Here is a 115343-nt window from a genome sequence, read left to right on the forward strand (position 1 = left end):
GCCCACTCCACCTGAGCCTTGGCACCCGCTGCAAACGCCGCATCAAGATCGTGACGATCGGCCTGCTTGATTTCGAGGAGGACATCGCCGGTAAAAGGGTTCGTGTCGACCAGCCTGTGCTCTGCCTGGCCATGGCGCCAACTCCCGGCGATCGGCAGCAACTCGAACTGATCATAAGGTTGCGGATCTCTGGTTCGAACTTTGGCGCCATCCGGCACTAAGGTCTCATGTCGGTCGGAACTGCGGGTGGCACTGCGCGCGACCATGTCCATCTTCCTTGGCAGGTTGGCTTTCACGGCCGACGATGACCCGTCGAGCGGCTCTCCACCTTGACAGCCGTCAACCCAAACGCCGGAAAGCATCTTGCATCGACTGCTTGTTTACGGCTGGGCCACGCCTTCAGAGTCGCCGGCCGTGCAGCGCGCTGTAGTGCGTCAATAAAACCTGGGGATCGGACCTAGTTGAGGCGTGGGTCGATCCGACAAGTCAAACAACAATTCGTCGACATAACACCAGCCCCAGCCTTCGGGCGGATCATAGGCTTCGATGATGGGGTGACCGGTTGCATGAAAATGCTTCGTGGCGTGTCGATTGGGTGACTGATCACAGCAACCGACATGACCGCAAGTTCGGCAGACGCGCAGGTGCAGCCATGGATCGCCCAGTTGCAGGCATTCTTCACACCCAAGAGAATGGGGAATAACATCGTGAATTCCTCCCAAGTGCCTGCAATGTTGTGCCATGTCATCCTGCTCGATATCTGGTTGCTACTTTCTGTCTGATCTCAATTCCCGCGCGTTGCAGAGCCTGCCGTCCTAGTCCTACCAGTGCTGGTACTCGCAAGCGCAGCCCACTATGCCTGCGTCCAGGCAGGCCGTTCAGTGCAATCTCCGTTTCGGAGATGGCGCGTTGAACTGTGCTATTTCCGCAGTCTGCGGCGCCTTGCCGTTGAATGTCAGGACATTGCCTTCCGCCGAAATCGCGACCTTGTCGCCATCCTTCACCTCGCCTGCGAGGATCATCTCTGCCAGGGGATCCTGCAGATGCTTTTGGATCACCCGCTTCAGTGGTCGAGCGCCGTACGCGGGATCCCAGCCCTTGGCAGCGAGCCAATCCCTCGCATCCGCATCGAGCGTGAGCGTGATCTTGCGATCGGCGAGCAGCTTCTGCAGCCGCGCGAACTGGATCTCGACGATCCGGCCCATCTCGCTCTTCTGCAAGCGATGGAACAGGATGATCTCGTCGACGCGGTTGAGGAACTCGGGTCTGAAATGCGCCCGCACGACGCCCATCACCTGGTCGCGGACCGCCCCGGTGTCCTCGCCTTCCGGCTGGTTCACCAAAAACTCCGACCCGAGGTTCGAGGTCATGATGATCAGCGTGTTGCGGAAGTCGACGGTGCGGCCTTGGCGATCGGTCAGCCGGCCGTCGTCGAGCACCTGCAAAAGGACGTTGAAGATGTCAGGATGCGCCTTCTCGATCTCGTCAAACAGCACGACCTGATAAGGCCGGCGCCGCACCGCTTCGGTGAGCGCGCCGCCCTCGTCGTAACCGACATAGCCCGGAGGCGCGCCGATCAACCGCGAGACCGAATGCTTCTCCATGTATTCGGACATGTCGAGGCGGACCATCGCAGTCTCGTCGTCGAACAGGTACTCCGCAAGAGCTTTCGTCAGCTCGGTCTTGCCGACGCCGGTTGGCCCCAGGAACATGAACGAGCCCATCGGCCGGTTCGGGTCCTGCAGGCCAGCGCGCGAGCGGCGTACGGCGGTTGCGACCGCACGCACGGCTTCGGCCTGGCCCACGACGCGCTTGGCGAGCGCATCTTCCATCTTCAGGAGCTTGTCCTTTTCGCCCTCCAGCATTTTGTCGACCGGCACGCCGGTCCAGCGCGAGACGACCTGCGCGACGTGGTTGGCGGTCACAGCCTCTTCCACCATCTCGCCGGAGTTCTCCTTGGCCTCGATATCCGCAAGCTGCTTCTCGAGTTGCGGGATCCGGCCGTAGGCCAGCTCGCCGGCTTTCTGGAACTCGCCCCGGCGCTGAGCATCTGCGAGATCGACCCGCAGGGCGTCCAGCTCTGACTTCAGTTTTTGGGCGTTGGAGAGCTTACTCTTTTCAGCGCTCCAGCGCGCCGTCAGCGCCGCGGACTTCTCCTCGAGCTCGGCCAGCTCCTTCTGCAGCGCCTCGAGACGCAACCTAGAGCCCGGGTCGCTTTCCTTCTTCAGCGCCTCCTGCTCGATCTTGAGCCGGATGATCTCGCGATCCAGAGAATCCAGCTCCTCGGGCTTGGAATCGACCTGCATCTTCAGCCGCGCTGCGGCTTCGTCCATCAGGTCGATCGCCTTGTCGGGCAGGAAACGGTCGGTGATGTAGCGGTTTGACAATGTCGTCGCCGCCACCAGCGCGGAATCAGTGATCCGCACGCCGTGGTGCTGCTCGTATTTGTCCTTCAATCCGCGCAGGATCGAGATCGTATCCTCGACCGAAGGCTCGCTAACAAAGATCGGCTGGAAGCGGCGGGCCAGCGCCGGATCTTTCTCGACATGCTTGCGGTACTCGTCGAGCGTGGTGGCACCGATGCAGTGCAACTCGCCGCGCGCCAGCGCAGGCTTGAGCAGGTTGGAGGCGTCCATCGCGCCGTTGGTCTTGCCGGCGCCGATCAACATGTGCATCTCGTCGATGAACAGGATGAAGGTGCCCTCGCTCCCGGTTACCTCCTGGAGCACGGCTTTCAGCCGTTCCTCGAACTCACCGCGGTATTTCGCCCCGGCAATCAGCGCGCCGAGGTCGAGCGACAGCAGCTTCTTGTCCTTCAGGCTCTCGGGAACATCGCCGTTGACGATGCGTAGCGCGAGCCCTTCGGCGATGGCGGTCTTGCCGACACCGGGCTCGCCGATCAGGACGGGATTGTTCTTGGTGCGGCGTGACAGCACCTGGATGGTGCGGCGGATTTCCTCGTCGCGGCCGATCACCGGGTCGAGCTTGCCGTCGCGCGCAGCCTGCGTGAGGTCGCGGGCATATTTCTTCAGCGCATCATAGGCGTTCTCGGCCGTCGCGCTGTCTGCGGTGCGACCCTTGCGCAACGCTTCAATCGCCGCATTCAGGTTCTGTGCGTTAACTCCACCCTTGGCCAGCAACTGGCCGGCCTCGCTGTTCCTGTCTATGGCAAGGCCGAGCAGAAGACGCTCGACCGTGACAAAGCTGTCTCCGGCCTTCTCGGCTGCCTTTTCAGCGGCGTCGAAGGCTCGCGCGAGTTCGGGTGCAAGATAAACCTGCCCGGCACCGTCGCCGGAAACCTTCGCCACCTTGTTCAGGGCATCCTCGGTCGCCTTCAGGATTGCACGGGAATTGCCGCCGGCGCGGTCGATCAGACCGCCGGCAAGGCCTTCGCTGTCATCAAGCAGGACCTTCAGCAGATGCAGGGTTGAAAACTGCTGGTGCCCCTCGCGCATCGCCAGCGACTGCGCGGATTGGATGAAGCCGCGGGAGCGCTCGGTATATTGTTCAATATTCATCGTCGTCTTCCCTCGGCCTGCCGCTCCGACCCCGACGTACGATCACCAAAAAAGAGCGTACCACTCTTGCGCTCGATCGCGGTCAAGGTATTGGGTCCACGAGTCGCCAACCGCACGCCATTAAGCGAATGATCCGCATACGGGATAGTCGTCGGGTTTCCGCGAGCTCGCACTGACGTTTGTCAACTCGCCAAGCGGCTTTCATCGCCTGCGTTGACGCATGCTACGACAGAGAACGTTCAATGTCGTCGCCTTTGAGCGCGCACTCCGTCCACCGGCACAAGTCAATAGAGAGACCTTCCGCATTGGGGCAGCACGCATTTTGAAGCAACGCAAAAGCGTATCGCCGATCTTTCTGGGCGGCATCGCTCGAGAATTCGCGCGCGATATTGCGTCGTGATTGGCTCATGCGGTGCGGCGTGCTGAAGTTGACGGTTGTCATGGCGCTCATTGCGTCGTGGTGTCATGAGAGTGGTATGAGGCCTTCGAAATCGACCGGCTGTTCTGCGCGCAACGGTCATTACAGGAGTTCGAGCCATGGCGAAATCATCCATCACGGACGCAGGGGTCAGACTTCGCATCAACGGCTCCGAGCATCTGCTGCAGATCGAGCCGCGGGTCACGCTGTTGGATGCGTTGCGTGAATATACGCACCTCTATGGTACCAAGAAAGGATGCGATCAGGGCCAGTGCGGCGCCTGCACGGTTCACGTCGATGGACGGCGCGTCCTCGCTTGCCTGACGCTTGCGTCCCAGGTCGAAGGGCTGGCGATTACCACAATCGAGGGTTTGGCGGTCAACGGCAGCCTGCACCCGGTGCAGGAAGCGTTCATCCGCCACGATGCCTTCCAGTGCGGATACTGCACGCCCGGTCAGATCATGTCGGCTGTCGCCTGTATTAACGAAGGCCGAACCGTCTCGGACACGAGCATCCGCGAATATATGTCCGGCAATCTGTGCCGTTGTGGCGCCTATCCGCACATTGTCGCAGCTGTGCGCGATGCGGCGCAGGCGATCGATTCTGCAGAGGGGCGAGGACGATGAACAATTTCGAATATGTTCGGGCCACCGCTATTCCCGACGCGCTGAGGGCCGTTGCCGATCAGGCTGGCTCCCGCTTCCTCGCTGGCGGTACCACCATGGTCGACCTCATGAAATGCGGGGTGGAGGTTCCTGCTGCGCTCATCGACATTACGCGCTTGCCGGGCCTCGATACCATCGAGGCTGGTCCGGCGCGCGTGCGGATTGGCGCTCTCTCAAGAATGAGCGATGTCGCCGATCATCCGATAATCCGGAAGGAGTTTCCGGTTTTGTCGGAATCGCTGTGGCGCGGCGCCTCGGCCCAACTGCGCAACATGGCCACGATCGGTGGCAATCTCATGCAGCGGACACGCTGCAGCTATTTCCGGGAGCCGGCGGTCTATGGCGCCTGCAACAAACGCGATCCCGGTTCGGGCTGCGCTGCACTCGAGGGCGTCAACCGCGGGCATGCGGTCTTGGGCACGAGTCCAAGCTGCATCGCTACCAACCCCGGCGACTTTGCAGTTGCTCTCGTTGCCTTCGACGCCGCTGTTTACGTCGAGAATGGCAAGCCACAACGTCCCGTTCCGATCGATGACTTCTTCCTCTTGCCCGGCGACACGCCCGATGTTGAGCACCCGCTCACGTCCGGTGAGTTGATCGTCGCGGTCGAGATTCCGACCTCCGCCGCGCTGCGCCGCTCGCATTACCTCAAGGTGCGCGACCGCGAGTCGTACGAGTTTGCGGCCGCAAGCGCCGCTGTCGGCCTGGAACTCGAAGCGGACGGTCGCACCGTCCGTGACGTCAGGATCGCGCTCGGCGGTATCGCCACGAAGCCGTGGCGGGCTCGTGCCGTCGAAGCGGCGCTTGTCGGACGTACTTTCGACGAAGCGACTGTGCGGGCCGCAAGTCGCCTGGCCACCGAGGGTGCCGTCGACCATGGCGAAAGCCGCTTCAAGATCGAATTGGCTCCCCGCGTCGTCGCGCGTGCGCTACTGACCGTTGGAGGGATCGCCTGATGGCTGTCAACGAGTCTGAATCGCTGAAGAGCAACGGAACGTTTCTCGGACGTCGCATCGCGCGGGTTGATGGCGTCGCGAAAGTTACCGGGCAAGCCGACTACGCTCTCGAACACAATCTGGCAGGCGTTGTCCATGCTGTGATTGTCGAGAGCACCGTGCCGTCGGGGCGCATCGGGAAGATCGATCTTGCCGTGGCCCGGACGATGCCGGGTGTGCTGCGGATCTTGACCCATGCCGATGCCCTGCCGCTCAAGAGCTGTCCCATGGTTCCAGCAGGTAGCGTCATGGAGAGCTTCTTGCCGCTCCAGGACGCTCGCATCCGGTACAACGGTCAACCCATTGCCCTCGTGGTCGCCGATAGCTTCGAACATGCGACGGAGGCTGCGGGCCGCGTGCGGATCGACTACGAGACCGAACTGGCCGTCGCCGACATCGATGATCCAGCGGCTACATCGATCGACGTCCCCGGGGCGCCGTCGTCGGGTCCGGCCCGGGGCGACGCAAAGGGTGCGCTCGCGGCGGCAGCGGTGCGCATGGACGTCGTCTACACCACGCCGCGCGAATATTCCTGTCCGATGGAACCGCTTGGAGCAATCGCAACCTGGGACGATGACGGCGCCCTGACCGTTTGGATGCCGAGCCAATGGGCACAGGGCGCACGAAGGGCATTCTCCGAATGGTTTGCCATTCCGATGGAGAAGGTGCGCGTCATTTCACCGTTCGTGGGCGGCGGCTTCGGGGTCAAGGTCACAGCTCACGCCGACTCGCTGCTCGCGGCGATGGCTGCTCGCGAAATGCGACGACCCGTCAAGCTGGCGTTGTCGCGTCCGCAGAACTTCACCGGCAACGGCTTGCGGCCCGCGATACGGCAGAAGCTGACGCTCGGTGCGAGCGAGGACGGAAAGCTGCAGGTGCTCATTCACGAGAACACCAGTGAGACCTCCGTCGATGACGATTATGTCGAGGGTGGCGCGGCCACCGCCAGGGTCATGTATGCCGTGCCGAACCTGAGTTCGACTCAGAAACTGGTGCGGGTCAGTTCCTTTACTCCAAGTTGGAAGCGCGCGCCCGGAGAAGCGATCGGTGCCTATGCGCTCGAAAGCGCAATGGATGAACTTGCCTACAAGCTCAAACTCGATCCGATCGAATTGCGGCTGCGCAACTATGCCAGTCAGGACCCTGAATCGGCGAAACCCTGGTCGACCCGCCGGCTCCGCGAAGCCTATGAAGCCGGCGCGCGGGCATTTGGCTGGGAGCGACGCTCGCTGGAGCCGCGTTCGATGCGGGATGGCCGCGAATTGATCGGATGGGGCATGGCGGGAGGAGCGTTTCCGAACGTGCACACGCCCGGCGAGGCGAGGGTCACGATTGCCGCCGATGGTTCGGTCCATGTTGCATCGAGCGGCCCGGACATCGGGGGCGGTACCTACACCATCCTTGCTCAGACGGCAGCCGACGCGCTCGGCGTGTCGTTCGAGCAGGTGCGCGTTCGTCTCGGCGACACCAGCCTGCCCCGCGCACCGGTGGCCGGCGTTTCACAGATTGCCAATCTTCTCACCGGCGCCGTGGATAAGACCGCCCGCGCCGCCCGCGAGGAGCTGTTGACGCTCGCGTCCAGTCATGCTGGTTCACCGTTCAAGGCCAAGCGCGTGAACGACTTCACGATCAAGGATGGAATGATCGCGCCAACGGATGGCTCCGCCGACGCCGTCACGATCGTCGAGCTGATGCGAATGGTCGGTCGCGATCGGATCGAGGTCACGCGCAACACCATGCCGGCCGACAAGGCATCGTCCGAAACAGAGCAGCGCGACGCCTACGATAGCTTCAAATATATGGGCCCGCCGTCAGCGACCCACGCGACTTATGCATGGTGTGCGCAATTCGTGGAGGTTCGTGTCGACGAGGACTATGGAACCGTGCGTGTCCGCCGGATGCTCGGAGCTTTCGATTGCGGCAGGCTGTACAATCCGAGGCTCGCGGAAAGTCAGTGGAAGGGTGGCATGATCATGGGAATGGGAGAAGCGCTTCTCGAAGCCATACACATCGATCGCCGCTATTCGCGAATCACCAACAACAACCTTGCCGAATACGTCGTGCCGGTGAATGCCGACGTGCCTGATATCGAGGTCATTTCAGTCGGCGAGCCGGACTTTCACGCCAGCGCCCTTGGCGGCAAGACAGTTGGTGAAATCGGCGTCGTCGGCGCCGCCGCTGCTATCGCCAATGCCGTATTCCATGCCACCGGCAAGCGGGTGCGCGAGCTGCCGATCACGATGGAGAAGCTGATGTAGGTGCGCGATCGGCCGACGTTCAGGACCAGGCCGACAATCTCGGAGTCACGAACGTCGCGACGACGATCTTGCGCGTCCGCGCGCGACGGATGGGGCTAGTGCCATGTCGACGCATAATCTCCGATCCCTGACTGGCCGACGCCGCGTCTGGGCCCGATTCCCCGATATTACTGTGGTTCCGTAACCTATGCCCTTAGAGGCCGGCTTTCGTATGTGGATCCCCCTGATCGCCAAGATAGGCGTTGACCGACGCGACAGCGACGACGTTGCGCTGCAGAAAATGATACTCGTCAGCGTTGTGTTGACATCCGCCGTCGCAGCAGCACTGTGGGGTCTCGTTTATATTGGCGTCGGAGCACGGGCCGCCGGCAGCATTCCCGCGGCGTATAGCGCATTGTCGCTGGCCAACACCTTTCTGTTCGGCATGTTTCGCCGCTACCAGGTCTATCGGTTCACCCAGCTGGCGCTGATCCTGCTTCTGCCTTGGCTGATGACGATAAGTCTCGGCGGCTTCCACAATTCAAGTGCCGTAATCCTTTGGTCCACGCTTTGTCCTTTGGGCGCCCTTGTCGTCCATGATCTTCGAACCGCCTCCCGTTGGTTCTGGGCCTTCCTCGTCCTGCTCGCCAGCAGCGCGCTCCTGCAATCCTCCGACGGCTCTGCCTCCCTGTCTTTGTCGATGGTCACTTTCTTCTACATACTGAATATTGGTTGCGTCCTGAGTATTGCCTTTGCGATGCTTTACTATTTCGTCGACAAGAAAAACAGGTTCCAGGCACGATCCGAAATGCTGCTGTTGAATATCTTGCCAATCGAGATCTCCAACATACTGAAAGGTGAGTACCGCACGATCGCCGATCAGTACGACGCGGCGAGTATCTTATTCGCCGATGTGGTGCAGTTTACCCCGCTGGCTCGGTCCATGTCGCCCATGGAACTGGTCGGGCTGCTCGACGAGGTCTTCATGTGCTTCGACTTGCTGGTCGATAAATATCAGTTGGAGAAGATCAAGACGATCGGCGACTGCTATATGGTGGTCGCCGGCGTGCCGCGCCCGCGTGCCGACCATGCCCACGCTCTGGCGCGCCTGGCGCTCGAGATGCAAGCTTGTGTGGCCGCGCGTGATTTCGGCGGCAGGCGATTGACATTCCGCATCGGCATGAACTCAGGCCCGGTAGTGGCCGGGATCATCGGCCGGAAGAAGTTCATCTATGATCTGTGGGGCGATGCTGTGAACATGGCCAGTCGTATGGAATCTTACGGCCAGAGCGAAGCCATTCAGATCACACACGCAACTTACGAACTGATCAAGGATGACTTCGTCTGCGAAACGCGCGGGACGATAGACGTCAAGGGATCGGGCGAAATGGAGATCTGGCATATTCTAGGTGAAAGACCCAACGACCAAGAATACTTGCCGGGGATGGCAGCTTGATGAAAGAGAACGCCGATTCCGCCGATGCGTTCGCTTTTGATAGTTTGACAAGCGCGCGCCACTCAATTCTTCTACCTATGGGACGATCCCGTTCGCCGACACTGACATCGGTCAATGCAGCGCGCGCTTGCCCGCGATACAAGTTCCTGAGATCGCAATTGATTTGATACTCGCGACGACGACAACAGGAGAGTAGAATGACAAAATTCGCGCTGTACGTTCCGCTTGTGGCCAAGCCCGGCAAGGAGAAAGAGGTCGCGGACTTTCTGCGGTCGGCGGTTCCACTGGTGAACGCCGAACCCGGGACGATCTCATGGTATGCCATTCAGGAAGGGCCCTCCTCCTTCGCGATCTTCGATACCTTCGACGACGAGGTCGGACGCGACGCGCACCTCAATGGAAAGGTCGCTGCCGCCTTGATGGAGAAGATCAAGGCGGGCGACATGTTCGACAACACACCGGAAATTCATAAACTGGATATCATCGCGGACAAGTCGGCGGGGTAAGGGTGTGGTGGTCGTTTGGGTAGCCGTCCGAGGGCAGCGCGCACGCGCGTGGCTTACTGAGGTGCCGCGAGGCGATTGGACGTTGATGCGTCGGCCGCGAGCCGGGCCCTGAACCTCGACAGGTACGGCGCGGTTCGGCTTTTGGACGATCCAGCGACCTCGGCAGGGGTGCCAAACGCCACCACACGACCGCCTTCGTCACCTGCCCCTGGGCCGATATCCATGACCCAGTCGCTGCCGGCAGCAACGCGCATATCATGCTCCACCACGATGACTGTGTTGCCGGCTTCGACCAGCCCGTCGAGTTGGGCGATGAGCTTCTCGACATCAGCCGGGTGTAGTCCCGTGGTGGGCTCGTCAAGGACGTAGAGCGTTTGGCCGCGCTGCGTTCGCTGCAGCTCGGTGGCAAGTTTGATCCGCTGGGCTTCGCCGCCGGAAAGCTCTGTCGCGGGCTGGCCAAGTCTTAGATAGCCGAGGCCAACCTGTCGTAGCACATCGAGGGATCGGCGTACCTGCGCCTCCTCGGCAAAGAACGCGAAGGCGGTATCGACCGTCATTCCGAGGACCGCGGCTATGTTCTTGTCGCGGTATTTTATTTCAAGGGTTTTGGCGTTGTAGCGAGCGCCATGACAGCTTGGACACGGCGCATACACGCTGGGCAGGAACAGCAATTCGACGCAAACAAAGCCTTCGCCCTCGCAGGTCTCGCAGCGGCCTTTGGCGACATTGAAGGAAAAGCGTCCAGCGTCGTAGCGGCGGGCGCGCGCCGACTTGGTGGCTGCAAAGATCTTGCGAACGTGATCGAACAGCCCTGTATACGTCGCGAGGTTGGACCGCGGAGTGCGGCCGATCGCCTTTTGGTCGACGACCACCAATCGCGAGACACCTTCCATTCCGCTCGCGATCCAGCCACCGAGCGTGGTCACGACGGTCCGCTCGAGCTCGTCGCCTTCATCGTCGATCGACGGCAGCGCATGGCCTAGCGTGTTTGCAATCAATTCCACCAGGGCCTGGCTCACCAGGCTCGATTTGCCCGAGCCGGACACGCCAGTCACGGTCGTGAATACCCCCAACGGAAAATCGACATCAAGGTCGTGGAGATTGTTGCGACTGACGCCACGCAATCGCAACCAGCCCTTCGGCGAGCGCGGCGTGCGGCCTGACACGATGTCGTCGCCGAACAGGTAACGGCGGGTTTGCGAACCTTCGACCTGCTTGAACCCTTGTAGCGGACCGCTGTAGAGCACCTGGCCGCCAAGTTCGCCGGCGCCAGGCCCGACGTCGACAACCCAATCCGCATGGCGGATCACATCGATCTCGTGTTCGACCACAAACAGCGAATTGCCGGAGGCTTTCAATCGGGCAAGCGCCGTCAAAAGCGCCTCGGTATCCGCGGGATGAAGTCCGGCGGACGGCTCGTCGAGCACATAGACGACGCCGAACAGATTGGAGCGCACTTGGGTTGCCAGTCGTAGGCGCTGCAGTTCGCCCGGAGAGAGCGTCGGGGTACTCCGCTCCAGCGAAAGATAGCCTAGTCCGAGGTCAAGCAGAACCGTGAGGCGGCCGCCGAAGTCCTCGGCGATCCGCTGCACCACCATCGCCTTCTCCGGATGCTGCGCCTTAAGCTTGGTCAGGGTCGGAGCGGTGGCCTCCGCATAGGGACGCAGGAGGTCGGCGAGCCTTGCCAGCGGAATCCTGCAGATGTCGGCAATATCGAGTCCGGCGAACTTGACGGACAGCGATTCGCGACGAAGCCGCTTGCCACGGCAGAGCGGGCATTCGGTGCTTACCATGTAGCGCGATACCCGCTTCTTGATCGACGCACTTTCGGTGGTGGCAAAGGTGTTCAGCACATATCGCCTGGCGCTGGAGAAATTGCCTCGGTAACTGGGCTCCTCCTTGCGTTTGATCGCCCTTCGCGCCTCGTCTGCATCATACCCGATATAAACCGGAACCACCGGTTGCTCGTCGGTATACAGGATCCAGTCGCGAGCTTTCTTCGGCAATTCTCGCCATGGACGATCGACGTCGTAACCGAGCGAAGTCAGCATGTCGCGCAGGTTGCCGCCATGCCAGGCGGGCGGCCAGGCTGCAATCGCGCGCTCACGAATGCTTTTGGAATCATCCGGCACCATCGAGCGTTCGGTTACCTCGTAGACCCGACCGAGCCCATGGCATCGGGGACAGGCTCCCGCCGGCGTATTGGTCGAAAACGCCTCGGCATCGAGATGCGCCTGTTGCCGTGGATAGTCGCCGGCGCGCGAGTACAGCATTCGAAGCAGGTTGGACAGCGTCGTGACGCTGCCGACGGACGAGCGCGTGGTGGGCGACCCGCGTTGCTGCTGCAAGGCAACGGCCGGCGGCAAGCCATCGATTTCATCAACCTCGGGAACCGCCATCTGATGAAAGAGACGCCGCGCATAAGGCGAGACGGATTCGAGATACCGCCGCTGCGCCTCCGCATAGAGCGTTCCAAAGGCCAGCGACGATTTGCCCGAGCCGGACACACCGGTAAACACCACCAGGGCATCGCGGGGAATGGCGAGATCGATATTCTCCAAATTATGCTCGCGTGCTCCACGCACGCGGACGAAACCTCGCAGCTCCTCGCCCGCTGCTCCCTGAGAACGAGGCTTGTTGATTTCTAGCATCGGGCGAAACGCCTGAGCGCCGAGTGGAGTTCCGTCGCAAACGGGGGTTTGATCATCATCGCCTCCGTCCTGCCGCCGGGACTACAAGGAGGGTTGATCCGGCGAGGCCTCTTGTCATTGACGATCGTCAGGAAGCGAGGGCTGCTCTCGACAAACAAGAACTTGAGGCTTCGTCGAGTTATGCCCGATAGGATTGGTTTGGTCCGGTTCGCGACTGCACCTCTCGGATAAAATCCTGCGGGCTCGAGAAGAACGAGTTCTCAATCAGGACCCCACCAATGACGACCATAGGATGCGTTCGCAAAATATCGACTGCAAGCGGTGTGGTCAGCAGGTTAATGTCGTAAGTGCAGATCACGGGATCGTCGTAGTTTGGCAAAACCTCATTGAGGCGCATCTCGTATTCAACCCATTTATTGCCGCTACTCCAGTCGTCCACGACCGTTTCGGCGTGCGCGATCAGCCGCGTCAACGGGAAGCCGAACTCGGCGCCGGCCTTCAATGCCTCCTGGATCACGACGATCATGTCGTCCATGTTGAAGCGTCCGGTCCTGAGATAAGTGCTTTCCAACGGCTCGACTTCGAGCTGGCGGCTTTTAATCGCGTTCTCCACGTCGATGCCGGCGCTGCGCAACCAATTGAGGTGATCCTCCCTGTGCTGAGACGGGAGGATATGATGCGCGCGTTGGCCGCAGTTGATACCGTCGCAGATGAACGGCACCAAAGCGTCGTATTCCTCCACTGCCGAACTGAAGAACGCGCAGACATGGCGGTGCTCCCGAAGCATGGATCGTCCAAAAGGAATGGGCTTGGCAGTTGAATTCATGTCAGCCTCCCGTTTGAGGGTCCTTTGGGGCCTGCTTGCCGTGAAAGTGCTGGCCCGGCACCAGGCGCTCTCGTTGTTCCAGGGTGTTCGCGACCTGGACGGCGAGCCGATCCAGTGGAGCATGATCGTACTCGCTCTCGATCTGCGGTTCGCGGAAGTGCGTCGTGAAAACGCCCCAGAGGCGGCCATTGCTGCTGATGAGCGGCGTCGATTGTACGGCAGCAATACCATCGGCACGCAGTACATCGAGTTCGCGCGTGCCCACAAACAGGTAGCTCGTCGATACGTCCTCAACAAATACCCGCATGCGCCGCGTGAGCGCGGCAGCGCATGTGGTGTTATTGTCGCGGCGTACGACACTGAAAAATGTCAGGACTTTGCCGGAAAGTCCGCGGCTGGCAGCAATTGTCAGGCAGTCGGCTTTTTCGTCGAATCGCTGCAGCGTACCCATGTCGGCGTGGGTTATTCCGATCGCGATATCGACGACCCGCAGCAGGTCTGCACCGACATCCTGGGAATCTCTCAGCCGCTGCAGGACGGCGTCGATTTGTTGTCCAGTTGCAGCGTCGAGCGGCTCCTTGAGGTTTGCCATCGCCTTCGCTTCCGCGGACCGTACCGCGGCAATATTGTCGCGGCCAAATGAAATGTAAGAGAGGATGATGGCGAAGCAGATTAGGTAATTCTACGTAATCATTTGCACTGTGCGTGCCGGCGGAATCCGACGGTAACCAAGGCGCGTTGCCCGATATCTTCCTGGTCAGTCCCCCGCGTGACCGCCCCAATCCCGTCCAGTTGAGCTTTTCAAGAAGGATTCATATGGCCAGCATGCGTTCGTAGTGACGCTTGACCGTTGCATGGCACTCGCAACTACCCTCCAATAATTGCTCCACATCCAAGAGCCGGATATTGCCGCGCTTGTATTGAATGAATCCGGCCTTTTGCAGGGTCCCGGCCACAACTGACACGCTGGTGCGCCGCACGCCTAACATCTGCGCGAGGAACTCCTGCGTCAGCATCAACTCCTCAGAACCTGTCAGGTCGCGCATGCGCAACAGCCAGCGACACATGCGAGCTTCGACCGAGTGGCTTGCGTTACAGGCAGCCGACTGCTGCACCTGAGCGAGCAGCACCTGCTCATGACGAATGAGAATGGCGTGTAAAGGTTCATATTCTTTGGCGAGCTGTCGCAGAGCGTTCGGGTGGATCGCCGCCGCCTCACCGGCAACTTGGACAATGCCTCTATGGAGCGCAGTCCTGCCGTCAAGCGCGGACGTGCCGTTGACCACCCCGTCGCGTCCTACCATCGCCGTTTCGATCATTTCGCCTACGCTCATATCGACGACCAGCGACACCACTCCGCTGAAGGGGAAGTACACTTGTGTGATCGACTGATCGGTTTCGGCGACCACCTCTGCAAAGGACAGCTTCACCGGCTTGAGGTGGAGCTTTATGGCCGCAAAGACCTTTTGCGGGAGTGCGTTGAGAATTCGGTTGGGGGACTGAGACATGACGAGGCTCCCTCTGCCGTTTCGGCGGGAGCGCAGGAGCGTCTCTCAGTCACTGAAGCCATCAATTGCTCAGTAATGAGGGATATTAGCTCCGCTGGAACAAAATAGCCAGCCTTAGTTTGATAACCGACAGACGGCTCCGTGACAAACCGAGTAAAAACGGTCATCCAGGCTGAGCTTCGGTATGCGTTGTGGATTGGATCAGGCGAAATGCCTTGGGTCGATGAGCTGTCCGAGCCGCAAGAACTCAGGCGCTGCATCCGCGATCTCGTCGCGCTTTCGACGCTGCCGGCAATCTGGAAGGACTACGATACGCGGCAGATCGCCGACAGCGTGGCAGCCGCAATGCTTTCGATGCTCAATGCCGACGTCATTTGCGTGTCTGTACCGGGACTGCGCGACGAGGCTGCGGCCGAAGTAGTGCGCACGAGCCAAACGGTGTCCTCCCGGCCATCTGGTCACGTTGAACGCATCCTCCGCGGTGCGTGGCGCGGAAGCCGCGAGCAGATATCCGCGATCGACAACCCGCTCGGGAGGGGCACATTACGGATCGCGGCTGCGCCGATGGGCTTTGGCGGCAACGCCAGGATCGTTGCAGGTTCCCTCAATCCGCAATTTCCGAGCGAAACACACCGGCTTCTTCTCGGAATTGCGGCGAACCAGGCAACGCTCGCCATGCAACGCCGGCAGGCGGAGGCGGAGCAACGGCGCCTGGTGAGCGTGATTGAGCGGTCGTCCGAGTTCATTGGTTTCGCCGATCTAGAGGGCACGCCGCAATACGTCAATAAGGCGGCCTTGGACCTCCTCGGGCTTTCTGACACTGAGGAAGTGCAGCGACTGAGCATCTTCGATTTCATGGCCCCCCATGAGCGGACTCGGGCGCTTCACGAGGCGCTTCCAATGGTGATGGGAACCGGGCGTTGGCTCGGAGAACTCGACTTCCGCCACTTCAAAACAGGGGAGATCATTCCATTCCTGGTCGATTGGTTCCGCATCGACGACAAGCGCACGGGCCATCCTACGAACATGGCGACTGTCAGCCGCGATTTGAGGCCTCAGAAACAGCTGGAGGGTGATCTTCGACGCCTCAACGAGTCGTTGGAGCAGCGGGTGACCGAACGGACATCGGAATTGGCGGAAGCGCTCGAACGACTGACGCTCGAAGCCGAGGAGCGGCGGTGCGCGGATGTCCGCGCGCAGCAGCTCCAAGCGGAGCTTCATCATGCCTCGCGGCTAAGTGCAGCGGGTCAGATGGCCGCGGCGTTGGCACATGAATTGAACCAGCCGCTGACCGCGGTCACTAATTTGGTCAACGCCGGGCGCCGGATGATGGCAAGCGACGCACCCCACAGGGTCGACACTGTGCGCGGTGTCCTGGGCCAAGCCGCCGAGCAAGCGCTCCGCGCCGGTGAGATCATTCGCCGGCTGCGAGAGTTCGTTACCCACGGCGCGACGGAGATGCGCATCGAAAACCTGCCGGAGCTGATCCGTGAAGCCAGTGATCTTGCCTCAGCGGGAAACGGCCCGCACCGCGTGCACGTCCGGCTGAACTTCGATCCGCGCGCCGAGGTAGTGTTTGCAAACAGAATTCAGCTGCAGCAGGTCATGGTCAACCTGATACGCAATGCGCACGAGGCGATGGTGCAGAGCGAGTGGCGCGAGTTGGAAGTGGTAACCGCGCGTCTCGGTGACAAGTGGATTGAGATCACTGTTGCGGATCGTGGCTCGGGCCTGCCGGACAATATTGTCGAACACCTCTTCAAGCCATTCCACACCACAAAAGTCGATGGCATGGGGCTGGGACTTTCGATCTGCCGCTCGATCGTCGAGGCCCATCGCGGAAAGCTGGGATATGAGCCCAATTGCGGCGGCGGGGCGATCTTTCGCGTGACGCTGCCCGTCCCGCCGTAACGATGAGGCGATCGATGGCTGCCGAACGGTTCATTTACATTGTTGATGACGACCCGGCGATCCGCCGATCTCTGGAGCGCCTGATGGATGCGGTCGGCTTCCAGGTGGCGTCGTATGCAACGCCAAAAGCGTTCCTCGACGTCGCGGGCAGCTTGCTCGGGGGCTGCGTCCTGCTGGATCTTCGTATGCCGGAGATGGACGGCTTCGAGGTTCATGCTCGCCTTCGATCGATAAACCCGGACTTGCCAGTTATTGTAGTGACGGCTCAAGGTGATGTGCAGACCGCGGTCCGAGCGATGAAGGCGGGAGCCGTGGACTTCATTGAAAAGCCCTACGGCGACGACGCCCTGATAGCGGCGATTGAGTCCGCACTGAAGACCAGCGCAGCGAGAGGCCGGACCGATGATATCGCCATGGCGGCGGAGTTGATCAACACGCTCCGTCCCCGCGAGCGGCAGGTTCTTGAGGCTCTCGTGGCGGGGCAGCAAAACAAGGTCATCGCCTTCAATCTTGGTATCAGTGTGCGCACGGTCGAGGTTCACCGCTCACGTATGATGGACCGGTTGGGCGTGCATCAGTTCGCCGAGGCTGTCCGGCTTTTGGTGCTGGCGAGCTTTGCAGAGCGGGTGTGAGCGGATGTCTGGTGTTCTGGAGATGCCCGCCACAGCACATCGTCATGCTTGACATCCTCAAGCGCTTTCGCGCGCTTCCATCACGACCGGCCAACCAACGGTTGCGGGATATGTGCGGGGAGCTCCTTCAGCAGCAGGAGTGCGAGGCCTACATCGTTCCGGCCGGCGAAAGTCGCGACGGCCGCACGATTTTCCGTCGAAGGGGAGAAAGTCTATTCAGGGCCAAAGTTGAGCGTTAGGATCGCACAGGGGGAGGCCGTGCCTTCCACACACTCTGCGGCAAGCGATGACCGACTTCGGCGAGCTGGGCAAATGTCCGTTTTGCTCGCCCTAAAGTACGATTCGGAAAAGTGCGAAGCGGTTTTCCGAAAAGATCATGCGCAAACAAAGGGCTAAAGCGCGATGACGATTCAACCAAATCTCATCGCGCTTTAGTATCGTATTCTACGACGGGTCCCTGATTGGCATGTACCCTTGGATCAAGGCGCCGTACTGAATGGGTGAAGCTACGGAAACAAAGAGAAGGCGCACTGCCATCTGGCCGCGAGGCCCTGAATGGAGAAACGTCGCACGAGACCCTTGCTGTTCTCGGCAACTTCCCCCGTAAGCAATTGACGAAGAAGCCTTTCGCAATGTTGGGCGCACCAGGGCTCGAACCTGGGACCCGCTGAATAAGAGTTCAAAAACACCGAAGCCTCTCTGCGATTTCTGAGTCTGCGCTACACTACGATGAAGTCGAGAAAGGTCTTTTATTTACAGAGACTCGTCGCACAGCTTCGCAGCAAAGCGAACCCTGACCTTCAAACAGCTCAGTTCGCCAAAACCGTTTGAAAACCGGTTTAGCAGTTCACGTCGACCCTCATGACCGACATTCGCACTGCTCTCAGCGATAAGGCCATCGCTCAGCTGCCGACTCCTGAAGACGGCTGGTATCTGGCTCGCGACACCGAGTTGAAAGGCTTCTTCGTGGTAGTCGGGAAGCGAAAAAGGACCTTCACTGTTCAAGGTGATCTCAGTCAACGAGGAAAGCGGGCCTCCTCCGTCAGAGTATCGATTGGTGACGCCAGCGAGTTGACCACCTAGGGCGAGTGGTGGAACCGCTGTGCGGCACGCCTGCGCCCATGCTCACGCGCAAAAGCGGCAGCCGTGCAGCCGGCGTATAGACGATAGCGTCGCGTGAAATGGCTTGGTCGGAAAACCCGGTAATCAGCGCCACTTCGACCAAAGGCAAATCACGATCATGGATCAAGGTCTGGGCGCGACGAACCCGGCACTGTTCCACGAAACTCATCGCAGTGACGCCAGTGCTTAGTTTGAACAGGCGCGCAAAATGGGAGACGCTTAGCTTGATTGGCTCCCCTAAGTTGTCTTCGACATATACCGCGATCTTCATCAACTCGGGGGAACTCAGCGTAGATCCGGTCGATGCGGCGATACCGAGCGAACCGCGCGGGCGCAGTGAGGTCGGCAATCGGGTGCCTCTGCAGGCTAGCCGAAATCGGATCTGACCACTCGCAGTCCAGCGGTGGGACATGTATTGTCATTGACCGCGTTCCGGTTGTCGGTTGTGAAAGCTTGGCCGGCTTGCCAGCCAAGCTTCAGCGTCTTCGACACGGATCAGCGTTCTCCGTCCGACCTGATCGCTGGAAGGCGATCGGCACCCATTTCCCGGTAAGCGATGGTTCGACCGACAGAATAGATTCGGCAGAACTCTAGAGAAGAGGTTTATGAATTTGCATGGGGCTGCGCCAAAGAAGGGCGACCTGAACCCGCAGCCGTCGCGGTGATCTGCCTTGCATGGCTGCAACGGCCGGAGAACGTATTGGCCGGGTTTTTGACGTGGCCGGACTACCGCAGCAAGAACTGGCCAAACGCTGTACGCATCGAGCACCACAAGAATAAAGCGCTGGTCTGGCATCCGCTCGAAGAGACTCTCGATGGTGAGACCATCAAGTTTTATGCCGAAGCGGAGGACGTTTTGAGTCATCTGCTAAAGCTTGGCGTCCCGATGATTATGCGTCGGATCCAAAAGGGTGAATGCAAGGGCGATGCCAAAGTGTGGTCCTACCCTGGCATGGAAAAGTAGTGCAGCAGATGCGCAAGAAGATCGACGGCGTGTCAAAGCTGTTCACGCTTGATTCCTGTCGACACGGCGGCATGACCAAACTCGAGGAAGCGGAGCTGACAGACGGCCAAGGTCGTGCGCTCTCGGGCCACAAGACCGCACAGGCCTATCGCGGCTATGCCAAGGAGACGATGATGCGAGCGTTGGCTGCGACCCGCAAGTGGCACGCACATCTCTTGGCACAGAAGGAACTCGATCAGCAGAATGCTGATGGAGCAGCATCACCTCGAGACGAAGCGCAGACCTCCCCAATTTCGAAGGCTTGCGCCCGATCTCAAGGATAGACTTCGCGCTTCGTTGAACGCTACAAAACACGGCGGGTTCTGCAACCGTCGATCCCGCACGCGGCGTCGACGGCTGCGGTCGGAAACTTGCAACGCGCAGTCATCCGCTCAATTAGTATTTTGACAAGTTGAGCGACGTTCAACGCGCGACAATCCCTTCGACCAAAAACGAAACCAGCACAGAATTGCAAACGGAATTTCCAAATGCGCGAGAAATGCCGCCTTGAGCAAGGCTATTTTCACAACAAAATCCAGTATCTTGTATATGGCTGGGGGCGCAGTGCTGATCGCAGCCGTCTCCGGGCAATTTCCCTGCAAACAGGGAATTTTTCAGGGAATTTCGCGATTTTTCCCCTTCGCGAAGATATTAACGACGAGAACTCCCTGTGCCGGAGGCGTTTATTCGCGGATTCCCTGATCAAGCGAACAGGGAAAAAGCCGTTCGAGAACAGGGAATTCCCTATTAAACAACAGCATCGGCTGCAGCATGAGCCGTTCCGGCAATGTCTGGGACAATGCGGCGATGGAGAGCTTCTTCTCATCGCTCAAGACCGAACGGACCGCCAACAAGATCTACAGGACCAGAGATGAGGCACGATCCGATGTGTTCGACTACATCGAAAGATTCTACAACACGACCCGCAGGCACTCGACCATCGGTTATCTCAGCCCAGTTGAGTTCGAGCGCAGGGGGGCATTAGCTTAACCCGGCGTCCATCAAGCCGGCAGCAGCTCAAAGCCCCAAATCCACTTTTGAGGCTGTGGTTCACCAATATAGCTGGGTTCGCTGCATCGCCCAGTCCCACTGCATCGGAAGCTCTGCTTTTCTGTCGCAGAGCAACTTAACCCGGAACGTGATGTTTCCGATAACGCGCCGGCACGGTTGCTAAAATTCCATTCCTTTCCCGCCGCCACGATTTCGACGTCAATCGCCTGACCTGAATACAGCATAGCGTGCTTGACCTCGCGCGGCCGCTTGGAAGCGTCATTGCGTCTGCGCCCTGCGAAATCCAGCGATACCCGTCTTCGCTACTATTCTCCCGGGCCGCAGTTGGCCTGGACGTTTGCGTTTCAATTTGAGCGCTTCCGCCAGCATGGGAGCCGATCCACGTCGAGGATCGGCTCACAGAGCGCCTTCGTCTTTAGACGACTTCGCAACGCCGCGGGCCTATACGGTCCAAAGCTCGTGAAGTTGCGGACCGCGCTTATAGCAAGCCCTTCATGGACCATCTGGTGAAGTTGCGCGGGGTCCGGGTCTCGCCATGCCGAGCGCTTTTCGTCACGACTTAGTCCTTCAACCGCGTAAGCCGCGGCCGCCATACCCCGAGAACGATGTTGGCCATCGCTATGGCTAGAAACACCCAAAGCGAAGCGCGACGCGTCCCCAATTCGCCGGCTAGCGTAACGGGATCGATTTCGCCGGCCAACGCTCGCGCACTTTGCTCCGCTTCCTGCTGAAGCGGCCCAACCACGGAGACAAAACCCCATTCGAAAACAAGAACGCCCGTTGCGAGTTTTGCCCATGCCCAACCGGCGTTGTGGAAGGCCCTGTTCGCAGCGATGGCCAACAATCCGGCCACCAGAGTGAGCCCAAGAGAGGGCATAAATATCCAGGTCGCCACTGCACCCGTCGCGACGCTGAGCGATGCGTACTGCGCGATCGAGTCCGGTGCGGGCGCACAGCCTGCCATGACAAGAAAGCACGCAACCGCGCCGACGACGCCGATCGCTCCCATCGTATGAAGAAACTTCATCAACTTCCGCATGATCGACCGGGGTTCGAAAGAATTGCCTATCGTGCCATCGACGGACCCCGATCGCCTGGATCAGTCGCCCAAGAACAGCAGATCAAGCTGCCTTGGCGAGCCCAACCTCCGCCCAGATCTCTGCAAGGGCATTCACCAAATGCTCGATGTCGGCATCAGTGTGATGCGGCGACGGCGTGATGCGCAACCGCTCAGTGCCGCGCGGCACGGTCGGGTAGTTGATCGGCTGCACATAAATGCCGTAGCGCTCGATCAGCACATCGCTGATCTGCTTGCACAAGACAGGGTCGCAGACCATCACCGGGACGATGTGGCTGGGATTGTCCAGGTGAGCAACCCCTGCCTCATCGAGCCGCCTGCGCAGCCGCGCGACGCGATCCTGATGCCGCTCTCGTTCCGCCGCGCTCGATTTCAGATGACGGATGCTGGTAAGCGCGCCAGCAGCGACCGCCGGCGGTAGCGACGTGGTGAAGATGAAGCCAGAGGCGAAGCTGCGGATGAAATCACAGATCGTGGCCGACGCCGCGACGTAGCCGCCGATGACACCGAACGCCTTTGCCAGGGTGCCTTCGATCACGGTCAGGCGGTGGTTTACGCCTTCCCGGTCGGCGACGCCACCGCCCTTCGGTCCATAGAGACCGACGCCGTGCACCTCGTCGAGATAGGTCATGGCATTGTGGGCGTCCGCGACGTCACAAAGTTCGGCAATCGGCGCAATGTCGCCATCCATCGAATAGACGGACTCGAAGGCCACCAGCTTGGGCGCATGCGGGTCGAGATCGCCGAGCTTGCGCTCGAGATCGCGCGGGTCGTTGTGGGCGAAGATGCGGGTCTCGCTGCGGCTGTGCCTGATCCCCTCGATCATCGACGCGTGATTGAGCTCATCCGACAGGATTGTGCAGCCGGGCATCCGCGACGCCAGCGTGCTCAGCGACGCCATGTTGGAGACGTAGCCCGACGTAAATAGAAGTGCTGCCTCCTTGCCGTGAAGGTCGGCTAACTCCTTCTCCAGCAGCACGTGATAGTGATTGGTTCCGGCGATGTTGCGTGTGCCGCCGGCCCCTGCGCCGCAACTGTCGAGCGCCTCATGCATCGCCTTCAGGACCGCGGGGTGCTGGCCCATGCCCAGGTAATCGTTGGAGCACCAGACAGTGACTTCACCGGCGCCGCCCGGATGATGATGCTTGGCGCGGGGAAATGCGCCTGCCCTGCGTTCAAGATCGGCGAACACGCGGTAGCGGCCCTCGCGATGAAGACCTTCGAGCTGCCGACGAAAATAGGCTTCGTAGTTCATGACGTTCTCCCCTTGATTGTTGCCTCCGGCTCAGGACAGATCTGGTGAGCCGCCGTGAGGCCTTCTCTTGCCTGCTGCTCGCGATAACTCTGACGAAACTGGTCTTCGAGCCGCAGTCGCGCGCAGGCCGCCTGCGAGACTTTGGGAGGCGTCGCATCGGGGCGCATATCCGCGAGCACGACGAGATTGAGCGGCGCAGCAATGGCCTTGGCGTCTTGTTCCTGTTCCATCGTGATGTCCTCCGGCGGGAAACCCGAGCGCATGCCCCAGCCCCACAGCGTGATCGCCGGCAGCGGAAGCAACATGAACCAATGCTCGACAACGCCGAGCGCAAACAGCGTCGATACCAGCGTCAGGCTGGCGATCTCGAAAGGCGTGACCGACACTTCGACAATGCGCTGGATCATGATGACGAGAGCCGCGGTCGCAAGCGTGACCGAGACCGGAAAGAAGCCGCTGATCGGCCTGCGCGCGAAGAACGTCTTCAGGAATCGCACCGCGTCCGGCATCAACTCGTCGTTGGTGACGGGCACGCCAAGGAAGAGGTTGATCTTGGCGCTTTGCCGCAGCACCCAAAGCGCCGCAAAGGTCCAGAGACCGACCTGGTTAGGGCTGGCCCACGTCAGCGCGACAATGGCGGCGCCACAGGCCAGCAGAGCGAATTCGTGATAGAGGATGGCCTGCAAGGCGAAACCGAGGCGCGACCCGCCGGTCGCGCCGACCGGACATTGCTGCGGGCGCGGCCCCGTCAGCCACCCCGCGAGAAAAGTGATCTCCTGGGCAGCCCACAGCAGGATCGTGCAAGTGAAGGCCGTATAGGCGCCGCCGACGCTCGCATCGCCAGCGGTTAGCGCGAGGCCTCCGAGCGACCCCGCGAGCAGCCCAACTGCGAGGAACGCTCGCGACAGTTCGAACCGTCCCGAGCGTCCGACCAGCAACAGCACGGCCCCGGTGCTGAACCACCACACGAAAGCAGCGTAGATGGGGGGGACCGTGTATGCGGCGATCAACACACTCTCCTCACCAGGCCGGTTGCAGACAGATTTCGCGCGGGAGCGCGTTAGGCTTCACCGGCAGCAGGAACAGCCGCGCAAACGTCAGCCCAGCCCGGACCGCAAGGCCTGCGCGCTTCACTTTCGACAACAAGCCGCCGTCCTCGCGCGCATCCGCAATCGCTTCCGAAATCATGCGCAAGCGCTCGAGACCTGCAAAAAAGCGCGGGTTCTCGATATCCAGCGTGACCGGAAACACCTGCTTGGAAATCTCGGAAGTGATGCGGAAGACCCGCATGTCGTACTCTGTGGGATCCATTCCGAGCGCGTCGTGGAAAGCGGGACGCATGTGATCACGAACATACATGGTTGCGAATACGGCGAGCAGGAAGAATCGGATCCAGAGCTTGTTGAGTCCGCGCAGCAGCGACGGATCGGCGCGCATCAACAGCGCAAACGCCTCGCCATGGCGGAACTCGTCGTTGCACCACAATTCGAACCAGCGGAAGATCGGATGGAATTGCCGCTCGGGATGTCGCTCCATCTGCCGGTAGATCGTAATGTAGCGGGCATAGCCGATCTTCTCCGACAGGTAGGTCGCGTAGAAGATGAATTTAGGACGGAAGTACGTGTATTTCTTCACTTTGGTGAGGAAGCTCAGATCCACCCCGATGCCGTGATCCTTCAGGATCTCGTTAATGAAGCCGGCATGGCGAGCTTCGTCCCGGCTCATGAAGCTGAACAATTCCTGGATATCCCTGTTCTTGATCCGCTTCTTGATCTCCGCGTAGAGCACGCAGCCCGAGAATTCGGCGGTAAGCGAACTGACGAGGAAATCCTTGAACTCCCTGCGCAGCTCAGGCGGAAGCGATTGCAGGTCGTTCTTGAATTCGTCGGTCTTGACGAAATGCGCCTTGTTGTGATCGGCGCGCAATTCCTTGATGACGGCATTCCATTCGGAGCGCACCAGGCTGACGTCGAGGCGATCCATAGCCTCATAATCGGTCGTGTAGAAGCGCGGGCTGAGGATGGTATCCTCGCGAGCCTTGTCGAGGCTTTCGCTGCTTCCTTTGATCGCGGGACGTGTTTGCAGACTGCCGGCCGTGCCACCTTCCATGTTGATCATGATGCTCTCCCGTCTGAGAAGCTGACTTCGTAAAGCTCAGTCAATTCCAGATAGCCCTCGATCCGCGCCCATAGCCGGTCGAGCGGGCCGGCCCGCACCACGGTCGCGGTTCTCCGCACGACCAGCCGCTCGCCGAAGGCAACGCCGGTCGGCGCGTCATGAACCATGACCTCGTCGCCCGGCTGGATCGCGATGTCGCCGTCAAGCACGACATGGGCGTGCAACGTTTCGGACGTCTGCTCGATCTCGATCGTGCAGGGCACGTCGAACGTCTTGCGCGACGTCGTCCAGAGCATCGTCATGCCCCACCTCCCTTCAGCTTCATCAGCCGCGCAAAGGCCTCCGTATTGGCCGATCCGAAGGCGTCGAGGTCGATCTGCTTGCCGGTCGATGTGTCCGTCAGCGTGATCTGGCCGTTGACAAACCGGGTGAGGCGAAACGGCGGTTGCCGACCGATGTCGCCGCGCTTGCGCTCCCGCGCGAGCCCGCGCAGCACGACGCGGATGAAGCCATTACTTCCCGGCGCCAGCGTGTCCACGAGTTGACGATCGTGTGCGTCGTACACCAGCACTGCACCGTCCTGGGCGTCCTCGAACTGGAGATCTCGGCTCTCGGCGGCGGGCGGCAACGTCATGTGGACGCCGCCCGTCCCCGTCAGTCGCGCCGTTGTCACCGTCGCGAGCGAAAACAGGACGAGAGCCGCGGCCGCGATGATGCCGCCTCTGGGGACCACGGGCTCCTGGATAGCCTGGCTCATGAGTGTCCTCCGTTCAGGCGGCCGCTGTCGACGGCGAATTGGCCGTGAGGTCCGAGACCAAATTGCGATTGACGGATGTCGAGAGCGCGACCGCCGTTGGAGCGGGCTGACCTCCCAACGCCTCCGAAAGCCGGGCCGCGACGACCGCGGGGTCCGGCAATGCGCACATCATGGGTTCCGGCGCACGCAGCCGCCAAGGCCGGATGTGCGGCCACAGCAGCAAGTAGGACACGCGTTTGCCGTCCGACACCCCTAGCGGAATATCGCCCGAGCCGTCGTGATGGATCTTCAGAGCGGCGTTGGTGATCTTGTTCAGCGGAATATTCATGGTGATCGGCAGCGCGACGCCGAACTGGAACAGGACCCTCTTGCTGGTGATGGTGTAGCAGGCGGCGCGGCGGAATAACCAGGCGAGACCCGCCAGCACGGCGATGGCACTGATCGCCGGCGCGATCAGCCATAGAGCCGAAATAACGACGTCGCCCGCTTGGACTCCGTGCAGCCAGTTCGACCACAGCCGCCACGCCAGCAGCACGCCGAAATAGATCGCGACCTCACGGATGTGAAACGACCGCAACGCTAGTCCTTTGAGACTCGGCTTCCCTTGCCAGATCACGCGCTCGCCGACAGGCAACGGCGCGGGCAGCTCCTTGAACTGCGTACTCTCGAATTGGTGGTGATCCTGTTTCACAGCAGCGGCTCCTGACGCGCGGGCGTGGCATAGAGCGTGCCCGCGCCGTAATATCCGACGATGCGATCTTCCTCGAGCTTGGTCACCTGATCGGGGCTCTTCGTCGCCGGCACGTCGACGAACTGGCTGCCGAGGATGGCATCGACCCAGACTCGGCTGCGGCGGCCATCGATCTTGGCGAACGGCATCGGTAGCAGCACACGTTTCGCGCCACCCGACGTCGTGACTTCCACTTCGAGATAGCGGATCAGAGCTTCGGCGCGATCGACCCAGACGTCGGTGACGGTGCCGCCCATTTCGCTGTCCGCGCCGTTCACCCGCATGCCGCGCGGATCGGGGTCGCGGGATTCGAGATAGGTGCCTTCGGCAAGACGCAGCGGAACGATACAGGGGACGTTCTCCATCGTTAGTTCGGGACCGTCCTCGCGATTAGCGTAGGACCCGGGCCCGACGCCATCCAGCATCGGATTGCCGGTCGGCTCGGCCGGAGCGCCCGGCCACACCGCGATCGGCGCCAACGCGACGTCGGGGCGATCGTTCTTGTGGTTCGGTAGCGTCGCGGTGTGCCCGCCGCGCAGGAGGTAGGTCTTGGGATCGGGCATGCGCGGAAAGCCATACGCGGCCCCGCCCTTGATGCCCGTCGATTCGAGCGGATAGCCTTCGCGCTTATCTTCGCGGCGAAGGTAGAAGATCAGGCAAGCGAAGAAGATCCAGAAGACGTAGAGCGTGACCTGTGCCAGGTCCATATACGAGTCGGGCTGCATGGGCGACCTCCCTTTCGTTGACTAGCCTGGAAACTCAGCCAGGCCAAACTTTGTGGAAGGCTGCGAGAACCCCGTCCGTGCGCTGCGGACGAGCGGGCCAATCGCAACCAGAGTGGCGAACAACAAAGCAATTTCGATGTGGTAGACGACGCTGTATCCCGTCGACGGATCGGTCAGCGCGCGACCGAGCTCGCCGCTCGATGCCAGCGATGTCACGGCATCGCGGATGCCGCCACCGAGCGCGATGCCGCTGCCGGCGGCGGTCGCCTGCACGGCGCCCCAGGTGCCCAGCGCCAATCCGCTCTCACCCTCCGCTGCAATCGCCATCGCGGCGGTCAACGTTCCCGCGGCGAACAGCCCGCCACCGAATCCGATCAAAGCGGTCCCGATCCGAAACAGCAGAACCGAACCCAAGGGCGCTGCAAAAATCACTGCCGCGAAAGCAAACACGCCTGCTACCGCGCCGAAACCAGCGATGCGATAGGGATCGGCATTGCGCCCCAGCGTCCTTGCGGCCAGGCCAAATCCAGCCAGCGTGCCGAGCGCAAAAAATGCCGTGAGCGCCGTGGTCTGGCCCACCGTCAGCTTGAGGATTTCGGCGCCGTAGGGCTCTAGCAGAATATCCTGCATCGAAAATGCCGAAGTACCGAGCGCCACGGCGACAAGGACGCGGACCGAACCGCCGGAGTTACGGAACCTGGCCCAGGATTGCTGGAATTCGGGGAGCTCTCGGGAAGCCGACGTCAGCCCTGGATTGCGCGCTTCCTGCTTCCACAGGGCGGCGACGTTGAGCAGCAGTTGCATGACGGCGACACCCTGGATCACCTGGATCAGGCGGATCTCGTTGAAGTTGCGCAACAGCTCGCTAAAGATCAGCGCACTGCCGGCCATCCCGAACAGCAGCATCACATAGAGGAAGGCCACGACGCGCGGCCGCGCATCCGCCGGCGCCAGATCGGTGGCGAGTGCGAGACCCGCAGTCTGGGCGGTATGCATGCCGGCGCCGACCAACAGGAAGGCGAGCGCTGCGCCGAACTGTCCGTAAACGGCGGGATACTCGCCGGTGCCCGACAGCACCAGCAGCGCAAACGGAAGGATGGCAAAGCCGCCGAACTGGATCAGTGTCCCCATCCAGATATAGGGCACTCTGCGCCAACCCAGCACGGAGCGATGATTGTCGGATTTGAAGCCGATCAGAACGCGGAACGGCGCGAACACCAGGGGGATCGACACCATCAGCGAAACCAGCAGCGTGGAGACACCAAGCTCGACGATCATCACACGGTTGAGCGTGCCGTTCAGCAGAACGATCGAGATGCCGGTCGATACCTGGAACAGCGACAGACGCAGCAGCCGTCCGAGCGGAAGCTCCGCCGTTGCCGCGTCGGCAAAGGGAAGGAAGCGGGTCCCGAGCCGCATCCAGCCTTTTGCCAATATCGACGATATCCGGGTCATCGTGGAATCACTTCCAGGGCCTGCGACTTGTAGAATCCCCTGGCTACGCGATGACTGCGGCCGAGCTCCCAGCGCTCAAACCCCTCATCCGCCATCAGCAACCGTCGCAATTTCTGCTCGGCAACCGGCTCGATCGCCGGTGCACGATCACCGCGTGGAAAGAGTCGGCCGACGGCATGCATCACGGTCAGCGCCGGCGTCTTCGGCGCGAACGTCACCAGCATGGCCGCGGCGGTCCGCTCCGCCAGACCGGCCATGATCCGGCAGATATCCGCCGGGCGATAGTGGATCAGCGAATCCATCGCAACCACGAAGTCAAACCTGCCGAGTTTGGGATCGAGCATGTCGCCGGAGCGGAATTCGATGGTCGAGCCGCCGAGGTCAGACGGCAGGCGTTCCCGCGCCACCGACACCAAAGTCGGCGACAGATCGATCGCGACCACGCTTGCGCCGCGCCGGGCAGCCTCGATCGACAACGCTCCGGTGCCGCATCCGGCATCGAGCAATCGCGCGCCGTTCATGTTCTGCGGCAGCCACGACAGCAGCGTGTTGCGCATCTCGTCCCGGCCAGCACGGACAGTGGCTCTGATACGACCGACTGGCACATCCGACGTCAGCTTGGCCCATGCATCGACCGCAGTCCGGTCGAAATAGGTCTCAAGTTCGCCGCGCCGTTCGAGATAGGTTGCAATGGACATCAGTCGAACCCCAGCAGATCGAAGATTTCACGGTCCTTGAGTGATTTTCCCGGCGACGGCTCGATCGTTCCGGCCCAGAGCTCCGCGGCCAGCCGCATGTATTCGTCCGTAACGGCCTTCAGCTCCGGCGTCTCGTTCATTTCGAACAGCGTTGATTTCTTCAGGCGGCTTTTGCGGATGGCGTCGAGATCCGGGAAATGCGCAACGCGTTTCAATGCGGCCTGCTCGGCATAACGATCGATCTGGTCGGTATTCCTGCTGCGGTTGGCAATGACGCCACCGAGCCGGACGCCGTAATTCCTGGACTTGGCCTCGATTGCGGCGACGATGCGGTTCATTGCGAAGATCGAGTCGAAATCATTGGCCGCGACGATCAACGCGCGATCGGAATGTTGAAGCGGTGCGGCAAAGCCGCCGCAGACGACGTCGCCGAGCACATCGAAGATCACCACGTCGGTATCTTCGAGCAGGTGGTGCTCCTTCAGTAGCTTCACGGTCTGGCCGACGACATAGCCGCCACAGCCGGTGCCTGCCGGCGGGCCGCCGGCCTCGAGGCACATCACCCCGTTATAACCTTCGAAAACGAAATCCTCGGGGCGGAGCTCCTCGGCGTGGAAGTTCACAGATTCCAGTACGTCGATCACGGTCGGGACCAGCCGCTTAGTCAGCGTGAAGGTCGAGTCGTGCTTCGGATCGCAGCCAATCTGCAGCACGCGCTTGCCGAGCTTGGAGAATGCGACCGACAGGTTCGACGAGGTGGTGCTCTTGCCGATGCCGCCCTTCCCGTAGATCGAGAACACCTTTGCGGTGCCGATCTTGAGCTTGGGATCGAGCTGGACCTGCACGCTTCCCTCACCGTCGCCACGGCAGGACGGGCTCTTGAGCGACGATGGCCTAGTCTGGATGTTCATGCAGCAACTCCCACGCCCTCGAGGCGGTCTTCGAGCTCTTCGCCTGCCCTGCGCAGGACATCGAGCATCTCCGGATCGGGTGACCAGTATTTGCGCTCGTGCGCCTCGATCAGCCGGTTCGCGACCTTTGCGGACGCCACGGGATTGAGAGACGCCAGGCGTTCGCGCATTTCGATATCGAGCACGAAGGTCTCAGTGAGCTGCCGGTAGACCCAGGGCGCTACCTCGCCCGTCGTCGCCGACCAGCCCATCGTGTTGGTGACATGCTCTTCGATCTGGCGAACGCCCTCATAGCCGTGCTTGAGCATGCCCTCGTACCATTTCGGGTTGAGCATGCGGGTGCGGGTTTCCAGCGCGACCTGCTCCGACAGCGTCCGGACCGTACCCGCGCCGCGGGTCTGATCGCCAATATAGACCGGCGCGGACTGGCCACCCTTGGCTATTCGAACCGCACGGCTAATGCCGCCCAGCGTGTCGAAATAGTGGTCCACGGTCGTCACGCCGAGCTCGACCGAGTCGAGGTTCTGGTAAGCGAGATCGATGGTAGCGAGCGCGTTCTTCAATAGCGCCGTTTGCTGCACCGGCTGCCCCTTGAGGCCATAAGCAAAGCTCTTGCGGCGCGTATAGGTCTCGGCGAGTTCGTCCTCGTCATCCCAGCGGCCGTTCTCAACCAGGTGGTTGACGTTGGAACCGTAGGCACCGTCGGCATTGCCGAACACGCGCAAAGAGGCCGTTTCCAGGTCGCAATTATTCGTAGCCTGGAACGCCAGGGCATGCTTACGGACAAAGTTCTGTTCGAGCGGCTCTTCAGCGGACGCGGCCAGGAAGCAGCTTTCGGCCAGTAGCTTGATCTGCAGCGGCAACAGATCACGGAATATCCCGGACATGGTGATGATTACGTCGATCCGCGGCCGGTTGAGCTGATCGAGCGGGATCAATTCCGCGCCGGTCAGGCGGCCATAGCCGTCAAAGCGCGGTTTTGCTCCAAGCAAGGCCAGCGCCTGTCCGATCGGCGCGCCTTCGTTCTTGAGGTTGTCGGTGCCCCAAAGCACAATCGCAACCGATTCCGGAATCCCGTGTCCGTCGCCGACATGCTTGTCGATCAGCCGCTGCGCCTGGTGTGCTCCGTCCTGCACCGCAAAAGCGCTCGGGATGCGGAACGGATCGAAGCCATGGAGATTACGCCCAGTCGGCAGGATCGCCGGCGTGCGCAGAAGATCGCCGCCGGGTGCTGGACGCACGAATTTGCCGTCCAGCGCATGCAGGATCGCGGGCAGTTCATGATCCTGCTGGAGGATGCGATCGATGCCGGCCAATTCCGTGTAAAGCGACAGCGCAGCGTCGTTTTTCGCGGCCAGTCCTTCGGGCGTCTCGCCCTTCACCAGCGCTTCGAGGATCGATCTGTCCAGACGCGCGCCGTGCGAAGCATCGGCAACCGCCTGCAGCATCTCGACCCGCTGTTCGACCGACGGCGTCTCACCAACGACGTGCAGTCCATGCGGAATCAGGGTGTATTCGAGCTCAAGCACGGCTTCCGACAATTTGCCGACGGCCGTGGCCGGATCCATCCAGGCAGGCTCGGACTTGGTCAGTTCCAGTGCACTGGCCTGGGCCTGGATCAATGTCCCGAGATCGCCGCGCTCCGCATCCTCACCCGGAGCGAGTCCACGCCAACGTGCGATCGAGGCCTTCAGCTCGACCAGCCCCTTGTAGAGCCCGGCATGTGCGACGGGCGGCGTAAGATAGCTGATTAGCGTCGCGGCCGAACGGCGTTTGGCGATCGTGCCTTCCGACGGGTTGTTCGAAGCATACAGATAAACATTCGGCAGGTCGCCGATCATGCGGTCCGGCCAGCACGCGCCTGAGAGGCCGGCCTGCTTGCCCGGCATGAATTCGAGCGCGCCGTGAGTTCCGAAATGCAGAACCGAGCCGGCGCCGAAATCCTGGCGCAGCCAGCGATAAAAAGCCGAGAAAGCATGCGTTGGGGCAAATCCCTTCTCGAACAACAGTCGCATCGGGTCGCCCTCGTAACCGAACGCGGGCTGGATCCCGACGAAGACGTTGCCGAAGCGCTCACCCAGCACGAAGATCGAGCTGCCGTCGCTCTGCTGCTTGCCTGGCGCCGGCCCCCATTGTGCCTCGATCTGGCGTAGCCATTTTTCGTTCCGAACGTGATCACCAGCCGGAATTCTGGCGTGGACGTTGGCATCAGCGCCGAAGCGGGCGGCATTGCCAACGACGATACGCTCGCGCAAGGCGTCAGCACTTTCGGGCACCTCGACATGATAGCCTTCGCGCTCCATTGTACTAAGCGTGCGATGAAGCGATTCGAAGACCGATAGAAACGCTGCGGTGCCGGTGTTGCCAGCGTTGGGCGGGAAATTGAACAAGACGATCGCGACCTTGCGATCCCGCCGTTTGGAACGGCGCGTCGCGACGAGGCGGGCCGTACGGGCAGCCAGCATCTCGGCTCGTTCGCTGCACACATGCATTTCGCCACCGGTCTCGGCCGGTGCGAAAATGCAGGCGCGCTCGCAGCCGGTACAGGTAGCGCCTGCCCCGTCAGAGCGACCGCCATAGATCATCGGTCCTGCGGCGCCGTCGAGCTCGGGAATCGCCACCATGATGGTGCTTTCCACCGGCATCAGACCGCGATCCGAAGCCCCCCATTGTTCCAGCGTCTGGAACTCGACGGGATGCGCCGACAGATAGGGGACGTCGAGTTGCGCGAGGATATCCTCGGCCGCGCGGGAGTCGTTGTAAGCGGGACCACCGACCAGCGAGAAGCCGGTTAGCGAGACCACCGTATCGACGACGCTGCGTCCGTCCTTCATGAAGAAACGTTCGATCGCCGGGCGCTGGTCGAGGCCGCTGGCGAAGGCGGGGATCACGCGCAAGCCCCTTGCCTCAAACGCAGCGATCACACCATCATAGTGACCGGAATTCCCGGCGAGCAGATAGGAGCGCAACAGCAAGAGACCGACGGTGCCGCGCGCGTCAACCGGGATAGGAAGTCTCTCCGCAGTATCGCCAATGCGACCCTTGAGCCGCGGGTGGTAGACACCGATGTCGGCATAGTCGACCGGCGCGTCAGCCTTGACAATGCCGCGCAGGCCGCGGCGCGGACCGTCGGCGTACCGGTCGACCAACAGGCGGATCATGTTAGCGATGTTCTGCTCCGAGCCGGCCAGCCAATATTGCAAGGTCAGGAAATAGGCGCGCATGTCCTGCGCGGTGCCTGGGATGAAGCGCAGCAATTTGGGTAGCTGCCGCAGCATTTTCATCTCGCCCTTGCCACCAGGGCTGCCTTTGCGATTGCCGCGCAGCTTCTTCAGCCATGCGATGGCGCCAAGCGCCTCGCCGCTCATGTCGAACTTGCCGACCCGCGTCAGCCTGACGATCTCGGCTGCCGACATGCAGCAGATCATCGCATCGCAATGACTGCGCCGGGCAATGAGTGCCGGCATCACGAGGCGAACATGGTCGTCGAGAAACAGCATCGTGGCGATCACGATGTCGCCGCGGTCGATGTCGGCCCTGCAACGATCGAGCGCTGCGTCATCGGTACCCCATTCGTCCGCAGAATGAACCGCGAGCGACAATCCCGGGAAGCTGCTCCTCAACAGCACTTGCGCCCGCGCAGCCGCGCCGGAAAGATGACTGTCCATGGTCACGACGACAACCTTCAGAGGCGTCGCGTCAGCGGGCGTAATGCGCTTTGGCATCGTAGAGCGTCTCAATGGTTATGGTGGCAACGCCGGTTTCGTTGGCGAAACGTTCGGTGTTGCGGCGTGCCTTGCCGCGAACGAAGAACGGAATTTTTCGCAGCTCTTTCTCGGCATCGGCGGCCCAGGTCACGCTAGTCAGCACCGCGGCTGAGGCTAGTTCGGTAATCTGAACCGGCTTTGCGGCATCGGACACCTGATGGCCCGCGCCCAGATGGGAAGGCACTGCTCCGTCCGTGAACTCGAAATCATCCTTGAACATCGCCAGCAGATGCTCCTCGAGGCCCATCATCAGCGGATGCACCCAGGTATCGAAGATGACGTTGGCGCCCTCAAATCCCATCTGCGGCGCATAGCGTGCCGGAAAGTCCTGCACATGCACCGGCGCCGAGATTACGGCGCAGGGAACCCCAAGGCGTTTGGCGATATGTCGCTCCATCTGGGTTCCCAGCACTAACTCGGGCTGCAGTTCCGCAACTTTCGCCTCGACTTCCAGATAGTCATCGGTGATCAACGGCTCGACATCGTAGCGCTTCGCCGCCTCGCGGATTTCGCGCCCGAACTCGCGGCTGTAGGTGCCAAGGCCGACAACCTTGAAGCCGAGTTCATCGGATGCGATGCGCGCGGCGGCGGCGGCGTGGGTGGCGTCACCGAAGATGAAGACGCGCTTGCCGGTGAGATAGGTCGAATCGACCGAACGCGAGTACCACGGTAGCCGGGTGGAGGCCGAGGCGAGCGTCGCCGACGCATCGACACCAGCGAGCTTCGCGACCTCTTCGACAAATTCGCGGGTGGCCGACACGCCGATCGGGACGGCCTTGGTGAAGGGCTGACCAAAGGTCCGGTGCAGCCAGGACGCCGCCTGGCCGGCGATTTCGGGATAGAGCACGACGTTGAAGTCGGCTTCGCCCAATCTCACGATATCGGCAGGTCTAGCCCCCATCGGCGCCGTGACGTTCACGTCGATGCCGAGCTTTGCCAGCAGTGACGTAATTTCCGCGACATCGTCGCGATGGCGGAAGCCGAGAGCCGTTGGGCCAAGCAGATTGCAGCGAGCACGGACTCCTGCGGCACGCAGCGAACGCGGCATTCCGGGTGCCGGCGCTGACGGGCCCGCGAGCGCGCGCACCAGTTGATAGAAGGTTTCGGCCGCGCCCCAATTTTCCTTCCGCTGATAGGCCGGCAGATCGACGGCGACAACGGGGATCGGGAGGTTGAGCGCACGTGCCAGCCCGCCGGGGTCGTCCTGGATCAACGAGCCGGTACAGGACGCGCCAACCAGCAACGCCTGCGGTTGGAAACGATCGTAGGCATTCTGCGCAGCCGTCTTGAACAGTTCGGCTGTGTCACCGCCAAGATCGCGCGCGGAAAACGTCGTGTAGGTCACAGGCGGGCGTAGGTCGCGGCGCTCGATCATCGTAAACAGCAGATCCGCGTAGGTATCGCCCTGCGGCGCGTGCAGCACATAATGCAGGCGCTCCATTCCCGTGGCGACGCGCATCGCGCCGACGTGGGGAGGTCCTTCATATGTCCACACGGTGAGCTGCATGATCAGGCCACCAGCTTCGCGCGGCGCACCAGAGGACGCGAAAAGAGCTCAGCGAGATCTGCCGCCTGCTCATAACCCTGGATCGGCGTGAACACGAGTTCGATCGACCATTTGGTGGTCATGCCTTCGGCCTCAAGGGGATTGGCAAGTCCAAGCCCGCAGACCACTAGATCGGGTCGCGCCCTTCGGCAACGATCGAGCTGCAAATCGACGTCCTGCCCCTCCGACAGTGCGACATCGTCCGGCAGCAGCCTGAGCTCTTCGGCGAGATGCTCGCGATGCAGATAGGGTGTCCCGACCTCGACCAGTTGCATCGACAATTCGCGCGACAGAAACCGCGCCATGGGAATCTCGAGCTGGGAATCCGGGAACAGGAAAATGCTACGACCCGACAATTGGTCACGGTAGCGAAGCAGCGACCGCTCCGCCCTGATCCGATGGGGTTGCGTCACCGCCTCGAACAACGCGGGCGCGACACCGAACGCATCGGCCGCCGCACGCAGCCAAGCCGTCGTGCCCTCGACACCCAGCGGGAAAGGCGCGGCCAACCGCACGGCGCCGCGACCTTCCAGCGCGCGCGCCGTGTCAGCGAGAAACGGTTGAGCTAGGAGAAATCTGGTGTTCGGTCCGACCTCAGGCAGTGCCGCAGAGTTTCGCGGCGGCAGAAACTGCACGGTGCCGATGCCGAGCGAGTCAAACAGGCGGATGAACTGGTCCTCGACCACGTCGGCCAGCGACCCCACGATCAGTAATTGGTCCTCGCTCGTCCGGGTCGGGGGGGCCGCAGGGACGAGCGAGGCGAGACAGGCATCCTCGCCTTGCGTGAATGTTGTCTCGATTCCGCTGCCTGAGTAATTGAGAACGCGGACCCCAGGCGAAAATTTCTGCGACAGCCGCAAAGCAGCGCGCGACAAATCGAGCTTGATCACTTCGGAGGGACAAGAGCCGACCAAAAACAGCAACCTTATGTCAGGCCGCCGGGCAATCAGCTGAGCGACGATCCGATCCAATTCGTCGTTGGCATCGGTGAGCCCGGCGAGATCCTTCTCCTCCATGATCGCGGTCGCAAATCGCGGCTCGGCGAAGATCATCACGCCGGCCGCTGACTGAATCAGATGCGCGCAGGTCCGCGAGCCGACCACGAGAAAGAAGGCATCCTGGATCTTCCGGTGCAACCAAACGATTCCAGTCAGCCCACAGAATACTTCGCGTTGGCCGCTCTCACGGCGGACCGGACTGGGCCCGACATCGGCTGCGACCGGACATCCCTGCACATGCATATTCATGCGCCGCTCCCGGGGGTCGAGGGAGCCGCAGTCAGCGCCGATCGTTCGTCGCGCCGCGCCGCGCGCAGCTTGAGGACGAACTGCGTCGCGTTAACGAAGTAGGAGGCGTACGCCGCCAGAGCGAGCAGCATCTGCTGGCGCGGATTGCCGAGCTCCGCGAACAGCGCGATCAGATAGGCGGTGTGCAGCGCCAGCACGAGGAAGCTGAAAACATCCTCCCAGAAGAAAGCCGACGCGAACAGATAGCAGCCGAATACCTCGCGTTCCCAAATCGAACCGGTGATCATGATCGCGTAGAGTACAAGCGTCTTGACGACGATCGACGCCGCTGCGACGGCAAAGCCCTCGCCTGTAAAGAGACAACGAAGCACCAGCGCGAGACTAATGAGGAAAACGGCGAACTGGACCGGCGCGAGGATGCCCTGCACCAGCGTCCACTTTGTTGCATCGCGGCGAATGCGTTGTTCGGGCGTGTACAGCGGCCTAAGTGATTGGGCTGTCGAACGGGCTCGCGATGCGCCGTCTCGTATTTGCGAAATTCCGTTCGCAGGCGCAGCGACGTATTCACCTGTCGAACTGTAAAGACTGTTTGACAGTTCTGCGTCGCGGTGATGCGATATCGACTGGAGAAATCGAGCAGCTGCCGACGAAGGGTCGTTTTGTTTGGGAAACCGGCCGCTTTTGGCTGCTCGAAACACCGCGCCACTCCATAAGTGCGGGCTTGATCGAAACAAGGCTAAACCTCGCTTCGAGAACTGTCAACTAAACTGTACGTAAATTAAACTTGACGGTTTTGAAGCGTGGCGACTTAATGCTTGGGGGAGCGAAATATGACCGATGTGAACGAGCAATCCTTCTCAGCCGGTAGCGCCACCGACACCACGTCGGCGCCTCGTCCTAAATCGCTGCGACAGAGAATTCCGGCGCCGATCTGGCGCTTTCGGCCGACCCTGCAACCGGTCGCGATGGTCCGCACAATCAAGACGCAGATCATTCCCAAGATCGTGCTGGCGTTACGCAGCACACCGATCGCAAAGGCTGCGGAGATCGCAGAGCCGACCGCACCGACCGAGGTGGAGATGTTCGCGGCGCTTGCGCTTGGTGCCGATGACGGCGCAGCATTTGCCTATGTCGTGGATCTCCAGGCGAAAGGCGCGTCGGTCGAATCAATCTTTCTCGATCTTCTGGCGCCCGCAGCACGACAGCTCGGCGCGCAGTGGGAATCGGACACGACGGATTTTGCCAGCGTTACGCTCGGTGTCGGTCGATTGCAGCTCATCATGCACCGGCTCGGCCACAGCTTCGTGCACGAAGCCAGCGACGACCACGGCGGCGAATCGGCACTGCTAACGATCATTCCGGGCGACCAACACAGTTTCGGACTATCCATGGTGGCCGAGTTCTTCCGCCGCGCGGGCTGGAATCTCTGCACCGGCCCGTTTTCGTCGCACCAAGAGCTGACATCACTGGTGCATAATCACTGGTTCGACATCGTCGGCTTCTCCGTTAGCAGCGATAGGCGGCTCGATGAGTTGAAGAGGGACATCCACGACATCCGGCGCGACTCGCGCAACCGGCAGGTCGGCATCGTTTTGGGCGGCCCGCTAGTAATCGCTCAGCCTGACCTTGTGGCGTCGATGGGAGCCGATATGATGTCGGCAGACGCGACCACTGCGCCGCAGGAGGCGCATGGGCTGATCGAACAGCTGAAGGGCCGGACGTGACCGGCCTCAACGGACGGGGACGGCGTAGATTGACGCGACGAAGCTTACCTTACAAAGCGATTGCGGAGGCGACCGGAATGACCGCTGCAACGGCGGATGGCCCCTTGCCGCTCAGCGTCGTGACGGCGCTCTATCTCCGTACCAAGGCGCTGCATGCCGAAGCCGAACGCACCGGCATTATTCGAAGTCTGCTGCGGGGTGAAGCGAGCCGGGCAGGCTACATCCTGTTCTTGCGCAATCTGCTCCCCGCCTACCGGGCCATGGAGCGTGGGCTCGAGCGCCATCGCAGTTCACCCGGCATCGCATTGCTGTCCCGCTACCGGCTCGAGCGCACGCTCGCGATCGAAACCGACCTTGCCGCCCTGTGCGGCGAGCGATGGATCGAGGACATTCCACTGCTTGCCGCCGGCGATATCTACGCTAAGCGGGTATCGCATGCGGCCGATGGCGACGGCCTGAGACTGATCGCACATGCCTATACCCGCTATCTCGGGGACCTCAGCGGCGGCCAGATCCTGCAAAGACTGCTTGCGCGCTCGCTTGGGCTTCGCCCATTGGAGCTGACCTTCTACGATTTTCCGCACTTTTCGGATCTGGACGTGCTGAAGGCCGACTACCGCAGGGCGCTTGAGGAAGCCGGTGCACTTGCGTCCGATCCGCAAGCCCTGGTGGAGGAAGGTGCAATCGCATTCTCCATGAATATCGACATCTCATGCGCCGTCGAGGCTGCAGTGCCGCATGTATCGGCCTCCATAGCGGCCATGCAATAAGTCGGCCGCGCCAGTAGTTTCAGGCGTTAGGCTTGCCGCCGCCTGAGGTCCGTGACGCATGCCAGATCAGATGTTCAAGCACTTCGGCAGTGCGCAGCGTCGAATTGCGGACGCTCTCGAGCATCTCGGCGATCCGGCCGGTTTCCACACCATAGGTGATTTCCAGCGCGGCGAGCTGGGCGTTCTCGATCACCGACGACAGTAGGTTCTGGTAGACGAGATCGGTCTTCGAATCGAGACGGACGCTGCTGATACGATTGCTTTGAACGATCCCTTCCTGGAAACGGCTGCGCGCAATCTCGGCGGCCTTTCGATCGGTGATATCGGAGAAGATCAGCACGAAGCCGAGCACCCGGTCCCGCGACGGATGCACTGGATCGGCCCTGATCAGCAACGGCTTTTCCCGGTTACTTTCGCTGCGCAACAGCAACTCGCCGCGCCATGGGCGATGGTGACGGATGAGCTCCGCAACATCGCGAAGGAAACGGTCCGGTTGTTGAAATGCCCCGGCCAATTCATCCAGCCGGCCGAACGCGGAATGATCCTTCGGCAGCAACGTCTTGAACGCCTCGTTCACTAGCAGGATCTTGCCGTCGATATCGGCGATGATCACCGGCTGCTCGGACACGCGCACCTGACGACTGAACTGTTCGAGCTGGTCTTGGGCGATGAGGGTGCGCACCGCGCGGAATTGCAGCACAATGTCCGCCACCGACTGACCAATCAGGCGCGCGGCGGCGAGATCGGCTGGCGTCCAAGGGTCGGACGTTCCTTCTACCTGCTGATGCCACTGCGCAAACGACCGGCGCGGCGACAAATCCGTGGGGCTGTTGCCGATCACGAACGGCTTCAACGGATCGCCGCCCCAGGTCACCGTGCGAATGCGCTCCGGCCGGAACCAGATCAGGTATTCGCCCGGATTGCTGGAGATCGGCGTCACTGCGACCCCGCTCGCAACCTTTGTAATCCCCGCGAATTGCGGAAGATCCAGGCCGAGCGATGCCGTCGCCACCACGGTTCGATCACGATGCGTGTCCAGCCACGCGCCGATCTCCCTAATCTCTTGTGTCCCCGGAACCTCCCCGGTCGAAATAATCTGGCCCTCATAGATCAGAGCGCCTCCACTCGCCCCGAGCGGCTGCAGGATCGATTGCGAGCTGTCGAAGATCGCGCCTCGCCAGTCACCTTCGCGCGACATCGCCTCGATCATTCGCTGCTCGAGCCGTTGCACGAAGAGCTCGGACTGACTCTGCGCAAAGCTCTCGAGCGCCGCGATGCGTGTCGCGATCGCCTCGGCAAGCAGTTCGCAAACCGCCCGCAATTCGAAATGTATGAAGCGCGGCTCGTAATGGTGACAGGCGACGAGGCCCCATAGCTTTCCGCCGACCACGAGCGAGATCACCAGGGTGGCGCCAACACCCATGTTCTTCAGGTACTGAAGGTGAATCGGCGACATGCTGCGCAGGAAGCAGAGCGACATGTCCAGATCCCGCCCGGTGATCGGCGAAAACCGGGGCTGCAGCGGGACGGGCTGATAGTTCACATCCACCAGCACGCGGACTCTTGTGCGCTCATAGAGGCGCCTCGCCATCTGCGGAATATCGGTCGCAGGGTAGCGGTTGCCCAGATACGCCTCGAGCTCCGGCTTGCGGCGTTCCGAAAATACTTCGCCGTGGCCCTCGTCATCGAAACGATAGACCATGACCCGGTCATAGCCAGTACGATCCTGGAACAAGGTCGCAGCCTCCTCGCACAGCGCGCGAATCGAGGAGGCCGTGCGGATCTTCTCGAGCGCCTTGGCGATATACCTGGTCAAATCGACCGAAGGTCCGGCCCGCTCCAGCTCAATGACCAACCCTCCTTCGGGCGGTCGATGCAAAAGCCCGTCATAATCGGCGCCGGGGCTTCCGATCCTGCAGCGCACTGCGATCGGCATTCCCTGCGCGGTTGGGTCGAGGTGCGGAAGAATTCGGACCAGCAGGTCGCCGTCGAGATCGGCGAGCGCCATTCCGTCGACTTGCTTCAGATTGAGAAATTCAGCGGCATTGGCGCTGGCTTGAATGACACGGTGATCGGGCTCGCTGACGACCAATAGGGCGCCATGGGGCTGTATCGAGCCCGCGAGATGGATCTCTTCCCGTTCGCAGTTGGAAAGGTCGGCTTTTCCGAATGCTGGTGTAGCGAGCGAATGCAGCGCCAACTCAGTCCTCTGGGGTTTCCTCGGCGTCCGGCTCCTTGTCGTCCAGGCCGTAGCGATTGAGCTTTGCATAAAGGCTCTGGCGGCTCAATCCAAGAAGTTCTGCTGTCGCGGTGCGGTTGCCACCTGCGATCTCGAGCGCCTGCTTCACATAGTGCTGTTCGACGACGCCAACCGTATTCTTGACGAGCTGGCGCAGCGACGATTTCCCGATCTGCTCGCTCATCGAACCCAGTGCGGTGCGCAGAAAATCACTCTCACTGCCTGACGGAAGGCGACGGGCCACATTGCGAAGCAGCACGCCGATGTGACCGAGCCCGCCCTCCCCGGTCCCAGCCGAGATTTCGACCTCGGTCTCGGTACCGAGCTCGCCGCGAATCGACGTCGTGAACAGCCGCACGGTCTTGTGCCGCTGGATGTTCGAAAGGAGTGCATTTAGGTCGGCGCCCGGTTGCCAGAGCCACCGGCCAAGCGATTCCCCGATTGCGGAAGCCTTCGAGCCGAGCTGCACAAGATCAAGGAAGGCCTGATTGGCATGGCGAATGATGCCCGCGTCGTCGAGCGCCACGAACCCGTCCGGCAAATGCTCGACCAACTCCTCTACGGTCGAAGGCTCACTCTTGTCTTTCGGAGCCGATAGTTCGGTCGCGGCGGTAAATTGCAGCAGAAACACGTGGCCGGGCTCCGCCGTCATCAGCGACCCCCGCAGCATCCAGGGCTTCGCTTCAGGGCCAAGATGCACAAGGATGCTCAACGCCTTGCCGCGTTCGCGGATGCGCGCCAGCACTTCGCGAACGGCGTCGCGGTCTTCAGCGGCGATGTCATGCAGCAGTTCGCGTCCCGCGATGTCCTCGTTGCGGCGACGCGGCGAATTCAGCGCTTCAATCGCAGTACGGTTGGCTTCCAGGATCCGCAGATTGGCGGCCGATACGATCAGGACGGCCTCGTTTGATGCGTCGAAGACCAGACGGTAGCGCGTCTCGATTTCGCGCAGCTTCCAATAGTCGCGCTCCATCGTCTGCTGGGCCGCGATCAGGCGCGACTGAAGCTCGGCGACCGCTTGCAGGTTTTTGCCGATCGCCAGCATCCCGGCTCGGCCACCCAGCAGCACCGTGGTGTATTCCATCGGAATTTCGAGACCGCTCGGAAAGCGCTGGTTGATTTGGCGGAACGCCGAAATGCCGGTGACGCGCGCGTCATCGACCATGCGCTTGACCTTCTCGCCCCCCATTTCACCGGCAACTTCGACCCAAGGGCGGCCGAGCCATCCGTCGACGCTCTCGCCGCTCATCGACGGAGATAGCGTCGCTTCGCGGATCACACCCTCCATGTCCAGCAGGAGCGTGATGTCGGGCTGTACGGTCGGTAATACGGCCATTCTGCTATCTGCCGATCTTTCTCTGCGGAAGCGGGAAGCTGTCGAAACGACGGCAGTGAAGACCAGTGCACACGGCATGCCAATATTGCCTGACACCCGCCAGCTGAAACTGGCACACATACCCGGTAGCAATGCGCAGAATCTCGCATAAAGTCAAGAAACACCTTTGTTTTGAGGCTTTTAGTTGTCACATTTGTCTGACACCGGTAGTGGGCACCCCTGGCGACAAGATCGCCGATAAACATCCGAATAACGCCAACCAACACGAATTCGTTTGATGCAGTCCAAAAGAATGTCAGGAACCGACAACATCAGTTGATATTTAAAACTGTCAATATATCCTAACACTCAAACCGAGACCAAATCGAAGTCAGGGAGAGCAACGTGCCGGTGAAATCTGCAGTTTTTGCTTGTGCCGCAGCAGCCATTGTCTTCCCGAGCAGCGCGGCCCTGGCTCAGGACGCTGCCAAGGGTGAGCAGATATTCAAGCAATGCATGACCTGTCACCGCATCGGTCCTGACGCCAAGAACCTGGTTGGACCAGTCTTGACCGGCGTCATCGGCCGGCAATCGGGAACGGCGCCAGGTTTCGCCTATTCGGCGTTGAACAAAGCCGCAGGCGAGAACGGATTGGTTTGGTCCGACGACCTGATCTTCCAGTATCTGCCCGATCCGAACGCATTCCTGAAGAAATTCCTGACCGACAAGGGTAAGGCGGATCTGGCAACCGGCTCGACCAAGATGGCGTTCAAGCTCACCGACGAGCAGCAGCGCAAGGACGTGATCGCCTACATCAATAAGTTCTCCGAAAAGAAATAGCCGAATGGCGCAGGGCCGGCGCGGGCTAGTTGCGCCACCGCTGGGTGACGTCGGTCAGATGCGCCAGGCCGGCGGCCGTCAGGAAAAGACTTGCCAACATCCAGCCGCTGCCAGCGAGGGTTGCGCGCAGCGCGAAAAGAAGGAATACGCCGGCGCACAGATTGGGTAGCAGGTCGCGCGGCGCGATGCCTCGTCGAGCACGCGACCAATAGACCAACAAGGCCGCGGCCTCGAGAATGACCACGACAAGAATGAAGTCGACGAGGCGCCCACTCGCAAACAACTCAGCCATGCCGGAAGATCACATGGACACCCGATGCTTGCAACCTATCGTCAGGCAAAGGGCCCGTTCAAACGAACGACCGTGAGGTTGAGAAATGCGGCGAATGATACCCACAACAGATAAGGCACCAGGTAAAGGCTCGCGGGCCTTGCGAAGCGCCAGAAGACGATGGTCGGCAACAGGATCGAAAGCCACAGGAACACCACCTCGATCAGCGCCCAATCCGGACGTTTCAACGCGAAAAACAATGTGCTCCACAACACGTTGAGAAATCCATTCAGGGCGAACAGCGCGATCACCCATTCCCGTTGCGCGCGACTGGCGGCATTGCGCCAGGCATGGACCGCCGACGCCGTCGCCAGCGCAAAGATCAGGGTCCATGCAGGACCGAACAGCCAATCCGGCGGCTGCCAAGACGGCTTGATGAGGCTCTGATACCAGATTCCGGTATCTGTCAGCGTGCCGCCAAGCACGGCAATGAAGATCGCAACGGAAGCCGCGACCAGCACGGGCTTCCAGGAACCGCCGCGCGTGGCCATTATGCCGATGCCAGTCCTGCCATGTGGGCAAGGTTCTTGAAGAAGATGCGTACATGGGCGACAGGCTTGGCACGAACCAGTTCCTTGTTCATGTAAGCATCCCAGGTCAGCTTCTGGACGTCGCGGTCGCGGCAGATGCTGACGAAGCGTTCGCGACGGCGATCGTTGGAATACCAGTACCGCTGCATCACGCCGAGAATCCAAAATACAACACCGTGCAGCCGCATGAAGCGCCTTCGGGCGTTGCGCAGTGCCTTGGCGTCCCCGGTCTCCAGAAACTCGTCGACGGCTTCCGCCGACAGGCGTCCGCCGATCATCGCGTAGTAGATGCCCTCGCCCGACGCGGGAGCAACGACACCTGCTGCATCGCCAGCAAGCAGCACGCTGTGCCCATCGTCCCACCGCGGCAGCGGGCGCAGCGGGATCGGGGCGCCTTCGCGACGAATCGTCTCGGACGTTCCAAGCCCCGCGGCATCCCGCAGGCCGCCAACGGACTCCCGCAATGAAAATCCCTTGCGGGCGGAACCTGTGCCGACGCTGACGGTGTCACCATGCGGGAAAACCCAGCCATAGAAGTCAGGAGACACACTGCCGCGGTAATAGACGTCACAGCGCGTACCGTCGAAGCTGGAAGCCACCGGCGGTGCGCGCACGATCTCATGATAGGCAAATACGTAAGGCAGCCGATCCGAACCTGGAAAACACTGGCGCGCCACGGCCGACAAGGCGCCATCGGCGCCGATCAGCGCACGTGTCCGAACGGTCTTCGCCACCATGGTCCCGTCGGCGGCGCGTTCTTCGTAATGGACAATGGTCGTGTCGGTCTCGTCCCGTTCGAAACGCTTGAACGTGGCCGTCCGCCGCTTCGCGCCAGCCTCCGCGGCGCGGGTCCGCAACCATTCATCGAATACATCGCGGTCGACCATACCGACAAACCCGCCATCGATGGGCATATCGACTTGCTGGTCAGATGGCGACACCATTCGGGCGGAGTTGACGTGCGCGACCAGCAGGTGATCAGGGATATCGAAGTCGCGGATCAGTCGCGGAGGGATCGCGCCGCCGCACGGCTTGATCCGCCCGGCACGGTCGAGCAACAACACGCTCCGCCCGAGCTTTGCAAGATCATGCGCCGCCGTCGCGCCGGACGGTCCTCCGCCGATCACGACGGCATCAAAAATATCCGAACTGGTCATGACCGCGCTCCTTCTGTTACAGTGGCGATCGGCAAATTGAATACTTGCTGCTGTGTCGCGTCTTTTGTCGGCGCGCGATGAACCCAAACGGCCATCACGGCGGCAATGACAAACAATCCCGCCTCGGATGCGAACACCGCGAAATAAGACAACGCCGCCGACGTCAGGACATAGCGGGCGATGTCGCTGGCCAGCGTTCCCAGGAATCCGCCGATTCCGAATGCGAAAGCCTGGGACGCTCCCCACAGACCCATGCGCACGCCTTCCCGCTTCTCGTCGCCCGCGCTGATCAGCACCATCATCGAGCCGATCGCCGCCACCGCGTAGGCCCCGTTGGTGACGCCGAGCATGAACACGGTCTCACGCAACGGCCACGACGGCCCGACGATCGCCGCCGCCGCCAAACATAATAGCGCGATCGCCGAGGCGAGACATCCACCGACGGTCCATAGCTGGAGGTTTACCCGAGACCGGGGATAGACTGCGCCAATCAGCGGCACCAAAGCCATGCCGATCAGCGTTCCCGCATGCTGGACGCCCGAAAGCTTCGTCGTTTCGCCGGGCGTGAAGGCGAAGACCGCGCCGGCAAACGGCTCGAGGATCAGATCCTGCGCGCTATAGGCGAGCATCGAGACGAAAACAAAGATCGCGAACCGCCGCGATTTTGGCTCGTGCCATACTTCCATGAAGGCATCGCGAAACGACGGCTGGCGCGTCGACGATCTCGAAACCAGTTGGGCGCGAGCGACGGAACCTCCTTCGACACCCCATACGCCGATTATCGTGAGCACCATCGCCGCCACAGATACCGATCCCGAAACAATGATCAGTCGCATAGGTGAGAAAGGATCGAGCCAATGGCCCGCAACAACCGTCGTCACGATAAAGCCTGCAATCATCATCACCCAGACGATGGTCGCCGCTGCCGCGCGGCGGTTGTCGTCGGTGCGCTTCGCGAGCAGGACCAGCAGCGACGTACCGGCAGCGCCGACGCCTGCACCGATCAGGCAGAAGGCGACCACCGCGAGCGCAATACCAAATAGGGGCTGCGTCGTCATCCAGGCCGTCGCGATCGAAGCCATCAAGCCGCCGGTTGCGAGCACCGCCATGCCGCCGACGATCCACGGTGTCCGACGGGCCCCGAGATCCGAACCATGGCCCCAGGCCGGCCGGAAGACCTGAAGAACATAATGAATAGCGACGAGAGCGCCCGGCAGAATGGCTGGCATCGCCAGTTCGATCACCATGACTCGGTTCAGCGTCGATGTCGTCAACACGACGATCGCACCGAGGCCGGTCTGAATCAGGCCAAGTCTGACGATGCCGAACCATGAGAGCATTGAACCATTCATGGTCAACTCGCCTGCATCGCAGCCAGCGCAAAGGCGCTGACGAGCATACCGACGACATAGCAACTGATCCCGGTCCCGTTGTACCAGGGCGCGCGCTCGCGCGGCCCCTTCAGGAAGTGGACCATCAGCAACAACTGCACCAGCACCAGCGCACCAACTGCCGCCGCATGAATTGGCTGCTGCCACGCCAGCAACATCGCCACGACCGCGACTTGCGGCACCACCATCACCAGACAGGCGAAGCGCGCGGCATTGTCGACGCCGAGCAGCACGGGCAGCGAATCGATCCCCATCCGCTCGTCGCCTTCGACCGACTTGAAGTCATTGAGAGTCATAATTCCGTGGGCGCCGATGCTGTAGAGCAACGCGATCAGGACGATGCGCCAGTCGGGCGCGGATGCGCTCATCACCGCCGCCCCGGTAAACCAGGGCAGCCCCTCGTAACAAAGCCCGCACGCCGCGTTGCCCCACCAGCCGTTCTGCTTGAGGCGGATCGGCGGTGCGCTGTAGGCCCAAGCCAGTACGAGACCAACGACCGCGGCGACAAAGCCCCAGTTGCCCAGCAGCGGCGCAATCAGCAACGACAGGACCGTCCATACGATCGCGATGTAAAGGCCCCATCGACCAGGGATGCGCCCGGATGGAATCGGCCGGTCGGGCTCGTTGATGGCATCGACATGCCGGTCATACCAGTCGTTTACCGCTTGGCTGGTGCCGCAGACCATCGGTCCTGCCAGCAGTACACCCACGATGATCGTCGGCCACCGCTGGCCCGGCGAAACGCCCGAGGACACGATCCCGCACCCCAGCGCCCACATCGGCGGAAACCAAGTGATAGGCTTCAACAGTTCGAGGACAACCGACGGCGCAGGACGACTGACAACGACACTAGTCATCTTCGCCCTCCCCTTCACCCACTTGCTCGGCAAGCCCAAAGCGCCGGAGCTTCACGTACAGGCTCTGGCGGCTGAGGCCGAGCATTTCCGCGGCCGATGCCCGGTTATCGCGGGTCAACTCGAGCGCGGCCTCGATCGATAGCTTTTCGATGACGTCAGTCGCTTCGCGCACGAGATCGCGCAGCGGAACCCGCCCTATCCGTTCGGTGAGTTGGGCGACGGAGCGCGGGAGCTCGCGGGCGGAGGACGGCGATGCCGAAAGACGTTTTTCGACATTGCGGATTACGAAGCCGAAACCCTGCTTGCGATCGTCATGGATCAGAGATGCCGCCGAGACCTCGACATCCGTCGTCGCACCGTGTTCGCCGCGCAGCGAGGTCGAGAACAGCTTGATCGAGCCGGTCTGGCGAAGATTGGCGAACGCGACCGCAAAGTCGACACCGGCACGACCGAGCCAGCGGTCCAGCGATTCGCCGCGCGCCTGCTCGGCGCTGCCGAGCTGCGCCATCTCTGTAAAGGCCGGGTTGACCATGGCGATGCGGCCATCATGCCCGGTGATGACCAACGCATCGGGCGCGGCGTCGAAATACTCCAGCAAGCTCGATGTCGCCTTCAGCGCCCCGGCTTGCGGCGGCGCCTCTTGCGACAACAGGCGGACCAGAAACAAGGTCGCATTCTCCTGCCGGAACTGGGATACGGCGACAAAGCACTCCTGGTCCACCTTCGCAAGCCGGGCACGGATGTTGCCGTCGCGACCGGTCGCTCGAACATTGGATAGCAGTGTTTGAACCGGTTCGGCATCCGCCGAATCGAAATGTGAGCTAAGGTTAGATTTCAGAACCCGCGGCGCGCTCTCCTCAAGCAGCGCCAGCGCAGCCGTATTGATCTCAAGGATGGCATTGTTGGAGGCGTCAACGATCATGACCGCCTCCGACGAGACCTGGAACAGTAAGCGATAGCGCGTTTCGGCGTGGCGCAGTCGGATGTAGTCGCGCTCCATAGATTGCTGGGCGTTGACGAGCCGTTGTTGAATGGCTGCAAGCGGCCGTAGGTCGCGACCAACCACGACGAAACGATCGTCGCGTCCGATGTTGACGGCCGAATAGAGCACCGGAATATCCACGCCGCCGGGCGACGGATGATTGACCTGACGCCACATCGAAAACTTTTTGTTTACTGCGTCCTGGAGTAATTCCTTGGCTTTTGCGGCGGTTTCGGACGTCACGATTTCGGCGAGCCTCGAACCTAACCAGCGGCCGTGGGCGTCGAGTTCGAGCGAGAGATCTTCCTTGTTGAAGGCGACATCTCGAATGACCCCCTCGCCGTCTATGATCACAGCGACGTCGCTGGCGGCCGCGATCAGGTTCGCGGCCGGCAATGCGCCGAGATTCCCCAGCGACTCCTTCGGAGATTTGAACGCCTGAACCAGGGCAAATATCCTCCAACAACCCGTGATCTCTCACCTAGCGTTCCTCGAACCAGTTTCTTTGTTGGCGGCCGCTTGTCGTACGAAGCTGAATCGGACCGTACGCCGGCGCTTCATCTCGGACAACCGCGACGGGAAGACGATGAAACATGGCGCGCGCCGTGGCGTCCTGTTGCAATCCGGCGCGCGTCTAGAAACCCATATGCATTATCGCGGGACGGCCAGCCCGTGCTTGACGCCCCAGTCGAACCAATTGTCGACAACCGTGCCGGAGAGAAGAATACCGATGCCACCGCAAAGCGGACAGAGCACAGCGAACCACCAGGCCCAGCGATGGATCGATTCCGCTGTCGCGTTAAAGCCCATGGTCCAGCGCCAGAACAAAGCTGCCCGCTCAAGCGCCGTGCCGCGGTCGACGATCTGCTCGATCTCGCGCTCACCGCCGTAGCGGCTAACCGCCAGGATCGTCGCACCGTGCATCGCGAACAGCAGGGCCGAACCATACAAAAACGCGATCGAGAGCATGTGGAACGGATTGTAGAAGAGGTTGCCGTGCGTAATCGAGAAGTTATTGGTCCAGTCGAGATGCGGGAATATCCCGAACGGGACGGCCTCGCTGAAATGTCCCATCAGCAACGGACGGATGAAGCCGAGCACGAGATAGAGCCAGATCGCAGAAGCGAAAGCCCAGGCGACATGAGTGCCCATGCCGAGCGCACGTGCCCGACGGTAGGTGCGCGCCCACCACAACAGGATCGAGGTAGTGAGGAAAAAGCCGGCCATCAGCCACCATCCTCCTTCCTGCAATGGCGGAAAACTGATGCCGTATTCGGGCTTTGGCGGCTCCAGCGACAGCCAGGGGAGTTGCCTGACGAACTCGATCGGGCTCCAGTTCACCGATGCCAGCATATTCAGGCCGATGATCTCGATTGCGACGATGCCACAGGCGATGGACGCCAGCCCGAGAAATCCGAGATAGAAAGGTCCGACCTGGGCGTCGCCCACCTTTCCTAGCCAGTAGTTGAAGCGGCCCTCACTGGTGCGAACCCATATTCCCGGCTGGATCGGAATCCCGGGGTAGATGGTGCTGCGCACCTGGACCTGCGTGAAGAAGTTTTGATATTGGGCCATGGCTCAGGACTCTCTCTGATGACCGGAATTAGTTTGAGGACCAAATTGGAAGATTGCGCCACCAGTTCCACCACTCAGACCAGGCATTGCCTTCCGACCACAACGGCCCGCTGATTACGATGCAGACCGCGCTAAAGAACACCGCAGATAGCGCGATGAAAAGCCCAACACGATGTATGCCGAGGGTACCGACCGAATAGCCGATCAGATCCCGGAACATCGTGTTCTCGTGCTCGGGCGTCTTGACCGGTTCACCCCTGTTCGGATTGGTCGACGACAGAATAAGACCGCCGTGCAGCGCCAGCGCCAGACACGTCGTGAAGAAGAACGTGATGGCGATCATGTGTGCGGGGTTGTAGTGGAAATTTCCGTATTGGTATCCGGTGTTCGACACCCAATCGAGATGGGTGATGATGCCGTAGGGAAAACCATAGCTCCATGACCCCATCAGCACCGGCCGGATCACAACGAGCGTAAAATAGGCGAAGATGGCGAAGGCAAAAGCGAACGGTACATGATAGCCGATGCCTAGCTTTCGGCAGATCTCGACCTCGCGAAGCGCCCATGACACGAAGGCGCCGAGCGCACAGATCGTGACGATCTGCCAGATCCCGCCTTCCTGCAGAGGCGCGAAGGACAAGCCGTATTTGACGTCCGGTGGATTGACGCTGATCTGCCAGAGATTCCAGGTGGGACCAAGCGCAGTATTCCAGAGGATCATCGCTATGCCGACGAATGCGAAAAACACCGTCGTCACCCCGAAGAACCCGACGTAGAACGGGCCGACCCAGAAATCGAACAGGTCGCCGCCGATGAGCGTTCCGCCGCGAACGCGGTACTTTCTTTCAAAGCTGAGCATTGCCATCGTTCGTTTCTCCGGCTGCGAAAACCAGCGTCACCGTCATCTCCGGGTGGCTACCGGAAGCGGACAAGAAGGGCCGCTCGATCCTCTCGTCCGTTCCGGTACGCATTTCGTCATGCCATCAGGACGGCATGCTTGGTGGTGTGTACGGCAGAGTGATCTCTGACGTCTTCGCCTTGCGAGGCCCGTCCAACCAGTTGAACCGGTCGGTCGAGAGCAGAATGAAGTGGATCACGATCGCCAGTCCAAACAGGAACGTGAAGAGCGCGACCAAGGCACGGCGCGGATCGAATAGAAGCCAAATTCGCCACATGATTGCCTCCCTCTATGTCAGGTACGAAAGGGCGACGCTGGCAACGTGCTGGATGCTGTCCAGCGCCGTTGTCTTGTAGCCGCCCGGGCCGGGCAACCAGGGACGCCACATCCAGGCGAGGATATGGGCAACCACCGCGACAGCCGTGAAGAGCAGGAAGCTCGTCATGAATATCGAATGGAATTCCTTGGCTTCAGCTTCGGATAGCCCCGATAGGGAACCGTCCTTCATTTGTTATCCTCCTAGTGATGGCCTTGCGGCCGTTCGCCGCCCAAGCGTGGGCGACAGCGAATGCCGGATCCATCGATACGGCAATTATCCGCCCGGCAACGAGCTGGACGGAATTCCGGTTACAGACCCATGAACGATGACGTTACGATCGTCCCGGCTGCAGTGCGGGCCTCCGCGAAGATCGACTCGCGGTTCCCGGAATGGGCGAAGAGTGCTCGTTTGCGCCAAGGTGTCAGCCGGAAGAGCGCAGCCCGCAACAAAAAGGCCATGTAACAGGCGCCGAACACCACCTGGGATTCGATGATTTTGTCCTCGCCGTGTACTTTCGATCGATCGCCATAAGCATAATCGGACATCGACATCACCTCCCGCTTATCGTCATTGAATTGCAGACACGGAATCACCGGAAATAGGCCGGCCTCGATCATTCTCATGCTTGCGCTCCACTCATCAGCGCCGCGCGGGCCCTGGTCACGAAATCCGTGGTGACGCGCGCCTCGCCAGCCTGGCGCGCGCTGCTCTCGGCGGCATCGCGCAGGCGCTTCGCCGCCGAGATGCGCACCAGCACCGGATGGGCGTCCAGCACCTCGTCGAGCAGCGCCTTGGCTTCGTCGCTCCAGAGAATTTCCTCGTGCAGCCGAGCCGGCGTCGGGTCGACGCGATCGAGTTCGGTCGCCAGGGGCAGGATATTGAACAACGCGTCAAACAGCGCGTTGCAGACTTCCTGAACGAGGTAAGTTGCGCCCGAATAACCCATGAACGGCGTACCGGTGTGGCGGCGGATCACCGCGCCCGGGAAGGACGCCGGCACATAGATCGCCCGACCGCCAGCTTCGGCCAGGTACATTCGTTCGTTGTAGCTACCGAACAGGATCAGCGGCGGCTTCTCGCGCACCGCAGATCGCACCGCATCGTTATCCGGCTTGACGCCTGCCTTGCGCGCGAAAGAGAAGGTGCACGGCAAGCCCATTTCCTTTTCCAGGAAGTTCCTGACGCCCCGCGCATAAGTCTCGTTGGCAACGATTGCGAAGCTGGCCGTTCCGAAGAAGTCCTGCGTTACCGACCGCCACAGATCCCACAGCGGCTTGATCGTGGTGTGCTTCTCGCGTGCGATGAACGGCTCGGGATCGAGACCCAGAAGTTCGCCGAGCTTGCGCAGGAATCTGGTAGTGGAGTGCAGGCCGATCGGCGCCTGCAGATAGGGACGCTCCAGCGCTTCGCACAGCATGCGGCCGAACTCCCGGTACATGCAAACGTTGACGTCGGCATTCACAAGCTTCGGAATGTCGGCGAGGTGACTTCCGAGTGGGAACACCATATTGATGTCCGCGCCGATGCCCTTTATCAGCCGGCGGATCTCGGCAAGATCGGACGGCATGTTGAAGGTGCCGTAGATCGGCCCGATGATATTGACGCGAGGTTTGACGCCTTCGGCGCGGGGTTTGCGCTCTGGTATCTTCTTGATGCCATATTCCTTCCAAAGCCAGACGATGGCGCGGTCGGCGCTCTGCCACTGATCCTCGTCGATGGTGCGCGGCAGGAAGCGCTTGATATTGGTTCCTTCCGGCGTCACGCCGCCGCCGATCATTTCGGCGATCGATCCGGTCACAACGACGGCCGGCATATAGGGATCGAGCACGCGGTGTGCGCGCTTCATCGCGCCTTCGGTGCCGGTCTGGCCGAGCTCTTCCTCGCCGAGGCCTGTCACCACGATCGGCAACTCGTGCGGCGGCAACGCATCGGTATAGTGCAGCACCGAAGTGACCGGCAGGTTCTCGCAACCGACCGGACCATCGATGATAACCTGCATGCCCTTCACCGCGGTGAAGGCGTAGACCGCGCCCCAATAGCCGCCCGCGCGATCGTGATCGAGTACGAGCATCAGATCATCTCCTCGGCTTTGCGCTTCTTGGCCAGGGCTTCGATCTGCTTCCTATATTTTTCACGGAAGACCACGTTTTCATTCGGCGTATCTTCCCAGATGCCCGCGGTGTGGCCTTCGCCGACATCTCCGAAGAATTCCTTCATCTCGTCGAATCGGCTCTGATTGGCGAGCGCGGCGTTGACGACCTGCGCCAACGATCCGGCGCCGGCGACCCCAAACAGCGGACGGGCCGAAATCAGATTTGTGAAGTACAGCGCAGGAATTGCGAGCTGCTTGGCTTTCTGAACGACCGGCGTGGTGCCGATGGCCAGATCGGGCTTGAACTCGCCGACGGCGGCCAGGTCCATTTCCAGCGACGCGCGGTACTGGACGCGGGTGCCCCTGGTTTCGAGCCATTCGCGGTCGCTGTCCGACCATTGCGTCCTTGGACAGGCGGTTCCGACATAGGGTACTCGGGCGCCGCTCTCGATGAGGAGCCGCGCGACCAGAAGTTCGGAGCCCTCGTAACCGGAGACCGTAATGCGCGCATCAATCGGCTTCGCCGCCAGAGCGGCCTTGATCATCGGCAGGAAGCGCTTCTTGGCGGCGTCGATCTTTTCGCCTGCAACATTGCAAGCCGCACCGATTGATTCGAGCCAGGCTTCGGTACCGTCATGCCCAACCGGCGCGGAACCTACTATTTTGCGGCCGGCCAATTCGAACTGGCGGAAGCTCGCCGTGTAGAACGGATGGATCGCGGCAACGACTGAGCCGTCGAGCGCGGCATAGAGTTCGCGCCACTCTCTCGTCGGCACCACTGGACCTGCCGCAAGACCAAGCGGCTCCAGCATCATGCCGATACCGACGGGGTCAGCGGGGAACATCTCGCCGACCAAAGTGACTGTCGGTCGTTCGCTCTTGCCGCCGCGCGGCGCCTGCACGGGCCCCTGCTCGACCTCTTTGCGGGCATATTCGAGCATCGCGGCTGCCAGCACGTCCTTGGCTTCGGCATGGGTCGGCACACCAAAGCCGGGCACGTCGATGCCGATGATACGCACACCGTTGATTTCATCCGGCAGCAGATCGAGGGGAACGCCGGACGCGGTCGGCACGCAGAGATTGGTAATAATGATGGCGTCGTACAGCGCGGGGTCAGCGAGCTCAAATACGGCTTCGCGAATGTCCTCGAACAACTTTCCGGTAACCAGCGTTTCCGAATTGAAGGGCACGTAGCCGACCGTTCGCCGCGCACCATAGAAGTGCGAAGTAAAGGTCAGCCCATAGACGCAGCAGGCCGAGCCCGACAGGATCGTCGCGGTTCGCCGCATCCGGAGGCCGACCCGGAGCGAACCGAACGCAGGGCACATGCTCTGCGGCTGGTCGTGCGGACCTTTGGGGTAATCTGCAGCATAGCGATCAAGAATTTCGCTTTTTCCCGCAGCGCTGGCGGCAGCCTCGAGTTCAGCAGCCCCGGCATGACAACCCATGCCATCGCTCTTTGTCTCCGCGGCGATAACTGGGGTCGGCGCGACGGCAGCATCCGTCGCAGCCGCGTCGAAGTCGAGGGGCTCGTTGACGACGGACTCGGCGATTGCGCCGGTGTATCGCGGCAGAATGACGTTCATGTTGCGCTCCGCATCATGCTCTCGCTCACGCCGCGTCGTAGACGACTTCGAGGGACGGCTTGTCGACGACCGGCTTGCCGCACATGTCTTCCATGGTCGCTGGCTCGAGCACGACGCCACGGCCGACCACTTCCCCTTTGAACAGGCCGAGCAAACCGTCCTGCGTCAGCGGCGCCGGGCGAACCGGCGGTGCAAGGCCGACATTTGTCGCGAGTTCTTCGAACAGCGAGCTCCACTGCCCGCCAGGCAAACCGATGATCTCGTAATTCGCGCTCTTCTTGCGGATGTCATCGTCGGCCGGGATTGCCGCAAGGACAGGAATGCCGACCGTCGCGGCAAACGCGGCCGCCTCGCCCGTGCCGTCGTCCTTGTTGATAACCATGCCGGCGACGCCGACGTTGCCCCCGAGCTTGCGGAAATACTCCACCGCCGAGCAGACGTTGTTGGCGACGTAGAGCGATTGCAGATCGTTCGAGCCCACGACGATCACCTTCTGGCACATGTCGCGCGCGATCGGCAGGCCGAAGCCACCGCAGACCACGTCGCCCAGGAAGTCGAGCAGCACGTAGTCGAACCCCCACTCGTGGAATCCGAGCTTCTCCAGCAACTCGAAGCCGTGGATGATACCGCGGCCGCCGCAGCCGCGACCGACCTCGGGGCCGCCGAGCTCCATCGCAAACACGCCGTCGCGCTTGAAGCAGACGTCACCGATCTTCACTTCCTCCCCGGCGAGCTTCTTCTTCGATGACGTCTCGATGATGGTCGGACAGGCGCGGCCGCCAAATAGCAGCGACGTGGTGTCGCTCTTCGGGTCGCAGCCGATCAGCAGCACTTTCTTGCCTTGCTGCGCCATCATGTAAGACAGGTTGGCCAGCGTAAAACTCTTACCGATGCCACCCTTGCCATAGATCGCAATGATCTGGGTTTCCTTGGTCGCCGGCGTCGTCACCGGCGCATCGGGCTCGATCGACGCTTCCACCCGCAGAGCATCTTTCATATTTATGTTCGGCACGACATTCATGAGAGCGAACTCCAGTTCAGGACCATTTTCAGGCACGCAGGATCCTCGAACGCGGTCCGATAGGCATTCGACGCATCCAGGGCGTCGTGGTGGTGCGTGATCAGGCCGTCGAACGAGAGCCGCCCGGATTCGATCAGCCTTTTGATCGCGACGAGATCCGACGGCTGCCACTCCGCGGCAACGCGAAGGCGCGCCTCGCGCATGAACGCTGGCGGAAATGCGAAAGACAATCGCTCACTGTAAAACCCGGCCAGCACGATCTCGCCGCCGGGCGCGATACGTCCGATTAGAGAATCGAGCAGACCCGCATCGCCGCTGACATCGTAGATGCTCCTGTAGTCACGCCGCGTATCATGCTCGGGATCGATCACCCCGTAGTCGACGGCACCGCCGACGCGCGCTGGGTTCTTCTCCCACACGGTCGGAGGCTCGTTACGAACCGCGATGGAGATGCGCGCAAGCAGTCGCCCCAGCACGCCATGACCAACGATGCAGTCCGGAGCCTGGGCACCCTGGGCCGCAATGGCGTGGTAGGCCGTCGCCGCGAGCGCCAGCAGGATTCCGCGTTCGCCGAGATTTTGATCGAGCGGTACCACGCGCTTCGCTGTCGCCACCAGGCGCGAAGCGGAAGCACCGAACAGTCCGCGCACCTCGCCAAAGCACTTTGCACCGGGAACGAAGACGCGTTGCCCTGGATGCAAGCCGGTAGCAGTTCCCGCCTCGACCACGCGACCGACCGACTCGTACCCGGGCACGAGCGGATATCCCATGCCTGGAAATGGAGGCATCCGGCCCGACCACAGCAACCGCTCCGTGCCGGTGCTGACGCCGCTCCAGTCGACATCGACGACGACGTCGTCGGCGGTTGGAGGAGTCAAAGCAAGCCGATTGAGCTCGATCTGCTCCGGCTGCCTGAGAACGACCGCGATGGTCTCCATCGCTCACTCCGATCTTCCACGGATGCGGAGGGACTCCGCAAATGTCATGCTAAACTTACATTTTAGAGTGTCAAGTTTGATTAACGCCAATCTTGCTCTTTCGTGCAGTGATCACGCTGGCCAGCATCGGCATCCCGACCGGCCGTAGCGCAACATCGATAAAGCCGGCCTCGGTGAGCATGTCGCGCAGCCGCGCGAAGGTCCGGGGGCGGCCGCTGCCCATCGCCAACAGATAGAAGGCGAAATAGGCATCCCCGATCGGCTCGGCGCCGCGGACGCTAGAGATGGGCTCGGCAATCAGCAGTGTGCCATCAGGCGACAAGGCCTGGTGAACCGCGCGCAACAGGACCATGATGCTGGCATCGTCATGATCGTGGATCACGCGCACCAGCGAGACGACATCGGCGCCCTCGGGGAGAGGGTTCGCAAGGAAATTCCCCCCGATCGCGACCGCGCGTGATGACAGACCCGCGGTGCGAAAGCGTTCGCTGGCCTGGTCGACTACCGCGGGCAGATCGAACAGCACGAATCGCAGCTTTGGTGCCTGCACCGCGACGGCGGCGATGAAGGAGCCGTCGCCGCCACCGATGTCGAGCAGACAGCGATGTCCGCGGAACGAATAAGCCGACAAAACCTGCTGCGAGATCATCGGCTGCGACGCCGCCATCAACGCGGTGTAAGGCGTGATCGCGTCGCGTGACAAATTGGCGGCGTTGGGATTGGCGGCATAGGGCCAGTAGGCGACTAGTTGCCCGGCGCCGACGTCACCGCGCAGCAGCGCGATCGGATCCCTCAGGTCTTCGTACAGCATCGCATGATGCTCTATCATGGCGACGACACCGGGATTGCCCCTCAGGGCTGCACCGAGCGACCCGAGACCATAGCAGCCGCCAGTACGACGCTGCAGCAATTGCAGCGAGACCGCCGCATCGAGCAGAATCAACGTTGCGTCGGTCGGCAACGGCACACGCGACGCCAGCTCTGCCGGACTGAGCGGGCCATTCGCCAGCTGGTCGAACAGCTTCAAACGGACACACGCGAACAGAACCTGCGAATAAACAAAGCCGGCGCAGAGATCGAACAGCGCGCCTGCACGCCGCCGCGCGATCGGCCGCGTCAGCGCAAAACTCCAAGCAAAACGCTGAAATCTTGGATCGGCGAGTATCGAATCGCGCCAGCCCAGCACGCGATCATGCAAGGACAACCGCGAGATGCAGCGCACTGCCTGGATGGCATCCGCACCGCGTGGCGCGTCGGATGTCCCATCCCCGGCCTCACGATGCGTGATCGCGGCCATGGTGGCTATGCAGCGAACTGGGCAAGCTTGGCCGGCACCAGGCGCTGGGCTTCCGAGAGCATGAGCGAACGCAATTCGGCGCCATTGGGACAGGGCGGGATCGCATCAATCGCGCCGCGCACCAGGTCATGCAAGCGGTAGAGCGCGCCATCGAGGCCGAGTTCGATCACCGCGCTCGGACGCCCGAGCGCTAGGTCGCGGCCGACGGGCTTGCCAATCTCATCTTCGTCTGAGGCCGCATCGCGAATATCGTCGGCGACCTGATAGGCCTCGCCGAGCTTCTCACCGACCATCCGCCACGGCTCGCAATCGGCGCCGGCTGACGCGGCGCCTGCAACGGTCGCTGCGGCGAACAGCGCGCCGGTCTTGGCGCGGTGATAATGCGCCAGATCGATCTCGTCTTCACATTCCCACGCCTGGCCCGCGACGATCCCCAATGGGACGCCGACGGATCGAGCCACCGTCAAGGTCAGCGCCGCCAGCCGCTCCGGCGTGCATTGAAGACGCGCCAGCGTCTGGAATGCGAGCACGATCAATGCATCTCCGGTGAGAACAGCGAGCGGCTCGCCGAACGCTTTGTGCACGGAGGGACGTCCTCGCCGCGTCTCCGCCGCGTCGAAGCAGGGCAGGTCGTCGTGCACGAGCGAGGCGCAATGTAACAGTTCGAGCGCCGCGCCGGCAGCGTTGGTGGCGGCGGGATGATCCTCGCCGCAGGCTGCGGCAACGCTATGGCAGAGCCTTGGCCGTACGCGCGCACCACGGGGAAACACCGCATAACGCATGGCCGCCGCCAGCCGGGGCGGACAGCCGGGAAGCTCGGCCTGGCCAATCGCTTCGTTGAGTGCCCGTTCGATCCGGCTGGTTACGTCCATGGCAAGCTCCCGTGTTTGTCACAAGAAATGTCAATCTTAGTTGTCGATAGTAGTGTAAATCAATATAGACACATGTCAATGACGAGCCGGAGCCGGTGCAACCATGCCCAGAGATCGTGTTGTCGTTGTTGGAAGCGGCGTCGCGGGACTGGTCTCAGCCTTCGCGCTCGCAGCACGCGGCCTCGACGTCACCGTTCTCGAACGTGCCGCCTCGCCGGGTGGCAAGATGCGCCAGATCGCGATCGGTTCGGCAAGGATTGACAGCGGCCCGACCGTCTTCACGATGCGCTGGGTATTCGACGAACTGTTCGCGGCAGCAGGCCGGAATTTCGCAGACCACGTCCGCCTGCGCCCGCTGGATATCCTGGCGAGACATGCCTGGGACGAGCACGCTCGTTTCGATTTGTTTGCCGATCAGGAACGCACTGTCGACGCGATCGGGGATTTTGCGGGCGCGCGTGAAGCCGAGGGATATCGCGCCTTCTGCCGGGATACCCAGCGCATCTACAACATTCTCGAAAAGCCCTTCCTGCGTGCACCCCAGCCGAGCATGGGCGGACTGATCGGCGCTGACGGCCTTCACGGGCTGATACGGCTGCCTCAGATCAAGCCGTTCTCGTCGATGTGGGCGGCACTGGGACGATATTTCGCCGATCCGAGGCTGCAACAATTGTTCGGACGCTACGCGACCTATTGCGGCTCGTCGCCGTATCTGGCGCCTGCCACGCTGATGCTGGTTGCGCATGTCGAGCACGAGGGCGTCTGGTCCATCGACGGCGGTATGCACGCGCTTGCGAAAACGCTGGCGGATTGCGCAAGCTCCTTTGGCGCCGTGATCCGGTGCGGTGAAGACGTCAGCGAAGTTCTGGTCTCCGGCGGCTACGCCACTGGCGTAAGGCTCGCAAGCGGTGAGCGCATTGCGGCGGACGCCGTGATCGTGAATGCAGATGTCGGCGCCATCGCCGACGGAATGTTCGGCACGCCTGCCCGCCGCGCCGCAACGGCGATCCCGCCCCGTGCACGCTCGTTGTCAGCCGTGACATGGAGCCTCGTTGCAGAACCGGATGGATTCCCGTTGCACCGGCACAATGTCTTTTTCTCGAGCGAATATGCAGCTGAGTTCGACGATATTTTCGTGCACGACCGGCTGCCGCGCGAGCCGACGGTCTATGTCTGCGCCCAGGATCGCGACGAACACATCGCACCGGGCGGTTCCGAGAAATTCCTGATCCTCGTCAACGCGCCAGCGAATGGCGACCGACATGTCTACGATGCAATGGAGTTGGAAAAATGCGCTCAGCAGACATTCGGCATTCTGGAACAACGCGGCCTACGAATCCAGCCGCAGGCGGATGCAATACAAGTGACGACGCCAGCGGATTTCAACCGGATGTTTCCGGCTACGGGCGGCGCGTTGTACGGGCGCAGCTCGCACGGATGGATAGCCTCCTTCCAGCGTCCTGGAGCGCGAACCAGGATTCCGGGCCTATACCTGGCGGGGGGCAGCACGCATCCGGGTCCGGGCGTTCCGATGGCGGCGCTGTCGGGCCGATCTGCAGCAGCCAGCCTGATCGCGGACCTGACTTCTCGCGGGTCGTTCCGCCGAACGGCTATGCGTGGTGGTATATCGACGCGCTAAGCGACGACGGGCATAACGGCATCACGATCATTGCTTTTATCGGCAATGTTTTTTCTCCCTACTACGCATTCGCACGCCGCAAGCGGCCTGCCGATCCGATCAACCATTGCGCCATCAATGTTGCGATCTATCGCAGCGGCGGCAACCGCTGGGCGATGACGGAGCGGCCGCGCGAGGCGGTCAGCCGCACGATCGACACATTCGCGGTGGGACCAAGCAATCTGTCCTGGAACGGAAGCTCGCTAACCATCAACGTCGACGAAATCTCTGTTCCGATCCCCGGACGTCTGCGCGGCACCATCCGATTGGTCCCCATGGCGGTCACGCCGCAGGTCTTCCTGCTGAATCCGGCAGGTCGTCATCAATGGTGGCCGATCGCACCGTTCGCACGCGTCCAGGTAAGACTCGATCATCCCCACCTGAGCTGGCAGGGTGACGGCTATTTGGACATGAACCACGGCGATGAACCGCTCGAACAGGGCTTCTCAGATTGGCAATGGGCACGCGGAGCGATGCAGGACGGCACGGCGATCCTCTACGAAGCGGAGCGCCGCGACGGGAGCCGGGTCGACCTGGCGATGACGTTTGATCGCAACGGAAGAATGCAGGCGTTTGAGCCACCACCAACAGTGAAGCTTAGGCGCACAGGCTGGCGCGTCGCCCGCAGCGTGCGCAGCGACGGCGCCGCCAAGATCGTCAAGACGCTGGAAGATGCGCCTTTCTACGCCCGCTCGGTGCTCTCGGCGAAGCTCCTGGGCAAGCCCGTGACTTTGATCCACGAAAGCCTCTCCCTCGATCGCTTCAAGATGCCCCTCGTGCAGGCCATGCTGCCATTCCGCATGCCTCGGGCATTGCGGTAAACGAGGCATCGCGTCAGGGCGATTTTGTTCCGTCGGTTTGTTTCGCGCGTTCGGCTTCCTTCTTTCTGTCGAGCCGCCGGCAAACCAGCTCAAGAACGCCCCATGCCGCCGCGAACATGAGCACCACGAAGAACTCGACGAAACCGAGATAGCTGTCCATGATGTCGCCTCGCACAACTCTCCGCAGCTCTCGCTTCAGCGCAGATTTGGTTTCAGCAGAAGGCTACGTCCAGCTCACCAATGGCGGCATCGAGCTCAAAATGGTTTCGATATTGCCCCCGGTCTGAAGTCCGAACATGGTGCCGCGGTCGTAGAGCAGATTGAACTCGACATAGAGACCACGGCAGGCAAGCTGCTGCGCGCGCTCGGCGTCGGTCCAGGGCTCCAGCATCCGCCGGCGCACAATCCGTGGATAGACATCCAGCAAAGCAAGCCCGACGTCGCGCGTGAAGGCAAAATCCTTGGCGAAGTCGCCGGTGTTAAGATGGTCGTAGAAGATGCCGCCGACGCCGCGCGACTGCTCGCGATGGGGCAGGAAGAAGTAGGTATCCGCCCACGGCTTGAACTTGCCGTAGTAGGCTGGATCATGGGCGTCGCAGGCCTGTTTCATCGCCGCGTGAAACGCAACGGCGTCCGGCGCGTGCTGGGTTCGCTGCTCCGGCAGCATCGGCGTGAGATCCGCGCCGCCGCCGAACCAGCCCTTTGCCGTCGAAAGGAACCGGGTGTTCATATGCACTGTCGGCACCCGCGGGCTGCGCGGGTGCATGATCAGGCTGATGCTGGTGGAGACATAGTCGAGCTGAACGCCGTCGCCCGGCAGTGTTTTGGCCATCTCGGGCGTCAGCCTCCCGTTGGCCGATGACGTATGGATACCGATCTTCTCGAACAGTCTGCCGCCGCTGAGGAAGCCGCCGGTGCCACCGCCACTGCCGGACGCTCGCGTCCACGGCTTGTAGGTGAAGGTGACCGGCTCCCCGGAAAACAGCGCGGCGGGCGCCTCGCGCTCCAGCAGCTCGACCTCGGCGCAAATCCTGTCGCGCAGCGATTCGAACCATACTTTCGCTTCGGCGCGCTGCTGTTCGGCGAGACCGTTTCTGCCGTCGCGGATGGGCTCGGTCCCGTACATCCCATTTGCTCTATCGGTAGGAGGCCATGCGCTGCAACTGATCGCGGCGTTCGAGCCGCTCGAACAGGTCGATAACCCAGACCACGCGGTCTTCGATCGGCCGCCGCGGCTTGACGTTTTCGCGCAGCGGCGTTGCCGCGACGGCCTCGACCAGGAAACGAGTCTCTTCGACAGCCGCGGCTTGGGCGACAAGATTTTGCGCAGGCTCCCATTCCGCTTGCGGCAAAAGCAGCGTTCGCCCCAGCACCGCAATCTTGCGATTGGTGGAGACGATCGCACGCCTCGACACCGAATCCAGACCGCTCCGCTCCAGTTCGCGGCCAATCTCCGCATAAAGCGCGCGGGCCGCATAGATTCCCGGGCGGCAGCCAATCGGCAGATTGGCGATCCCGTGCGTCGCGCGGGAATAGAAAATATCGGCAGCATCGAGCAGCCGCTGTACGATGGCCGCGATCTCCGGCGTGAAGGACGGAGTCTGCAGCCATGTGTTCGGATCGATTCCCGCCTCGCGCAGCCACGATTGCGGCAGATAGAGCCGGCCGGCGCGGGCATCTTCGCCGACATCGCGGGCAATGTTGGTAAACTGCATCGCGACGCCGAGATCGCAGGCGCGCGCGACGATCTCGGGGGCGCGCCGCCCCATGATCAGTGTCATCATCGCGCCGACGGCACCCGCGACGCGTGCGGCATAGGCCGTCAGATCCTGCAACGTCTCATAGCGGCGGACCTCTGCATCCCATGCGAGACCTTCGAGCAAGGCTTCCGGCAGTTCGCGGGGAATACAGAACTTTGCGACAATTTCGGCGAACAGGCGATCTGCGGCACGGTCCATCGGCAGGCGTTGATACGCCCGGTCGAGCCGGTCCCGTAACCGCGCCACCGCGGATGCGCGATCATCTCCGAGATCGACCGCATCATCCGCCAAACGACAGAATGCGTAGAGCGCGATGGCGGGTTCGGCGACCCGGCGCGGCAGCACCTTCGATGCGGCATTGAAAGTCCGAGAGCCGCCCTTGAGCAGAGCGCGGCAGGCAGCCATGTCGATGGGATCGAGCCGTGTCGTCATGCGGTCACCAGGCTTGCAAGGTGTGAGGCATCGGGCACCAGGGAATCCAGAACCCGTGCCGAGGAGAGCACACCAGGCAGGCCCGCTCCAGGATGCGTGCCGGCACCGACCAGGTACAGATTTTGGATATCTTCGCTCTTGTTGTGCGGGCGAAACCACGCGCTTTGAGTCAAGATCGGCTCCAGCCCAAAGGCGGCGCCGCGAAACGAGGAGAGCCGGTCCTGGAAATCCTGCGGCGTCAGCAGGCGCGAGCTGACGATCTCGTCCTCCAGACCCGGCAATACAGTTCTGGCGAGTTCGCCTGCAATCGCCAGGCGATAATCTTCGGCCATCACGCTCCAGTCGGTTCCGCCTTGCAGATGCGGGACAGGTGAAAGCACGTAGAACGCGTCGCAGCCGTCTGGTGCGAGGGACGTGTCCGTCGCAGTCGGGCGATGCAAGTACAGGCTGAAATCATCGGCCAGAACCTTGCGATCAAAAATGTCGGTGAGCAAGCGCTTGTAACGCGGCCCCAGCAGGATCGTGTGGTGCGGCACTCCATCGTATCTGCGGCGTGTGCCGAAGTACCAGACGAACAAGCTCATAGAGTAACGTGCACGTTCGATGCGCCTATCGGTCCAGCGCGATCGCGCCGACGCAGGTACGAGATGCCGATAAGTCCATGCGGAATCGGCGTTTGACACCACGATATCGGCAGCGACGGTCTCGCCCGATTCCAGCCAAACGCCCCGCGCAACACCGTCGTTCACGACGATTTCGCGGACCCCCTGGTTGCAGCAGAGTCTGCCACCCTGGCCCTCGATCAGCCTGACCAGCCCATCAACCAGCCGCCCGGTGCCGCCAAGCGCAAAATGCACGCCCCAGCACCGCTCCAGAAATGCGATCAAGCAATAGATCGAACTCGCAGTGAGGGGATTTCCGCCGATCAACAACGGATGAAAGCTGAACACGACGCGCAGGCGCGGATCGCTGAAGAATTTCGAAACCAGCGAGTAGACACTGCGATAGCTCGACAACCGCAGCATCTCAGGCGCGATCTTCGCCATGTCGGTCCATTTGCTGAACGGCACGTCGCCGAGCCTCTCGAAGCCGACCTTGAAGATCTCTTCGCTGGCCTTCATGTATGCGTCGTAGCCGTCAACGTCGCCAGGCGAAAATCGAGCGATCGCGCCGCGCATCGCCCCGGCATCGCCGGAATAGTCGAAGTGCGATCCGTCGTGAAACCGGATCCGATAAAACGGCGAGACCGGCACCAGAGTCACGTCGTCGGACATCTTTAGTCCGCACAGCTTCCACAATTCCTCGAACAGAAACGGTGCGGTGACGATGGTAGGCCCTGCGTCAAAGGTGAAGCCGTCCTGCCGGTACACGTAGGCACGGCCGCCGGGGGCATCGAGCTTTTCGAGGACGGTGACGCGATAGCCTTTTGCGCCGAGCCGGATTGCGGCTGCCAATCCGCCAAAACCGCTGCCGATCACCACCGCGTGCGGTTGGCGCTGCGACGGCGCCGATGGCGTCGATTGGACTGAGATTGAATCCAGCATAAGACCACTGTAATTATTTATTGACACCTGCCTAGCCTGAAAGTGTACATTCTAAGGTACAATTTTTGTGCCGCTTGCTCGGCGGAGTTTGCGTGGGCGTATTTCATAATGAGCTCCGTGATCAGTTGCGGCTGCTCTTCGTGCGCGAGATGACCGAGGCCCGGCAGCCGCTCGATGACGGCACTTGGAAGAATCTCGCGAACCTGACGTGCGACCTCGGGCGATATCGAGCGATCATTGGTGGCGGCCACCAGGACCAGCGCTGTCGTCAGCCGCGGCAGATCGTGCAGCAACGGTTCGAGTTTCCAGTTCGCCATCATCCGAAGTGCGGCCGCAACATGCGCAGGATTCCGGACCAGCTTACGATAGAGTGCAATCCCATCCTGATCGATTGTCGAACCGGTGTTGGCGATCAACCGCTCGACCGCGCCGGCATGAGATGCCTGCCAAGCGAACACGCGTGGCACCAATGGATTCAGCACCAGCAGATTCGCCAGGGGCGAAAACAGATGGTTGGCGATTCCGCCGAACGGCATGAATGCGCCATTCAGGGCGATTAGCAGGCGCGGCGCCGTGCGGCGGGCGAGACACATGCGTGCCGCTATCGCCGCCCCTGCGGAATGACCGACCGTGATCTCCGGCCTCACCTCCAGTTTGCGGAGCTGTATGCCGAGGTCGGCCGCCATGCCCGGCAGCGACAACCGATACGACGGTGGTGATTGCGTAAATCCATGTCCGGGCAGATCCGGCGCAACCACCGAGAAATGCCTGGCCAGCAGTGGTAACATGTCGCGCCAGGAATGCGTTGCGGCTCCGGTGCCGTGGATCAGGAGCAGCGATGGCCCCTCGCCCATTCGCTGCACATGCCAGCGGATCCCGGCCGCTTCGACGAACACACTGGCATTTCGGTTGGGCCAGTCCGTACCATCGCGGCTCCAAACGAGACCGGACACGGCAGACCCTCATGCGCGCGATGCCGACGGCACGCCGGCAAGGAACGTGTCATAGGCCGCAATGAATTCGGCCTCGGCTTCGAAATGCGGCATCGCACCGGTCGGGAACACGCAAACGGTCCAATTGGCGCGGCCCTCAACCTGGGTTTTGTTGGAGTAGTCGACGAAGTCGCCGCGCACGCCGTGGCTCATCCAGACCGGAAGTGTCAGCGAGTGATAGATGCTAATAATGTCCTCACTGAACAGAAATCCGGATACGAAATAATACGGCGCATGCTGTGCGCCGGGTTGTCGCGTCGTCAGGTAGTCGTATTCAAGCAAGCCCTCGTCGATATTACGCGAGCCCCAGGTCTTGCTCAGGAAGTAGCGGATTCCGGCACGGCTGGTTAGCAAGCGGAAGAAGCCTTCGCTCCAAAGAGAAAATTCGAAGAGAGCGTGAAGCCACGGCTTGCCGCGCGTGCCGTCGCGCCATGATGTGGTCTTGTCGCTGCTCCTGAAACCGGTGGGGCTAACCAAGGCTGCGCTGCGAAACGCCAGCGGCGCCTCGCTGACTGCCCTGGCGAGAAATTCCGACGATAGCGACACCGCCAATGCGTCAACCGGGCCGCGCCCGTGATCGTTCTGGATCTCGCGTATCGCGATCAGAATCGCGTCGGTCATCATGCGGACGGTGTATTCGCGCTTTCCCCGCTCCGAATGACCGAAGCCCGGAAGCTCCAAAGCGTAGACCGTCCGGCTTCCGCGGTAGTGTTCGTAAAGCGGCTTGATCTCGTAAGCGGAGCCCGCGGCATTGATGCTGTGAACGAGCAATAGCGGTGGGAACTCGCCAGGAGTTTCGGGAGTAGCTGAATAGTATGTCAGTCTCCCAACCGAACTGCCGATCTCGTGGCGCTGGCCGGACACGGGCGCGGGTAACTCGTCCGCGCCACGCGAAGCGGCAGGGGTGATCGCCGGGGCGGCTGCGCTCATCGCAAATCTCCTTTTTCCTGCCAGATCGCATCTCGCCGTGGCCAAGACCGTAACAGCAGTGTATCAGGACTGACAATCATAGTTGTCGGCCAGAAACGGAAATGCCGCTTGACACAAGCTCCACCCATCAAACCGTTGCTGGAAGTGCTTTCCGGGCGGCGGCAGGCGGTTCCGCCGCTCTGGATGATGCGTCAGGCCGGCCGCTACTTGCCCGAATACCGCGACGTTCGCGCCAGGGCCGGCGGCTTTCTCGATCTCTGCTTCACACCAGAACTCGCTGCCGAAGTAACGCTGCAACCGATCCGCCGTTTCAATTTCGACGCCGCGATCATCTTCTCGGATATTCTCGTCATCCCCTATGCGTTGGGTCGCAACGTCAGGTTCGAAGTCGGCGAAGGACCGCGGCTCGATCCCTTGGACACGCCGGACAAGGTTCGCACACTTTCCTCGACCGGGGATTTCACCAAGCTCGAGCTGGTATTCGAGGCGCTGCGCCGGGTACGCCGTGAACTCGATCCGAGGATCACGCTGATCGGATTCTGTGGCGCGCCTTGGACGGTCGCTACCTACATGGTCGCGGGGCGCGGCACACCGGATCAGGCGCCGGCGCGCATGATGGCCTATCGCCAACCCGAGGCATTTTCGCAGATCATCGACGCTCTCGTCGAGAACTCGATTCGCTACCTGCTCGGGCAGCTCGCCGCCGGCGCCGACGTCCTGCAGATTTTCGACACCTGGGCCGGTGTTCTCCCACCGCGCGAATTCCTGCGCTGGTCGGTCGAACCGACCCGGCGCATTGTCGAGGGTGTCCGCAGTAAGGTGCCGGGCGCGAGGATCATCGGCTTCCCGCGGGGCGCCGCCGCGTTGCTGCCTGGGTATGTCGATGCAACCGGAGTCGACGCGGTCAGCATCGACTGGACGGCGGAACCGTCGCTGATACGTGAACGGATTCAAACGCGCGTTGCGGTGCAGGGCAATCTTGATCCACTGGTATTGATCACGGGCGGTGACGCGCTGAATCGCGGAGTTGATGACGTGTTGGCGAATTTCGCGGGAGGGCGACTGATCTTCAACCTTGGCCACGGCATCCAGCCGGAAACCCCGATCGCGCATGTGGAGCAGATGATAAAGCGGGTTCGGGCCTACAAGGCATCGCTTTAGCCGACGCTGGCGAGCACGGCCTTTGACAAGGTCGCGGCGTCGGCGTGCGGCAGCGGCAGATAGCGCGCGCCCATTTCTTTGGCGATAGCTTCTCCTGAAACGCCCGGACGCGGCGACGTATCGACGAGTACAACTGCAATACCGGCGCCGCGCAACTGTCGCGCTGCGCTCACCGCGTCGTCCTCGGCACGCGGACGCCCCTGCCCGCCATCGCGTGCAATGTTGGCGCGGCCGTCGGTCAGAACGATCACTGTCGGCGTTTGTCCCTTGCGACGAACCGAGTCCGACAGCATAAAGGCCGCATCTAGGCCTGCGGCCAGGGGCGTGCCGCCCCCGCCCGGCAGTCCTGCAAGGCTACGTTTGGCGCGTGCCAGCGAACGGGTCGGCGGCAGCAGCATTTCCGCGGCGCTGCCGCGAAACGCAATCAATGCCACCTGGTCGCGCCGGATGTAGCAATCCGCCAAAAGCAGTTCGACCGCACCCTTGGCTTCCGCCAGCCGATGCAATGCTGCGGACCCGGACGCGTCGACCACGAAAATCGTGACAGTTTCCGTGCGCTGCTTGAACCGTGAGATGCGGAAATCGTCCTTGCGGATCAGAATGCGGGGCCGGGCTTCCTCGCCCGACCCATCCGCTTCCCGGCGTCGCAAAGGCTGCCATGGCGCCGCTGCGCGCAAGGTTTCGATCACGTTGAGCCTCACGCCGCCACGCAATGCGTCGCGCAAGACGCCGGCCGGACGGCCGCGTGAGCTGGATTTCTGCAATGCGCCGGCCTTGCCGGAGGAACGACTGCGCGAACGTCCGGCAGATCCCGCGCGAAGTGCCGCCAGCACATCCGGCGGGATTGCCGCCTGCACAGCGGCCAGAATGACTTCGTCGAGGGCACGATCGTTGGTTGGCGTTTGATCTTTACCACCGGACGCTTCGGCCTCATCTTCGGTCGGCGGCGGAGGCTGCTCGGGTTGGGCCGGCTCCTCCGCTGGCGGAAACACCGGCACACGGGGCGCGAGCACCAGCCGCGCGGCCAAAGCGAGATCATCTTGTTCGACTCTGGAGTGACCCGCAAGCGCGGCACTGGCGCAGGCGATACGCAGCGCGAGCAACGGCGCACGCAACGACGCTATGCCTAACGCTATGGCCGCCGCACAAACTGCCTCGATCTGGACCACGTCGGGCTTGAGAGATGGCAACTTCGCACGTGCCGCAGCTGTTTCCCCGGCATCAGCAGAGAATTCCTCGGCGTCTCGGACGCCGATTGCGTTGAGATCGAGGTGGAGCGCCAGACGATCGCGCAGCGACGCCGGCGCGAATTCGTCCTCAAGGCCTTCGTCCAATGCGATCACACCGAAACGAGCAGGCATCCGAAGGGACAGTCCGTCGCGCTCGACGATGGTCTCCCCAGCGTCCATCGCCGCTGTGACATGCACCGTCATTGCGGCCGATAGCCGCTCTGCCATCGCCAACATGATCACGCCACCGTCCGCTTCTGCCAAGAGCCCGCGTTCGGCAACAGGTCGGCCGTTCAGTAGAGTCGCGTTGAGGTCCAATCCGCCGAGCAGCCGGCCCTCAGCGATATTCAGCGGCACTTGCTTCACATTGCAGGATGCCGGCAGTGCCAAACGAAGCAAGGCGAACCAACGATCTCGCACTGGGCCTGCGCGTGATCTCAGTAACACGCCCCCGGTCCCTGACGGGTCCACCGCAAACAATTGCGCCGCTGTCACCGCGTCGGACCAAACGGGGGCGCCGGTCACCCCAGCACCTCCAAAATCGCACGGTCGACCCGTACCGAGGAGCCCGCATCATCGAGCGGATTGCGCCGCAGCCGATGGCGCAGGGCCGAGGGAGCGATCCGGCGGAGATGATCGTCGGTCACGGCCTTGGCGGAGTCCAGTGTCGCTAGCGCACGGGCCGCACGCATCAAGGTCAATTCGCCGCGCAGGCCGTCGGTGCCAAGCGCCATGCAGAGTTTGGCGGCGCGCTCGAGCGTGACATCAGGCACCGAAACCGAGGAGAGTTTCTCCCGCGCCATGATGATCTTCTTGCGAAGCATGGCCTCGTCCTTGGCCCACTTTGTGACGAAGGCTTCGCTATCGTTTTCAAAAGCGTCACGGCGCCGCACCACCTCGATCCGGTCCGCAAGATTGTCGGGGGTCTTCACCTCTACCGACATGCCAAAGCGATCCAGCAATTGCGGGCGCAACTCGCCTTCCTCTGGGTTTCCAGTACCGACCAGCACGAATCTCGCCGGATGACGTATGCTCAAGCCCTCGCGCTCGACAACATTTTCGCCTGATGCAGCGACGTCAAGCAGGAGATCGACAAGATGATCCTCCAGCAGATTTGCTTCGTCGATATAGAGGAACCCGCGATGGGCGCGAGCCAACAAACCAGGCTCGAAGGCCTTTTCCCCGCGCGTCAGTGCCCGTTCCAGATCGAGCGCGCCGACCACGCGATCCTCGGTCGCGCCAAGCGGCAGATCGACGACGGGCACCGGGACCTGTACCGACTTTAGTCTACCCTTGCTCGCCCGAACGCGGCAATTCTCGCAAAGTTCCACCGGCCGATCCGGATCGCAATTGTAACGGCAACCCACGACGATCTTCATCTTCGGCAGCAGGGCGGCAAGCGCGCGGACCGCCGTGGATTTTCCGGAGCCGCGGTCGCCAAAGGCCAGTACACCGCCGACCTTTGGATCGACAGCGGCAATCAGCAGCGCAAGCTTCATCTCGTCCTGACCGACAACCGCGGAGAAGGGAAATGCTGCTGCCATGCTATGCTCTCAGTGCTCCGGACGCGTTCGCGCAATGATGTCGGCGGCGCCTTTGTCAAGCAGCTCAAGCCCGACCGCGCGACCGAGTTCGCGCGGGCGGTTTGCAGCGCCCGAACGGGTCACCTCGATGAACTGGCCCCCGCCCGCTTCATCCAAAACCGAGGCTGTGAGCGTCATCTGCGAACCTTCGATGGTCGAATATCCAGCTATGGGTGAATTGCAGTGGCCGTTGAGAACCCACAACACCTCGCGCTCCGCATCGCAACTGAGATGCGACGCAGAATCGTCGATCAGAGCGAGATGCCGCCGCGTCTGCCAATCATTGACCGCGCACTCGACGGCCACGATACCCTGCCCCACTGCTGGCAACATTTCCGAAGGCGACAGCTCGCAGGCAATACGATGGCCGAGGCCGATCCGTTCGAGCCCGGATCGAGCCATGATCAAAGCATCGGCCGGTCCCGCCTCGCCGCCACGAGGCAACCGTTGCATATCCCGATTGTCCAGTTTGCGAACTCTGGTATCGGCCGCACCGCGAAAGTGGATCACTTCGATGTCCGGAAACAGTCGCCTGGCATAAGCTGCGCGCCGCACAGCGTTGGTGCCGATCCGGTAGCCCTTGCCACGTGAGCGCTTGATGTCATCGAGAGAGACGCCCGGCCTCAGCACCAGCGCATCGGTCGGCGGATCACGCGGCAGTGTCGCACCGATCACGAGCCCCGGCGTGTCCTCATTGCCAGGCATGTCCTTGAGCGAATGCATCGCTGCATGAAGCCGGCCCGATGTAACGGCGGCGCGGATTTCAGCCACGAAGGCGCCGCCCTTCCCGCCGTGGACCAGAAGCTTGCTGGTCTGATCCCCGTCGCCGGTAGTCTCGAACCTGACGATCTCGACGTCTAATTCGGACGCGGCCTTGGATAGGCGCTGCGCAACATCTTCGGTCTGGGTCAACGCCATGACGCTCTTGCGCGTGCCTATCCGCATCGAGACTGTCACCACCACGCTCCAATCCGCAGCCGCACGACGCGCCGCGGGCAGAGATTAAGGCCAACCGTTGCCGGAATGCAAACCAAGGCCAGCGTGCGGTGCACACGCCAATTCAAGACACAATATCGCAGAATATACGAGCCAATCATCCGGCGTTTCACAGCGCGCCAGATTTTTTTGCCGAAGCACTCCGATCTCTTCCTGCTTCTGCGGGGCACGACGGAGTGTTACTCCTATCGCTGCGGAGCTCGGATGCAACAAGCCGCCGGAAATCGAGATCGCGATGAGCGCGGATGTCCTGATAGGTGACGGCGGAGCGGTGCGGCTGACACCTCATCCGTTGCGTGCAGCCGTACTCGGCGAGGTTCATGCTCGCCCTTTCACACCGGTTTCGGTGCCATCACGCATCGTGCATTTTGCCTTCGATACGTCGGGGGCACGTGCGCAGGCCGACCGCGCCAATCTGATCGCATTCTGCACGTCGCGCGGGCTGCAGCCGCCGTCTCCTGGCGAAAGGCATCATCGTGCACCGTTCGGCACCACCGTGCTGCGATGGGAACAGCATTCCGAATTCACGACCTATACCTGGGAAATGCCGGCCGATCCCGCGGCCGCGCCGTTCCATCCGGACGCGGCCTCGCTGGCGCTGCCAATGCGGCTCTTCGCGCAGCCCGGCCCGCTGCTGGTGGCCGTCGATCTGCATCTTCTGAGCGAGGACCCGCAACGAACCGCGCCCGAACGCCTCTTCGACAAAGCCAGTCTGGCCGTGGCCGAGAACTCGGACGGCGCCGCGGTCTACGCCACCGACTTCCAGCCGGGACCATCCGGCTTTGTCCGCATCCTCGTTGCCAACCGTACGATGTCGCCGGACCGCGCCGGGGCTTTGGTCCGACGGGTGATCGAACTCGAAACATATCGCACGCTGGCGCTGCTCGGCCTGCCTGAAGCGCAACGGCTGTCGCCATCGATCGCAGCGGTGGAGCGCCGCCTCGTCGAGGTCACAGACCAGATGCGCCGCGCCGGCGATCTCGCCGCCAACCACAAGCTGCTCGACGAGCTGACTGCCCTGGCGGCCGAGGTCGAAGCGGGGGCAGCCGCCAGTGTGTTTCGGTTTGGCGCCAGCCGCGCCTATGAAGAGATCGTCGAGCAACGCCTGCAAACCATTGGCGAACGCAAGGTCGGCGGCCTCCCGACGTGGTCGTCGTTTCTTGCACGCCGGATGAAGCCCGCGCTACGCACATGCGTCACCGCCGAGGCGCGGCAATCCAGCCTGTCGTTGAAACTCGCACGCGCCGCAAACCTGCTGCGTACGCGCGTCGACGTCGAGCTCGAACAGCAGAATCAGGAGCTGCTGAAGTCGATGAATGCGCGGACGCGACTGCAACTGCGACTGCAGGCTACGGTGGAAGGCCTGTCGGTCGCGGCGATCACCTATTACGTGGTGAGCTTGTTCGGATACATCGCCAAGGCGGCGCATGACAGCGGCACTATTGATCTCGAGCCCAGCGTCGCGACGGCCGCCTTCGTTCCGGTCGCCGGCTTTGCGATCTGGTGGACGGTGCACAGCATCCGCAGGAAGCACATTGCCGGCGAAGATCCATGAGGTTCTTTGTTGGATTCATCGCGATCGCGGCGATCCTGATCGGGCTTTTCAAATTGCATGAAGGCAGCCGGGACCTGAACATCACGCGGACCGTCGTCAGCGACACTCCGGTCACGATCTTCAGACGGCAATCCGCGTTGCCCGCGCCTGTCGTCGTGATCGCCCACGGCTTTGCTGGTTCGCAGCAGTTAATGCAGCCGTTTGCCGAAACGCTTGCGCGCAACGGCTACATCGCCGTGACTTTCGATTTTCTCGGCCATGGCCGCAACCCGGTCCCGATGCATGGCGATATCACCAAAGGCTTGACGATCACCAACGCGTTGCTGAAGGAGCTGACCGACGTCGCGGCGTTGGCTCGCGGACTGCCAGGGAGCAATAGCCGGCTCGCGGTGCTCGGACATTCGATGGCGTCCGACATCGTGGTCCGGTTCGCGCAGGCCCAACCGGACGTCGAGGCGACGGTCGCGGTATCCGTGTTTTCGCCCGTGGTTACGCCGTCCAGCCCGCGAAATCTGCTGGTCATCGTCGGCGCGCTGGAGCCTGCGATGCTCAGGAATGAGGGCCTGCGCATCGTCAATCTGACAACCGGCGGCACGGCAATCCCTGGCGAGACTTACGGGCAATTCTACGACGGCACCGCGCGCAAGCTGGTGCTGGCGCGTGGCGTCGAACATATTGGCGTGCTCTACAGTCATGACGGCATGGTCGAAGCCGCACGCTGGTTGAATGCGGTCTTCGGCGATCGGCCGCAGGAGGAAGTCGACAGCCGCGGGCGCTGGTTGGCGCTGGTGTTTGCCGGAATCGTTGGACTGGCCTGGCCGTTGTCGGCATTGTTGCCGGAGGTCAGCCCACGCCCAGTCGGCGCGAGCCTCCGCTGGAAGACGCTGATGACGGCAGCGCTGCTGCCCGCGATCGTGACCCCATTGTTGCTCTGGAAGATGCCGACTGACTTTCTGCCGATCCTGCTTGGCGATTATCTGATGCTGCATTTTCTGGTGTATGGAACTTTCTCGACCGCGATACTCGTGTACTTGCGCAGCAAGCAACCGCCGGCCACTGCGACGAATGTCGCCTGGACACGCGCCGCGATCGCGGCCGCCGCCGTGTCCGCCTACAACGTCCTGGCCTTCGGCCTTCCCATCGACGCCTATGTGTTTTCGTTCCTGCCGATTCCGGCCCGGCTGCCGCTGATCGCCGCAATCGCATGTGGGACGCTGCCCTATTTCATCGCCGACGAATGGCTGACACGTGGTAGCGAGTCCCGTATCGGCGCGTACGCTTTCACCAAATTCTGTTTCCTGACCTCGCTCGCCATTGCCGTTGCGCTCGACCCAATGAAACTGTTCTTCCTTGTCATTATCTTGCCTGCGATCCTGTTGCTGTTTACGGCCTTCGGGCTGATCAGCCGCTGGAGCTACGCGGCGACCCGCCACCCGTTTCCTGGCGCTCTCGCCAACGGCGCGCTGTTCGCATGGGCGATCGCCGTAACCTTTCCCATGATCGTGCGATGAGTATTGCCCGAACGACACCTTCTTGGAGTGGACGAGACATGTGGAGACCTAAGCGCATCGAACCCGCGGCTGGACAGGAGTCAGTTTGGGATTATCCCCGTCCGCCGCGGCTGGAGAAAATCGGCGCACGGCTGCGCGTCATTTTCAACGCACGCACAGTCGCCGATACGACGGCGGGCTATCGCGTGCTCGAGACCAGTCATCCGCCGGTTTACTACATCCCGCCCGACGATATCGCGCCACAATATCTGATGGATGCGCCGGGCGGCTCGTGGTGCGAATTCAAGGGGCACGCAAAATACTGGTCGCTTGATGTCGATGGACGGACGTCCGAACGCGCAGCTTGGAGCTACCCTTCGCCGTCACTTGCTTTTTCCGATATCGCGGATCACATCGCTTTTTATGCTTCGCGCGTCGATGAATGCTGGGTGGACGACGAACGCGTGCAGCCTCAGGAAGGCGACTTCTACGGCGGCTGGATCACCTCGCGCATCGTCGGACCGTTCAAGGGCGGCGCAGGGACTCGCGGATGGTAGAGTACGAATCTCCTGCTGGTCATCGCTACTTCGTTTGTCTCGTCGAACTGTTCGCGAGCCCAATCCCGGTATTTAATGAGGTCGGGGCAGCGCGGGTGTCGCGGGATTGATCGGCTGGTAGAGTTTCGGCGGATCAGACCGACCGGCTGTGGCGTGCCTGTGTTTGCGCCACCAACCGGCGTAGTTGCTTGTGCGGCTTCGGTGCGGGATTTGCCGTTGTAGTCGACCGTGAGCCGGCCTATCGCGGCGAGCGCGAGGACGGCGAAACCAGTTAGTTCGGGTCCAGCCCGCTCGGCGCGACGCGCGCCACTTCCGTTGCCTTCAGGCGCATTTGCCGCGATTTCGCGGTTGGTGGGATCGCAGAAAATAGATGAATCTTCCGGCAATGATGAATGTCGTGGCCGCGAGAGTGAATAACATCATCCAGGTGATTGGATCGCGCCTTGGACGAGCGGCATCGATTGTACGATTGGGATGACAATAGGAGCGATTGGACCTCGTCATAAAGAAAGGCTCCACCCGTCCCAAATCCGGGAAAAATTAAAAAAAGACGCTATTTCTGTGCTTTCTCGCGCGCCACGCCCAGCATTGTCAGAGCCGTATGTAAACTCTAGTTGACAGTCACATGTGTGTCGGAGAACTTGAGATCTTACGGAATTGCGGGGCAGCTCAGAGGGGGATGACATGGCGTCAATGAACGACTGCCGCATAGAGCGGTCCGATCCGACCGAGCTTGAGCAGCTCCTGCAGGGTATGGTGGAAGGCCACGAGCCGGCCTTCGAAAAGCTGCACGCGGCCACGCGACGCAAGCTGTTCTCCACCGTCTTGGTGGTCGTAAGGCGCCGGCATCTCGCGGAGGAGATCGTGCAGGAGGCCTATGTTCGCATCTGGTTGAACGCAGCCGGATATCGTCGGGCGTTGGGCTCGCCCATGATGTGGATGATCACGATCGCTAAAAACCTCGCGATCGACGCCGTGCGAAGGCCGTCGCGAGAAATCTATCGCGACCATTCCGCCCTGCTGGACTTTCCAGCCGACACACCCACGGCGCTGGAGAGCATGGAAAGCAAGGAAAACGAAAGCGACACCGTCAAGCTTCAGCAGAGCATGTTGTCCGCTCTGCAAACGCTCGACCCGACCCGGCGTCATCTGGTGATCGCGGCTTATCTCTACGGTGAGAGCCGGCAGCGGCTGGCCGAGCAGTATGGCGTTCCCGTCAACACCATCAAGACCTGGCTGCGGCGCGCGCTGCTGCAGGTACGGGCGCAGATCGGGGCAATGGCGCTGGGCGATCTTGCTCTCCTCGTTGACGGCATACGAGAACAGCAACTTGAAGACCGCGTAGGTTCAGAGATCGAAATCGGTCTCTTGTAGATGGTTCAGTCAACGCAGCTCAAGGTCAGAAATCTCGTCCTCGTACTCGGCGACCAGCTTGACGCGGATTCAGCCGCGTTCGATGGGTTCGACCACGATCTCGACGTAGTTATGCAGATGGAGGTAAACGAGGAAGCGACCTACATAACACAGCATAAGCTTCGTATAGCTTACTTTTTTGCCTCGATGCGCCATTTTCGGGAGGAAATGATCGCACGGCGGCGGCGCGTTCGCTATATTGCCATCGACGATCCCTCGAACACGGGAACGTTCGAAACCGAAATCGTCCGAGCCCAACAGTCGCTTAGCCCCGAGCGTACGATCGTCTTGGAGCCGGGCGACTGGCGTATCGCCGAGAAGCTCAAGCGACTTCCGCAACCGCCTGAGTTCCGACGCGACCGGCATTTCTTCAGCTCACAGGAAGATTTCACAGCCTTCACGCGCGACAATCCTGGACATATCCTGGAGACCTTCTACCGCCATATGCGGAGGAAAACCGGACTATTGATGGACCAGACTACCGGCAAGCCAATTGGATCGGCCTGGAACTTCGACGAGCAGAACAGAAAGCCGTTTGGTAGAAACCCGCCCGTTATTCCTCCGGTGAGACCCTGCAGGATGGATCCCATCAGCAGAGACGTTCGCGATCTCGTTTTAAAGCGCTTTGTGGGCAGCCCAGGTAGACTCGAAACGATCGACCTCCCGGTGTCGCGCGCCCAAGCACTCAAGCAACTCGACGACTTCGTTTCCGAAAGGCTTCCTCTCTTCGGGACCTATCAGGATGCGATGAGAAACGGCGAACCATTTCTCTATCATTCACGCCTTTCTGGCCCCTTGAATCTGCATCTTCTGACGCCGGCCGAGGTCATAGGAGCTGCGCTCAAGAGCAAGGACGCTCCTCTCAATGCGATCGAGGGCTTCGTCCGTCAGATTCTTGGGTGGAGAGAATACGTACGAGGCATCTATTGGCAACGCATGCCTCATTATGCCGACGAGAACGAATTGAATGCACATCTTCGCATGCCGCGGTTTTATTGGACCGGCGACACCGAGATGAGATGTCTCGCTGACGCGATCGCGCACACCATCGATCATGCCTATGCCCATCACATCGAACGACTCATGGTGTTGGGGCTTTTTGCGCTGCTGCTTGGCGTCGCACCATACGAAGTACATCGTTGGCACATGTCGATGTTTTGGGATGCGATCGACTGGGTATCCCTACCTAATACGCTCGGAATGAGCCAATACGGCGACGGAGGCGTAATGGGGACAAAACCTTACGCCGCATCAGGCAACTATATCAACCGAATGAGCGATCATTGCAAAAACTGTCGGTTCGATCCGAAGAAGTCGGTTGGGGACGATGCCTGCCCATTCACCACCCTCTATTGGAATTTCCTTGCCAAGCACCGCAAACGGCTCGTTTCCAACGGTCGAATGACAAATCATTATCGAAACCTTGATCGCAGGGATCGCAGCGAATTGAGGGCTATTAGAAGCCGCGCGGACGAGATTGAGGCGAAACCGCCGTAATTCATGGGTTCAGTAAGACGAGACCGGCATTCAAAGCAGAGGCGAAAGATACCCACAGTGTGTGGGGCTCGAACAATATCACCGAGAATCGATCACGAGACCATTGGTGCGTCATGAAAGCCAGGATGATCGCCAGCATTCGACGATAATGACCAACGCGCTTCTCGGCCGGTAAGCTATGGCCAACATCGGGCGGCAGCTCCAATTCACGCGGAGAACCTAAAGCATGATCCGGAAAAGCGCGAAGCGGTTTTCCGAAAGATCATGCTCAAACAAAGGGCTGAAGCGCGATGACGATTCGACCAAATCCCATCGCGCCATAGAGACGCCCATGGCAAAGCCGACTGATCGCCAGGCCGAGGCAACCAACAGGTCGGATCGTGCACGTTACCGATCATTTTCCTTACGGATCAGGTATGCGCCGGTAGGCGACACAACACGGCGGAAAAACTTGAGAGTAAGAAGCTACTGACCTGGTCCTTCTCCGGACGCCCGCAACGCCGCAAGTCCCTCGCGATAGGTTGGATAGTTGAGGTTCACGCCAAGTTCTTCTCGAATAAGAGCATTCCTCACACGACGGTTTTCATTATAAAAGCTGCGCGCCATCGGCGAGAGATCGGCCTTCTCGAAGGGAATACCGGGCGGAGGATCCAATCCACAAAGTTTGGACGCGTACTCCACGACATCCTGCGGAGGGGCCGGCTCGTTGTCGCAGACGTTGTAGATTCCGCCCGGCCGCGGCTTCGCCAGCGATGCTTCGATCACGGCGACAATGTCCGCCACGTGAATACGGTTGAATACTTGGCCAGGCTTGATGATCCGCCGCGCCGTTCCCGCCGCTAGTTGCGCCAGCTGGTTTCGGCCCGGACCGTATATACCGGCAAGCCGGAAAACGTGAGAGCCCAAGGCAAGCCAATCCTTCTCGGCATGAACTCTGAGTCGCGAGCGGCCTTTTCCAGGCTCGGTCGCCGTCCGCTCATCGACCCAACCGCCGGCTTGGTCACCGTATACGGCGACCGTGGAAAGATAGCCAACCCAACGCAATTTCGACGCTTCGGCGATATAGCCCGAAAAGGATTCGAGCACCGGATCACCACACTCTCCGGGCGGTACCGAGACCAAAACAGCGTCGCTCGATCTGACATCCTCAGCGATCTGCTCATCGATATGGTCAGATGAAAAAACTCGCGCCGCAATGCGCGCCTGAATCAAACCAATGGCCTTCGCGCGCGAACGCACCGTTGCGGTGACCTCGCACCCCGCACGCTGTAGAGCATACGAGATATGCAAAGCTGAGTAACCAAGGCCGAACACCAAGACTTTCATGCGCGCACTATACTTCAGCACGTAACCCAGTTCATCCAGCCAACTTGCCGAATTTGAATATGTTCGGGCGAAAATCCTGTCAGATGTGCATCGCTGGTTTGATCGGCGGAGCGATGAGCTGAATCACAGTTATCCGCCGGGCACTTGGACTTTCATTTTCTCTAGATTACACCTTTCCGAGATTAATCTCTCTCAAAATATCGCGCAAATATGAAGATTGGCATCAAATGCTCCGCGGTCAACGCCAGTCGTCCGCTTCGAAGCTGGTGATCCGCTTCCAGCACGCAGTCGTTACGGAAATGATTGCGACGTTTTGCGCGCGGTTATGAAAAATTTCGGTGTTTGTGGCATGATTAAAAACATTGCGACTCGGCTTGGCAGTTATTCGGATCACCCGGAACCGCGCTGCTCACTGGCCGGCAAGACTGCGCTTATGGTGGCTTTCAACCAGCCTTTCTATCCGCTCTATATGCACGCGATCGTTGGGCCGGCGGCCTGGCCGGCATGGCTGACCCTGTTGACGACACCGGTCTTCCTCGCCGTGCCTGCGCTGGCTAAGCGGCATTCGCTGGCAGGTCGCGTGCTGCTTCCGCTAGTCGGAGTGGCAAACACCGCGTTCTGCGTCAAGCTGTTCGGTGCTGCGTCGGGAGTCGAGCTATTCCTGATCCCCTGCGCGCTGCTTGGCACGATCTTGTTTCGGCCGGACGAACGCCTGAAGGCTGCGATCGTCGCGGCATTACCCTTCATCACCTATCTCTTCATCGATGCCCATCTAGGTCGACCGTTGATGTTGACGTCTGACTATTCAAGCCTCGTCGCCCTGAACGGAATGAGCGCGGCAGCACTGATCGCCGTTATCGGGTTGTTCTGCTCGGCGCTTCTGGCGGCACAAGACGTCTGCGCGCCAGATAGCGGAATGACCTCGCCATCGGCGCGCTGTGGGTGCTGGGGTGTTTCGGCCACGGCCAGATCAAGTCGTCGAAGGCGCGGACTGTGGCAGAAGTAGACCGGACATCCGCAGACCGGGCAGTGGGCGTTCGGGTTGACTTAGCTCTCGATCGTCCCGCGGCTGTCCCGTGCCCATCCGAGGGAAAGCGGTGCGTAGGGCGGCTCATTCGCTCTGCCGCCGCATAGCTCACCGATCGCCTTTAAAGGCTTGTGGTGAGCTTTTAGTTCTCCATCGAGACGAATGAGACCCGAGCGCAAATTGCGCTAAGTCGCTCTCTTAGCGAGTGGGCCACCCCGCCAATTGAGACCAGATACGGCCTCGTCTTGAAATTGGCCGCTGCTCGATGGAAAGTTCAGGATGGTGACCCTCGTGTCCGTACTCGCAAAATGTCAACCGTCCCGAACGGAGCATTCAGTCACCGCTATCGCTTCAATAGTTCGCCAACCCCTACGCCGAGAGCTTTAGCCAACTGAGCTGCTGCCGGTTTGATGGACACCAAGATTGGGTGTTTCATGAAGGCGGAGGTGGGCGATGAAGAGACGGAAGTTCAGTCGCGAGTTCAAGATCGAGGCGGTCAAGCTGGTCAGGGAGCGTGGGGTGTCGGTGGCGCAGGCCGGGCGCGACCTGGATGTTCATGAGAACGTTCTGCGCAAATGGGTGAAAGAGTTCAGCTCCGACCCTGTGCAGGCCTTTCCCGGCCAAGGCCAGATGAAGCCCGAGCAGCAGGAGATCGAGCGGCTGCGCCGTGAGGTCGCCAGGCTGAAGGCCGAGCGGGACATCCTAAAAAAGGCCGCAGCCTACTTCGCGAAGGAAGCGACATGAAGTTCGTCTTTATCGCGAAGCACCGGACGATCTGGCCGGTGGCATGGCTATGCGATGTGCTGGGGGTATCGCGGTCGGGCTTCCATGCCTGGATGAACCGTTCTCCCAGCGCCAGGTCCCGCAGCGACGAGGAGCTGGGCGGCAAGGTCAAGACCAGCTTCACCGCCAGCGACCGCACCTATGGCGCTCGCCGGGTCTGGCGCGATCTGCTCGCCGATGGGGTGGATTGCGGCCTGCACCGGATCGAGCGGCTGATGCGCCTGCAGGGCTTGCGGGCGCGGCCGCGGCGGCGGCGCTTGCCGAAGGATGGCGGCGATCGACAGCTCGACACCGTACCGGCCAACCTGCTGGACCGGCAGTTTGTCGCCGAGCGTCCGAACCAGAAGTGGATCGCCGACTTCACCTACCTATGGACCGTCGAGGGCTGGCTCTATGTCGCGGCGGTGATTGATTTGTTCTCACGTCGGGTGGTGGGCTGGTCGATGAGCGCCGCGATGACGGCGCAGCTCGTAACCGACGCACTGCTGATGGCCGTCTGGCGACGCGGCAAGCCGGATGCGCTGTTGCATCACTCCGACCAGGGCAGCCAGTACACCAGCGAGCAGTTCCAGAGCCTGATGGCCGACCACGGCATGGTCTGCAGCATGAGCCGTTCCGGCAATGTCTGGGACAATGCGGCGATGGAGAGCTTCTTCTCATCGCTCAAGACCGAACGGACCGCCAACAAGATCTACAGGACCAGAGATGAGGCACGAGCCGATGTGTTCGACTACATCGAAAGATTCTACAACACGACCCGCAGGCACTCGACCATCGGTTATCTCAGCCCAGTTGAGTTCGAGCGCAGGGTGGGATTAGCTTAACCCGGTGTCCATCAAACCGGCAGCAGCTCAAATGCGCCTTTGACGCCCAAAGGTCGAGAGGCGATGGTCCAAAGCGTGGTGGGAGGCGGCCTAAGCCAGGCTGGCGCAGCCGAGCTGTTCAACACGACGCCGAAGACGGTCGCCAAATGGGTCAAGCGCTTCCGCGCAGAAGGTGTGGAGGGATTGCGAGATCGCTCCTCCAGGCCCCTTTCATCGCCAAGCCAAACCCCTCTCGCCACGTGCACGGCGATCGAGGCCTTGCGCCGGCAGCGCCACACCGGCAAGCAAATCGCAGCCGAGGTCGAGGTGTCGCCGGCTACCGGCAGCCAGCCGGTTGCCGCCAGCAGCTGCTCGGGGGCGGCCGCCATCTCGGTCGTTTTCATGCCCGACAAGCGCTCCGCGGCCTCCTCGCTGACGCCATCACGGACGGCCTCCAGAATGCCAGCTTTGGTGACGCGGCCAAGATAGCTGCCGACTGTCGGCCGCCAATATCCGGTCATGTCGAGGGCAACTGCCTCGGCCAAATGCCGGGCTGCCGCGAGGGCGCGCGGCCTCCGGTCGAACGGCAGTCTGACCGCGTTGACGGTCAATGCCGTGCAATGCGCGAACAGGAACATGCGGCTGTCGTGATCGAGTTCGGCCACGAACTCCCACAGCCCGCTGGGGTCCTTGGGCATCTGCCTCGCCCAATTGGCATGCCGATCCGACCATGCCTTACCGGCCGCCGTATCCTCGATTCCGGCCGCATGGACAGCCAAATCCGTCTTCACCGGTTGCATGCCGACCACATGAGCATTGGCCCCAAAATAGAAAATCTGGGCCGCCAGCGCATGGGTCACCGCCACGATGGCGACCTCCGGCTGCTCACTCAGATTGAGGCGCAGCCCCAAGGTGCGATGCGCGGTGAGGTCGCGAATGAGCATGTCAGACAGCCGTTGATCCTCGCCCTCCTTGTCGCTGGCACTTTCCTCTTCTTCACCGTCGTGCGCAGCTTCGACGCCTCCTTCGCCCTCCTCTTTCGCTGCCTGAGCATCGCCTTCATGCCCCGTTGCAGCGTGGGGTTTCTCGTCCTCGGGACGGATAAAACCGCGCTCGATACTGATAGCGCCGTCATGATTGAGGACCACGAAGGCGCCGCCGCGCGCGACGTCGGCGGGATCGTAGGCCTGCCGCTTTGCCTCCAGCCGATCGATTTCGGTCTCCAGCTCGCCGAACCGCGCGTCGACGTCGTCGGGCAATTCCTCGGCCGTCTGATGCTGCTCGGTCAGCCGGTCGAACTCGCTCTGAACGGCCTCAAGCGCGGCCTGATCCTCCGCCGACAGCTCGACCGGATGCGGGTAGGTCCGACGCATGCCGTGGGCGTGCGGAAAGTCGAGATGGGGCTCCGTCCACTTCCAGCACTCGGTCGCCCGCAACCGATCCGCCTCGCGGCCAAGCCTTGCCGTGACCAGCAGATCGAGCAGCGCGACGTCTTCCAGATAGCCGCCGCGATCCTCGGTAAAGAGGTCGCGCAGCACGGTGCCGCCCGCCTCCGTATAAGCCTCGAGCCCGACAAAGCGCGCCCGGCGATCGGTGGCAGCCACGTGGGTTTCGGTGAGCAGACGGCGGATGGTGGCAGCATCCGGGTCGAAGGGCAGGCGCTCATAGAGGGCTTCCTGCCGCGCATGATCATCGGTGACGGCAAACGCCATCAGTTGCTCAAGCGTCAGATCGCCACCGCGATAGAGCTGCACCAATTTGGACGAAACCGCGCCGAGCCGCAGGCGTTGCCGCACCGCATGCGCAGTGACGCCGAAGCGCGCCGCGATCTCCTCCACACCAAAACCACGCTCGTCCGCAAGCTTCTTGAAAGCCTCAAACTGATCGGCCGGGTGCATGCTTTCCCGAGTGACGTTCTCGTCCAGGCTGATTTCGTGGGGGTCGTTCGCGGTATCGATGACGCAGCGGATCGGTTCGTTTTTCTTGATTTCCTTGCGCTTCACCCGCAGCAGCTGGGCCAGCCGCCGACCCTCGCCGATAGTCACGCAAAAGAACCCCGTCGCCGCCCCCTCGCCATCGGCCTCCGGCTCGACAACCAGATTCTGCAGGATGCCTTTGAGGGCGATGCTCGCCGCCAACGCCTCGATTGCCGCCTCGCTGTGCGGCGTCTTGCGCGCATTCTTCGGCGACTTCTTGAGCTTGCCGAGAGGAATGCGAACCTCAGTTCCACAAGGTATTCCAAATGTTTTGGCCGACATGATCAAACTTCCTTTTGCTTCCATGGGTGCAAGGCGCACCACGCGCCTGCACCCCTGCCCGTCGGCGAGACCGGGGGTAGCGAGCGCCAGGGCGACCCGAGCGGAGGGGGATCGCCCGCCCGAAGGGCCGCTTCGTGAGAAGCGGGTCTGCACAAGCGTGTGCCAAATCATCGAAAGTCGACAACGTGAAAGCAGCACGGAAGACCGGGGAGACCGCTCGGGGCGGCGCCGGCGAAAGCCGGCGCTTTACCCTGGCGCGCGCGAGGGGCAGCGCCCCTTCAATGTCTTCATTCAAGAAAAAAGACGCAAAGCGGCCGTCGCCGCACCGAAGGTGCGGTGGTTAGGTGATAGCAATGGTGTGGTGCTCTCAAGCGTGAGATTGCTGGGCAAAGCAAAGGAAGTGTAATCAAGCCAAGAGTGACCAAATCAAAGAGCAGCCGACGAGAGGGCAGTGATAGCGACGCGGGCATGCAATGACCGCGGGCACCGAGGCGACTGCAGTTGCGAGACCGGTCTAAAATGGCACCCGAGCGCGGGACAGTGATAACGACGCCGCCATGCAATGACGGCGGGCCCGCGAGCGAGAGCCTCCGGCGAGCGACACATTATACTCTCGATTACCTGCGCGAGGGATCGAAGCCGGCCGGCCGAGACGCCGCGCGGCTTGGTCAACGAGAGCCCACCGCGGCGATAGCCGCGCGCGCTTATGCAAATGGCCGCCGCAGCGGCGAATAACACGAATATGATCGGCTTGACCTAACAGCGGCTACTCATACCTGGATAACGCAGGCGGCCGGACTTAGGCGGAAGATGTAGCTACTTTCCCTGGCTTGCAGTTGAGCAATTCCAGCGCGCCATGTTTGATTGCGATCAACAGCTCCGCTGTAGAACAAGCACCAATAGAGCCTTCTATGAGCAGCCAACCATCGCCGTTGCCTGGCATTGCTCATGATCTGCTTTATGTGACGTCAGCGTATTCGAGTTCAGTGATGCCACGTTCTTCCATCATCCCAAGCGGCTCTTGGCCTCGTCGTATGCCAGCTGCAATCGCAGCAGGATATTGCGGAGAATCTTCCGTCGAAGCATTTCTCAAACGAGTCGGCATCGAGTATCCTCAACCACGGATCAAGGAAGGAAGGCGTCAGCTGTGGTTGAGAGACGATCTGGACCGGGCCATAGCCCCGGATCTCGTGCCAGGCGACCTCGCCGAGGATTTGTGATTTTGGAGCGCCGGCTTCCGCGGTTCGTCGAAGCGCGCCGGTTAGCTAGTGGATCGATCGGCTTCTATTTCCGCATCCCGACGCATTACCGCAGGCTCGGCTGCGAGATGGCGAATGAGCCATTGGGTACGAACTACGAGGCGGCGTGCGGCGATGACAGCAAAGGCGGACGCGCCGCCACGCTCAATGCATTGTTCGATGAATGGAACGGCCAGCGCAGGGGCGAACCCATCGAGCAAGGCAAGATTGCACGCTACGGCAGCATCGATTGGCTGTTTCGGCAATACAAGACCGAGAAGGCCTACACCGAGAAGGTGTCACCCCGTTCGCGTCCAGACTACGAGCGTATCATGCTACTGATCTGCGATACGGTCGGAAAGAGCGAGCGCCGAATCGGAGAACGGCAGATCAGAGAGGTTACACCGCGAGCTGCCGACAAAATATACGAGAGGATCATTCACGGCCCGAACGGGCTGAGGCTGCGGCAAGGCGAGAAGGTGGTGGCCCTCTGCCGCAAGGTCTGGCGCATCATGCGACGCCTACATCCGGACTTGTTCGACAAGAAGCATCCCAACCCTTGGGACGATTTCACGCTCAAGAGCCGCACGAAGAGCAAGAAGCACGCGGTCACCCGCGAAGAAGTCTACAAATTTGCCTGGGGCTGCATCAAGGAGGCTCGGCCGGAGCCGGCAGCCGTCGCTGTCATTTGCTTTGAGTGGCTGCAGCGGCCCGAGAACGTGGTCGCCGGGTTTCCGAGCTGGCCGGATTATCGTAGCAAGAACTGGCCGCACGCGGTGAGGATTGAACACCATAAGAACAAGTCGTTGGTCTGGCATCCTCTCGAAGAGATCGTCGACGGCGAAGCCATCAAGTTTTACGCCGAGGTCGAGGAAATCCTGGGCTATCTGCCAAGGCTCGGTGTTCCCATGATCATGCGCAAGATCGAACGAGGTGAGCGCAAAGGCGATGCCAAGGTGTGGTCCTATCCTGGTATGGAGAAGGTCGTGCAGCAGATGCGCAAGAAGATCGATGGCGTGTCGGAGCTGTTTACGCTTGATGCCTGCCGGCACGGCGGCATGACCGAACTCGAGGAAGCCGAACTGACAGACGGTCAGGGCCGTGCACTCTCCGGACACAAAACGGCGCAGGCCTATCGTGGCTACGCCAAAGAAACGATGCGGCGGGCGCTGGCAGCAACGCGCAAACGTCACGCGCACCTTTTGGCGCAGAAGCAACTCGAACAAGCAGATGCCAACGCGGGTGAGCCGAGCATGATGAGCGGTGACGGCGTGACGCGACGGAATGCGTCATAGCGAGCCCACGCTTATTCCATCGCAGCCAAATTTTGAACGTCGCTCACGGATCGCGACTCGACGCAGTTGCGCACCGTTGCCGAAACAAAATAGGCACGGATTTCCAAATGACGGGGCAAATTCGCTTCCAAACGCCCCGAAATGGCTGCTCAAGCCACGCCAATTATGCCAACAAAATCAATGCTTTGAATATGGCTGGGGCGGGAGGGATCGAACCTCCGAATGGCGGAATCAAAATCCGCTGCCTTACCGCTTGGCTACGCCCCAACGCGCCGATTGAAGGCCACGCCGGTCTATAGGGTGAGTCCCGCCATTTCAACAGGGCGGTGATCGAAAAGGCACGAAAGCCGCAGGACGAGGCCGCTCCGGTCACGCAGCGCCGCGGTGGCCGAGACAGACCGTACGATGTCCGTTCGGACAGTTGAGAGCCCGCCGGTTTCATGGGATGACGATTTGCAAACGCCTCGTCGGGAGTAACGCCATGACCTACCGCGCGCCGATCAACGATATTCTGCTGTCCCTCAATCATGGTGCGGGGCTCGCTGCCGCCGTGGCGGCCGGCCACTACGGCGATTTCGATAGCGAGATCACCGCTGCGGTATTGGAAGAAGCCGGCAAGTTCGCCGCCGACGTGCTGGCGCCGCTGAACACGGTCGGCGACGAACACGGCATCAAGCTCGACAACGGCAAGGTGACGACCGCACCCGGCTGGCCCGACGCCTATCAGCGCTGGACCGCCGCGGGATGGAACGCGGTGTCCGGGCCGGAAGCATTCGGCGGCCAGGGCCTGCCGCTCGCGATCAACGCCGCCTGCACCGAGATCTGGAGCGCATCGAATGTCGCCTTCGGCCTCTGCCCCTTGCTGACGTTGTCCGCAATCGAGGCGCTCGATGCCCACGGCAGCGACGAGCTGAAGAACATCTATCTCGAGAAGCTCGTCACCGGCGAATGGACCGGCACGATGCAGCTCACCGAGCCCAATGCCGGCTCCGACGTCGGCGCGCTGCGCACTCGCGCCGAACGCGCCGATGACGGCACCTACCGCATCAAGGGCACCAAGATCTTCATCACCTACGGCGAGCACGACATGACCGACAACATCGTGCACTTCGTGCTCGCACGATTGCCCGATGCGCCCTCGGGCACCAAGGGAATTTCCCTCTTCCTCGTGCCGAAGTTCCTGGTCAATGCCGACGGCTCGCTCGGCGCGCGCAACGACATCCATGCGAGCGGCGTCGAGCACAAGCTCGGCATGCACGCTTCGCCGACCTGCACCATGACCATGGGCGACAAGGGCGGTGCGATCGGCTTCCTGATCGGCGAGGAAAACGCCGGCATGCGCTGCATGTTCACGATGATGAACCAGGCCCGGCTCGGCGTCGGCCTCGAAGGCGTCGGCATTGCCGACCGCGCCTATCAGCAGGCGCTGGCCTATGCGCGGGAGCGCCGCCAGGGCAAGGTCGTCGGCCACAAGGGCGACGGGATGGATCCGATCATCGTGCATCCCGACGTCAAGCGCATGCTGATGCAGATGCGCAGCATGACGGCGGCGGCGCGCACGATCTGCTACGCCACCGCGGTCGCGCTCGACGTCTCGGTGCGCGCCAAGGACGCCAAGGTTCGCGCAGATGCCGCGGCGCGCGGCGCGTTGCTGACCCCGATCGCCAAGGCGTTCTCCACCGATATCGGCAACGAGGTCGCCTATCTCGGCGTGCAGGTTCATGGCGGCATGGGCTTCATCGAGGAGACCGGCGCCGCGCAGCATTACCGCGATGCCCGCATCACCTCGATCTACGAGGGCACCAACGGCATCCAGTCGATCGACCTCGTCACCCGCAAGCTCGGCGCCAATGGCGGCGCTTCGGTGTGGGCGCTGCTCGACGAGCTCAATGCCACCATCAAGCAGGTCGAGACCTCCAACGATCCGGCGTTCGGCACCACGGGCGCCAAGCTGCGCGATGCCCACGCCGCGCTCGAGCGCACCAGCAAATGGCTGCTCGAACGGCTGGCCGCCGCGCCGAACGATGCGCTCGCCGGCGCGACGCCCTATCTGCGGCTGTTCGGCGCCACGCTCGGCGGCTGCCTGCTCGCCGGCGAAGCGCTCGCCGCCAAGGCGGACGGCGCAGCCGAGCCGCAGCGTTACGTCGCGCTGGCGCGCTTCTTTGCCGAGAACATTTCGGTGCAGGCGCCGTCGCTGGAAAAGACCGTGACCGAAAGCGCCGAGGCGATCACCGGCGCGGAGGCCGTGCTGGCGGGGTGAGGGCTCCACGTCTCGCTCGATCCCACTCCGCGCCACATTCACAACCATCGTCCCTGCTTCCGCCTGCGCAAGCGGGGACGACAGTGAGGGTGTTGCACGCCTGGTGAGTCATACGCTCGCATTCTCGCGACATGTTTTGCCCGAGCCTTGCTGTTCGTTCCGCCCTCTCTTGAGCAGAGGGCGCAGGGAAAGCCGGGTGCCGATCGCACCCATGGGCCCCGAGCAATGGGTAGAAAGCTCGGGGGTTAGGACCACAGGTGTCACCGGAAACAACCCGGCTTTCCCTGCGCGATGGGTTACGGCTTACTTCGTGCTCTCCCCGGCGAGACTGGGCTTGCTTGTCACCGCCCGTGCATGACGCAACGCATCTTGCACGAAGACACCTGCCGTTAGGGCGTCAGGACCACACGACTTCACCGTCCGCCTCGTTGCACACTCGTCAGCTGCGCAATCGGCGTCCACCGCATCTCGACCCACGTTCGTGACGACCGCGAAGCGCCCCTCGTGCCGGGTGAGACGAGCGGACCATACACAGAGTTGTCATTACGATAAACCGAAATATTTTTGTCGACGGGCCTTGACCCGTCGGGCAACTCAGTGATTGAGCACGCCGCGTTCACATCGAGAACCGGCCGCCGGATACCCATTCCTGCGCTTCTGATCCTATGCGAGGCAAAATCCGCGTTTACGTGCATTGCATCGGTACACAACTTTTGGGTGCCGCTGGCGCCTGACGATGGCGATCGGTAAACAGGGAGCTAACAAACTAGGCTCTGTAAGCCTGGTGTAAGCATTCGTCAGCTTCGCGTAAGGGGGCCGGAGATTTTGTGGCGCTACCCGCTATTCCACCAACCGTGCGTAAGCATTGCTTAACGGCTTGATCTCCAAGACTCGCGGAAGCGCTGGAATACCTCCCAACGGCTGACAACGCGCCCGGCAGATCGCCCTGTTGAATCAACTGGTGATGCAGATGAAGTTCGTGATGCGCTCCTGGCTCTCTCGCTTCGGCACAGATCGCGGGGCCAACGTTGCCGTAATCTTTGCATTGGCGACGGTGCCGTTGGTCTACCTGTTGGGTATGACCACGGATTACACCCAGGCCCTGCGCAAGAAGAATCAGTTGGATGCCGCGGCGGACGCTGCGGCAATTGCAGCCGTGCGGCCTGCCATGCTGCTGCAAACGGATTCCACGGCCAAGGCCGCTGCCGCCGCCGTTTTTGCGTCCACAGCCAACAGCATGACCGGCTTGAGCTCGGTGCCGTCACCGACGATCAACATCGTCGATTCCGGGCTCCAGCGTACCGTGACGGTTTCGTACACCGCGCAGTCGATCAACAACTTCGGCACCCTGCTTCGCAGCGCGACCTGGGCCGTCGGCGGCACCTCGACGGCACGCGCGGCAAGCGCGCCCAACATGAATTTCTATCTGGTGCTCGACGACTCGCCTTCCATGGCGATTGGCGCGACCCAGAACGACATCAACAATCTGATATCTTACACGTCCAGCCAGCCATCCGCCTCGCGAAGCTGCGGCTTCGCCTGCCATGAAACGCATCCCAACCTCGACAGCGGCGCCAATTCCTCGAGCGTCGACAACCTGACCATTGCGCGCAACAACGGCGTCACCTTGCGCATCGATCTCGTGGTGAATGCCGTCAATCAGCTGCTCGTTTCATGGGCGAACTGCCCGCAGACCAGCGTTTCGGGCGGCGTCATGCAATGCATGTCGGCCCTGAACAACACCACCTACAAGGCCGGCCTCTATACCTTCGACTACGGCTTCAACACCCTGCAAACGCCGACCAGCCCGACCACGGCGGGACAGGCCATTTCGAACATTCAGCTGATGACGGTCGACCACCAGAATTGCGTGATCTCGGGAAACTGCACCACGGACTACGGCACGGACATTGAGAACGCGCTCAGCAGCGTCAACAACATCATGCCGAATCCCGGCCTCGGCAGCAATCAATCGGGCGACACGCCGCAGGAAGTCGTATTCCTCGTCACCGACGGCGTCGACGACAAGATCATCTCGCTGAGCTCGTCCTGCAATGCCAACGCGGTACTACAGACAGTGGGCTCGAAGTTCCGGTGCCAGCAACCGATCGACCCAACGATCTGCACGACGATCAAGAACCGGGGTATTCGCATTGCAATCCTCTACACCGAGTATCTGCAGCTGAGCGACGGCTGGTACATGAGTCATATCTCCCAGTTCAACAACCCGTCCTCTTCAACCGGCCAGATCGCACAAAACCTGCAATCGTGCGCTTCGCCGGGCCTTTTCTCCGACGTTCAGACCGGTGGCGACATCTCGGCGGCATTGACGGATTTGTTCATCAAGGTCGCCTCAAGTACAGCCAGCCTCACGCAGTAAGAAAGCGCGGTGGTCCAGGTGACGATCCCAGTGACGATCCGATCGGTGAAGAGAATCCGAAATCGCTCCGGCGCCTTCATGAGGGATCGCCGCGGCGCCACTGCGGTCGAGTTCGCGCTCGTCGCGACGCCGTTTCTCGCCCTCCTCGTCGCGATCGTGCAGACGTTTCTCGTGTTCTTTGCGCAGGAGATGCTCGAAGGGGTGGTGCAGCAATCGAGCCGACAGATTTTGACCGGACAGACGCAATCACAACAGGCGACACAGACCGCCTTTCACCAGACCGTCTGCAATCAGGTCGCTGTACTGTTCACCTGCAGCAAGATCCTGGTCGACGTGCGGGTCGCCACCAGCTGGTCGACCGCCGATACGTCTGCTCTCATCCCGACGTATGACAGCCAGGGCAACGTCAACAACATGCAATTCAATCCGGGAAATGCCGGAGACATCGTCGTGGTCCGGGTGATGTACATGTGGCCGGTCTTGCTCGGCCCCCTTGGATTCAATCTTTCAAATCAGCCCAACAACACCCGGCTGATTCTGGCCACTGCCGCCTTCCAGAACGAGCCGGCCTCGTAGGATGTGATCCGATGACCAAGCTGTCCCTTCGAGCGCGGAAGTTCTGGATCGATACCGACGCCCTGGCGGCGATCGAGTTTGCCATGGTGTTGCCGTTCATGTTGCTGCTCTATGTCGGCGGCATCGAACTTGCCAACGGCATGGCCATCAACATCAAGGTCACCGCGGCCGCCCATTCCGTCGCCGACATGGTCTCGCAGAATACGCAAGTCAGCGCGAGCCAGCTGCAGAACATCCTCGGCGCTTCGACCGCGATCCTCGCGCCGTATCCGACGACCAGCAACGGCAACTCGCTCACCACCGTTACTGTTTCAGAAGTCTCCACGGACAGCAACGGCAAGGCGACGGTGCAGTGGAGCCAGTCCTACAACGGAACGAGCTTCGTCACGGGGAGACCGGTCGGTCAAACGATCGCGTTGCCTGCCTCGCTCGCCGGGACGCAGAACTACAATGTCTCGTTCATTCTGGGCGAAGTGTCCTACGGCTATACGCCAAATCTCGGCTTCACCATCAGCGGGACCGTGACGCTGAGAGACAGCTATTACCTGTTTCCGCGTTGTTCGACCAACAGCCCCGCCAACGCAAGCTTTCCGTACTATGACGTCAAACTGACGTCCTCGACGACCTGCACCTGCATCCAGCACCTGCAACAGAAGATCTGCTAGATCACGATCGGTTTCCAGGGAATCGTATCATGATCTCATCTCTTGAGCTCGGACAACCGTTTTCCGTTTTTCCGGATCGTGCTGCAGTCCCGCGCTCAGTCCGGTGCGTTGAGAAACAGCCGGACATCGGCGAGAAAGAGCTCGGCGTGCTGTGACTGCGCGCCGTGGCCGGCGTCGGGGCACATCACCAGATACGCGCCGCGCAATACTCAGCCAGCTCCGCAACAGTCGAAGGCGTCACGCCCGACGAACGGCCGATGCCGAAGCGGCGATAGGCCAGTTGAACGCCGCTCGCCTGGGCGAACCGGGTCGGCGCCGTTTCATGCGTATCGTTCATGGACAGACCTCACTTTCTTGCCGCCTCGTCGTCCGAAAGGCTGCCGACGATCGATGCCCGTCGGGACAATTCGATCCAGTTGCCATCGGGATCGAGGATCATGGAAATCCGCGCGACCTCGCCAAGCGTCACCGGCGCGAGGCCCTCGCGGACGCCCTTGCCGCGCAGCTCGTCATGCACGGCGTCGATATCAGCGACCTGCAACGTGATGTAGCGCCAGCCGCGCGCTTGCCTGATTGGATCGACGGTCGCAGCGCGATCTTGCGTCAGCAGGATGAGGCTGTCGCCGAGGCGGAAGGCCGCGCCGCCCGACCAGGATTGCTCGGTGAAGCCGAGGATGTCGCCGTAGAACCTGCGATGCGCGGCGAGATCACGCACCACCATCGCGACCGCGATCTGGCTGATGCCGTCGTATCCCGGCGCCACCAGGCAGACCCCGTTGCCGTCGGGATCGTGCATGTGTTGCGGCACGCCGACGCCCTCTTGCGCGATGATCAGTTCGCGATAGCCGCTCGGCGCGACCGCCGGCAGCGGCTCGACGTGATGATTGAGCTTGATGACCGAACCGTGCGCGTCGTGGCGGTACTGCTTCTGGCCGCGGCGGACCGGCAGCACATGATCGAAACGAAGCCCGGCATCCTGCTGCCAGAACCGCAGCATCGGCTCGAGATTGTTGGTGGAAAGGCCGACGTCGATGACGTTCTTGGCGAGTTGCATGTCCGGCCTCCCTCAGCCGCCCGCGCGCTCGCAAGCTGCTCAGTCCGGGAAGCGATCACCAAATATCGGCAAGCCGCTGCGTGACTGTGCGCGCGTCGCCTCATCCTGGATGACATCCCGATGCTCGGCAAGGATGTCGCCCTGCATGCGCACGATATCGGCGACGGCCCAGGCCGCCGGCTGGCCGTGGCCGCTGAACCTGCCGTGCAGAATGATGAAATCGACGGTCGCCGCCGCCAAATGGTTCTCGTGGCGCAAACGTCGCGGGCCAGTCCTTGACCAGGCCGAACAGCCCGTCGCGGCCGGGCGGAATATGCGCGCTGTGCTGGATGTAGCGCGGCCACCGGAATCGCTCGGCGGCGACATAGTCGCGCTTGTTGAACGGGGTATCGAACGCGTTCAGCACGATCCCGGGGCGGTGATCTTCGGCCGGCGCGTTCATGGCGAGGCTTCCTTGACGAGGGGTTACTTGCGGACCAGCGGGATCTGCAGATTGGTCGGGCGGTTCTGCTCGGTGTCGAAGCCGCGGCCGTCGACATTGCGGGCGCCCCAGAACAACAGGTCGCCCCTGAGATAAACCAGGTCGTATTCCATGAAATTGGCGCCTTCCTTCAATCCGAAGGGCGCGAACGACTTGCCGAAGATGCTCTGCGGCGCGTCGACCGCCCACGGCGCATAGCCGGTGGAGGCGACCTTGTTGAGCACGTCGGCAAAACCCTGCGCCAGCGGCGTGACCTCATAGGCTTCGTCCGCCGTGAAATCGACCTTCTGCGCGCCTGGCGCAATCGGATGCGCGCCCTGCCACTGCATGTGCCCGACGATCCTGATGCGCGCCAGCGGCACCTTGCCGTAGGGATCGGCAGAGTTGACGACCACGAGTTCGAAGCGATCGGAGGACTGATAGACGAAGGCGCGCTTGAGATAGAACGGCTTGATCGAGCCGTCCGGGTTCTTGCTCGGCCGTATCTCGGGCGCGATGCTCTCCCAGTTGCCGGCAAGTGCCTGCTTGATCGTCGCGACGTCCTGTTCCATGGCGCCAGTCCTTGGTTGATTGCCGGGAGATTGCGCAGCAGCGCCGCCGAGCCCCGCCAGCACCAGCAGCGACACCAGCAACGCTCCGTAACCTGTCCGCATGCGCAAGCTCCGTCTCGGCGACGTTCGGGCCCTCTGCCCGCAAGGCAGAGCCCACAACGCGAATTGCGCTTCGCTATAGACAGCGCTGGCCGGCTTGAAAAAGACTTTGTAAGCTGGCCCCATGCCTGCGAGACATGACACGAGATTTGGCAGCGGGATCTTCCAGGCAGCGATCGGGAGACTGTGATGGAGCTCCGGCATCTGCGCTACTTCGTTGCCGTGGCCGATGCGGGCAGCCTGACCGTTGCCGCCGAGCAGAAGCTCCACACCTCGCAGCCCTCCCTGAGCCGGCAGATTCGCGATCTCGAGGAGGAAGTCGGCGTTCAACTGCTGAACCGCGGCGCGCAGGGCATCGAGCTGACCGCGGCTGGCAAGGCGTTTCTCGACCATGCCCGGATGGCGCTGCTGCAGGCCGAGGCCGCCAAGGAAGCGGCGCTGCGCGCGGCGCAGCCGCCGAAGCCCGTGTTCTCGCTCGGATTCCTGTCGGGCGCCGAAATCGATCTGCTGCCCGAGGTGACCCGCGTGTTGCGCGAGGAATTTCCCGGCATCGATATCCGTCTGTCGAGCGACTATTCGCCGACGCTTGCCAAGGCCCTGATGCGGCGCAAGCTCGATGCCGCCTTCATGCGGGCCGACGACAACATGGAAGACCTTGCTTGCAAACGCGTGCGCACCGATCCGCTGGTGTTCGTGTTTCCGCGCGACCATCGGCTGGCGGCGCAGGCCAACGTCGCGCCGGAAGACATCGTCAACGAGACCTTCTTTCTGCCGTCCAGATCCGCGCCGGCGGTGCGCCGTGTTGTGCTGGAGTATTTCAACCGCGCCGGAATAGACATCAGGCCGGAGCACGAGGTGCATAATGTAGTGCACGCGATATCGATGATCACCTCGACGCATGCGGTGATGCTGCTGCCTGCCTACACGGCGCGCTATCTGCCCGACACCATCACCACGCGTCCGGTGCAGGGAGAGGCGCCGACGCTCGATCTCGTGATCGCCTATCACAAGGCCAACAAATCCCCGATCCTGAAGCTGTTGCTGTCGCGGGTCGGCCGGCTGGCCGGCGCGGCGGCCTGACACAATTAATTCAGTGAGGAGCGATATGCCGGCGAGCCTCGTTCAGACGTTTCGAGCCTTTGCCTACAACAATGCCTGGGCCAATCACCGCATGCTGACCGCCTGCGCCGGTCTCAGCCAGGCGGAGTTCGCGGCGGCCCGGACCGGGTTCTTCCCGAGCCTGCAGGCGACGCTGAACCACATCCATGTCATCGATCTCTTTTATGTCGACGCCCTCGAAGGTGGCTGGCTCGGGCCGGAGGCGTGGGCCAATGAAGTGCCCTACCCGGCGGTCGACGCGCTGAAAACCGCGCAACGCGCGATCGACCAGCGCCTGATCGCTCACTGCGACGCGCTGACGCCTGCACGGCTCGATGATGTGGTGAGGGTCAATCGCGACACGTCGGTACAGACCGAGCGCCGCGACCGCCTGTTGATGCATCTGTTCCAGCACCAGATCCATCATCGCGGCCAGGCTCACGCGATGCTCGCCGAAACCACCGTCAAGCCGCCGCAGCTCGACGAATTTTTCGCCGCCGGCGAAGCTCCGCTCCGCGAAGCCGAGTTCAGGGAGCTCGGCTGGAGCGAGGCCGCCGTGTGGGGCGGCTGAAAGGCATGTTGCGCGCGCCTGCTTCGATGCGCTCGGCCAGGTCGACGGCGCAAGGGACGCAGTGCTCTCCTCGCGCGTGCCGGTGCTGCTGTGGAACGGGCAGGACGACGGACCGCATGCGCCGATGCAGCGCTTCGCGGCGGAGAACGGCCTGTATGCGATGTCGGTCCCCGGCGATCATCTCGGCGCGCTCCTGCAGCACGGCGCCGCGATCGGCCGCGGCATCGGCTCGTTCGTCGGGCGCGGCTAGCACGTCAAGTGGCACGCGACGGCTCGGCTCGCTCGACGCACGCCGCCGACATCGCGGGATTCAGGTTGACTGCACTGCGCCGTTCTCATGCCCGCCTGCGGCGAAAAGCGGCCTGGAACATTTGGGGCATGGACGGGATCATGTAGGATAGCAGCACGATCTCCGCCGGCGACGCAGCCGGCCGCCCCTGGAACTGCTTGATGACCGCGCATGTCATAGTAACCGACGAAGCCGCCACGCGCGTGATCCGGCTACGCCGGCCCGAGAAGAAGAACGCGATCACCGAGGAGATGTTTCGCGCGATCAGCGAGGCGATCGACAGGGCGCAGAACGATCCGAGGATCCGCTGCCTGATCATCACCGGCGGCTCCGGCGTGTTCACCGCGGGCAACGACATCGAGGACCTGCTCACGCAGGGCACCTCGACCGGCGAGACGCCGCCCGCCTCGGACCTCGTCAAGTTCCTGTATTCGCTGGCCCACAACGTCAAGCCGATCATCGCCGCCGTCGACGGCGTCGCGATGGGGATCGGCACCACCATGCTGTTTCACTGCGACTATGTGCTGGCCAGCACGACCGCGCTGTTCTCGACGCCGTTCTCCAATTTCGGCCTGGTGCCGGAAGGTGCCTCCAGCCTGTTGATGCCGCGCACGATGGGTCACCAGCGCGCTTTCGCGATGCTGGTGATGGGCCGCACCATGTCGGCCGACGATGCGCGCGTCGCCGGCTTCGTCAACGCCGTGGTGGCGCCTGGACATGCCGAGGTCGAGGCGCACAAGATTGCGCGCGAGATCTGCGCGCTGCCGGCCGAGGCGGTGGCGATCTCGCGGCGCCTGATCCGGCTGCCGCCCGAGGACGTCGCCCGCCGCATCGAGCAGGAGAACCATCTGTTCAGCGAGCGGATGCGCTCCAAGGAGGCGGTCAGCGCCTTCACGGCATTCCTGGCGCGCCCCAAAGATTGAGCGAAGCGTCGGGATTGAAACGAAGCGTCGCAAAATTGTAGTGGCGTCGCGCCATGATCGTGTGTTCCATGGACAGGTCATGAGACAGCCCCGCCTGACACTAGTCGCCGCGCTCTGCGCGCTCGGCCTCGCCGCAACCGGCCCTTGCCTGGCACAGAGTGCCGCAGCGCCGGTGGACCTGCGCATTCTCGCGATCAACGACTTTCACGGCTACCTGCGACCGCCGCCCGGCGGCATCCGCATCACCGATCCCGCTGATGCGACCAGGAAGATCATGGTGCCCGCCGGCGGATCGGAGCGGGTCGCCACCGTGGTCAAGCAGCTGCGCGAGGGACACAAGAACAACATCTTCGTCGCGGCCGGCGACCTGATCGGCGCCAGCCCGTTCCTGTCGGCGATGTTCCATGACGAGCCGACCATCGAGTCGCTTTCGATGATGGGGCTTGCGATCTCCTCGGTCGGCAATCACGAATTCGACGAGGGCAAGGATGAGCTGCTGCGGATGCAGAATGGCGGCTGCCACCCGATCGACAAATGCCAGGGGCCGCATCCCTTCCTGGGGGCCAAATTCCGCTACCTCGCCGCCTCCACGATCGACAAGGCGACCGGCAAGCCGGTGTTTCCGCCCTACGAGATCAAGGAGTTCGACGGCATTGCGGTCGCCTTCATCGGCCTGACGCTGAAGAACACGCCGAACCTGGTGTCGCCGGCCGGCGTCGCCAGCCTCGACTTCCGCGACGAGGCCGAGACCGTCAATGCGCTGGTCCCCGAGCTGAAGGCGAAGGGCGTCGAGGCGATCGTGGTCTTGATCCACGAAGGCGGTTTTCCGACCGGCGACTACAATGAATGCCCCGGGATCTCCGGGCCGATCGTCGACATCGTCAAGAAGTTCGATCGCGCGGTCGACGTCGTAATCTCCGGCCACACCCACCAGGCCTATATCTGCGAGATCGACGGACGGCTCGTCACGTCGGGCGACAAATACGGCACGCTGGTCACCGCGATCGATCTCCAGCTCGATCCGAAGACCCATGACGTTATCAGCGCCAAGGCCGACAACACCATCGTGAAGATCGGCGGCACCGCCAAGGATCCCGAGCAGAGCGCGCTCCTGGAATCCTATGACCGGCTGGCCGCGCCGATCGCCAACCGCGCGGCGGGTTCGGTCACCGAGACGCTGTCGCGCACGCCCGGCGAGACCGGCGAAAGCGTGCTCGGCGATATCGTCGCCGACGCGCAGCTCAGCGCCACCAGCTCGGAGCCGAACGGCGGCGCGGTGATCGCCCTCACCAATCCGGGCGGCGTGCGCACCGACATCGTCAAGCGCGAGGACGGCGCGGTCACCTATGCCGATATCTTCGCAAGCCAGCCGTTCCGCAACCAGCTCGTGACGATGACGCTGACCGGCAAGCAGCTCAAGGACGTGCTGGAGCAGCAATGGGCCGACCCGAAGCGGCCGCGCGCCCTGCAGGTCTCGAAGGGCTTTGCCTATGCGTGGGATGCGGGCAAGGGTGACGGCGAGCGCATCATCGCCGCGCGGATGTCGCTCGACGGGAAGCCGATCGACCCGGCCGCGAGCTACCGCGTCACCGTGAACAATTATCTCGCCGAAGGCGGCGACGGCTTCACGGTGTTCAAGGAAGGGACAGCGCAGCAGTTCGGCATCTACGACGTCGATGCGCTCTATGCCTACTTCAAGGCCAACAGCCCGGTCGGCCCGACTGCCGGCAAGCGGATCGAGCGGGTCAACTGAGACACCGCATATGACTGTCTCCTCGTCGTTGCGGAGCACGAAGCGACGAAGCAATCCATTTTTCAGCTTGCGCGGAAAGATGGATTGCTTCGCGGAGCCTGTCATCGGGCGCGCATTCGCGCGACCCGTTGGTTCGCAATGACCGGGATAGCGCCGGGCTGTTGCCCCCGGCCGCCGTCCCGAAAAGGTGAGGGCCGGGTCAGAGCGGGCCCTTTCCGCTGGGCCGGTAACCGCCTACATTAGGGCGTCCTCGCACGCGCCTCCATTGCGCCGGGAAATTGCATGACACTGCTTCTGACGCACCCCGCCTGCCTCGATCACCTGACCCCACCCGGACATCCCGAACGCCCCGACCGGCTGCGCGCGGTCGCCGAGGTGCTTGGCGAAGACCGTTTCAAGGCGCTGGTGCGCGACCTCGCGCCGGAAGGCGACCTCGACACCGTGTTGCTCTGCCATGGCGAGCACTATGTCGGCGAACTGCGCCACATCGCGCCGACTTCGGGCATGATCTATATCGACGGCGACACCTCGATGTCGCCGGGCACCTGGGAAGCCGTGATGCGCGGCGTCGGCGGCGCCGTGGCCGCCACCGATCAGGTGATGGAGGGCAAGCACCAGAACGCCTTCGTCGCAGTGCGCCCGCCCGGGCACCACGCCGAGAAATCGACGCCGATGGGCTTCTGCTTCTTCGACAATGCCGCGATCGCCGCGCGCCACGCGCAACGCAAATACGGCATCAAGCGCGCCGCGATCATCGATTTCGACGTCCATCACGGCAACGGCACGCAGGACATCTTCTGGGCCGATCCGACCGTGATGTACTGCTCGACGCACCAGATGCCGCTGTTCCCCGGCACTGGCGCTGCCGGCGAACGCGGCGAGCACGACACCGTCGTCAACGCGCCGCTGGCGCCCGGCGACGGCGGCGCCAAATTCCGCTCCGCGTTCGAGAACCTGATCCTGCCGCAGCTCGAGAAGTTTTCCCCGGAACTCGTCGTCATCTCGGCAGGCTTCGATGCCCATCACCGCGACCCGCTGGCGTCGATCAACCTGACGGGTGAGGATTTCGGCTGGGTCACGCGCAAGCTGATGGATCTCGCCGACAAGAGCGCCGGCGGGCGCGTCGTCTCCGTCCTGGAAGGCGGCTACGACCTCGAGGGCCTGAAAGAGTCGGTAGCATCTCACGTCACCGCATTGATGGGCGGATAAATACCCGCCACAATACGCCCGCAAAAATTCGATTGATTCTGCGCCGGGGTAAGCATGGCCCGCGACGGGTCATGCTTGGACGACAAGATCCGATCACGGTCTGATCGGCGCACTGGGAACAGATAATGGCCGAAAATACTCAAGCCGACGTCAAGAAGCTCTCCTTTGAACGCGCGATCGAGGAACTCGAATCGATCGTCAAGCGGCTCGAGGACGGCAAGGTACCGCTTGAGGAATCGGTCGCGATCTATGAGCGCGGCGAGGCGCTGAAGCGGCGCTGCGAGGAATTGCTGCGCCAGGCCGAAGCCCGTGTCGACAAGATCACCACCGACGCCTCCGGCCAGGCGTCCGGCACCGAGCCGCTCGACGTGCAGTAGCGCCGCCGCCGCATGCGACAGGATGTCCGCCAGGGCGGGCAATTATTGCTGCGTATTTCCGTCGGATCGATCGCGCCATGGAGCGACCGTGGCGACCGGTGCGGCCGCGAATCGGACCGTTCCGGACCGGCCAGCTGCCGCTAAAATAGCCAAATTGGAACCCGCCCCAGGCCCCAACCATTGAAAAGTCTAGGTTTTTCAAGGCAGCGCATAGGAACCCTGCGTGCCCTATCGGGTTGGCTTTGGCTACGGCTTTGGTGTAATGCTTCCAGTTCTATGGGCATTTGAGGGTGGCGGGCGGCCCGAAATATTCGGGCGGCATGCGTCTCAAATGGTTCGACAAAACTGAACCGGGACGGGTGAAGAGCGACCAAGGTGATGCGTATCACGTGGTCCAATCCGGAGTGAATCTAGGCTTACAACCAGGCACGGTCTGCCGGGGCGGCACCCAGTGTCTGGCATTCGCTGCGCGATGTGCGCGCCAACCCATCTCGCGTCGGGCGGTTCGTTCCGACAGGCAAAAATTGGAAATTCGCAGTGACCACATTTAGTAAAACGCCGCTTCTTGATACTATTCACACGCCCGATGACCTGCGCAAGCTGAAGGTCGAGCAGGTGCGGCAGGTTGCCGACGAGCTCCGCCAGGAAACCATCGACGCCGTGTCGGTGACCGGCGGCCATTTCGGCGCCGGCCTCGGCGTGGTCGAACTGACCACCGCCATCCACTACATCTTCGACACCCCGCGCGACCGCCTGATCTGGGACGTCGGCCACCAGGCCTATCCGCACAAGATCCTGACCGGTCGCCGCGACCGCATCCGCACCCTGCGTACCGGCGGCGGCCTCTCCGGCTTCACCAAGCGCACCGAGAGCGACTACGATCCGTTCGGCGCCGCGCACTCCTCGACCTCGATTTCGGCCGGCCTCGGCATGGCCGTGGCGCGTGATCTCTCCGGCGGCAAGAACAACGTTATCGCCGTGATCGGTGACGGCGCGATGTCGGCGGGCATGGCCTATGAGGCCATGAACAATGCCGGCGCGATGAACTCGCGCCTGATCGTGATCCTCAACGACAACGACATGTCGATCGCGCCGCCGGTCGGCGCGATGAGCGCCTATCTGTCGCGCCTGTACTCCGGCAAGACCTACCGCTCGCTGCGCGAGGCCGCCAAGCAGATCAACAAGCGGCTGCCGAAGATCCTCGCCAACCGCGCCAACCGCGTCGAGGAATATTCCCGCGGCTTCATGATGGACGGCGGCACGCTGTTCGAGGAGTTGGGCTTCTACTATGTCGGCCCGATCGACGGTCACAATCTCGACCATCTGCTGCCGGTGCTGAAGAACGTTCGCGACATGGAGACCGGACCGATCCTGGTCCACGTCGTGACCCAGAAGGGCAAGGGCTACGGCCCGGCGGAAGCTTCCGCCGACAAGTACCACGCCGTCGTCAAGTTCGACGTCGCGACCGGCACCCAGGCCAAGGCCAAGCCGAACGCGCCGGCCTACCAGAACGTGTTCGGCCAGAGCCTCGTCAAGGAAGCGCAGAAGGACGACAAGATCGTCGCCATCACCGCGGCGATGCCGTCGGGCACCGGCGTCGACATCTTCAACAAGGCATTCCCGGATCGCACCTTCGACGTCGGCATCGCCGAGCAGCACGCGGTGACGTTCGCTGCGGGCCTCGCCACCGAAGGCTACAAGCCGTTCTGCGCGATCTATTCGACCTTCCTGCAGCGCGGCTATGACCAGGTGGTCCATGACGTCGCGATCCAGAGCCTGCCGGTCCGCTTCGCGATCGACCGTGCCGGCCTGGTCGGCGCCGACGGCGCGACCCATGCCGGATCGTTCGACAACGCCTATCTCGGCTGTCTGCCGAACTTCGTGATCATGGCGGCCTCCGACGAGGCCGAGATGGTGCACATGGTCGCGACCCAGGTTGCGATCAACGATCGCCCGAGCGCGCTGCGCTATCCGCGCGGCGAGGGCCGCGGCGTCGAGATGCCGGAAGTCGGCGTTGCCCTGCCGATCGGCAAGGGCCGCATCATCCGCGAGGGCAAGAAGGTCGCCCTGCTCTCCTTCGGCACCCGCCTCGCCGAGTGTGAGAAGGCGGCCGACGAGCTCGCCGCCCACGGCCTCTCCGCCACCATCGCCGACGCGCGCTTCATGAAGCCGCTCGACGAGGAGATGATCATGAAGCTCGCCCGCGACCACGAGATCCTGATCACGATCGAGGAAGGCTCGATCGGCGGCTTCGGCTCGCATGTCATGCAGTTCCTGTCCGACAACGCGATGCTGGACAGCGGCATGCTCAAGTTCCGCTCGATGATCCTGCCCGACGTGTTCCTCGATCACGACACGCCGGCGGCGATGTATGCCCGCGCCGGTCTCGACGCCAAGAGCATCGTTGCCAAGGTGTTCGAAACCCTCGGCAAGGACTACAAGACCGAGACCGTCAAGCTCGCGTAATCGCCTTCCACCTCTCTCCCACCGGGGAGAGGTTTCAAGTCGATCTTGTCCTGAGCAAGTCCATGAAAATCTATCTGGCAGGTCCTGACGTGTTCCTGCCGGATGCCGTGGAGATCGGCCGCCGCAAGGCGGAGGTTTGCGCCTATCACGGGCTCACCGGGCTCTATCCGCTCGACAACAGCATCGATCCCACCGCCGCCGGCGCCTCGCTCACCATCTTCAAGAGCAACGAGGCGATGATGGAGTCTGCCGACGCCATTATCGCCAATTTGACGCCGTTTCGCGGCCCCAGTGCCGACGCAGGCACCGTCTATGAACTCGGCTACATGGCGGGGCGCGGCAAACTGTGCCTCGCCTATTCGAACGATCCCACGTCCTACGCCAATCGCGTGGCACGGCTCGGCCAGGTCGTGCCGGCATCCGACGGACGCCTGATCGACGCGGAGGGGCTGACGGTGGAAGAGTTTGGATTGCCGGACAATCTGATGATGATGCACGCGCTCGATTTACACGGCAGCCCGCTGGTGACGCCGCGGGAGCCGTCGGCCGATCTCTGGCACGACCTCACCTCCTTCGAGGCCTGCGTGCGGCTCGCCGCCGCGCAACGCCGGCAGAGCGCCAAGTGAGCAAGCAAGTGAGCAAGGCAGGCGGCAACGACGCATCCGCCGGCAAGCGCATCGACGTGCTGCTGGTCGAACGCGGCCTGTTCGAAAGCCGCGCACGGGCACGCGCCGCGATCGACGCCGGCCTCGTCACCGCCGACGGCAAGCAAATCGCCAAAGCGTCCGAGATCGTCGCGCCCGGCGCTGCACTCACGGCCGAGCCGGCGCATCCCTATGTCTCGCGCGGCGGCGTCAAGCTCGCCGGCGCGCTCGAGCACTATCCGATCGATGTCGAGGGCCATGTCTGCCTCGATGTCGGCGCTTCGACCGGCGGCTTCACCGAAGTGCTGCTCGCCAATGGTGCGAGCCTCGTGTTCGCCATCGACGTCGGCCACGGCCAGCTGCATCCTTCGCTGCATGGCGATCCGAAGATCGTCTCCATGGAAGAGACCGACATCAGGAACTACGAGGGCAAGCGGCTGCCGGCGCGGCCCGACATCGTCGTGATCGATGTCAGCTTCATCTCGCTCAAGCTGGTGCTGCCGGTGGCGCTGTCGCTGGCGGCGGCCCCGATGCATCTGCTGGCGCTGATCAAGCCGCAGTTCGAGGCGGCCCGCAAGCACTCCAAGCGCGGCGTCATCCGCAACGCGATGGTGCACCAGGAGATCTGCGACGATATCGCGGCCTTTGCCGCCTCGCTCGGCTGCACCGACATCCAGGTGTTCCCGTCATCGATACCGGGCGGCGACGGCAACATCGAATTCTTCCTCGGCGCGCGCCGTGGCTGAAATCCTCACCATCGACCATGTCGGCCACCGCGGCGACGGCGTCGCGATCGACGGATCGCAGTCGATCTTCGTGCCTTATGCGCTGGCCGGTGAAACCGTCGAGGTCGAGGACGTCCCCGGCAATCATCCCGACCGGCGGCGGCTGCTGCGGGTCACGCAGCAAAGCCCCGAGCGCATCGCGCCGTTCTGTCCGCATTTCGGCGTCTGCGGCGGCTGCGCGATCCAGCACTGGAACGAGGAGCCCTACCAGGCGTGGAAGCGCAACATCGTGGTCGAGACGCTGGCGCAGGCCAGGATCGCGGCCGAGGTTGCGCCACTGCTCGACGCCCATGGCGCGGGCCGTCGCCGCATCACGTTGCACGGACGCATGGGCACCCATGAGGTCCTCAAGGTCGGCTTCGCCGCGGCGGGGTCGCACGACATCATCCCGGTCGACCGCTGTCCGATACTCGATCCTACGCTCGACGGCGCGCTCGAGGCGGCATGGACCGTCGCCGAGCCGCTGATTGCGATCGGCAAGCCGCTCGACATCCAGGTGACCGCGACCCTCAACGGTCTCGACATCGACGTGCGCGGCTCCGGCGCGCTGCCGACCAACCTGATCACCACTCTGTCGCGCGTCGCAGAAAAGCACCGGCTGGCGCGGCTGACGCGGCACGGCGAGTTGGTGCTGCAACGCGGCTCTCCCGACGTGGCGATCGGAACAGCCAAGGTCGTGCTGCCGCCGGGCTCGTTCCTGCAGGCCACCCTCAAGGGCGAAGAGACGCTTGCGGCGCTGGTCCGCGCGCATTGCGGCCGCGCCAAGCATATCGCCGACCTGTTCTGCGGTGTTGGCCCGTTCGCACTGCGCCTCGCGGAGAAGGCGCGGGTCGCGGCCTTCGACAGCGACGCCGGCGCGATCGCGGCATTGCAGAAGGCCGCACAGTCGACGCCGGGGCTGAAGCCGCTGAAAGCCGAGGCGCGCGACCTGTTCCGCCGCCCGCTGATGCCGCAGGAGTTGCGCGACTATGACGCCGTCGTGTTCGATCCACCGCGGCAGGGCGCGCAGGCCCAGGTCACGCAGTTGGCGGCAAGCAAGGTGCCGGTGGTCGTTGCGGTGTCCTGCAATGCCGCAACATTCGCGCGCGACGCGAAAACCCTGATCGACGGCGGCTACAAGATCGCTGATGTCACCCCGGTCGACCAGTTCCGTCATACCCCGCATGTCGAGCTGGTGGCGCGCTTCGCACGCTGAACCATCGTTGCGCCTATCGCAGCGTGCGGCGGTCTCGCCATAATCTGCATCGCATGTCCCACGAAGAAATGATGGGTTTCGCTGCGCTCTATCCAGCCCACATGATCTACAAGATCATCGTCCCCAGCGATCCTGCCAGATCTTCTCGCCGATCGTGCAGCTGACCCGCGGCTCCTTCTCGGCGGTCCGCACCACCGGGCGTTCGGGAGTGCGGCCGGCGACTTCGAGCAGCAGCTTGGTGCGGATCGCCTCCTTGAATTTCTCGCGATCCTTGATCGTCACCACGAAGGAGCCGGGCCCGCCGATCACGCAGTCTTCGTAGTACCAGTCGAGATTTTCGATATCCATCGTCGAGTAGGACGGCTCCTTCACCATGATCGGCAGGCCGTTGATGACGATGCCCTTGTCGAGCGCAGCATCGCGGGCAGGCGTGATCGGCGCGCCGTTGTTGTTGGGGCCGTCGCCGGAAATATCGATCACGCGGCGCAGGCCGCGATGCGGATTGTCATCGAACATCGGGATCGCGAAATAGATCGCGCCCGAGATCGAAGTGCGCGAGGCACGGCGCACCGGCGTCTTCATGATCTCGGCGGAGACCGCGTCGGCCGATTCAGGGCCGTCGATCACCCGCCAGGGAATGATGACCTTCTGGTCGTTGGAGGCGGCCCACTCGAAATAGGTCACCGAGATCTTGCCGTTCGGACCGGCCTTCAGCGCCTGCAGAAATTCCTTGGAGACGATCGCCTGCGCGTAGCCCTCACGCTGGATCGCGAGCTCGTCCATGTCCATCGAATAGGAGACGTCGACCGCGATGATCAGCTCGATATCGACGCTTGGCGTGGATTCCTTTTCGGCCAGCCGGCCGGTCTGTGTACCCGGGCCCGGCGCGGCAACACCGGCCACATCGCCGCTGGCCAACATGCCCGCGACAAGCACAGCTCCGATCGAGACATACCAGCGCATTGCGGCCCTCCCGTCGTGTGATGTCATGGTGACACGCAAATCAGGCGGCGAAAAGCGCAGATATCATCTATCCTTCACATTCAAGTTAGGCACCTGCAGGCTGGACGTCACGCATGAGACGACACGCGCCGTGCCGTTGCCGCAATGACGCCGTGCAAATCGAACGGTTCCAAGATGTGCCGGAAGACGGTATTCTTACGGGCAATCGCGAGGGAGTGCGATGCCCGATACCGTCGTCAAGCCGAAAACCAGGACAAAGACCAAGGTCGAGCGGCCGCGCCTGCACAAGGTGATCCTGGTCAATGACGACTACACGCCGCGCGAATTCGTCGTCACCGTTCTGAAGGGCGAATTCCGCATGACCGACGACCAGGCCTACAAGGTGATGTTGACCGCGCACCAGCGCGGCGTCTGCGTGGTCGCTGTGTTCACCAGGGATGTCGCCGAGACCAAGGCGACGCGCGCCACCGACGCCGGCCGCGCCAAGGGCTACCCGCTGCTGTTCACCACCGAGCCGGAAGAGTAGCCAGCCCTCACCGCTCCGCGGGCTGAGCGAGTTGCGCCCGCTGGCTGAGCGCGATGTCGGCGACGACGGCGCCCATCACCAGCGCGCCGCCGATCATGGCGCGGAGCGACGGCACTTCGGCAAATGCCAGCCACACCCAGAACGGCATCAGCGGCGTTTCGAGGGTTGCAATCAGCGATGCCTGCGCGGACGGCAGCAATCTCGAGCCGACCGTAAACAAAGTCAGGCCGAGTCCGACCTGGCATGCGCCGAACAGCGCGAGCACACCGAGATCGGCACCGCCGACCGCACCGATGTCCTGCCCGAACGGAACGCTGATCGCGCTGCCGAGGAAGTTGGAGAGTGCCGCAGCCGCGATCATCGGCGTGCCCCTGTGCCGCCGGATCACCACCGTCATCAGCGAGATCGCCAGCACCATCACGCAGGCAAGCCCGATGCCCCTGTAATCCGTGATGCCCCCGGCGCCGCTGACGGTGATGGCGACGCCCGCGAGCGCGACCAGGCTTGCCAGCAAGGTGCCCGGCCGCGCCTGCTCGCGCAGCCAGAGCCAGGCGATCGCAGCGGCCGCAAACGGCTGCATCGCGATCAGGATTGCGACATTGGCGACGCTGGTCAGTTGCAGCGCCGGAATGAACGTCACCATGCCAAGGGTCGAGAGACCGGCCACCAGCCATCCGCTCAACGGCATCGCGACGAGATCGCGCGCGCCGCGCCGGCCCTGCGTCGCGACCAGGAACAGCACGATCGCGCCGCCACCGAACAGCCCGCGCCAGAACAGGATGGTCCAGGAATCGAAGTGCAGCAGCCGGGTGAAGAACGGCGCGGTGCTCCACGCCGCCGCGGCCGCCACGACCAGCGCAATCCCGGTGCGACGCTGCGCGTCGGTGTCAGTCACATCGCACCGATGCTAACTCGCAGCGGCGACCGGCGCCTCGTCGAACAGGCCATAGACCCGTTCCGCCTTCGAGAACCCCGCGATCGGAAACTCGCCGAGGTCGCTCCAGCCGCCGTCATGGATGCCGGCGAAGCGCTCGGAGGCCACGACGGTGCGGCCGAGACGGCCGGCGATCTTCTCCAGCCGCGCCGCGAGGTTGACCGCCGGACCGATGCAGGTGAAGTCGAGCCGGTTGCCGCCGCCGATATTGCCGTACAGCACGCGCCCGAGATGCAGCGCGACGCCGAAGCGGAAGCGCTCGACCGCGTCGCCGTTGGGAAATTGCAGCGCCTCGACCCCGGCGCGGGACGCCCGCGCGGCATCCAACACCCGCGAGCAGACCTGCGCCTCGTCGCCGAGATATTCGTCGACCGGAAACACCGCGAGCAAGCCGTCGCCCATGAATTTGAGCACCTCGCCGCCATGGTCGCGGATCGCGGTGACCTGGCAATCGAAGTAGAGGTTGAGAATTTCCACGACGGTCTCGGCCGGCAAGCGGTCCGACAGCGCGGTGAAGCCGCGCAGGTCGGACAGCCAGATCGCCGCATCCATCGTATCGGCATGGCCGCGTCGGATCTGGCCGCCCATGATGCGCTCGCCGGCACGGTTGCCGACATAGGTGTCGAGCAGCAGCGAGGCGGTGCGGCGCAGCGTCACGATTTCGATGTAACGCGCCAGCGGAATGGCGATCGATCGGATCGCGTCGAGTTGTTCCTCGGTGAAGCCGCCCGGCTGCCTGGTGGTCCAGCTCGATGCGTTGGGGCGGCCGTCGGTGTTGATCAGCGGCACCGCAATGTAGTCGGTGACGCCCTCGGCCTGCAGGTCCACGACGATCGGAAAGCGCTTGCTCGAGGGATCATCGAGCCGCGCGCGCACCTCAATTCCCTGCTTAAAAACGATCGACAGCGGGCTAACGGCGAATTCCGGGGACTCCTCGATGTTGTGATCGACGGTCCCGGTCTCGACCTCAGCACCCGGCCTCCAAAAGAAATGCCGGCCATAGATCTCCGGATGCAGCGTGCGCACGAACACGCCGATGCGCCATAGCGGCAGCCCGGCCCGCACCAGCCGTTCGCAGCACTCCGCCATCATCTGCGGCGGGGTCGGCGCCGATCGCGCGCCGCCGATCATCCACGCGATGACATCCCGAAGCTCCGACGCGTTCATGGCAGTCCCCAAGGCGGTCTGGTACCGCCCACTATATAGGGGATCAGCGCCCGGTCTGCCCGCGGTCGCGCAGAAAATGATCCGCCAGCACGCAGGCCATCATGGCCTCGCCCACCGGCACGGCGCGGATGCCGACGCAGGGGTCGTGGCGGCCCTTGGTCAGGATGTCGGTATCGGCGCCCTTGCGGTCGACGGTGCGGCGCGTGGTCAGGATCGAGGACGTCGGCTTGACCGCAAAGCGCACCACCACCGGCTGGCCGGTCGAGATGCCGCCCAGCACGCCGCCGGCATGGTTGGACAGGAAACGCGTGCCGTTGTTGCCGGTCCGCATCTCGTCGGCGTTCTCCTCGCCGGTCAGCTCGGCGGCGCCGAAGCCGGCACCGATCTCGACGCCCTTCACCGCGTTGATGCTCATCATCGCCGATGCCAGATCGCTGTCGAGCTTGGCATAGATCGGCGCGCCGAGACCGGCCGGCACGCCCTCTGCGACCACCTCGATGACGGCGCCGATCGAGGAGCCGCTCTTCCGGATGCCGTCGAGATAGCTTTCGAAGAACGCTGCCTTGTCCTTGTCGGGACAGAAGAACGGATTCCTTGCGATCTCGTCCCAGTCCCACTTCGCGCGATCAATCTTGTGCGGACCCATCTGCACCAGCGCGCCGCGCACTTTCACCTCGGGCAGCACCTTGCGCGCGATCGCACCGGCCGCGACACGGGTCGCGGTCTCGCGCGCCGACGATCGGCCGCCGCCGCGATAATCACGCAGGCCGTATTTCGCCTCATAGGTGAAGTCGGCATGGCCGGGGCGGAACTTGTCCTTGATCTCGGAATAGTCCTTCGAGCGCTGGTCGGTGTTCTCGATCAGCAGCGCGATCGGCGTGCCGGTCGTCACCTGAACGCCGCTTTCCGGATGCGCCATCACACCGGACAGGATCTTCACCGCATCCGGCTCCTGGCGCTGGGTGGTGAAGCGCGACTGGCCGGGGCGGCGGCGGTCGAGATCGTGCTGGATCTCCTCCACCGTCAGAGGGATCATCGGCGGGCAGCCATCCACCACGCAGCCGATCGCGACCCCATGGCTCTCGCCGAAGGTCGTGACGCGGAACATATGGCCGAAAGTATTGAAGGACATGGCGTGTCGTAACGCGCGGGGTCGGCAGCGTCAAACGGGTTTCATGGCCCTGAAGACGTGGCTGACCGGGCGCGTTTAACTATGTTTCTGCAGCCCCGCGGGGCCGAACACGTAGACCGCGCCCTGCTCGATCGTGAGGTCGGCGGCCGAGGCCGCCGTCTCGAAGCCGAGCGCGACCATCAGCGCCCGCGCCGTGCCGCCATGGGCGACGGCGACCGTGTCCGACGTCACCGAACCGTACCAGTCGGTCATCCGTGCCTGCACGTCGACATAGCTCTCGCCGCCCTCCGGCGCGACCTGCCACTTCTCGGTCAGGCGGCGCGCATAGACCACGGGGTCGGCGGCCTGCGCCTGCGCCAGCGTCGAGCCCTCCCAGCTCCCGTAGGCGATCTCGCGCAGCCGCGCGTCGAGGGCGTAATCGCCCGGCGGCAGGCCAAGCTCGGTGCGCACCAGCTCCATGGTCGCGCGCGCCCGGATCAGCGGGCTTGCGACGAACGGCAGCGTCGTCTTGTCACGGCCGTCGCGCGCCAATAAGTCGGCAAGGATGCGGCCGGCATGCGCCGCCTGGGCACGGCCGCGATCGTTGAGGGCGATGTCCTGCACGCCCTGAAGCCGGCCCTCGGCGTTCCACGACGTCTCGCCGTGGCGGATATAGTAGATCGTTGGCACCGGCATTCCCGTGACGGCTGGTCCTTGCTGAGCGAGCTGTCGGGCGCCCGGCTTCCACGCTTCGAATTTTCGGCTCGGAGGTACACCAGCACTTTGGCTGGCGACAAGCCCAAATCGGCCGCAGCTGAGGCGCACTACGCGCAGGTTGGCGCAACCGGAATAGGCACGCCGCAAGGGTGTTATGTTTGACACGGCGGCCGTCGCCGCGACCATCGAAGACTGGATGCATGACCGCGTTTCGTCAAAGTGTCGAAGCCATGATTCCAGCGCTCCGCCGCTATGCGCGGGCGCTGACGCGTGACACGGATATCGCCGATGACCTGGTGCAGGACACGCTGGTCCGCGCGCTGCGCTCGGAGCGGCTGTTTCTCGGCGGCGACGTCAGGAGCTGGCTCTACACGATCCTGACCAACCTGAACAAGAACCGCAGGCGCTCGCTGGCGCGGCGACCGCCCCTGATGCCGCTGCTCGACAACAATGCCGACGCCAGCGGCACCGAGGCGGAGGGACGCGACATCGAGCGCGCACTGTCGACGCTGGTCGAGGAGCAACGCTCGGTGCTGCTGCTCGTGATGCTGGAGGGCATGAGCTACCGCGAGGTCGCCGATATCCAGGGCGTTCCGATCGGCACCGTGATGTCCCGCCTCGCCCGCGCGCGCGCCCATGTGCGGGCCTCGATCGAGGGCCAGCGCCCGGCGCTCCGGCGGGTGAAATGATAATGTGCGCAATGGCAGGTGTTCGCTTGAACGATTTTCGAACAAGATTTGGCAGAGACGACTGATATGACCGATCCGAACATCCCCGTCACCGAAGACGAGCTGCACGCTTACGTCGACAACGAGCTGCCGGCCGAGCGCCGCGGCGATGTCGAGGCGTGGCTCGCTACCCATCCCGACGACGCGGCACGGGTGCAGTCATGGCGCGCGATGGCCGAGACGCTGCATGCGCGCTACGATCGCGTGCTGGACGAGGCGGTGCCGAAGCGGCTCGAGCTCGAACGGCTGGTGCGCCAGCCGCGCCGCTGGGTCTATGGCGCGGTGGCGGCAACGCTTGCCGCCTTCATCGCCGGCGGCGGCGTCGGCTGGGTCGCGCGCGGCGCCTCCGCGACACCGTCGACCTTCCAGAGCTTCACCCTCGATGCGCTCGATGCGCACCGCCTCTACGTGGTCGAGGTCCGCCATCCGGTCGAGGTGCCCGGCAGCGAGCGCGACCATCTGCAGCAATGGCTGACCAAGCGCTGCGGCTGGGACGTCCGCGCGCCGGAGCTGACCGGGCTGAAGTTGGTCGGCGGCCGGCTGCTGCCGGGGCCTAGCGGACCGGCGTCGTTCCTGATGTATGAGAGCACGTCCGGCGAGCGCTTCACGGTCTACACCGCCAAGGTGAAGACCGAGGCGACCCAGATGCGCTATGCGGTGCACGGCAGCGACGGCGCATTGTTCTGGGCCGATCGCGGCGTCGCCTATGTCGTCAGCGGCGGCACGGATCGGACGCGCCTGACCCAGGTCGCGCGGGCGGTCTACGATCAGATGGAAAAGAGCGGCGGCTGATCTCCCGTAATTTTACGGGAGATCGTGTCGCAAGAGTTGTGCCGTTTCGAGCAAGTGAATCCAGCCTCACTCGGCGTCCCAATTCCGACATTGAAAACTTCGATTCGCGTCATCGACGCGTCTCATTATCGCACCGGATGCTCACGCGAAGATGATCTGCGCCCGATCCGCCGATCGGCGCACGCGGCCTCGATTGGGGTTTTGTGTACCGCGCTGGTCCCCCTCTCGAGGCCGCACTCGTTTTCCGCCATCCGGTCTGCACGCCGCAGCCCAGGTATTCGGACGGCCGGTCATCCTTTGACGCGCTCACGGGCCGGCGTCTACCCCGATAGAGTCCGGGGTAGATGCAGTTTCGCGTCTTCGCGTCTCTGGGGCGCGCTCCCGGCAGTCAGCCGAGATCGCTGCGCGGATTATAGGGGTTATGCTCCCGCCACGTCTGCATCAATGCCTCAAGCTCGGCATCGTTCCCGTCGGGAAGGATGATGCGGGTCGTGACGTAGAGGTCGCCGACAGCCCCCGCCTTCGGCAGCCCCTTGCCCTTGAGGCGGAAGGTGCGGCCGCTGGAGGTGTTCTTCGGGATCGACAGCTCGACCGCGCTGCCGAGCGTCGGCACGCGGACCTTGCCGCCCAGCACCGCCTCGTAGAGGGTCACCGGCAGATCGATCCGCAGATCGTTGCCGTCGACCTTGAAGAACGGATGCGGTGCGATCGAGATCGTGATCAGCAGATCGCCGGGCGGGTGGCCTTGCGCGGTGTCGCCCTGCCCCTTCAGCCGGATCTGCTGGCCGGCGGTGACGCCGGGCGGAATCTTGACGTTGAGCTCGCGGCCGGTCGGCAGGCGGACGCGCTTGTCGCCGCCCCTGACCGATTCCTCCAGCGACACCGTCATGGCGACGGACAGATCGAGGTCGACGCCGACCCCGCCGCCGTCGAATTCAAACGGGCTGGCTCGCCCGGCGCGGCCGCCAGCGCCGCCAGCGCCGCCACGCGCGGCGTTGCCGAACATGCTGTTGAGGATGTCCTCGAAGCTGCCGCCGCCCATGCCGCCGCCGGGGCCACCACGAAAACTGTACTCGAAGCCGCCGCCCGGACCGGCACGGCCGCCGGCGCCACCGCCAGGGAACCCCTGGAAGCGAGGCTTGCCCTCGGCATCGATCTCGCCGCGGTCGAACTGCTTGCGC

104 protein-coding genes, 1 tRNA gene and 3 pseudogenes (2 of these 108 cut by a window edge) are annotated in these 115343 nt (G+C 62.3%); 43 read left to right on the forward strand and 65 right to left on the reverse strand.

What is annotated here, in order from left to right:
* The 4 genes from ACTUWL_RS06660 to ACTUWL_RS06675 form a co-directional block, all read right to left on the reverse strand.
* Nucleotides 1-266, reverse strand: partial view of an aldehyde dehydrogenase family protein gene (locus ACTUWL_RS06660; RefSeq protein WP_021077530.1) — the 5' portion only. The gene continues 1309 nt to the left of window position 1, outside the view; the window shows 266 of its 1575 coding nt (coding positions 1-266); the start codon lies at nt 264-266; its stop codon lies off the left edge, out of view.
* A 168-nt stretch (nt 267-434) separates the two neighbouring features.
* Nucleotides 435-743 carry a UBP-type zinc finger domain-containing protein gene (locus ACTUWL_RS06665; protein WP_106940322.1) on the reverse strand — a complete coding sequence of 103 codons (309 nt, stop codon included), beginning with the start codon at nt 741-743 and terminating at the stop codon, nt 435-437.
* Nucleotides 744-878: 135 nt separating this feature from the next.
* Nucleotides 879-3518, reverse strand: a complete 2640-nt coding sequence (clpB, locus tag ACTUWL_RS06670; protein WP_106940321.1) for an ATP-dependent chaperone ClpB — start codon at nt 3516-3518, stop codon at nt 879-881.
* Nucleotides 3519-3741: 223 nt separating this feature from the next.
* Complete coding sequence (locus ACTUWL_RS06675; protein WP_143701196.1) at nt 3742-3960, reverse strand: hypothetical protein; 219 nt, start codon at nt 3958-3960, stop codon at nt 3742-3744.
* Nucleotides 3961-4055: 95 nt separating this feature from the next.
* Between ACTUWL_RS06675 and ACTUWL_RS06680 the strand changes: the two genes are divergently transcribed.
* From ACTUWL_RS06680 to ACTUWL_RS06700, 5 genes are all read left to right on the forward strand, one after another.
* The gene (locus ACTUWL_RS06680) at nt 4056-4562 is read left to right on the forward strand and encodes a (2Fe-2S)-binding protein (RefSeq protein WP_021076666.1); all 507 of its coding nucleotides are present in this window, start codon (nt 4056-4058) and stop codon (nt 4560-4562) included.
* Nucleotides 4559-5557, forward strand: a complete 999-nt coding sequence (locus ACTUWL_RS06685; protein ID WP_021076667.1) for an FAD binding domain-containing protein — start codon at nt 4559-4561, stop codon at nt 5555-5557. Before ACTUWL_RS06680 ends, ACTUWL_RS06685 begins: the two co-directional genes overlap by 4 nt.
* The gene (locus tag ACTUWL_RS06690; RefSeq protein ID WP_021076668.1) at nt 5557-7854 is read left to right on the forward strand and encodes a xanthine dehydrogenase family protein molybdopterin-binding subunit; all 2298 of its coding nucleotides are present in this window, start codon (nt 5557-5559) and stop codon (nt 7852-7854) included. Before ACTUWL_RS06685 ends, ACTUWL_RS06690 begins: the two co-directional genes overlap by 1 nt.
* A gap of 211 nt (nt 7855-8065) precedes the next feature.
* Entirely contained in the window at nt 8066-9289 is a 1224-nt protein-coding gene (locus ACTUWL_RS06695) for an adenylate/guanylate cyclase domain-containing protein (RefSeq protein WP_021076669.1), read from the forward strand.
* 197 nt (nt 9290-9486) lie between these two features.
* Entirely contained in the window at nt 9487-9795 is a 309-nt protein-coding gene (locus ACTUWL_RS06700) for a putative quinol monooxygenase (protein WP_021076670.1), read from the forward strand.
* Between the two features lie 53 nt (nt 9796-9848).
* On the opposite strand, the gene uvrA is transcribed toward ACTUWL_RS06700, so the two are convergent.
* The 4 genes from uvrA to ACTUWL_RS06720 form a co-directional block, all read right to left on the reverse strand.
* A complete protein-coding gene (gene uvrA / locus ACTUWL_RS06705; protein WP_021076671.1) occupies nt 9849-12446 on the reverse strand; it encodes an excinuclease ABC subunit UvrA in 2598 nt (865 codons plus the stop codon).
* A 178-nt stretch (nt 12447-12624) separates the two neighbouring features.
* On the reverse strand, nt 12625-13272 hold the full coding sequence (locus tag ACTUWL_RS06710; protein ID WP_021076672.1) for an MEDS domain-containing protein: 648 nt from the start codon (nt 13270-13272) through the stop codon (nt 12625-12627).
* Between the two features lies 1 nt (nt 13273).
* Nucleotides 13274-13864: a GAF domain-containing protein gene (locus ACTUWL_RS06715; RefSeq protein WP_021076673.1), complete on the reverse strand. Its 591-nt coding sequence runs from the start codon at nt 13862-13864 to the stop codon at nt 13274-13276.
* 220 nt (nt 13865-14084) lie between these two features.
* A complete protein-coding gene (locus ACTUWL_RS06720) occupies nt 14085-14780 on the reverse strand; it encodes a Crp/Fnr family transcriptional regulator (RefSeq protein WP_021076674.1) in 696 nt (231 codons plus the stop codon).
* Nucleotides 14781-14990: 210 nt separating this feature from the next.
* Here ACTUWL_RS06720 and ACTUWL_RS06725 point away from each other — a divergent pair, with 210 nt between their 5' ends.
* A complete protein-coding gene (locus tag ACTUWL_RS06725) occupies nt 14991-16691 on the forward strand; it encodes a sensor histidine kinase (RefSeq protein WP_021076675.1) in 1701 nt (566 codons plus the stop codon).
* A gap of 14 nt (nt 16692-16705) precedes the next feature.
* Complete coding sequence (locus ACTUWL_RS06730; protein WP_021076676.1) at nt 16706-17323, forward strand: response regulator transcription factor; 618 nt, start codon at nt 16706-16708, stop codon at nt 17321-17323.
* A gap of 1042 nt (nt 17324-18365) precedes the next feature.
* On the opposite strand, the gene ACTUWL_RS06735 is transcribed toward ACTUWL_RS06730, so the two are convergent.
* Nucleotides 18366-18794, reverse strand: coding sequence for a helix-turn-helix domain-containing protein (locus ACTUWL_RS06735; protein ID WP_199196600.1), 429 nt, complete (start codon nt 18792-18794; stop codon nt 18366-18368).
* A 351-nt stretch (nt 18795-19145) separates the two neighbouring features.
* Here ACTUWL_RS06735 and ACTUWL_RS06740 point away from each other — a divergent pair, with 351 nt between their 5' ends.
* The 3 genes and pseudogenes from ACTUWL_RS06740 to ACTUWL_RS06750 form a co-directional block, all read left to right on the forward strand.
* The gene (locus ACTUWL_RS06740) at nt 19146-19409 is read left to right on the forward strand and encodes a hypothetical protein (protein WP_021076677.1); all 264 of its coding nucleotides are present in this window, start codon (nt 19146-19148) and stop codon (nt 19407-19409) included.
* 8 nt (nt 19410-19417) lie between these two features.
* The gene (locus tag ACTUWL_RS06745; RefSeq protein WP_021076678.1) at nt 19418-19732 is read left to right on the forward strand and encodes a hypothetical protein; all 315 of its coding nucleotides are present in this window, start codon (nt 19418-19420) and stop codon (nt 19730-19732) included.
* Nucleotides 19733-20207: 475 nt separating this feature from the next.
* Nucleotides 20208-20438: pseudogene (locus ACTUWL_RS06750) on the forward strand (IS3 family transposase); the annotation flags it as partial.
* Nucleotides 20439-21018: 580 nt separating this feature from the next.
* Here the strand turns inward: ACTUWL_RS06750 and ACTUWL_RS06755 are convergent.
* From ACTUWL_RS06755 to bchF, 15 genes are all read right to left on the reverse strand, one after another.
* Nucleotides 21019-21498 carry a hypothetical protein gene (locus tag ACTUWL_RS06755; RefSeq protein WP_035649946.1) on the reverse strand — a complete coding sequence of 160 codons (480 nt, stop codon included), beginning with the start codon at nt 21496-21498 and terminating at the stop codon, nt 21019-21021.
* A gap of 82 nt (nt 21499-21580) precedes the next feature.
* Entirely contained in the window at nt 21581-22792 is a 1212-nt protein-coding gene (gene hemA / locus ACTUWL_RS06760) for a 5-aminolevulinate synthase (protein WP_021076681.1), read from the reverse strand.
* Nucleotides 22789-23799 carry a putative photosynthetic complex assembly protein PuhE gene (gene puhE, locus ACTUWL_RS06765; RefSeq protein ID WP_035649977.1) on the reverse strand — a complete coding sequence of 337 codons (1011 nt, stop codon included), beginning with the start codon at nt 23797-23799 and terminating at the stop codon, nt 22789-22791. The genes hemA and puhE overlap by 4 nt, the downstream gene beginning before the upstream one ends.
* 13 nt (nt 23800-23812) lie before the next feature.
* Nucleotides 23813-24910: a magnesium-protoporphyrin IX monomethyl ester (oxidative) cyclase gene (gene acsF / locus ACTUWL_RS06770; RefSeq protein WP_021076683.1), complete on the reverse strand. Its 1098-nt coding sequence runs from the start codon at nt 24908-24910 to the stop codon at nt 23813-23815.
* Entirely contained in the window at nt 24907-25212 is a 306-nt protein-coding gene (locus ACTUWL_RS06775) for a type IV secretion system protein VirB4 (protein ID WP_021076684.1), read from the reverse strand. The genes acsF and ACTUWL_RS06775 overlap by 4 nt, the downstream gene beginning before the upstream one ends.
* Nucleotides 25209-25667, reverse strand: a complete 459-nt coding sequence (gene puhC / locus ACTUWL_RS06780) for a photosynthetic complex assembly protein PuhC (protein WP_021076685.1) — start codon at nt 25665-25667, stop codon at nt 25209-25211. The genes ACTUWL_RS06775 and puhC overlap by 4 nt, the downstream gene beginning before the upstream one ends.
* Before the next feature lie 13 nt (nt 25668-25680).
* A complete protein-coding gene (puhB, locus tag ACTUWL_RS06785) occupies nt 25681-26358 on the reverse strand; it encodes a photosynthetic complex putative assembly protein PuhB (RefSeq protein WP_021076686.1) in 678 nt (225 codons plus the stop codon).
* A complete protein-coding gene (gene puhA, locus ACTUWL_RS06790; RefSeq protein WP_021076687.1) occupies nt 26355-27122 on the reverse strand; it encodes a photosynthetic reaction center subunit H in 768 nt (255 codons plus the stop codon). Before puhA ends, puhB begins: the two co-directional genes overlap by 4 nt.
* 21 nt (nt 27123-27143) lie before the next feature.
* Nucleotides 27144-28577: an MFS transporter gene (locus ACTUWL_RS06795; protein WP_021076688.1), complete on the reverse strand. Its 1434-nt coding sequence runs from the start codon at nt 28575-28577 to the stop codon at nt 27144-27146.
* On the reverse strand, nt 28574-29275 hold the full coding sequence (gene bchM, locus ACTUWL_RS06800; protein ID WP_021076689.1) for a magnesium protoporphyrin IX methyltransferase: 702 nt from the start codon (nt 29273-29275) through the stop codon (nt 28574-28576). The genes ACTUWL_RS06795 and bchM overlap by 4 nt, the downstream gene beginning before the upstream one ends.
* Entirely contained in the window at nt 29275-30186 is a 912-nt protein-coding gene (gene bchL / locus ACTUWL_RS06805) for a ferredoxin:protochlorophyllide reductase (ATP-dependent) iron-sulfur ATP-binding protein (protein ID WP_021076690.1), read from the reverse strand. The genes bchM and bchL overlap by 1 nt, the downstream gene beginning before the upstream one ends.
* Nucleotides 30183-33911: a magnesium chelatase subunit H gene (locus tag ACTUWL_RS06810; RefSeq protein WP_021076691.1), complete on the reverse strand. Its 3729-nt coding sequence runs from the start codon at nt 33909-33911 to the stop codon at nt 30183-30185. Before ACTUWL_RS06810 ends, bchL begins: the two co-directional genes overlap by 4 nt.
* Complete coding sequence (bchB, locus tag ACTUWL_RS06815; RefSeq protein ID WP_021076692.1) at nt 33886-35460, reverse strand: ferredoxin:protochlorophyllide reductase (ATP-dependent) subunit B; 1575 nt, start codon at nt 35458-35460, stop codon at nt 33886-33888. The genes ACTUWL_RS06810 and bchB overlap by 26 nt, the downstream gene beginning before the upstream one ends.
* Before the next feature lie 2 nt (nt 35461-35462).
* The gene (locus ACTUWL_RS06820) at nt 35463-36746 is read right to left on the reverse strand and encodes a ferredoxin:protochlorophyllide reductase (ATP-dependent) subunit N (RefSeq protein ID WP_021076693.1); all 1284 of its coding nucleotides are present in this window, start codon (nt 36744-36746) and stop codon (nt 35463-35465) included.
* A complete protein-coding gene (gene bchF, locus ACTUWL_RS06825) occupies nt 36743-37285 on the reverse strand; it encodes a 2-vinyl bacteriochlorophyllide hydratase (protein WP_373011543.1) in 543 nt (180 codons plus the stop codon). The genes ACTUWL_RS06820 and bchF overlap by 4 nt, the downstream gene beginning before the upstream one ends.
* Nucleotides 37286-37576: 291 nt before the next feature.
* Here bchF and ACTUWL_RS06830 point away from each other — a divergent pair, with 291 nt between their 5' ends.
* Both ACTUWL_RS06830 and ACTUWL_RS06835 read left to right on the forward strand, forming a co-directional pair.
* Nucleotides 37577-38470 carry a cobalamin B12-binding domain-containing protein gene (locus ACTUWL_RS06830; RefSeq protein ID WP_021076695.1) on the forward strand — a complete coding sequence of 298 codons (894 nt, stop codon included), beginning with the start codon at nt 37577-37579 and terminating at the stop codon, nt 38468-38470.
* A 77-nt stretch (nt 38471-38547) separates the two neighbouring features.
* Entirely contained in the window at nt 38548-39240 is a 693-nt protein-coding gene (locus tag ACTUWL_RS06835; RefSeq protein ID WP_021076696.1) for a biliverdin-producing heme oxygenase, read from the forward strand.
* Nucleotides 39241-39259: 19 nt separating this feature from the next.
* Here ACTUWL_RS06835 and ACTUWL_RS06840 read toward each other — a convergent pair whose 3' ends face one another.
* Together ACTUWL_RS06840 and ppsR (ACTUWL_RS06845) are read right to left on the reverse strand one after the other, a co-directional pair.
* Nucleotides 39260-41440 carry a GAF domain-containing protein gene (locus ACTUWL_RS06840; protein WP_021076697.1) on the reverse strand — a complete coding sequence of 727 codons (2181 nt, stop codon included), beginning with the start codon at nt 41438-41440 and terminating at the stop codon, nt 39260-39262.
* A gap of 1 nt (nt 41441) precedes the next feature.
* Nucleotides 41442-42815 carry a transcriptional regulator PpsR gene (ppsR, locus tag ACTUWL_RS06845; RefSeq protein WP_021076698.1) on the reverse strand — a complete coding sequence of 458 codons (1374 nt, stop codon included), beginning with the start codon at nt 42813-42815 and terminating at the stop codon, nt 41442-41444.
* Nucleotides 42816-43199: 384 nt separating this feature from the next.
* Here ppsR (ACTUWL_RS06845) and ACTUWL_RS06850 point away from each other — a divergent pair, with 384 nt between their 5' ends.
* Nucleotides 43200-43634, forward strand: coding sequence for a c-type cytochrome (locus tag ACTUWL_RS06850; protein WP_021076699.1), 435 nt, complete (start codon nt 43200-43202; stop codon nt 43632-43634).
* A gap of 25 nt (nt 43635-43659) precedes the next feature.
* Here the strand turns inward: ACTUWL_RS06850 and ACTUWL_RS06855 are convergent, their stop codons facing one another.
* From ACTUWL_RS06855 to ACTUWL_RS06935, 17 genes are all read right to left on the reverse strand, one after another.
* Nucleotides 43660-43926, reverse strand: a complete 267-nt coding sequence (locus ACTUWL_RS06855; RefSeq protein ID WP_021076700.1) for a hypothetical protein — start codon at nt 43924-43926, stop codon at nt 43660-43662.
* A 41-nt stretch (nt 43927-43967) separates the two neighbouring features.
* A complete protein-coding gene (locus tag ACTUWL_RS06860) occupies nt 43968-44456 on the reverse strand; it encodes a TspO/MBR family protein (protein ID WP_021076701.1) in 489 nt (162 codons plus the stop codon).
* Nucleotides 44456-45652: a geranylgeranyl diphosphate reductase gene (locus tag ACTUWL_RS06865; protein ID WP_021076702.1), complete on the reverse strand. Its 1197-nt coding sequence runs from the start codon at nt 45650-45652 to the stop codon at nt 44456-44458. The genes ACTUWL_RS06860 and ACTUWL_RS06865 overlap by 1 nt, the downstream gene beginning before the upstream one ends.
* Nucleotides 45649-47004 carry a BCD family MFS transporter gene (locus ACTUWL_RS06870; RefSeq protein ID WP_021076703.1) on the reverse strand — a complete coding sequence of 452 codons (1356 nt, stop codon included), beginning with the start codon at nt 47002-47004 and terminating at the stop codon, nt 45649-45651. Before ACTUWL_RS06870 ends, ACTUWL_RS06865 begins: the two co-directional genes overlap by 4 nt.
* A gap of 2 nt (nt 47005-47006) precedes the next feature.
* The gene (chlG, locus tag ACTUWL_RS06875; protein WP_021076704.1) at nt 47007-47900 is read right to left on the reverse strand and encodes a chlorophyll synthase ChlG; all 894 of its coding nucleotides are present in this window, start codon (nt 47898-47900) and stop codon (nt 47007-47009) included.
* Nucleotides 47893-49278, reverse strand: a complete 1386-nt coding sequence (ppsR, locus tag ACTUWL_RS06880; RefSeq protein ID WP_021076705.1) for a transcriptional regulator PpsR — start codon at nt 49276-49278, stop codon at nt 47893-47895. The genes chlG and ppsR (ACTUWL_RS06880) overlap by 8 nt, the downstream gene beginning before the upstream one ends.
* Nucleotides 49279-49533: 255 nt before the next feature.
* A complete protein-coding gene (gene pufM / locus ACTUWL_RS06885) occupies nt 49534-50457 on the reverse strand; it encodes a photosynthetic reaction center subunit M (protein ID WP_021076706.1) in 924 nt (307 codons plus the stop codon).
* Nucleotides 50458-50485: 28 nt separating this feature from the next.
* Nucleotides 50486-51322, reverse strand: coding sequence for a photosynthetic reaction center subunit L (gene pufL / locus ACTUWL_RS06890; protein ID WP_021076707.1), 837 nt, complete (start codon nt 51320-51322; stop codon nt 50486-50488).
* 118 nt (nt 51323-51440) lie between these two features.
* Nucleotides 51441-51632, reverse strand: coding sequence for a light-harvesting antenna LH1, alpha subunit (gene pufA / locus ACTUWL_RS06895; RefSeq protein WP_015684467.1), 192 nt, complete (start codon nt 51630-51632; stop codon nt 51441-51443).
* Nucleotides 51633-51644: 12 nt separating this feature from the next.
* Nucleotides 51645-51863 (reverse strand): light-harvesting antenna LH1, beta subunit, encoded by a 219-nt coding sequence (pufB, locus tag ACTUWL_RS06900; RefSeq protein ID WP_021076708.1) that lies wholly within the window; start codon nt 51861-51863, stop codon nt 51645-51647.
* Between the two features lie 119 nt (nt 51864-51982).
* Entirely contained in the window at nt 51983-52297 is a 315-nt protein-coding gene (locus tag ACTUWL_RS06905) for a hypothetical protein (RefSeq protein ID WP_021076709.1), read from the reverse strand.
* On the reverse strand, nt 52294-53745 hold the full coding sequence (gene bchZ, locus ACTUWL_RS06910) for a chlorophyllide a reductase subunit Z (RefSeq protein ID WP_021076710.1): 1452 nt from the start codon (nt 53743-53745) through the stop codon (nt 52294-52296). The genes ACTUWL_RS06905 and bchZ overlap by 4 nt, the downstream gene beginning before the upstream one ends.
* On the reverse strand, nt 53745-55352 hold the full coding sequence (gene bchY / locus ACTUWL_RS06915) for a chlorophyllide a reductase subunit Y (protein ID WP_021076711.1): 1608 nt from the start codon (nt 55350-55352) through the stop codon (nt 53745-53747). Before bchY ends, bchZ begins: the two co-directional genes overlap by 1 nt.
* A 25-nt stretch (nt 55353-55377) precedes the next feature.
* Nucleotides 55378-56373: a chlorophyllide a reductase iron protein subunit X gene (locus ACTUWL_RS06920; protein WP_021076712.1), complete on the reverse strand. Its 996-nt coding sequence runs from the start codon at nt 56371-56373 to the stop codon at nt 55378-55380.
* Nucleotides 56370-57311 carry a chlorophyll synthesis pathway protein BchC gene (gene bchC / locus ACTUWL_RS06925; protein WP_021076713.1) on the reverse strand — a complete coding sequence of 314 codons (942 nt, stop codon included), beginning with the start codon at nt 57309-57311 and terminating at the stop codon, nt 56370-56372. Before bchC ends, ACTUWL_RS06920 begins: the two co-directional genes overlap by 4 nt.
* A 70-nt stretch (nt 57312-57381) precedes the next feature.
* Complete coding sequence (locus ACTUWL_RS06930; protein ID WP_035649988.1) at nt 57382-58524, reverse strand: methyltransferase; 1143 nt, start codon at nt 58522-58524, stop codon at nt 57382-57384.
* Nucleotides 58525-58613: 89 nt separating this feature from the next.
* Complete coding sequence (locus tag ACTUWL_RS06935) at nt 58614-59480, reverse strand: polyprenyl synthetase family protein (protein ID WP_021076715.1); 867 nt, start codon at nt 59478-59480, stop codon at nt 58614-58616.
* A gap of 103 nt (nt 59481-59583) precedes the next feature.
* On the opposite strand from ACTUWL_RS06935, the gene crtD reads away from it, so the two are divergent.
* Together crtD and ACTUWL_RS06945 are read left to right on the forward strand one after the other, a co-directional pair.
* A complete protein-coding gene (crtD, locus tag ACTUWL_RS06940; RefSeq protein ID WP_021076716.1) occupies nt 59584-61119 on the forward strand; it encodes a 1-hydroxycarotenoid 3,4-desaturase CrtD in 1536 nt (511 codons plus the stop codon).
* A gap of 155 nt (nt 61120-61274) precedes the next feature.
* On the forward strand, nt 61275-61979 hold the full coding sequence (locus ACTUWL_RS06945) for a carotenoid 1,2-hydratase (protein WP_021076717.1): 705 nt from the start codon (nt 61275-61277) through the stop codon (nt 61977-61979).
* Between the two features lie 13 nt (nt 61980-61992).
* Here ACTUWL_RS06945 and ACTUWL_RS06950 read toward each other — a convergent pair whose 3' ends face one another.
* The 6 genes from ACTUWL_RS06950 to ACTUWL_RS06975 form a co-directional block, all read right to left on the reverse strand.
* Nucleotides 61993-62139 carry a hypothetical protein gene (locus tag ACTUWL_RS06950; protein WP_021076718.1) on the reverse strand — a complete coding sequence of 49 codons (147 nt, stop codon included), beginning with the start codon at nt 62137-62139 and terminating at the stop codon, nt 61993-61995.
* Nucleotides 62140-62202: 63 nt separating this feature from the next.
* Nucleotides 62203-63105, reverse strand: coding sequence for an oxygen-dependent coproporphyrinogen oxidase (gene hemF / locus ACTUWL_RS06955; RefSeq protein WP_021076719.1), 903 nt, complete (start codon nt 63103-63105; stop codon nt 62203-62205).
* 10 nt (nt 63106-63115) lie between these two features.
* A complete protein-coding gene (locus tag ACTUWL_RS06960; protein ID WP_021076720.1) occupies nt 63116-64171 on the reverse strand; it encodes a phytoene/squalene synthase family protein in 1056 nt (351 codons plus the stop codon).
* A complete protein-coding gene (locus tag ACTUWL_RS06965) occupies nt 64168-65715 on the reverse strand; it encodes a phytoene desaturase (RefSeq protein WP_021076721.1) in 1548 nt (515 codons plus the stop codon). The genes ACTUWL_RS06960 and ACTUWL_RS06965 overlap by 4 nt, the downstream gene beginning before the upstream one ends.
* Nucleotides 65716-65732: 17 nt before the next feature.
* A complete protein-coding gene (gene bchO, locus ACTUWL_RS06970) occupies nt 65733-66668 on the reverse strand; it encodes an alpha/beta fold hydrolase BchO (RefSeq protein WP_021076722.1) in 936 nt (311 codons plus the stop codon).
* 9 nt (nt 66669-66677) lie between these two features.
* Nucleotides 66678-67637 carry an alpha/beta fold hydrolase gene (locus ACTUWL_RS06975; protein ID WP_021076723.1) on the reverse strand — a complete coding sequence of 320 codons (960 nt, stop codon included), beginning with the start codon at nt 67635-67637 and terminating at the stop codon, nt 66678-66680.
* 108 nt (nt 67638-67745) lie between these two features.
* Here ACTUWL_RS06975 and hemE point away from each other — a divergent pair, with 108 nt between their 5' ends.
* The gene (hemE, locus tag ACTUWL_RS06980) at nt 67746-68798 is read left to right on the forward strand and encodes a uroporphyrinogen decarboxylase (RefSeq protein WP_021076724.1); all 1053 of its coding nucleotides are present in this window, start codon (nt 67746-67748) and stop codon (nt 68796-68798) included.
* On the opposite strand, the gene ACTUWL_RS06985 is transcribed toward hemE, so the two are convergent.
* Genes ACTUWL_RS06985 through hemC form a run of 3 tightly spaced genes read right to left on the reverse strand, consistent with a single transcriptional unit; the run spans nt 68795 to nt 72555 of the window.
* The gene (locus tag ACTUWL_RS06985; protein ID WP_021076725.1) at nt 68795-70552 is read right to left on the reverse strand and encodes a magnesium chelatase subunit D; all 1758 of its coding nucleotides are present in this window, start codon (nt 70550-70552) and stop codon (nt 68795-68797) included. The genes hemE and ACTUWL_RS06985 overlap by 4 nt on opposite strands.
* Complete coding sequence (gene bchI / locus ACTUWL_RS06990) at nt 70549-71571, reverse strand: magnesium chelatase ATPase subunit I (protein WP_021076726.1); 1023 nt, start codon at nt 71569-71571, stop codon at nt 70549-70551. Before bchI ends, ACTUWL_RS06985 begins: the two co-directional genes overlap by 4 nt.
* 9 nt (nt 71572-71580) lie before the next feature.
* Complete coding sequence (gene hemC, locus ACTUWL_RS06995; RefSeq protein ID WP_035649949.1) at nt 71581-72555, reverse strand: hydroxymethylbilane synthase; 975 nt, start codon at nt 72553-72555, stop codon at nt 71581-71583.
* 286 nt (nt 72556-72841) lie between these two features.
* Between hemC and ACTUWL_RS07000 the strand changes: the two genes are divergently transcribed.
* The 5 genes from ACTUWL_RS07000 (at nt 72842) to ACTUWL_RS07020 (ending at nt 79118) form a co-directional block, all read left to right on the forward strand.
* Nucleotides 72842-74161 (forward strand): DUF3422 family protein, encoded by a 1320-nt coding sequence (locus ACTUWL_RS07000; RefSeq protein WP_021076728.1) that lies wholly within the window; start codon nt 72842-72844, stop codon nt 74159-74161.
* On the forward strand, nt 74158-75672 hold the full coding sequence (locus ACTUWL_RS07005) for an alpha/beta hydrolase (RefSeq protein WP_021076729.1): 1515 nt from the start codon (nt 74158-74160) through the stop codon (nt 75670-75672). The genes ACTUWL_RS07000 and ACTUWL_RS07005 overlap by 4 nt, the downstream gene beginning before the upstream one ends.
* A gap of 38 nt (nt 75673-75710) precedes the next feature.
* Complete coding sequence (locus ACTUWL_RS07010) at nt 75711-76208, forward strand: DUF427 domain-containing protein (protein WP_021076730.1); 498 nt, start codon at nt 75711-75713, stop codon at nt 76206-76208.
* 684 nt (nt 76209-76892) lie between these two features.
* Nucleotides 76893-77582 (forward strand): sigma-70 family RNA polymerase sigma factor, encoded by a 690-nt coding sequence (locus ACTUWL_RS07015; RefSeq protein ID WP_021076731.1) that lies wholly within the window; start codon nt 76893-76895, stop codon nt 77580-77582.
* A complete protein-coding gene (locus ACTUWL_RS07020) occupies nt 77583-79118 on the forward strand; it encodes a cryptochrome/photolyase family protein (protein WP_021076732.1) in 1536 nt (511 codons plus the stop codon).
* Nucleotides 79119-79583: 465 nt separating this feature from the next.
* On the opposite strand, the gene ACTUWL_RS07025 is transcribed toward ACTUWL_RS07020, so the two are convergent.
* Nucleotides 79584-80444, reverse strand: coding sequence for an SDR family oxidoreductase (locus ACTUWL_RS07025; protein WP_021076733.1), 861 nt, complete (start codon nt 80442-80444; stop codon nt 79584-79586).
* A gap of 349 nt (nt 80445-80793) precedes the next feature.
* On the opposite strand from ACTUWL_RS07025, the gene ACTUWL_RS07030 reads away from it, so the two are divergent.
* The 3 genes and pseudogenes from ACTUWL_RS07030 to ACTUWL_RS07040 form a co-directional block, all read left to right on the forward strand.
* The gene (locus tag ACTUWL_RS07030; protein WP_021076734.1) at nt 80794-81450 is read left to right on the forward strand and encodes a hypothetical protein; all 657 of its coding nucleotides are present in this window, start codon (nt 80794-80796) and stop codon (nt 81448-81450) included.
* A 474-nt stretch (nt 81451-81924) separates the two neighbouring features.
* A protein-coding gene (locus ACTUWL_RS07035) for an IS3 family transposase (RefSeq protein ID WP_106939887.1) occupies nt 81925-83078 on the forward strand; the annotation gives its coding sequence in 2 pieces (ribosomal slippage) (nt 81925-82174 and nt 82174-83078; 1155 coding nt in all).
* A gap of 63 nt (nt 83079-83141) precedes the next feature.
* Nucleotides 83142-83339, forward strand: a pseudogene (locus ACTUWL_RS07040) (helix-turn-helix domain-containing protein); the annotation flags it as partial.
* Nucleotides 83340-83398: 59 nt separating this feature from the next.
* Here ACTUWL_RS07040 and ACTUWL_RS07045 read toward each other — a convergent pair.
* Nucleotides 83399-85315, reverse strand: a pseudogene (locus ACTUWL_RS07045) (ParB N-terminal domain-containing protein); the annotation flags it as partial.
* Between the two features lie 1222 nt (nt 85316-86537).
* On the opposite strand from ACTUWL_RS07045, the gene ACTUWL_RS07050 reads away from it, so the two are divergent.
* A complete protein-coding gene (locus ACTUWL_RS07050) occupies nt 86538-87848 on the forward strand; it encodes a hypothetical protein (RefSeq protein ID WP_021076738.1) in 1311 nt (436 codons plus the stop codon).
* A 192-nt stretch (nt 87849-88040) separates the two neighbouring features.
* Here the strand turns inward: ACTUWL_RS07050 and ACTUWL_RS07055 are convergent.
* Nucleotides 88041-88115, reverse strand: a tRNA-Gln gene (locus ACTUWL_RS07055).
* Between the two features lie 214 nt (nt 88116-88329).
* Between ACTUWL_RS07055 and ACTUWL_RS07060 the strand changes: the two genes are divergently transcribed.
* The 4 genes from ACTUWL_RS07060 to ACTUWL_RS07075 all read left to right on the forward strand — a co-directional run bounded on the left by ACTUWL_RS07060 (nt 88330) and on the right by ACTUWL_RS07075 (nt 93729).
* Nucleotides 88330-90108 carry an acyl-CoA dehydrogenase gene (locus ACTUWL_RS07060; protein WP_021076739.1) on the forward strand — a complete coding sequence of 593 codons (1779 nt, stop codon included), beginning with the start codon at nt 88330-88332 and terminating at the stop codon, nt 90106-90108.
* Nucleotides 90109-91087: 979 nt separating this feature from the next.
* Nucleotides 91088-92488 (forward strand): TadE/TadG family type IV pilus assembly protein, encoded by a 1401-nt coding sequence (locus tag ACTUWL_RS07065; protein WP_106939907.1) that lies wholly within the window; start codon nt 91088-91090, stop codon nt 92486-92488.
* Nucleotides 92489-92566: 78 nt separating this feature from the next.
* Entirely contained in the window at nt 92567-93064 is a 498-nt protein-coding gene (locus ACTUWL_RS07070) for a TadE/TadG family type IV pilus assembly protein (protein ID WP_021076741.1), read from the forward strand.
* Between the two features lie 11 nt (nt 93065-93075).
* Complete coding sequence (locus tag ACTUWL_RS07075) at nt 93076-93729, forward strand: TadE/TadG family type IV pilus assembly protein (protein ID WP_021076742.1); 654 nt, start codon at nt 93076-93078, stop codon at nt 93727-93729.
* A 184-nt stretch (nt 93730-93913) separates the two neighbouring features.
* Here ACTUWL_RS07075 and ACTUWL_RS07080 read toward each other — a convergent pair whose 3' ends face one another.
* The 4 genes from ACTUWL_RS07080 to ACTUWL_RS07095 all read right to left on the reverse strand — a co-directional run bounded on the left by ACTUWL_RS07080 (nt 93914) and on the right by ACTUWL_RS07095 (nt 95917).
* Nucleotides 93914-94066 (reverse strand): hypothetical protein, encoded by a 153-nt coding sequence (locus ACTUWL_RS07080; protein ID WP_021076743.1) that lies wholly within the window; start codon nt 94064-94066, stop codon nt 93914-93916.
* A 9-nt stretch (nt 94067-94075) separates the two neighbouring features.
* The gene (locus ACTUWL_RS07085) at nt 94076-94783 is read right to left on the reverse strand and encodes a VOC family protein (RefSeq protein ID WP_021076744.1); all 708 of its coding nucleotides are present in this window, start codon (nt 94781-94783) and stop codon (nt 94076-94078) included.
* A gap of 39 nt (nt 94784-94822) precedes the next feature.
* The gene (locus ACTUWL_RS07090; protein ID WP_199196565.1) at nt 94823-95023 is read right to left on the reverse strand and encodes a hypothetical protein; all 201 of its coding nucleotides are present in this window, start codon (nt 95021-95023) and stop codon (nt 94823-94825) included.
* A 225-nt stretch (nt 95024-95248) separates the two neighbouring features.
* Entirely contained in the window at nt 95249-95917 is a 669-nt protein-coding gene (locus tag ACTUWL_RS07095; protein WP_021076745.1) for a hypothetical protein, read from the reverse strand.
* 186 nt (nt 95918-96103) lie between these two features.
* On the opposite strand from ACTUWL_RS07095, the gene ACTUWL_RS07100 reads away from it, so the two are divergent.
* The 11 genes from ACTUWL_RS07100 to ACTUWL_RS07150 all read left to right on the forward strand — a co-directional run bounded on the left by ACTUWL_RS07100 (nt 96104) and on the right by ACTUWL_RS07150 (nt 107224).
* The gene (locus tag ACTUWL_RS07100) at nt 96104-96994 is read left to right on the forward strand and encodes a LysR substrate-binding domain-containing protein (protein ID WP_021076746.1); all 891 of its coding nucleotides are present in this window, start codon (nt 96104-96106) and stop codon (nt 96992-96994) included.
* Between the two features lie 25 nt (nt 96995-97019).
* Entirely contained in the window at nt 97020-97583 is a 564-nt protein-coding gene (locus ACTUWL_RS07105; RefSeq protein ID WP_021076747.1) for a DinB family protein, read from the forward strand.
* Nucleotides 97584-97644: 61 nt separating this feature from the next.
* Nucleotides 97645-97833, forward strand: a complete 189-nt coding sequence (locus tag ACTUWL_RS07110; protein WP_021076748.1) for a hypothetical protein — start codon at nt 97645-97647, stop codon at nt 97831-97833.
* 200 nt (nt 97834-98033) lie between these two features.
* On the forward strand, nt 98034-98795 hold the full coding sequence (locus ACTUWL_RS07115) for a crotonase/enoyl-CoA hydratase family protein (protein WP_021076749.1): 762 nt from the start codon (nt 98034-98036) through the stop codon (nt 98793-98795).
* A gap of 79 nt (nt 98796-98874) precedes the next feature.
* Nucleotides 98875-100548: a bifunctional metallophosphatase/5'-nucleotidase gene (locus ACTUWL_RS07120; protein ID WP_021076750.1), complete on the forward strand. Its 1674-nt coding sequence runs from the start codon at nt 98875-98877 to the stop codon at nt 100546-100548.
* 282 nt (nt 100549-100830) lie between these two features.
* On the forward strand, nt 100831-101757 hold the full coding sequence (locus ACTUWL_RS07125) for a histone deacetylase family protein (protein WP_021076751.1): 927 nt from the start codon (nt 100831-100833) through the stop codon (nt 101755-101757).
* 125 nt (nt 101758-101882) lie between these two features.
* Entirely contained in the window at nt 101883-102134 is a 252-nt protein-coding gene (locus tag ACTUWL_RS07130; protein WP_021076752.1) for an exodeoxyribonuclease VII small subunit, read from the forward strand.
* A gap of 537 nt (nt 102135-102671) precedes the next feature.
* The gene (gene dxs, locus ACTUWL_RS07135; protein ID WP_021076753.1) at nt 102672-104600 is read left to right on the forward strand and encodes a 1-deoxy-D-xylulose-5-phosphate synthase; all 1929 of its coding nucleotides are present in this window, start codon (nt 102672-102674) and stop codon (nt 104598-104600) included.
* A 62-nt stretch (nt 104601-104662) separates the two neighbouring features.
* Nucleotides 104663-105226, forward strand: coding sequence for a nucleoside 2-deoxyribosyltransferase (locus ACTUWL_RS07140; RefSeq protein ID WP_021076754.1), 564 nt, complete (start codon nt 104663-104665; stop codon nt 105224-105226).
* The gene (locus ACTUWL_RS07145; protein WP_021076755.1) at nt 105223-105990 is read left to right on the forward strand and encodes a TlyA family RNA methyltransferase; all 768 of its coding nucleotides are present in this window, start codon (nt 105223-105225) and stop codon (nt 105988-105990) included. The genes ACTUWL_RS07140 and ACTUWL_RS07145 overlap by 4 nt, the downstream gene beginning before the upstream one ends.
* On the forward strand, nt 105983-107224 hold the full coding sequence (locus tag ACTUWL_RS07150; protein ID WP_021076756.1) for a class I SAM-dependent RNA methyltransferase: 1242 nt from the start codon (nt 105983-105985) through the stop codon (nt 107222-107224). Before ACTUWL_RS07145 ends, ACTUWL_RS07150 begins: the two co-directional genes overlap by 8 nt.
* A gap of 114 nt (nt 107225-107338) precedes the next feature.
* Here the strand turns inward: ACTUWL_RS07150 and ACTUWL_RS07155 are convergent, their stop codons facing one another.
* Nucleotides 107339-108187, reverse strand: a complete 849-nt coding sequence (locus tag ACTUWL_RS07155) for a DUF1194 domain-containing protein (RefSeq protein ID WP_021076757.1) — start codon at nt 108185-108187, stop codon at nt 107339-107341.
* Between the two features lie 220 nt (nt 108188-108407).
* Between ACTUWL_RS07155 and clpS the strand changes: the two genes are divergently transcribed.
* Complete coding sequence (gene clpS / locus ACTUWL_RS07160; RefSeq protein ID WP_021076758.1) at nt 108408-108713, forward strand: ATP-dependent Clp protease adapter ClpS; 306 nt, start codon at nt 108408-108410, stop codon at nt 108711-108713.
* A 7-nt stretch (nt 108714-108720) separates the two neighbouring features.
* On the opposite strand, the gene ACTUWL_RS07165 is transcribed toward clpS, so the two are convergent.
* The 4 genes from ACTUWL_RS07165 to ACTUWL_RS07180 all read right to left on the reverse strand — a co-directional run bounded on the left by ACTUWL_RS07165 (nt 108721) and on the right by ACTUWL_RS07180 (nt 112621).
* Entirely contained in the window at nt 108721-109608 is an 888-nt protein-coding gene (locus tag ACTUWL_RS07165) for a DMT family transporter (RefSeq protein ID WP_021076759.1), read from the reverse strand.
* Nucleotides 109609-109620: 12 nt separating this feature from the next.
* Nucleotides 109621-110814 carry an adenylate/guanylate cyclase domain-containing protein gene (locus ACTUWL_RS07170; protein WP_021076760.1) on the reverse strand — a complete coding sequence of 398 codons (1194 nt, stop codon included), beginning with the start codon at nt 110812-110814 and terminating at the stop codon, nt 109621-109623.
* A gap of 43 nt (nt 110815-110857) precedes the next feature.
* A complete protein-coding gene (gene aroC / locus ACTUWL_RS07175) occupies nt 110858-111946 on the reverse strand; it encodes a chorismate synthase (RefSeq protein WP_021076761.1) in 1089 nt (362 codons plus the stop codon).
* 75 nt (nt 111947-112021) lie between these two features.
* Nucleotides 112022-112621 carry a histidine phosphatase family protein gene (locus tag ACTUWL_RS07180; RefSeq protein ID WP_021076762.1) on the reverse strand — a complete coding sequence of 200 codons (600 nt, stop codon included), beginning with the start codon at nt 112619-112621 and terminating at the stop codon, nt 112022-112024.
* A gap of 221 nt (nt 112622-112842) precedes the next feature.
* On the opposite strand from ACTUWL_RS07180, the gene ACTUWL_RS07185 reads away from it, so the two are divergent.
* On the forward strand, nt 112843-113331 hold the full coding sequence (locus ACTUWL_RS07185; protein ID WP_021076763.1) for a sigma-70 family RNA polymerase sigma factor: 489 nt from the start codon (nt 112843-112845) through the stop codon (nt 113329-113331).
* A 66-nt stretch (nt 113332-113397) separates the two neighbouring features.
* Nucleotides 113398-114162: an anti-sigma factor family protein gene (locus ACTUWL_RS07190; RefSeq protein WP_021076764.1), complete on the forward strand. Its 765-nt coding sequence runs from the start codon at nt 113398-113400 to the stop codon at nt 114160-114162.
* A 388-nt stretch (nt 114163-114550) separates the two neighbouring features.
* On the opposite strand, the gene ACTUWL_RS07195 is transcribed toward ACTUWL_RS07190, so the two are convergent.
* Nucleotides 114551-115343, reverse strand: partial view of a DnaJ C-terminal domain-containing protein gene (locus ACTUWL_RS07195; protein ID WP_021076765.1) — the 3' portion only. Its footprint extends 179 nt past the window's final position; only the last 793 of its 972 coding nucleotides appear in the window; its start codon lies off the right edge, out of view — the gene reads right to left on this strand; the stop codon is at nt 114551-114553.

The organism is Bradyrhizobium sp. WCU1, assembly GCF_053474805.1.

Excerpts from the sequence above, each read along its gene's own strand:
- ACTUWL_RS06865 (WP_021076702.1), bottom strand. The coding sequence starts at position 45,652 with ATGACCAGTTCGGATATTTTTGATGCCGTCGTGATCGGCGGAGGACCG.
- ACTUWL_RS07140 (WP_021076754.1), top strand. The coding sequence starts at position 104,663 with ATGAAAATCTATCTGGCAGGTCCTGACGTGTTCCTGCCGGATGCCGTG.
- ACTUWL_RS07085 (WP_021076744.1), bottom strand. The coding sequence starts at position 94,783 with ATGCAACTCGCCAAGAACGTCATCGACGTCGGCCTTTCCACCAACAAT.
- ACTUWL_RS06835 (WP_021076696.1), top strand. The coding sequence starts at position 38,548 with ATGACCGCTGCAACGGCGGATGGCCCCTTGCCGCTCAGCGTCGTGACG.
- ACTUWL_RS07125 (WP_021076751.1), top strand. The coding sequence starts at position 100,831 with ATGACACTGCTTCTGACGCACCCCGCCTGCCTCGATCACCTGACCCCA.
- pufB (WP_021076708.1), bottom strand. The coding sequence starts at position 51,863 with ATGAAGGACGGTTCCCTATCGGGGCTATCCGAAGCTGAAGCCAAGGAA.
- pufM (WP_021076706.1), bottom strand. The coding sequence starts at position 50,457 with ATGGCCCAATATCAAAACTTCTTCACGCAGGTCCAGGTGCGCAGCACC.
- ACTUWL_RS06755 (WP_035649946.1), bottom strand. The coding sequence starts at position 21,498 with ATGCGGAAGTTGATGAAGTTTCTTCATACGATGGGAGCGATCGGCGTC.
- ACTUWL_RS07105 (WP_021076747.1), top strand. The coding sequence starts at position 97,020 with ATGCCGGCGAGCCTCGTTCAGACGTTTCGAGCCTTTGCCTACAACAAT.
- ACTUWL_RS07190 (WP_021076764.1), top strand. The coding sequence starts at position 113,398 with ATGACCGATCCGAACATCCCCGTCACCGAAGACGAGCTGCACGCTTAC.
- ACTUWL_RS07115 (WP_021076749.1), top strand. The coding sequence starts at position 98,034 with ATGACCGCGCATGTCATAGTAACCGACGAAGCCGCCACGCGCGTGATC.
- ACTUWL_RS07075 (WP_021076742.1), top strand. The coding sequence starts at position 93,076 with ATGACCAAGCTGTCCCTTCGAGCGCGGAAGTTCTGGATCGATACCGAC.
- clpS (WP_021076758.1), top strand. The coding sequence starts at position 108,408 with ATGCCCGATACCGTCGTCAAGCCGAAAACCAGGACAAAGACCAAGGTC.
- bchB (WP_021076692.1), bottom strand. The coding sequence starts at position 35,460 with ATGCAGCTCACCGTGTGGACATATGAAGGACCTCCCCACGTCGGCGCG.
- ACTUWL_RS06810 (WP_021076691.1), bottom strand. The coding sequence starts at position 33,911 with ATGCCAAAGCGCATTACGCCCGCTGACGCGACGCCTCTGAAGGTTGTC.
- ACTUWL_RS06920 (WP_021076712.1), bottom strand. The coding sequence starts at position 56,373 with ATGAATGTCGTGCCGAACATAAATATGAAAGATGCTCTGCGGGTGGAA.
- hemC (WP_035649949.1), bottom strand. The coding sequence starts at position 72,555 with ATGCGGATAGGCACGCGCAAGAGCGTCATGGCGTTGACCCAGACCGAA.
- ACTUWL_RS06665 (WP_106940322.1), bottom strand. The coding sequence starts at position 743 with ATGGCACAACATTGCAGGCACTTGGGAGGAATTCACGATGTTATTCCC.
- ACTUWL_RS07095 (WP_021076745.1), bottom strand. The coding sequence starts at position 95,917 with ATGCGGACAGGTTACGGAGCGTTGCTGGTGTCGCTGCTGGTGCTGGCG.
- ACTUWL_RS07120 (WP_021076750.1), top strand. The coding sequence starts at position 98,875 with ATGAGACAGCCCCGCCTGACACTAGTCGCCGCGCTCTGCGCGCTCGGC.
- ACTUWL_RS07070 (WP_021076741.1), top strand. The coding sequence starts at position 92,567 with ATGAGGGATCGCCGCGGCGCCACTGCGGTCGAGTTCGCGCTCGTCGCG.
- ACTUWL_RS06710 (WP_021076672.1), bottom strand. The coding sequence starts at position 13,272 with ATGAATTCAACTGCCAAGCCCATTCCTTTTGGACGATCCATGCTTCGG.
- ACTUWL_RS06950 (WP_021076718.1), bottom strand. The coding sequence starts at position 62,139 with ATGGACAGCTATCTCGGTTTCGTCGAGTTCTTCGTGGTGCTCATGTTC.
- ppsR (WP_021076698.1), bottom strand. The coding sequence starts at position 42,815 with ATGGCCGTATTACCGACCGTACAGCCCGACATCACGCTCCTGCTGGAC.
- ACTUWL_RS06830 (WP_021076695.1), top strand. The coding sequence starts at position 37,577 with ATGACCGATGTGAACGAGCAATCCTTCTCAGCCGGTAGCGCCACCGAC.
- puhA (WP_021076687.1), bottom strand. The coding sequence starts at position 27,122 with ATGCAGCCCGACTCGTATATGGACCTGGCACAGGTCACGCTCTACGTC.
- ACTUWL_RS06795 (WP_021076688.1), bottom strand. The coding sequence starts at position 28,577 with ATGACCCGGATATCGTCGATATTGGCAAAAGGCTGGATGCGGCTCGGG.
- ACTUWL_RS06905 (WP_021076709.1), bottom strand. The coding sequence starts at position 52,297 with ATGAGAATGATCGAGGCCGGCCTATTTCCGGTGATTCCGTGTCTGCAA.
- ACTUWL_RS06820 (WP_021076693.1), bottom strand. The coding sequence starts at position 36,746 with ATGAATATGCATGTGCAGGGATGTCCGGTCGCAGCCGATGTCGGGCCC.
- ACTUWL_RS06860 (WP_021076701.1), bottom strand. The coding sequence starts at position 44,456 with ATGGCCACGCGCGGCGGTTCCTGGAAGCCCGTGCTGGTCGCGGCTTCC.
- acsF (WP_021076683.1), bottom strand. The coding sequence starts at position 24,910 with ATGATCAACATGGAAGGTGGCACGGCCGGCAGTCTGCAAACACGTCCC.
- ACTUWL_RS06700 (WP_021076670.1), top strand. The coding sequence starts at position 9,487 with ATGACAAAATTCGCGCTGTACGTTCCGCTTGTGGCCAAGCCCGGCAAG.
- aroC (WP_021076761.1), bottom strand. The coding sequence starts at position 111,946 with ATGTCCTTCAATACTTTCGGCCATATGTTCCGCGTCACGACCTTCGGC.
- ACTUWL_RS07155 (WP_021076757.1), bottom strand. The coding sequence starts at position 108,187 with ATGCGCTGGTATGTCTCGATCGGAGCTGTGCTTGTCGCGGGCATGTTG.
- ACTUWL_RS07170 (WP_021076760.1), bottom strand. The coding sequence starts at position 110,814 with ATGAACGCGTCGGAGCTTCGGGATGTCATCGCGTGGATGATCGGCGGC.
- ACTUWL_RS07130 (WP_021076752.1), top strand. The coding sequence starts at position 101,883 with ATGGCCGAAAATACTCAAGCCGACGTCAAGAAGCTCTCCTTTGAACGC.
- bchZ (WP_021076710.1), bottom strand. The coding sequence starts at position 53,745 with ATGCTCGTACTCGATCACGATCGCGCGGGCGGCTATTGGGGCGCGGTC.
- ACTUWL_RS07020 (WP_021076732.1), top strand. The coding sequence starts at position 77,583 with ATGGTTCAGTCAACGCAGCTCAAGGTCAGAAATCTCGTCCTCGTACTC.
- uvrA (WP_021076671.1), bottom strand. The coding sequence starts at position 12,446 with ATGCTAGAAATCAACAAGCCTCGTTCTCAGGGAGCAGCGGGCGAGGAG.
- ACTUWL_RS07060 (WP_021076739.1), top strand. The coding sequence starts at position 88,330 with ATGACCTACCGCGCGCCGATCAACGATATTCTGCTGTCCCTCAATCAT.
- bchI (WP_021076726.1), bottom strand. The coding sequence starts at position 71,571 with ATGGCAGCAGCATTTCCCTTCTCCGCGGTTGTCGGTCAGGACGAGATG.
- ACTUWL_RS07005 (WP_021076729.1), top strand. The coding sequence starts at position 74,158 with ATGAGGTTCTTTGTTGGATTCATCGCGATCGCGGCGATCCTGATCGGG.
- ACTUWL_RS06960 (WP_021076720.1), bottom strand. The coding sequence starts at position 64,171 with ATGACGACACGGCTCGATCCCATCGACATGGCTGCCTGCCGCGCTCTG.
- ACTUWL_RS07025 (WP_021076733.1), bottom strand. The coding sequence starts at position 80,444 with ATGAAAGTCTTGGTGTTCGGCCTTGGTTACTCAGCTTTGCATATCTCG.
- puhC (WP_021076685.1), bottom strand. The coding sequence starts at position 25,667 with ATGAGCCAGGCTATCCAGGAGCCCGTGGTCCCCAGAGGCGGCATCATC.
- pufA (WP_015684467.1), bottom strand. The coding sequence starts at position 51,632 with ATGTGGCGAATTTGGCTTCTATTCGATCCGCGCCGTGCCTTGGTCGCG.
- ACTUWL_RS06685 (WP_021076667.1), top strand. The coding sequence starts at position 4,559 with ATGAACAATTTCGAATATGTTCGGGCCACCGCTATTCCCGACGCGCTG.
- ACTUWL_RS06730 (WP_021076676.1), top strand. The coding sequence starts at position 16,706 with ATGGCTGCCGAACGGTTCATTTACATTGTTGATGACGACCCGGCGATC.
- ACTUWL_RS06975 (WP_021076723.1), bottom strand. The coding sequence starts at position 67,637 with ATGAGCGCAGCCGCCCCGGCGATCACCCCTGCCGCTTCGCGTGGCGCG.
- bchM (WP_021076689.1), bottom strand. The coding sequence starts at position 29,275 with ATGTCCATTGCAACCTATCTCGAACGGCGCGGCGAACTTGAGACCTAT.
- bchC (WP_021076713.1), bottom strand. The coding sequence starts at position 57,311 with ATGGAGACCATCGCGGTCGTTCTCAGGCAGCCGGAGCAGATCGAGCTC.
- ACTUWL_RS06775 (WP_021076684.1), bottom strand. The coding sequence starts at position 25,212 with ATGACGATGCTCTGGACGACGTCGCGCAAGACGTTCGACGTGCCCTGC.
- ACTUWL_RS06680 (WP_021076666.1), top strand. The coding sequence starts at position 4,056 with ATGGCGAAATCATCCATCACGGACGCAGGGGTCAGACTTCGCATCAAC.
- ACTUWL_RS06945 (WP_021076717.1), top strand. The coding sequence starts at position 61,275 with ATGACGGAGCGGCCGCGCGAGGCGGTCAGCCGCACGATCGACACATTC.
- clpB (WP_106940321.1), bottom strand. The coding sequence starts at position 3,518 with ATGAATATTGAACAATATACCGAGCGCTCCCGCGGCTTCATCCAATCC.
- ACTUWL_RS07030 (WP_021076734.1), top strand. The coding sequence starts at position 80,794 with ATGATTAAAAACATTGCGACTCGGCTTGGCAGTTATTCGGATCACCCG.
- ACTUWL_RS06720 (WP_021076674.1), bottom strand. The coding sequence starts at position 14,780 with ATGTCTCAGTCCCCCAACCGAATTCTCAACGCACTCCCGCAAAAGGTC.
- ACTUWL_RS07015 (WP_021076731.1), top strand. The coding sequence starts at position 76,893 with ATGGCGTCAATGAACGACTGCCGCATAGAGCGGTCCGATCCGACCGAG.
- bchY (WP_021076711.1), bottom strand. The coding sequence starts at position 55,352 with ATGAACGTCATTCTGCCGCGATACACCGGCGCAATCGCCGAGTCCGTC.
- ACTUWL_RS06715 (WP_021076673.1), bottom strand. The coding sequence starts at position 13,864 with ATGGCAAACCTCAAGGAGCCGCTCGACGCTGCAACTGGACAACAAATC.
- hemF (WP_021076719.1), bottom strand. The coding sequence starts at position 63,105 with ATGTACGGGACCGAGCCCATCCGCGACGGCAGAAACGGTCTCGCCGAA.
- ACTUWL_RS07100 (WP_021076746.1), top strand. The coding sequence starts at position 96,104 with ATGGAGCTCCGGCATCTGCGCTACTTCGTTGCCGTGGCCGATGCGGGC.
- ACTUWL_RS07180 (WP_021076762.1), bottom strand. The coding sequence starts at position 112,621 with ATGCCGGTGCCAACGATCTACTATATCCGCCACGGCGAGACGTCGTGG.
- ACTUWL_RS06870 (WP_021076703.1), bottom strand. The coding sequence starts at position 47,004 with ATGAATGGTTCAATGCTCTCATGGTTCGGCATCGTCAGACTTGGCCTG.
- ACTUWL_RS06725 (WP_021076675.1), top strand. The coding sequence starts at position 14,991 with ATGCCTTGGGTCGATGAGCTGTCCGAGCCGCAAGAACTCAGGCGCTGC.
- ACTUWL_RS07000 (WP_021076728.1), top strand. The coding sequence starts at position 72,842 with ATGAGCGCGGATGTCCTGATAGGTGACGGCGGAGCGGTGCGGCTGACA.
- ACTUWL_RS07185 (WP_021076763.1), top strand. The coding sequence starts at position 112,843 with ATGACCGCGTTTCGTCAAAGTGTCGAAGCCATGATTCCAGCGCTCCGC.
- pufL (WP_021076707.1), bottom strand. The coding sequence starts at position 51,322 with ATGGCAATGCTCAGCTTTGAAAGAAAGTACCGCGTTCGCGGCGGAACG.
- crtD (WP_021076716.1), top strand. The coding sequence starts at position 59,584 with ATGCCCAGAGATCGTGTTGTCGTTGTTGGAAGCGGCGTCGCGGGACTG.
- ACTUWL_RS06745 (WP_021076678.1), top strand. The coding sequence starts at position 19,418 with ATGCGCAAGAAGATCGACGGCGTGTCAAAGCTGTTCACGCTTGATTCC.
- chlG (WP_021076704.1), bottom strand. The coding sequence starts at position 47,900 with ATGACTAGTGTCGTTGTCAGTCGTCCTGCGCCGTCGGTTGTCCTCGAA.
- ACTUWL_RS07010 (WP_021076730.1), top strand. The coding sequence starts at position 75,711 with ATGTGGAGACCTAAGCGCATCGAACCCGCGGCTGGACAGGAGTCAGTT.
- ACTUWL_RS06855 (WP_021076700.1), bottom strand. The coding sequence starts at position 43,926 with ATGGCTGAGTTGTTTGCGAGTGGGCGCCTCGTCGACTTCATTCTTGTC.
- ACTUWL_RS06965 (WP_021076721.1), bottom strand. The coding sequence starts at position 65,715 with ATGCTGGATTCAATCTCAGTCCAATCGACGCCATCGGCGCCGTCGCAG.
- ACTUWL_RS06690 (WP_021076668.1), top strand. The coding sequence starts at position 5,557 with ATGGCTGTCAACGAGTCTGAATCGCTGAAGAGCAACGGAACGTTTCTC.
- ACTUWL_RS07080 (WP_021076743.1), bottom strand. The coding sequence starts at position 94,066 with ATGAACGATACGCATGAAACGGCGCCGACCCGGTTCGCCCAGGCGAGC.
- ACTUWL_RS06695 (WP_021076669.1), top strand. The coding sequence starts at position 8,066 with ATGTGGATCCCCCTGATCGCCAAGATAGGCGTTGACCGACGCGACAGC.
- ACTUWL_RS06675 (WP_143701196.1), bottom strand. The coding sequence starts at position 3,960 with ATGACAACCGTCAACTTCAGCACGCCGCACCGCATGAGCCAATCACGA.
- bchL (WP_021076690.1), bottom strand. The coding sequence starts at position 30,186 with ATGAACATCCAGACTAGGCCATCGTCGCTCAAGAGCCCGTCCTGCCGT.
- ACTUWL_RS06935 (WP_021076715.1), bottom strand. The coding sequence starts at position 59,480 with ATGGACGTAACCAGCCGGATCGAACGGGCACTCAACGAAGCGATTGGC.
- hemA (WP_021076681.1), bottom strand. The coding sequence starts at position 22,792 with ATGAACTACGAAGCCTATTTTCGTCGGCAGCTCGAAGGTCTTCATCGC.